111 protein-coding genes and 4 pseudogenes (1 of these 115 cut by a window edge) are annotated in these 115,343 nt (G+C 45.5%); 24 read left to right on the top strand and 91 right to left on the bottom strand.

All coding sequences use genetic code 11. The annotated features are described in order from the left end of the window. Positions 1–197: the final stretch of a GerAB/ArcD/ProY family transporter gene (locus tag AC0YN4_RS03440; RefSeq protein WP_475835153.1), read on the top strand. The gene continues 925 nt to the left of window position 1, outside the view; 197 of the gene's 1,122 nt are visible here — the last part of the coding sequence; its start codon lies off the left edge, out of view; the stop codon is at positions 195–197. Continuing rightward, positions 194–1,285 (top strand): Ger(x)C family spore germination protein, encoded by a 1,092-nt coding sequence (locus AC0YN4_RS03435; protein WP_475835152.1) that lies wholly within the window; start codon positions 194–196, stop codon positions 1,283–1,285. Before AC0YN4_RS03440 ends, AC0YN4_RS03435 begins: the two co-directional genes overlap by 4 nt. A gap of 72 nt (positions 1,286–1,357) precedes the next feature. Here AC0YN4_RS03435 and AC0YN4_RS03430 read toward each other — a convergent pair whose 3' ends face one another. After that, on the bottom strand, positions 1,358–1,579 hold the full coding sequence (locus tag AC0YN4_RS03430) for a hypothetical protein (protein ID WP_475835589.1): 222 nt from the start codon (positions 1,577–1,579) through the stop codon (positions 1,358–1,360). Between AC0YN4_RS03430 and AC0YN4_RS03425 the strand changes: the two are divergent. Beyond that, a pseudogene (locus AC0YN4_RS03425) lies at positions 1,478–1,690 on the top strand (catalase); the annotation flags it as partial. The gene AC0YN4_RS03430 and the pseudogene AC0YN4_RS03425 sit on opposite strands and share 102 nt — an antisense overlap. Here AC0YN4_RS03425 and AC0YN4_RS03420 read toward each other — a convergent pair. The 6 genes and pseudogenes from AC0YN4_RS03420 to AC0YN4_RS03395 all read right to left on the bottom strand — a co-directional run. Next, positions 1,690–1,809, bottom strand: a pseudogene (locus tag AC0YN4_RS03420) (catalase); the annotation flags it as partial. The pseudogenes AC0YN4_RS03425 and AC0YN4_RS03420 sit on opposite strands and share 1 nt — an antisense overlap. A gap of 429 nt (positions 1,810–2,238) precedes the next feature. After that, positions 2,239–6,645, bottom strand: coding sequence for an S-layer homology domain-containing protein (locus tag AC0YN4_RS03415; RefSeq protein WP_475835151.1), 4,407 nt, complete (start codon positions 6,643–6,645; stop codon positions 2,239–2,241). 553 nt (positions 6,646–7,198) lie between these two features. Continuing rightward, on the bottom strand, positions 7,199–7,498 hold the full coding sequence (locus tag AC0YN4_RS03410) for a Dabb family protein (RefSeq protein ID WP_475780037.1): 300 nt from the start codon (positions 7,496–7,498) through the stop codon (positions 7,199–7,201). Between the two features lie 43 nt (positions 7,499–7,541). Then, on the bottom strand, positions 7,542–8,225 hold the full coding sequence (locus tag AC0YN4_RS03405; protein WP_475835150.1) for a DsbA family oxidoreductase: 684 nt from the start codon (positions 8,223–8,225) through the stop codon (positions 7,542–7,544). A gap of 308 nt (positions 8,226–8,533) precedes the next feature. After that, on the bottom strand, positions 8,534–9,562 hold the full coding sequence (locus tag AC0YN4_RS03400) for an LLM class flavin-dependent oxidoreductase (protein ID WP_475780039.1): 1,029 nt from the start codon (positions 9,560–9,562) through the stop codon (positions 8,534–8,536). A gap of 16 nt (positions 9,563–9,578) precedes the next feature. Next, positions 9,579–10,976 (bottom strand): MFS transporter, encoded by a 1,398-nt coding sequence (locus tag AC0YN4_RS03395; protein WP_475835149.1) that lies wholly within the window; start codon positions 10,974–10,976, stop codon positions 9,579–9,581. Between the two features lie 335 nt (positions 10,977–11,311). Between AC0YN4_RS03395 and AC0YN4_RS03390 the strand changes: the two genes are divergently transcribed. Both AC0YN4_RS03390 and AC0YN4_RS03385 read left to right on the top strand, forming a co-directional pair. Then, a complete protein-coding gene (locus AC0YN4_RS03390) occupies positions 11,312–11,920 on the top strand; it encodes a TetR/AcrR family transcriptional regulator (RefSeq protein WP_475835148.1) in 609 nt (202 codons plus the stop codon). A gap of 594 nt (positions 11,921–12,514) precedes the next feature. Next, positions 12,515–13,033, top strand: coding sequence for a nuclear transport factor 2 family protein (locus tag AC0YN4_RS03385; RefSeq protein WP_475835570.1), 519 nt, complete (start codon positions 12,515–12,517; stop codon positions 13,031–13,033). A 377-nt stretch (positions 13,034–13,410) separates the two neighbouring features. Here the strand turns inward: AC0YN4_RS03385 and AC0YN4_RS03380 are convergent, their stop codons facing one another. The 5 genes from AC0YN4_RS03380 to AC0YN4_RS03360 all read right to left on the bottom strand — a co-directional run bounded on the left by AC0YN4_RS03380 (position 13,411) and on the right by AC0YN4_RS03360 (position 16,632). Continuing rightward, a complete protein-coding gene (locus AC0YN4_RS03380; protein ID WP_475780043.1) occupies positions 13,411–13,719 on the bottom strand; it encodes a DUF3298 domain-containing protein in 309 nt (102 codons plus the stop codon). 208 nt (positions 13,720–13,927) lie between these two features. Beyond that, positions 13,928–14,914, bottom strand: a complete 987-nt coding sequence (locus AC0YN4_RS03375; protein ID WP_475835147.1) for an oxidoreductase — start codon at positions 14,912–14,914, stop codon at positions 13,928–13,930. A gap of 254 nt (positions 14,915–15,168) precedes the next feature. Continuing rightward, on the bottom strand, positions 15,169–15,327 hold the full coding sequence (locus AC0YN4_RS03370) for a hypothetical protein (protein WP_475780045.1): 159 nt from the start codon (positions 15,325–15,327) through the stop codon (positions 15,169–15,171). A gap of 204 nt (positions 15,328–15,531) precedes the next feature. Further along, positions 15,532–15,654, bottom strand: coding sequence for a hypothetical protein (locus tag AC0YN4_RS03365; protein WP_475835146.1), 123 nt, complete (start codon positions 15,652–15,654; stop codon positions 15,532–15,534). 57 nt (positions 15,655–15,711) lie between these two features. Then, positions 15,712–16,632, bottom strand: a complete 921-nt coding sequence (locus AC0YN4_RS03360) for an alpha/beta fold hydrolase (protein WP_475835145.1) — start codon at positions 16,630–16,632, stop codon at positions 15,712–15,714. Positions 16,633–16,885: 253 nt separating this feature from the next. Here AC0YN4_RS03360 and AC0YN4_RS03355 point away from each other — a divergent pair, with 253 nt between their 5' ends. Beyond that, the gene (locus AC0YN4_RS03355; RefSeq protein WP_475835144.1) at positions 16,886–17,656 is read left to right on the top strand and encodes a class I SAM-dependent methyltransferase; all 771 of its coding nucleotides are present in this window, start codon (positions 16,886–16,888) and stop codon (positions 17,654–17,656) included. Positions 17,657–17,702: 46 nt separating this feature from the next. Here AC0YN4_RS03355 and AC0YN4_RS03350 read toward each other — a convergent pair whose 3' ends face one another. The 8 genes from AC0YN4_RS03350 to AC0YN4_RS03315 form a co-directional block, all read right to left on the bottom strand. Next, positions 17,703–20,228 carry an ABC transporter permease gene (locus tag AC0YN4_RS03350; protein WP_475835143.1) on the bottom strand — a complete coding sequence of 842 codons (2,526 nt, stop codon included), beginning with the start codon at positions 20,226–20,228 and terminating at the stop codon, positions 17,703–17,705. Positions 20,229–20,281: 53 nt separating this feature from the next. Then, on the bottom strand, positions 20,282–20,965 hold the full coding sequence (locus AC0YN4_RS03345) for an ABC transporter ATP-binding protein (RefSeq protein WP_475835142.1): 684 nt from the start codon (positions 20,963–20,965) through the stop codon (positions 20,282–20,284). Positions 20,966–21,063: 98 nt separating this feature from the next. Continuing rightward, positions 21,064–22,065 carry a sensor histidine kinase gene (locus AC0YN4_RS03340; protein ID WP_475835569.1) on the bottom strand — a complete coding sequence of 334 codons (1,002 nt, stop codon included), beginning with the start codon at positions 22,063–22,065 and terminating at the stop codon, positions 21,064–21,066. Between the two features lies 1 nt (position 22,066). Beyond that, positions 22,067–22,750: a response regulator transcription factor gene (locus AC0YN4_RS03335; RefSeq protein WP_475780050.1), complete on the bottom strand. Its 684-nt coding sequence runs from the start codon at positions 22,748–22,750 to the stop codon at positions 22,067–22,069. Between the two features lie 91 nt (positions 22,751–22,841). Continuing rightward, on the bottom strand, positions 22,842–24,317 hold the full coding sequence (locus tag AC0YN4_RS03330; RefSeq protein ID WP_475835141.1) for a VanZ family protein: 1,476 nt from the start codon (positions 24,315–24,317) through the stop codon (positions 22,842–22,844). A 163-nt stretch (positions 24,318–24,480) separates the two neighbouring features. Further along, positions 24,481–24,702, bottom strand: a complete 222-nt coding sequence (locus AC0YN4_RS03325) for a Dabb family protein (protein ID WP_475835140.1) — start codon at positions 24,700–24,702, stop codon at positions 24,481–24,483. Next, on the bottom strand, positions 24,678–24,803 hold the full coding sequence (locus AC0YN4_RS03320) for a hypothetical protein (protein ID WP_475835139.1): 126 nt from the start codon (positions 24,801–24,803) through the stop codon (positions 24,678–24,680). Before AC0YN4_RS03320 ends, AC0YN4_RS03325 begins: the two co-directional genes overlap by 25 nt. A gap of 26 nt (positions 24,804–24,829) precedes the next feature. Beyond that, a complete protein-coding gene (locus AC0YN4_RS03315) occupies positions 24,830–26,254 on the bottom strand; it encodes an MFS transporter (RefSeq protein WP_475835138.1) in 1,425 nt (474 codons plus the stop codon). A gap of 528 nt (positions 26,255–26,782) precedes the next feature. On the opposite strand from AC0YN4_RS03315, the gene AC0YN4_RS03310 reads away from it, so the two are divergent. Then, positions 26,783–27,112 carry a winged helix-turn-helix transcriptional regulator gene (locus AC0YN4_RS03310; RefSeq protein ID WP_475780116.1) on the top strand — a complete coding sequence of 110 codons (330 nt, stop codon included), beginning with the start codon at positions 26,783–26,785 and terminating at the stop codon, positions 27,110–27,112. Positions 27,113–27,796: 684 nt separating this feature from the next. Further along, a complete protein-coding gene (locus AC0YN4_RS03305; protein WP_475835137.1) occupies positions 27,797–28,426 on the top strand; it encodes a nuclear transport factor 2 family protein in 630 nt (209 codons plus the stop codon). Positions 28,427–28,788: 362 nt separating this feature from the next. Here AC0YN4_RS03305 and AC0YN4_RS03300 read toward each other — a convergent pair whose 3' ends face one another. From AC0YN4_RS03300 to AC0YN4_RS03290, 3 genes are all read right to left on the bottom strand, one after another. Continuing rightward, positions 28,789–29,235: a cupin domain-containing protein gene (locus AC0YN4_RS03300; protein WP_475780056.1), complete on the bottom strand. Its 447-nt coding sequence runs from the start codon at positions 29,233–29,235 to the stop codon at positions 28,789–28,791. Between the two features lie 35 nt (positions 29,236–29,270). Then, the gene (locus AC0YN4_RS03295; protein WP_475780057.1) at positions 29,271–29,990 is read right to left on the bottom strand and encodes an alpha/beta fold hydrolase; all 720 of its coding nucleotides are present in this window, start codon (positions 29,988–29,990) and stop codon (positions 29,271–29,273) included. Between the two features lie 1,165 nt (positions 29,991–31,155). Continuing rightward, positions 31,156–32,184 (bottom strand): aldo/keto reductase, encoded by a 1,029-nt coding sequence (locus tag AC0YN4_RS03290; protein WP_475835136.1) that lies wholly within the window; start codon positions 32,182–32,184, stop codon positions 31,156–31,158. A gap of 333 nt (positions 32,185–32,517) precedes the next feature. Between AC0YN4_RS03290 and AC0YN4_RS03285 the strand changes: the two genes are divergently transcribed. Next, positions 32,518–32,949 (top strand): MerR family transcriptional regulator, encoded by a 432-nt coding sequence (locus AC0YN4_RS03285; protein ID WP_475835135.1) that lies wholly within the window; start codon positions 32,518–32,520, stop codon positions 32,947–32,949. A 425-nt stretch (positions 32,950–33,374) separates the two neighbouring features. Here the strand turns inward: AC0YN4_RS03285 and AC0YN4_RS03280 are convergent, their stop codons facing one another. The 3 genes from AC0YN4_RS03280 to AC0YN4_RS03270 all read right to left on the bottom strand — a co-directional run bounded on the left by AC0YN4_RS03280 (position 33,375) and on the right by AC0YN4_RS03270 (position 35,362). Beyond that, on the bottom strand, positions 33,375–33,497 hold the full coding sequence (locus AC0YN4_RS03280; RefSeq protein WP_475780117.1) for a glycine zipper domain-containing protein: 123 nt from the start codon (positions 33,495–33,497) through the stop codon (positions 33,375–33,377). A gap of 264 nt (positions 33,498–33,761) precedes the next feature. Continuing rightward, positions 33,762–34,652, bottom strand: a complete 891-nt coding sequence (locus AC0YN4_RS03275) for an alpha/beta fold hydrolase (protein WP_475835134.1) — start codon at positions 34,650–34,652, stop codon at positions 33,762–33,764. Between the two features lie 224 nt (positions 34,653–34,876). Then, complete coding sequence (locus AC0YN4_RS03270) at positions 34,877–35,362, bottom strand: quercetin 2,3-dioxygenase (RefSeq protein WP_475780061.1); 486 nt, start codon at positions 35,360–35,362, stop codon at positions 34,877–34,879. A gap of 387 nt (positions 35,363–35,749) precedes the next feature. Between AC0YN4_RS03270 and AC0YN4_RS03265 the strand changes: the two genes are divergently transcribed. Continuing rightward, positions 35,750–36,178 (top strand): Lrp/AsnC family transcriptional regulator, encoded by a 429-nt coding sequence (locus AC0YN4_RS03265; protein WP_475780062.1) that lies wholly within the window; start codon positions 35,750–35,752, stop codon positions 36,176–36,178. 1,099 nt (positions 36,179–37,277) lie between these two features. Here the strand turns inward: AC0YN4_RS03265 and AC0YN4_RS03260 are convergent. From AC0YN4_RS03260 to AC0YN4_RS03245, 4 genes are all read right to left on the bottom strand, one after another. Then, positions 37,278–38,597 (bottom strand): DUF4179 domain-containing protein, encoded by a 1,320-nt coding sequence (locus AC0YN4_RS03260; RefSeq protein ID WP_475835133.1) that lies wholly within the window; start codon positions 38,595–38,597, stop codon positions 37,278–37,280. Further along, positions 38,584–39,126, bottom strand: a complete 543-nt coding sequence (locus AC0YN4_RS03255; RefSeq protein WP_475835132.1) for an RNA polymerase sigma factor — start codon at positions 39,124–39,126, stop codon at positions 38,584–38,586. The genes AC0YN4_RS03260 and AC0YN4_RS03255 overlap by 14 nt, the downstream gene beginning before the upstream one ends. A gap of 529 nt (positions 39,127–39,655) precedes the next feature. Next, positions 39,656–41,074 (bottom strand): NADP-dependent phosphogluconate dehydrogenase, encoded by a 1,419-nt coding sequence (gene gndA / locus AC0YN4_RS03250; protein WP_475784846.1) that lies wholly within the window; start codon positions 41,072–41,074, stop codon positions 39,656–39,658. Positions 41,075–41,231: 157 nt separating this feature from the next. Then, positions 41,232–41,627, bottom strand: a complete 396-nt coding sequence (locus AC0YN4_RS03245) for a hypothetical protein (protein WP_475835131.1) — start codon at positions 41,625–41,627, stop codon at positions 41,232–41,234. A gap of 760 nt (positions 41,628–42,387) precedes the next feature. Between AC0YN4_RS03245 and AC0YN4_RS03240 the strand changes: the two genes are divergently transcribed. Beyond that, on the top strand, positions 42,388–43,050 hold the full coding sequence (locus AC0YN4_RS03240; protein WP_475835568.1) for an MOSC domain-containing protein: 663 nt from the start codon (positions 42,388–42,390) through the stop codon (positions 43,048–43,050). Positions 43,051–43,057: 7 nt separating this feature from the next. Here AC0YN4_RS03240 and AC0YN4_RS03235 read toward each other — a convergent pair whose 3' ends face one another. The 18 genes and pseudogenes from AC0YN4_RS03235 to msrB form a co-directional block, all read right to left on the bottom strand. Beyond that, on the bottom strand, positions 43,058–44,209 hold the full coding sequence (locus AC0YN4_RS03235) for a Ger(x)C family spore germination protein (RefSeq protein WP_475835130.1): 1,152 nt from the start codon (positions 44,207–44,209) through the stop codon (positions 43,058–43,060). Then, complete coding sequence (locus tag AC0YN4_RS03230; protein ID WP_475835129.1) at positions 44,206–45,312, bottom strand: GerAB/ArcD/ProY family transporter; 1,107 nt, start codon at positions 45,310–45,312, stop codon at positions 44,206–44,208. The genes AC0YN4_RS03235 and AC0YN4_RS03230 overlap by 4 nt, the downstream gene beginning before the upstream one ends. A 17-nt stretch (positions 45,313–45,329) precedes the next feature. Continuing rightward, on the bottom strand, positions 45,330–46,820 hold the full coding sequence (locus AC0YN4_RS03225; protein ID WP_475835128.1) for a spore germination protein: 1,491 nt from the start codon (positions 46,818–46,820) through the stop codon (positions 45,330–45,332). 110 nt (positions 46,821–46,930) lie between these two features. Further along, positions 46,931–47,536: a CDP-alcohol phosphatidyltransferase family protein gene (locus AC0YN4_RS03220; RefSeq protein ID WP_475835127.1), complete on the bottom strand. Its 606-nt coding sequence runs from the start codon at positions 47,534–47,536 to the stop codon at positions 46,931–46,933. Positions 47,537–47,539: 3 nt separating this feature from the next. Then, entirely contained in the window at positions 47,540–48,589 is a 1,050-nt protein-coding gene (locus AC0YN4_RS03215) for an ABC transporter ATP-binding protein (RefSeq protein WP_475835567.1), read from the bottom strand. A 15-nt stretch (positions 48,590–48,604) separates the two neighbouring features. Continuing rightward, positions 48,605–49,417, bottom strand: a complete 813-nt coding sequence (locus AC0YN4_RS03210) for an ABC transporter permease (protein ID WP_475835126.1) — start codon at positions 49,415–49,417, stop codon at positions 48,605–48,607. Next, a complete protein-coding gene (locus AC0YN4_RS03205; protein ID WP_475835125.1) occupies positions 49,398–50,258 on the bottom strand; it encodes an ABC transporter permease in 861 nt (286 codons plus the stop codon). The genes AC0YN4_RS03210 and AC0YN4_RS03205 overlap by 20 nt, the downstream gene beginning before the upstream one ends. Before the next feature lie 4 nt (positions 50,259–50,262). Then, positions 50,263–51,540, bottom strand: a complete 1,278-nt coding sequence (locus AC0YN4_RS03200) for an ABC transporter substrate-binding protein (RefSeq protein WP_475835124.1) — start codon at positions 51,538–51,540, stop codon at positions 50,263–50,265. Between the two features lie 19 nt (positions 51,541–51,559). Next, positions 51,560–52,993 carry a dihydrolipoyl dehydrogenase family protein gene (locus AC0YN4_RS03195; protein WP_475835123.1) on the bottom strand — a complete coding sequence of 478 codons (1,434 nt, stop codon included), beginning with the start codon at positions 52,991–52,993 and terminating at the stop codon, positions 51,560–51,562. An 18-nt stretch (positions 52,994–53,011) separates the two neighbouring features. Continuing rightward, positions 53,012–53,650: a TVP38/TMEM64 family protein gene (locus AC0YN4_RS03190; RefSeq protein WP_475835122.1), complete on the bottom strand. Its 639-nt coding sequence runs from the start codon at positions 53,648–53,650 to the stop codon at positions 53,012–53,014. Continuing rightward, on the bottom strand, positions 53,647–54,720 hold the full coding sequence (msrA, locus tag AC0YN4_RS03185; RefSeq protein ID WP_475835566.1) for a peptide-methionine (S)-S-oxide reductase MsrA: 1,074 nt from the start codon (positions 54,718–54,720) through the stop codon (positions 53,647–53,649). Before msrA ends, AC0YN4_RS03190 begins: the two co-directional genes overlap by 4 nt. A gap of 470 nt (positions 54,721–55,190) precedes the next feature. Further along, on the bottom strand, positions 55,191–55,511 hold the full coding sequence (locus tag AC0YN4_RS03180; RefSeq protein ID WP_475835121.1) for a hypothetical protein: 321 nt from the start codon (positions 55,509–55,511) through the stop codon (positions 55,191–55,193). A gap of 14 nt (positions 55,512–55,525) precedes the next feature. After that, on the bottom strand, positions 55,526–55,903 hold the full coding sequence (locus AC0YN4_RS03175; RefSeq protein ID WP_475835120.1) for a hypothetical protein: 378 nt from the start codon (positions 55,901–55,903) through the stop codon (positions 55,526–55,528). Positions 55,904–56,053: 150 nt separating this feature from the next. Continuing rightward, a pseudogene (locus AC0YN4_RS03170) lies at positions 56,054–56,164 on the bottom strand (LuxR C-terminal-related transcriptional regulator); the annotation flags it as partial. 63 nt (positions 56,165–56,227) lie between these two features. After that, positions 56,228–57,403 carry an epoxide hydrolase family protein gene (locus AC0YN4_RS03165; RefSeq protein WP_475835119.1) on the bottom strand — a complete coding sequence of 392 codons (1,176 nt, stop codon included), beginning with the start codon at positions 57,401–57,403 and terminating at the stop codon, positions 56,228–56,230. Positions 57,404–58,062: 659 nt separating this feature from the next. Continuing rightward, positions 58,063–58,332 carry a hypothetical protein gene (locus AC0YN4_RS03160; RefSeq protein WP_475835118.1) on the bottom strand — a complete coding sequence of 90 codons (270 nt, stop codon included), beginning with the start codon at positions 58,330–58,332 and terminating at the stop codon, positions 58,063–58,065. Positions 58,333–58,501: 169 nt separating this feature from the next. Beyond that, positions 58,502–59,968, bottom strand: a complete 1,467-nt coding sequence (locus AC0YN4_RS03155; protein WP_475835117.1) for a dihydrolipoyl dehydrogenase family protein — start codon at positions 59,966–59,968, stop codon at positions 58,502–58,504. A gap of 36 nt (positions 59,969–60,004) precedes the next feature. Continuing rightward, positions 60,005–60,469, bottom strand: a complete 465-nt coding sequence (msrB, locus tag AC0YN4_RS03150) for a peptide-methionine (R)-S-oxide reductase MsrB (protein ID WP_475835565.1) — start codon at positions 60,467–60,469, stop codon at positions 60,005–60,007. 711 nt (positions 60,470–61,180) lie between these two features. On the opposite strand from msrB, the gene AC0YN4_RS03145 reads away from it, so the two are divergent. From AC0YN4_RS03145 to AC0YN4_RS03135, 3 genes are read left to right on the top strand one after another with little or no spacing between them, the layout of a single operon-like run. Next, the gene (locus AC0YN4_RS03145; RefSeq protein ID WP_475835116.1) at positions 61,181–62,500 is read left to right on the top strand and encodes an ABC transporter substrate-binding protein; all 1,320 of its coding nucleotides are present in this window, start codon (positions 61,181–61,183) and stop codon (positions 62,498–62,500) included. Between the two features lie 14 nt (positions 62,501–62,514). Further along, complete coding sequence (locus AC0YN4_RS03140) at positions 62,515–63,390, top strand: carbohydrate ABC transporter permease (protein ID WP_475835115.1); 876 nt, start codon at positions 62,515–62,517, stop codon at positions 63,388–63,390. Next, positions 63,377–64,216 carry a carbohydrate ABC transporter permease gene (locus AC0YN4_RS03135; protein ID WP_475784842.1) on the top strand — a complete coding sequence of 280 codons (840 nt, stop codon included), beginning with the start codon at positions 63,377–63,379 and terminating at the stop codon, positions 64,214–64,216. Before AC0YN4_RS03140 ends, AC0YN4_RS03135 begins: the two co-directional genes overlap by 14 nt. Before the next feature lie 446 nt (positions 64,217–64,662). On the opposite strand, the gene AC0YN4_RS03130 is transcribed toward AC0YN4_RS03135, so the two are convergent. The 17 genes from AC0YN4_RS03130 to AC0YN4_RS03050 all read right to left on the bottom strand — a co-directional run bounded on the left by AC0YN4_RS03130 (position 64,663) and on the right by AC0YN4_RS03050 (position 78,135). After that, positions 64,663–64,833, bottom strand: coding sequence for a glycine zipper domain-containing protein (locus AC0YN4_RS03130; RefSeq protein WP_475835114.1), 171 nt, complete (start codon positions 64,831–64,833; stop codon positions 64,663–64,665). Between the two features lie 409 nt (positions 64,834–65,242). Next, the gene (locus AC0YN4_RS03125) at positions 65,243–65,449 is read right to left on the bottom strand and encodes an alpha/beta hydrolase family protein (RefSeq protein WP_475835113.1); all 207 of its coding nucleotides are present in this window, start codon (positions 65,447–65,449) and stop codon (positions 65,243–65,245) included. Continuing rightward, complete coding sequence (locus AC0YN4_RS03120) at positions 65,412–66,104, bottom strand: alpha/beta hydrolase fold domain-containing protein (RefSeq protein WP_475835112.1); 693 nt, start codon at positions 66,102–66,104, stop codon at positions 65,412–65,414. The genes AC0YN4_RS03125 and AC0YN4_RS03120 overlap by 38 nt, the downstream gene beginning before the upstream one ends. A gap of 120 nt (positions 66,105–66,224) precedes the next feature. Continuing rightward, positions 66,225–68,705: a discoidin domain-containing protein gene (locus AC0YN4_RS03115; RefSeq protein WP_475835111.1), complete on the bottom strand. Its 2,481-nt coding sequence runs from the start codon at positions 68,703–68,705 to the stop codon at positions 66,225–66,227. 380 nt (positions 68,706–69,085) lie between these two features. Next, a complete protein-coding gene (locus tag AC0YN4_RS03110) occupies positions 69,086–69,523 on the bottom strand; it encodes a hypothetical protein (protein WP_475835110.1) in 438 nt (145 codons plus the stop codon). A 141-nt stretch (positions 69,524–69,664) separates the two neighbouring features. After that, positions 69,665–70,237, bottom strand: a complete 573-nt coding sequence (locus AC0YN4_RS03105; protein ID WP_475835109.1) for a hypothetical protein — start codon at positions 70,235–70,237, stop codon at positions 69,665–69,667. A 183-nt stretch (positions 70,238–70,420) separates the two neighbouring features. Next, a complete protein-coding gene (locus tag AC0YN4_RS03100) occupies positions 70,421–70,846 on the bottom strand; it encodes a DMP19 family protein (protein WP_475835108.1) in 426 nt (141 codons plus the stop codon). 118 nt (positions 70,847–70,964) lie between these two features. Next, positions 70,965–71,471 carry a GNAT family N-acetyltransferase gene (locus AC0YN4_RS03095; protein ID WP_475784802.1) on the bottom strand — a complete coding sequence of 169 codons (507 nt, stop codon included), beginning with the start codon at positions 71,469–71,471 and terminating at the stop codon, positions 70,965–70,967. 115 nt (positions 71,472–71,586) lie between these two features. Next, entirely contained in the window at positions 71,587–71,961 is a 375-nt protein-coding gene (locus AC0YN4_RS03090; RefSeq protein ID WP_475835107.1) for a VOC family protein, read from the bottom strand. Positions 71,962–71,994: 33 nt separating this feature from the next. Then, a complete protein-coding gene (locus AC0YN4_RS03085; protein ID WP_475835106.1) occupies positions 71,995–72,807 on the bottom strand; it encodes an alpha/beta hydrolase fold domain-containing protein in 813 nt (270 codons plus the stop codon). 94 nt (positions 72,808–72,901) lie between these two features. Continuing rightward, positions 72,902–73,291 carry a VOC family protein gene (locus AC0YN4_RS03080; protein ID WP_475784799.1) on the bottom strand — a complete coding sequence of 130 codons (390 nt, stop codon included), beginning with the start codon at positions 73,289–73,291 and terminating at the stop codon, positions 72,902–72,904. A 263-nt stretch (positions 73,292–73,554) separates the two neighbouring features. Further along, entirely contained in the window at positions 73,555–74,322 is a 768-nt protein-coding gene (locus AC0YN4_RS03075; protein ID WP_475835105.1) for a nucleotidyltransferase domain-containing protein, read from the bottom strand. 57 nt (positions 74,323–74,379) lie between these two features. After that, a complete protein-coding gene (locus AC0YN4_RS03070; protein WP_475835104.1) occupies positions 74,380–75,582 on the bottom strand; it encodes an extracellular solute-binding protein in 1,203 nt (400 codons plus the stop codon). Between the two features lie 266 nt (positions 75,583–75,848). Next, a complete protein-coding gene (locus AC0YN4_RS03065; RefSeq protein ID WP_475835103.1) occupies positions 75,849–76,298 on the bottom strand; it encodes a VOC family protein in 450 nt (149 codons plus the stop codon). 15 nt (positions 76,299–76,313) lie between these two features. Next, positions 76,314–76,478 carry a sigma factor-like helix-turn-helix DNA-binding protein gene (locus AC0YN4_RS03060; protein ID WP_475835102.1) on the bottom strand — a complete coding sequence of 55 codons (165 nt, stop codon included), beginning with the start codon at positions 76,476–76,478 and terminating at the stop codon, positions 76,314–76,316. A gap of 16 nt (positions 76,479–76,494) precedes the next feature. Continuing rightward, positions 76,495–76,725, bottom strand: a complete 231-nt coding sequence (locus AC0YN4_RS03055; RefSeq protein WP_475835101.1) for an RNA polymerase sigma factor — start codon at positions 76,723–76,725, stop codon at positions 76,495–76,497. Between the two features lie 132 nt (positions 76,726–76,857). Further along, positions 76,858–78,135 carry a DUF4179 domain-containing protein gene (locus AC0YN4_RS03050; RefSeq protein ID WP_475835100.1) on the bottom strand — a complete coding sequence of 426 codons (1,278 nt, stop codon included), beginning with the start codon at positions 78,133–78,135 and terminating at the stop codon, positions 76,858–76,860. Between the two features lie 221 nt (positions 78,136–78,356). Between AC0YN4_RS03050 and AC0YN4_RS03045 the strand changes: the two genes are divergently transcribed. Further along, entirely contained in the window at positions 78,357–78,725 is a 369-nt protein-coding gene (locus tag AC0YN4_RS03045) for a hypothetical protein (protein WP_475780986.1), read from the top strand. Between the two features lie 518 nt (positions 78,726–79,243). On the opposite strand, the gene AC0YN4_RS03040 is transcribed toward AC0YN4_RS03045, so the two are convergent. The 3 genes from AC0YN4_RS03040 to AC0YN4_RS03030 all read right to left on the bottom strand — a co-directional run bounded on the left by AC0YN4_RS03040 (position 79,244) and on the right by AC0YN4_RS03030 (position 82,503). Beyond that, complete coding sequence (locus tag AC0YN4_RS03040) at positions 79,244–80,065, bottom strand: SDR family oxidoreductase (RefSeq protein WP_475780985.1); 822 nt, start codon at positions 80,063–80,065, stop codon at positions 79,244–79,246. A 125-nt stretch (positions 80,066–80,190) separates the two neighbouring features. Beyond that, positions 80,191–80,787 carry a TetR/AcrR family transcriptional regulator gene (locus AC0YN4_RS03035; RefSeq protein WP_475780984.1) on the bottom strand — a complete coding sequence of 199 codons (597 nt, stop codon included), beginning with the start codon at positions 80,785–80,787 and terminating at the stop codon, positions 80,191–80,193. A gap of 279 nt (positions 80,788–81,066) precedes the next feature. After that, entirely contained in the window at positions 81,067–82,503 is a 1,437-nt protein-coding gene (locus AC0YN4_RS03030; RefSeq protein WP_475835099.1) for an MFS transporter, read from the bottom strand. A gap of 186 nt (positions 82,504–82,689) precedes the next feature. On the opposite strand from AC0YN4_RS03030, the gene AC0YN4_RS03025 reads away from it, so the two are divergent. Next, a complete protein-coding gene (locus AC0YN4_RS03025; RefSeq protein ID WP_475835098.1) occupies positions 82,690–83,607 on the top strand; it encodes an AraC family transcriptional regulator in 918 nt (305 codons plus the stop codon). A gap of 24 nt (positions 83,608–83,631) precedes the next feature. Here AC0YN4_RS03025 and AC0YN4_RS03020 read toward each other — a convergent pair whose 3' ends face one another. The 9 genes from AC0YN4_RS03020 to AC0YN4_RS02980 form a co-directional block, all read right to left on the bottom strand. After that, positions 83,632–84,498, bottom strand: coding sequence for an SDR family oxidoreductase (locus AC0YN4_RS03020; RefSeq protein WP_475835097.1), 867 nt, complete (start codon positions 84,496–84,498; stop codon positions 83,632–83,634). A gap of 250 nt (positions 84,499–84,748) precedes the next feature. Then, the gene (locus AC0YN4_RS03015) at positions 84,749–85,846 is read right to left on the bottom strand and encodes a CapA family protein (RefSeq protein WP_475835096.1); all 1,098 of its coding nucleotides are present in this window, start codon (positions 85,844–85,846) and stop codon (positions 84,749–84,751) included. A gap of 40 nt (positions 85,847–85,886) precedes the next feature. After that, positions 85,887–86,183, bottom strand: coding sequence for a hypothetical protein (locus tag AC0YN4_RS03010; RefSeq protein ID WP_475780979.1), 297 nt, complete (start codon positions 86,181–86,183; stop codon positions 85,887–85,889). A gap of 106 nt (positions 86,184–86,289) precedes the next feature. Then, entirely contained in the window at positions 86,290–86,607 is a 318-nt protein-coding gene (locus AC0YN4_RS03005; protein ID WP_475835095.1) for a hypothetical protein, read from the bottom strand. Between the two features lie 366 nt (positions 86,608–86,973). After that, entirely contained in the window at positions 86,974–87,978 is a 1,005-nt protein-coding gene (locus AC0YN4_RS03000) for a tRNA dihydrouridine synthase (protein ID WP_475835094.1), read from the bottom strand. Between the two features lie 210 nt (positions 87,979–88,188). Continuing rightward, positions 88,189–89,349: a Ger(x)C family spore germination protein gene (locus AC0YN4_RS02995; protein ID WP_475835093.1), complete on the bottom strand. Its 1,161-nt coding sequence runs from the start codon at positions 89,347–89,349 to the stop codon at positions 88,189–88,191. After that, a complete protein-coding gene (locus tag AC0YN4_RS02990; RefSeq protein ID WP_475780976.1) occupies positions 89,333–90,826 on the bottom strand; it encodes a spore germination protein in 1,494 nt (497 codons plus the stop codon). The genes AC0YN4_RS02995 and AC0YN4_RS02990 overlap by 17 nt, the downstream gene beginning before the upstream one ends. Further along, positions 90,823–91,908, bottom strand: coding sequence for a GerAB/ArcD/ProY family transporter (locus tag AC0YN4_RS02985; protein WP_475835092.1), 1,086 nt, complete (start codon positions 91,906–91,908; stop codon positions 90,823–90,825). The genes AC0YN4_RS02990 and AC0YN4_RS02985 overlap by 4 nt, the downstream gene beginning before the upstream one ends. Before the next feature lie 188 nt (positions 91,909–92,096). Beyond that, positions 92,097–92,555, bottom strand: coding sequence for a carboxymuconolactone decarboxylase family protein (locus tag AC0YN4_RS02980; RefSeq protein WP_475835091.1), 459 nt, complete (start codon positions 92,553–92,555; stop codon positions 92,097–92,099). 467 nt (positions 92,556–93,022) lie between these two features. On the opposite strand from AC0YN4_RS02980, the gene AC0YN4_RS02975 reads away from it, so the two are divergent. Then, entirely contained in the window at positions 93,023–93,940 is a 918-nt protein-coding gene (locus tag AC0YN4_RS02975) for an alpha/beta fold hydrolase (protein WP_475835090.1), read from the top strand. 388 nt (positions 93,941–94,328) lie between these two features. Here the strand turns inward: AC0YN4_RS02975 and AC0YN4_RS02970 are convergent, their stop codons facing one another. Continuing rightward, positions 94,329–94,889, bottom strand: coding sequence for an NADPH-dependent FMN reductase (locus AC0YN4_RS02970; RefSeq protein WP_475780972.1), 561 nt, complete (start codon positions 94,887–94,889; stop codon positions 94,329–94,331). Positions 94,890–95,105: 216 nt separating this feature from the next. On the opposite strand from AC0YN4_RS02970, the gene AC0YN4_RS02965 reads away from it, so the two are divergent. Together AC0YN4_RS02965 and AC0YN4_RS02960 are read left to right on the top strand one after the other, a co-directional pair. Further along, a complete protein-coding gene (locus AC0YN4_RS02965) occupies positions 95,106–97,568 on the top strand; it encodes a DUF7948 domain-containing protein (protein WP_475835089.1) in 2,463 nt (820 codons plus the stop codon). A gap of 26 nt (positions 97,569–97,594) precedes the next feature. Then, positions 97,595–97,969: a hypothetical protein gene (locus tag AC0YN4_RS02960; RefSeq protein WP_475780970.1), complete on the top strand. Its 375-nt coding sequence runs from the start codon at positions 97,595–97,597 to the stop codon at positions 97,967–97,969. Between the two features lie 81 nt (positions 97,970–98,050). On the opposite strand, the gene AC0YN4_RS02955 is transcribed toward AC0YN4_RS02960, so the two are convergent. Together AC0YN4_RS02955 and AC0YN4_RS02950 are read right to left on the bottom strand one after the other, a co-directional pair. Continuing rightward, positions 98,051–98,251 (bottom strand): cold-shock protein, encoded by a 201-nt coding sequence (locus AC0YN4_RS02955; RefSeq protein ID WP_475780969.1) that lies wholly within the window; start codon positions 98,249–98,251, stop codon positions 98,051–98,053. A gap of 140 nt (positions 98,252–98,391) precedes the next feature. Continuing rightward, positions 98,392–99,276 carry an NAD(P)-dependent oxidoreductase gene (locus tag AC0YN4_RS02950; protein ID WP_475835088.1) on the bottom strand — a complete coding sequence of 295 codons (885 nt, stop codon included), beginning with the start codon at positions 99,274–99,276 and terminating at the stop codon, positions 98,392–98,394. 312 nt (positions 99,277–99,588) lie between these two features. On the opposite strand from AC0YN4_RS02950, the gene AC0YN4_RS02945 reads away from it, so the two are divergent. Further along, positions 99,589–99,837, top strand: coding sequence for a hypothetical protein (locus AC0YN4_RS02945; RefSeq protein WP_475835087.1), 249 nt, complete (start codon positions 99,589–99,591; stop codon positions 99,835–99,837). A gap of 147 nt (positions 99,838–99,984) precedes the next feature. Here AC0YN4_RS02945 and AC0YN4_RS02940 read toward each other — a convergent pair. The 6 genes and pseudogenes from AC0YN4_RS02940 to AC0YN4_RS02915 all read right to left on the bottom strand — a co-directional run. Next, positions 99,985–100,389: pseudogene (locus AC0YN4_RS02940) on the bottom strand (alpha/beta fold hydrolase); the annotation flags it as partial. A 193-nt stretch (positions 100,390–100,582) separates the two neighbouring features. Then, positions 100,583–101,407, bottom strand: a complete 825-nt coding sequence (locus tag AC0YN4_RS02935; protein WP_475780966.1) for a P-loop NTPase family protein — start codon at positions 101,405–101,407, stop codon at positions 100,583–100,585. Positions 101,408–101,655: 248 nt separating this feature from the next. Then, entirely contained in the window at positions 101,656–102,654 is a 999-nt protein-coding gene (locus tag AC0YN4_RS02930) for a type I glyceraldehyde-3-phosphate dehydrogenase (protein ID WP_475780965.1), read from the bottom strand. Between the two features lie 264 nt (positions 102,655–102,918). Further along, the gene (locus tag AC0YN4_RS02925; RefSeq protein ID WP_475835086.1) at positions 102,919–103,320 is read right to left on the bottom strand and encodes a VOC family protein; all 402 of its coding nucleotides are present in this window, start codon (positions 103,318–103,320) and stop codon (positions 102,919–102,921) included. A gap of 26 nt (positions 103,321–103,346) precedes the next feature. Continuing rightward, positions 103,347–103,508, bottom strand: coding sequence for a hypothetical protein (locus AC0YN4_RS02920; protein ID WP_475835085.1), 162 nt, complete (start codon positions 103,506–103,508; stop codon positions 103,347–103,349). After that, positions 103,505–104,272, bottom strand: a complete 768-nt coding sequence (locus tag AC0YN4_RS02915) for a hypothetical protein (RefSeq protein ID WP_475835084.1) — start codon at positions 104,270–104,272, stop codon at positions 103,505–103,507. The genes AC0YN4_RS02920 and AC0YN4_RS02915 overlap by 4 nt, the downstream gene beginning before the upstream one ends. A gap of 340 nt (positions 104,273–104,612) precedes the next feature. Here AC0YN4_RS02915 and AC0YN4_RS02910 point away from each other — a divergent pair, with 340 nt between their 5' ends. Then, a complete protein-coding gene (locus AC0YN4_RS02910) occupies positions 104,613–105,557 on the top strand; it encodes a ribose-phosphate diphosphokinase (RefSeq protein ID WP_475780962.1) in 945 nt (314 codons plus the stop codon). Positions 105,558–105,631: 74 nt separating this feature from the next. Here the strand turns inward: AC0YN4_RS02910 and AC0YN4_RS02905 are convergent, their stop codons facing one another. After that, positions 105,632–106,216, bottom strand: coding sequence for a YdeI/OmpD-associated family protein (locus AC0YN4_RS02905; protein WP_475835083.1), 585 nt, complete (start codon positions 106,214–106,216; stop codon positions 105,632–105,634). A gap of 55 nt (positions 106,217–106,271) precedes the next feature. On the opposite strand from AC0YN4_RS02905, the gene AC0YN4_RS02900 reads away from it, so the two are divergent. The 3 genes from AC0YN4_RS02900 (at position 106,272) to AC0YN4_RS02890 (ending at position 108,462) form a co-directional block, all read left to right on the top strand. Further along, positions 106,272–107,108, top strand: a complete 837-nt coding sequence (locus tag AC0YN4_RS02900) for a class I SAM-dependent methyltransferase (RefSeq protein WP_475835082.1) — start codon at positions 106,272–106,274, stop codon at positions 107,106–107,108. Between the two features lie 27 nt (positions 107,109–107,135). Next, a complete protein-coding gene (locus AC0YN4_RS02895; protein ID WP_475835081.1) occupies positions 107,136–108,068 on the top strand; it encodes a hypothetical protein in 933 nt (310 codons plus the stop codon). A gap of 160 nt (positions 108,069–108,228) precedes the next feature. Continuing rightward, positions 108,229–108,462, top strand: coding sequence for an NHLP leader peptide family RiPP precursor (locus tag AC0YN4_RS02890; RefSeq protein ID WP_475780958.1), 234 nt, complete (start codon positions 108,229–108,231; stop codon positions 108,460–108,462). Between the two features lie 49 nt (positions 108,463–108,511). Here AC0YN4_RS02890 and AC0YN4_RS02885 read toward each other — a convergent pair whose 3' ends face one another. From AC0YN4_RS02885 to AC0YN4_RS02870, 4 genes are all read right to left on the bottom strand, one after another. Then, positions 108,512–110,383 (bottom strand): ATP-binding protein, encoded by a 1,872-nt coding sequence (locus AC0YN4_RS02885; RefSeq protein WP_475835080.1) that lies wholly within the window; start codon positions 110,381–110,383, stop codon positions 108,512–108,514. A gap of 253 nt (positions 110,384–110,636) precedes the next feature. Continuing rightward, positions 110,637–112,568, bottom strand: coding sequence for a fructose-1,6-bisphosphatase (locus AC0YN4_RS02880; protein WP_475835079.1), 1,932 nt, complete (start codon positions 112,566–112,568; stop codon positions 110,637–110,639). A gap of 684 nt (positions 112,569–113,252) precedes the next feature. Beyond that, entirely contained in the window at positions 113,253–114,119 is an 867-nt protein-coding gene (locus AC0YN4_RS02875) for an aldo/keto reductase (RefSeq protein WP_475835078.1), read from the bottom strand. A 426-nt stretch (positions 114,120–114,545) separates the two neighbouring features. After that, on the bottom strand, positions 114,546–115,340 hold the full coding sequence (locus tag AC0YN4_RS02870) for a class I SAM-dependent DNA methyltransferase (RefSeq protein WP_475835077.1): 795 nt from the start codon (positions 115,338–115,340) through the stop codon (positions 114,546–114,548). Between the last annotated feature and the right edge of the window lie 3 nt (positions 115,341–115,343).

Below are 115,343 nucleotides of genomic sequence, written 5' to 3'. Positions count from 1 at the left end.
CTACTCGTATTGGGCTGATAGTTAGCGGCTGTGCGGCGATGGCCGTCACTCTTCCGATCAGTAAATGGTTTTGGAAGCCCGGGCTCGAACAGGCCTTTTGGCTCGACCTGCAGATGTGGGCAGGATCCGCCACTTATTTGTTATCACCTCTCCTCATCTGGATCGCGATCAACCGCAAAGCCAGGACAACGTCATGAAACGCTTCGTACGAGCAACGCTTGTGCTGCTATCATTTTCTTTGTTGACATTCGCATGCGGTTGCGTCCCCATTCCAGAGAACAATATAATCGAAGAAATCACGCCGATCATTTTCTGGTCCGTACAGGGTGGAGGAGAAGAAGACGGAAAGATAACAATCAGCACGCTCGTCCCCCCTCTTATCAAGGAGAAGAAGCGAGTCCTTGCCCTTAAGGTCTCTCTATTGAATGAAGGAAATAAGGGGTTTAATTTGACCTATTATAACGAACTGAAAGCCGGTCAAATCCGCTTGCTGTTCGTGGACGAAGCTTATGCGAAACGGGGACTGACCCGTCTTATCAATACCGTCCTGACCGATCCGAACATTTCGCAACGGTTGTACTTAGTCATTACGAAAGGCAACTTTAATGAATTCCTCGCCAAACACTTGGATGAAACAGACAATATCGATTATTACCTTTATCGCATGTTCAAACATTACGAGAAGAAAAAACAAGGCGAAATTACCGTCGTCAATTTGCACCAGTTTATGAAAATGCTGTATTCTCAGGTTTCCGATCCCCAGCTACCCGTATTTCGCGCGAAAGGTGAACAGTTCCTGTACGAAGGCACAGCATTTTTCGACCGGGACAGTATGGTTGCGGAGATACGTGGAAAGGACGATCAAATCAATCAATTGCTGTATAGGGACAGATTCGTACGATATTTAGTCCTTCCTGACCTCTCGGTTACGCTAGGGCATATTCGCGCGCATACCCGAAAGAAACTAACCCCGGATTTATCATCCCTGTCCATCGAAATCGACGTGAAGGGAAGAATTGATGAATTGGATTCGCTCGCAACAATCGAAGATAACTTCCAATATGCCGCTCTCACACAAAAAATCGAACGGTACTTGGAGGAGAATGTCATCCGTTTGCTCTCCCAAATGCAAAAATTGCAGATTGACCCCCTTCAAATCGGGGCGTTGACTGCTAAACCGTTCTCCAAACCAATAACCAGAGATACATGGGATCGGCATTGGTCTACTATGAAGATTAATGTAAAAGTGCGGCTGCATTTAGAGCCTCTGACGAAGGTGAAATAGGAAGTTGGAATCTTGTTCAAAGACTGTTGCTGTCTTATTGAATTCAGAGGGAGATCACATTAGTTTTAAATTCTAATCCCTTTTGAGGAATGACGAGTAGATGGGTAAAATCACGTCAACAATGGTTCCTTCGTTGACCGTGCTTTCGATGTGAATACTCCCTCCGTGTTCCGGGCCAGACTCCGCCTGGGCCTGCTGCATGAAACGCTGGAGACATTCGTGCATTCGACCTTGCTGGAAAGGCCCGTGCACGTCAAAGGCTGCGGCGCGTTCGGCTACGTTCAGACGACGCATGCCATGTCGGCGCACACGAAGCTTTGTTTTCTGCAGCAGCCGGGACAGCAAGTCCCTGTCACGGTGAGATTTTCGCTGGCCGTCAGCAACAAAGGCACGCCGGATACGTCCTCGTTTTGGGGGGTCATCAGTTGCACGTAGAGCCCGTATTCAATCGTCTTGCCAGCGTGCAGCGTGTCATACAAGTCTTGCTCGGCATAATCCGAATTCTCACCTGCGAGCCGGGCCGCCCGCAAGATTCAGGCACAGCCTAAAGGCTAGGTTGCGTTACGAGGAATTACGGAAATGGGATTGACTATTAAACCAATTATTTTTCTGCAATCACATATTCTCCCGTCGAAGGAAAGGAAGAGCTCCGCATCGTTAAAGTCAATACGATTGATGACAAGGGCTCAAGCCTGGCGACCTTTACGGCGACATGGGATAAACGGTTAACCTCACGAGGATTGCTTCAGACTGCAGAACGGACAGCATTCAAAGCGGATGCGGCTGTTCATGTATGGGGCATACAGGCCAAGAGCACTACGGTATCAACGGCGATCATCACTTCTATCTGACGGCCTCCGCGGTCATCCGAACTATAGAACAAATCCCCGATGGAGCCGGCTGATGAAAAAAAGGAAGCGCATCTGCGCTTCCTTCTCTCCTTGCCAAGCTGCTTATTCGGTTAACCCTAAATCCAAGCTCGTATTCAGCGCACGCAGGATGAGGACAACAGCCTCTTCGCGCGTTGCATTCGCGTTCGGTGCAAAGGTATGTTCCCCTCTGCCTTTCACGACGCCTGCTTCAGTCAATGCATCAATCGCTTTCGCTGCCCAATGATTATTCAAATCGGTAAACGTGCTGGTATGAGTGGCTTTGCCAAAGTCGATGACCTTAGCAAGAATCGTTACCATTTCTGCACGCGTAATCTGCTGGTTCAGCTTAAAGGTGCCGTCGCCGTAGCCCTTAATGAAGCCCAAGGCTTCCAATGCGCTGATCGCGCCATGTGCCCAGTGGTCGTCTTTCACATCTGTGAACGAGACCTTGGCCGATCCAGTCAGGCCAAACGCATTCGCAAGCATCGAAGCAAATTCGGCGCGCGTCACGTTCTTCTTCGGCAGGAACGAGTCGTCCGCATAACCTTGGACAAACCCGGCTTTCGAAGCCAATTCGATGGACGAAGCGCTCCAAGAAGTAGACGGAACGTCGCTGAACGTAACGGACGTCGCATCGGCCTTTGCTTTGCCGATCCGATCTTTCACCGCCGCACCATCCACGGAAGCGTTCAATACAGGCGTTTCTGGCGTCGGCGTAACCGGCGTCGGATCCGTTACTGGAGGCGACGGAGGCGTTACAATCGGGCCCGAACCGCCCGTATTAGCTTGCGTAACCGTAATCGTCAGGTTTTCATTGAAGCCCCAATAGTAAACGCGCAGCTTCGCCGTACCCGGCTTAACGGCGGTTACGAGACCATCTTTGCTGACGGTAACCACGTCCGGATTTTTCGATTCGAACATCGCGAGATCCGTCACAACAGGTTCGCTTAGATCGCTCATCGTTGCCGTTGCCTTCAACTGTTGCGTTCCGCCGACCGTCATCGAATTCAAGTCAGGCGTAATTGTCAAGCCTGTAGCCACCGGCGTCGCATCCGCATACGTCGCTATTACCGGTATTCTGACTCCGATACCCTTGTATTGGCCAACGACGTTGGTTCCGCCTTTACGGTTCGTCCGCGTAATTTTGCCGTCCTCCGTAAGATCGGCAATCGTCGGCTCGCCGCTGAACCATGTCAGATCCGCATTGTTCAGTGTCTGAACGGTCGCGTCACTATAGATGGCTTTGACCACCGGAACAACCGGCTGATCGTCGGCATCATCGAACACGTAATACGTTGGAAATGCGACAAGCGTCATGATTTTCGGCTTGATCGGGTTCTTCGTCACCGTAACGTCGAATGCGATGGTATGGCCGAAGTACTCCCCAGTCACCCGCGTCGTGCCCTCTTTCGTCCCAGCGACAAAACGAACATAAGGCTGCTCGTTGTAAACTGCGACGAGATCAGGATCATCGATCTGCCAATCGACGAACCCGGATAGAGGGTCGGTATACGATTGCCCGTCTTTATCCGTATACGTTTCATTCAAGCCGACGAGCGAGGAACCTTGCGGATGAACGTCGACAGAATAGACGCCAGCCGCTTCGTCCGCATCGGCTGCGATGCCTTCCAGGTCGACAACCTCGAAGTGTAGCGTACGCTTATAGGTCACGCCGTAATGCTCGTACGTGAACACAGCATCCGTCTCCCCGGTTCCTACTGCCTCAAAACCGTTGTCCGTGTTGACGTTCACGACGCCCGGCTGCGAGAATGTCCACGCACCGTCTTCCACCGGGTAGGTATCACCCGTCGTATCCAAAGCGAATGGCTTCAGCTCGTATGGCGATTGTCCGTTGTACAATCTGAAGGACGCGCCGTCAAAGTACCACGAATAGTCGGAAGTTCGGAAGCCGATGTCGAGCACGTCGGGCTGATTCGGCTGCTCGCTAACGGACACGTTCACGATCGTCGGCGTAAAATCGCCGTATCCGACGGTAAGCGTCGTTCTGCCCAACTTCTGATAGCCCGGATCTGGATTAACGTCACCCGTCGATTTTCCGAGGATGCTGACTGCGCCGTTATCCTTCACCACGTCGGCAATTTCGGTATCATAGACCGACCATGCTGCTTGGTCGCTCACGTCCTCCGTCGTGCCGTCACTCTTGACAGCGAGCAGCTGGACGGGGAATTTAGCCCCTTTTTGCACCAAAATCTTTGTGGTCGACAGAAGCAGCGCGTCAACCGTCGGTTCCGCTGCCGCGCCTTCGTCTGCCACTCTGACGTTGGAGGAGTAGTCGCCTTCCTTAACGGTGACGCGAACTGCGATGACCGCGCCGTCCAGTACCAGATGCACGCGGGTAGAGCCCGGAGCCACCGGCGTCAAGACGCCGTCCTTAACCGTAACCACGCCGGCATCCTGCGTCGACCACTTGCCTTGCGCGGTTACGTCCGCACTCGTGCCGTCACTGTAGACAGCCTGCACGGTAACCGGGCGAGGGCCAGCCGTAACATCCAGCGTTATTTTCGGATCACTTACAGTAATACCGGTAATCTGCTTCGGTGTCTCTGCAACCGGCGGCAATCCCTCGGAAGCAGCAACCTCAATCGTGACCGATTGCTTCTGTCCGCCGTACGACACTTCGATAGCTGCCGTTCCTTTGCCGACAGCTGTGATCTCTCCCTTGCGGTTAACGGAGACCACTTGCAGGTTGGCCGAGCGATAGACAGCTGCCTGTGTTTTATTCAGCGTCTCGCCGCCGGACATGACCGCTTCGACTGACAACGCTTCACGCTTGCCGAGCTGCAAGTTCAGCGAATCTGGCGTAACGGAAAGGGAGACCGCCGTCTTCGGATCTGCTTGCTTCACGATAACAGGTATAATGGCAACTTCATTCTTGTAGATCGCGCCGAGAACGGCCGAGCCGACGGATTCAGCAACGATCGTACCGTTGTCGCTGTGGTACGCTACCGATGCATCGGAAGCGAGCCAATCGCTGTCGGCGATTTTGGACGTGACGTCTTCAACTGTGCCGTCATTGTAAATGGCTTTGATGATTGGCGGCTGAACAGGTTTGCCATCCTTAATTTCCACGAAGGTCGGCTCAGCTACCAAATTCAGCACCTTGTTTGCAGCAGCGGCCTTCGTCACCGTCACGTTGAACGTGAACGGTTCGAGCGCTAAATAATGGCCCGTAATGGTCGTCGTGCCTTCCTTGCCGCCTGCAAAGATACGGCCGGAATCGTTGATGGTCACGATGGATTTATCCGCGACAGTCCATTCGATATCGCCCGTGACGTCATCTTCGTTATAGTTCTGGCCAGTCCGAGGATCCTCGGAGTAAACGCCCATGATCGTAATTTCCTGATAGCTCCGCGGCGGGAGCGAGATAGGCGTGTCCAGCTCCAGCTGCGCCATCATGTCCGGCGTATAGCGCTCCAGCTTGAACGGTCCGCCGACGAACACCTGCACGGAATTGACAAGCAGGCCGTCGTCATAGCCTTCTTCGCCTTCCGTGCCGGACGGCGCCGTATACTTATATTCGAAGTAAATATAGGCCATGCCTTTGCCGACCGGCGTAATGACGCCGGTCTGGTCGACAGTGGCTATGGATTCATTAGACGAATACCATTTGCCAAGATTCGTCACCTCGTAAAGATCCTGATCGGGATATTCCAGGTCCGCATAGATTTTATGTGGCGCGTCGGTCTCCATGATCTTCAGTACGCTTTCCGACATCATAAGACCGAACAACTGAAACGGAATCGGATCCTTCTGAACGGTGACCGCGATCGACAGTGTCGGCATGCTGCCGTATTTTACACGGATAAACGTCGAAGCCCCGCCCTTGATGCCCTTGATCATGCCGTGCGAAACGGTCGCAACCGCGGCATCGTCCGTGCTCCAGACGGCATCGGCTGTAATATCCCGCGTCGACCCGTCCGTGAACGTCCCATGCAGATGAAGCGGATAGTTCGTATCCGCCTCGACGAACACGTTCAGCGTGGACAGCAGGTATGTGACAAGCGTCGGCTCCGAAGGCTCTGCCGCTTCCGGCGCTCCGGCGCCTGCGGTGATCGTAACAGGAACGTTGACGACGGCGTCGCCGAGATTGAGGCGCACTTCCGTCGTTCCGGCCGCTTTGGCCGTAATGACGCCCCGGTCGACGACGGCGACGGCTGGATTCATGGACATCCAAGCGCCTTGCGTCGTCACGTCTTTCGCCGATCCGTCCTTATACTTCGCTTCGACCGTCACCGGATGGCTTCCCTCCGACAAGGCGAAGACAAGCTTCGACTCGCTTGGCGTCAGCGTGTCGAACTGCGCGGACGCGGCATCCTGAACGGCCGGTTGTTCATTCGCGGTTCCCGGCTCGACGCCGATACTCGTGCTTGGCGAGGCAAAAGCCATACTGCCGAACAACGAACCAATGAGTACTGTTAATACGAGCGATAATGATAGAGCTTTTCTGAAAACCTTCCGATGATGCATGACTTTCCTCCTAAATCAATTTTATATGTAACCCTTTTCAAAGAAAGGTTCATATACAACTAAAAAACCGTTATCCTATCTACTAGTAGATAGATTTATTAAATTAAACAAGACATAAAACACTTAATTTTCTGATATATTGTCAGGTTCATAATACCCGAACATTTTCCATTTATCAATCATTTCTTTGCTGAAACTTATCATTTAACTGCCATAGAACTAGTTTTACGCTCCTTTTAGGTATTTCGATGCAATATTGTGTCATATTTTATCACATATTTACGTTAGGTTATTTACCTGCGCAGTTTACTTAGTAATTATTTGTTCCCTTAGCATTAGGAACCCTATAATAAAAAAAACAACTACAGACCAGTACCTAAAATGCGGTCCAGGCTGTCGCTGTTTATTATGATATTTTATGGCATCGCCGATTTGTTCCCGTATTCTTAAGGGAACTCGATTGATGATCTTGTCACCTAAACAATTAAAGACATCACGAGTCGTTGTTGTAACAATGTCTAGTGTAATTGAGCTGAAATGTACTGATTTGCTGTCAATAATCGTAATCGATTACCATAGCACGTGTCGCCTCGAGTTTCCAACGATTAACCTCAAAATCATCATGCAACGCGTGCCTTGTGTATGCAGCATAGTCCTCTTTGGTGCCGAAAACCATAGAAATCCCGTAATCAAAAGGGTTATTTGAATATAGCCGGAACGCACGGAACTGCTTCACGCCCGGGATCTTAGTCAACTGACTCTCGGCATCTCGCATGAAGGTTTCTGCAGCCTCCGAACCTGCCTCATGTTTCAGGTTAAAGATAACCTTATGATGAATACTTGGTTTGTACATAACGTTTTCTCCTCAATATAGATTGGATATTTAAAACGGTTCTTTAACAAGTACCACCACCGCAAATCTCTGTATCATAATCATCTTGAGTTTTAACTTCGTTCCATACAGACTCAAGAACTTCAGTAAAAGCACCGATCGATTGGGCACCAGAGATGGCGTACTTGCCGTCAATCAAGAAGAAAGGAACGCCTTGTACACCTAATCTAGCGGCCTCTATTTGCTCTTCTCTTACGTCGCTCCCGTAACTTGTGCTACGGAGTATTTCCGTTGCTTGTTGTTGATCCAGCCCTGCTTGTTCGGCTAGTGACAGAAGCGTTTCGTGTTGCCCGATTGGCAGTGAATCCGTGAAGTAAGCTTTATATAATAATTCGAGAAGTTCTTGTTCTTTGCCGAATTCCCTCGCGAAATGAAGTAAGCGATGCGCGTCATTTGTATTCGCATTTTTCACGGTATCATAATTCAGAATCAATCCATCTTGTTGTGCCCTTTCAGTAATCGAACGGCTTTGCTTCGCGACACTTTCTATCGTAGTGCCGTACTTGGCGGCTGCATATTCTAAATAATTCTGATCGGTATGCTTCGTAGAATTAGGATCCAATTCATAACTGCGATGAACAACTTCCACTTGATCGCGGTTTTCGAACACTTGCAATGCTGCTTCCAAACGACGTTTTCCAATATAACAATAAGGACACATAATATCCGACCAAACTTCCACTTTCATGATTATCCTCCTTATACCACGCTCTTAGAGCTATACAATCGTTCTACTCTATTGATTATTTCTTTTTTGTGTCATGAGTAAGTAAAGACCCTCTTTTTGAGTGTGGATACGATGAAATACAATTTGCACTAACTGGTGTTGGGAAAACTATATCAGATATTCGAAATTAAGATAAGAAGGCTATTTTTTTAAATAAGCTTTAGAAAATTAAAGTGGAGGTAAGTCCTACAAAGTAGCCATGATTGGCTATTGGTTTGTAGCATGCTTTGGAATTACTCCAATTAGCTGAAGAACGAACTTTAAGCTCCTTACTCATGAGTGCTATTCGGCTGCAGCAACTCAGCAATAATTTCAAAATTGCGTAGTCGATCTGTATGTCTGTACATTTGTGTCGTAAGAATGATCTCATTGGCTGACGTTTCCTGCAATAATTTCTCCATGCGATTCCTTATCGTATCTCGATCTCCAATGACGAGTGTGCGGAATAATGGACTATACTCGATCATTTGAATCTCATCCTTGGTAGCGACCTGGTTCATATCTTGAACCGGTGGCTGTATTGGAGCCATTCGTCCTTTGTAGGAACTCAAAAACAGCTGCTTTTGCGTTGAAGACAAGTATTGTGCCTGATCAATCGTATCCGCAATTGTGACATTCATGCTTACCATTACGTAAGGTTCACTTAGGACGCTTGAAGGTTGGAACAACTCCCGGTACAATTTTACTGCCTCTACAGTGTAGTCAGATGAGAAATGACCTGCGAAAGAAAACGGCAAGCCTAACTTCGCGGCAAGCCGGGCATTATAATCGCTGGAGCCTAATAGCCAGATGGGAACTTCAAGTCCATCACCAGGGTATGCGCGAACTTTCGCCGAATCATCGTCATCATTAAAATATCCTCTTAGTTCTTGTAGCATTTTTGAAAAGTCATCTCCGTGTTTTGAGAGTCGTCGAACGGCAGCGAATGCCGCCGAGTCCCCACCAGGCCCGCGTCCGAGGCCGAGATCAATGCGGCCGGGATACATCGACTCTAATGTCCCGAACTGCTCGGCAACCATTAATGGAGCATGGTTGTTCAGCATAATGCCCCCGGATCCGACTCGAATTCGTTTGGTTGCAGCCGCGATATGGCCGATTACTAGAGATGTCGCCGCGCTTGCCACGGAAGGCATATTGTGGTGCTCAGTAAACCAGATTCGGTTATAACCCCAATCTTCGGCCTTTTGCGCCAATTCAACGCTTTCTAAGAATGATTTTCGTGCTGTTCCGCCGGCTGAAATGTTGCTCGTGTCAAGGATGGATAATGGAACACCTTGAAACATTTTAACAGCTGTCATTAGAACCCTCTCCTTTTTATACATGCGCCGCTTGATGAGCTGTATCGGTATTTTTGTTTTTACCTTTGCTGCTCACGAAACCCAAGATCATTGCGGCAATTGCGAAAAAGCCGCTTACGATTAGTGCCGTATGGAACCCAGCTATCATGGATTGACTAGCCGATGCATGATGCGATGCGGTAACCGAAGTCGCGATGCTAGCCAGAATGGACAAGCCTAGACTGCCCCCCAACTGAATGAACGTATTTACAATTCCGCCTGCAATACCATGTTCTTCAGGTTTAACATCCTGAACCGAACCAACGATTACGGCCGTATACGACGCCCCGATCGACAAACCGAGTACAATAAACGCAGGAAGAATAAATGACCCATAATGTTTATCCATGCTCATCGTACTGAGCCAAAACATCCCGATCGCATTGATGGCCTGAGTGACGATCAACACTTTTTTCGCACCGAATTTACGCAAGAAAATCGGTGTAATTTGTGTGACGATAATCGATGTCAAACCGAGTGGCAAGAAAGCCAAACCGTTTTCCAATGCCGAAAAGCCGAGCGCATGGAAGTACAACGTAGAGAAATAGTTGAACCCCGTCAAATACGAAAACATCAAAAACCCGATAATATTGGATATGGCCAGCGAACGGAATTTGAAAAGACGAAGCGGCATCAATGGATTTTTTACGATTTTTTCGATCAAAATAAACAATACCAGTACCGCTAACCCGATAATCAACATGGTGATTTTCGCTGCGGACCAACTACCGCCGACGTCAGGCATCGAAATGCCATAGACCAGAATGAAGATCCCTGCCAATACCATAAGCAAACCGAGCCAATTCATCGATTGTTTTGCCGACTTAGGCGAAGGAGTCACTTTAACGAAAAGCAAACCTAGAATGAGCAAAATTCCCATCGGAACGTTCAGGTAGAATAAAGATCTCCAGCCTGCCGTTTCAGTCAATAAACCGCCTAAAATCGATCCGGAAGCCGCCCCAGCAGATGCTAATGCGCCGAAAATCCCGAAGGCTTTGTTACGCTGTGGTCCGGCCGGCAAATTGTTACTGATGAGCGACATCGCCGCCGGAATCGATAGCGCCGATCCAATGCCTTGAATCGCTCTGCTTGTAATCAGCCAAATCGGATTCATTGCCAAGGCTCCTGCGAGCGAAGCAAGTGCGAAGATGGAGAGACCGATCATCAACATTCGTTTTCTCCCAAACAAATCGCTCGCGCGCCCGCCAATCATCAAGAAAGTTGCAAAGGTAAGCACGTACGAAGTGACAATCCATTGTAAATCGTTGGCATTCATATGAAGAGCGGTTTGGATGGCCGGCAGCGCTACGGTTACGGTAGTTCCATTCATTACTTCGATAAATTGCGCTAAGCTGACAACGATAAGCAAAAACATATTTGCTTTTGAAATGCGATCATTCATTATATTTTTCACTCCATAATTTCATTTTTTTGAAAGCATCTTTTTCCCAATCTTCATGAATTTTTTTGTTGAATGTATAAGGATCGTAGCTATTTTTTTCTATTATTGAATGGATACATGATGCTCCCCCTCATTTTTTCCTGCATGATTTCAACCCCACTTCCTACTGCTTGATTGACCTTTGAATTGTGGAGAGTTACTATAAAAATCAAGCAGTGCACATGCGGACTGTGATCCGCTTCGAACAATAACAATATAACCGGACCGCAGTCCGGTTGTCAATATCATTTTGAAGGAGGTTTTTTGTGTTGGAGCGCAATCTACGGAAGGATGCCGAAGAGCGTAGACTGACGATAATTGATACGGCGGCTAAGTTGTTCGCTGAGTATGGTGTCGAGAACGTTAGTATGCGGCAAATCGCGAGAGAAGCTGGCGTCGGGCAAGGAACCTTGTACAGAAGCTACACGAATAAGAGTGATTTATGTTGGGATTTGATTGGGGAAAGCTGTATTCAAAGTCGAAAAAAAATAGAACAATATCTTTCAAGGAATGCATCGAGTTCTTTAAAAGAACGTCTAATTACCGTGCTCGACTTGCACTTGGAATTGTTGGATACCCACTCTGACATCCTTGCTATTATTCAAAACAATCACAATACAGAGACAGGTAGAAATACATCCTCTAAAGAGGATTATGACTCCATTCATTCCATCCTAGTTAAACTGCTCCAGGAGTACAACGAATTGAATGTCTATCATTCCATAGATCCAATTTTTAGTGCGGATGCGATGTTGTCAACGATTAGTGCGGAGGTTTACCTGTTTTTTAAAGAACAACGTGGTTATTCATCCGAGGAAATTAAATCAAACTTTTTCAAGACTTATATTGAAACGTTATTCTCAAAGCAAACGATTTAATTAGAGTAAGCACGTCCTAGCTACAGTCAGAAACTAAATACCCGAAGGCACATATCGTCTCGGAAATTATAAAAGTTACCCCTAAAGCGCTATATTAGAGCGACTTAAGGGGTAACTTTTTTAAAGCTGAAGTATAACTACCATAATACCTATGAGACATTAACCTCAAACTGAATTCATCAATTCCAAGCAATCCTTTGTCGAGCAATTTATTACAGTATCCAAAGGGATAACTTTCTCGATCGATGGAATACTGATGGAATGCTGATATGATAACCCAAACTAATGTTTACTTTTCTAAAGTTACTTTAAATAATTAGCCTTCTTACAATAATAATAATGAACTGCTATAGTTGTGTCCAAGGGAGCGATACTCCACTCCCACATCTTGAATGAAAAGAGAGGTTTTCCTTATGTAGCGCAGAAAAAACTTCATTCACATTTGGATTTGATCCATATGAATATATATTTTAGGCTTAGATCATTTAGTGAAGTGAAAGCTTAATAAGTAAATTTCGATCATTTAATCGACTTAGCTGGAAGAGAAATCATTGCAATACTATACAAACTAATAATAAAAAGGACGTGGATTATATGACAACTCAAGAACTAGTAGTGAAAATTGAAGAACTAGAAGCGAAACTCCAAATGCTGGAGGATATTGAACAAATAAAACAACTCAAAGCGCGGTTTTTCCGGTTTGTTGATGAAAAAAAATGGAAAGAATTTGGTGAGCTCTTTACATCAGACGCTCAATTAGTTTCACAAGGCCAAGATTTCTCTCAGCTCGGAGGTGCAGGTTACGGAAAAATGATTGATGACGTTGTCGGTAAAGCACCAACGGTTCACCACGGCCATATGCCTGAAATTCAAATTGTTGATAAGGAAAATGCGAATGGGGTTTGGGCTATGGAAGATTTATTGACTTTCCCTGACGCGGAGAACGCATATCCGGGGCATAACGGGTATGGCCAATACCGTGAAACTTATCGCAAAGAAAATGGTGTTTGGAAAATCAGTAGCACGGTATTAACTCGCTTCCGTATGGACCCTCTAAAAAATTGGGATCCGAATACAGATCCTGTGACCGGACAGCCTGTAACTAATAATTAAATTGTCTTCTTAACCGTTTGCGGTCTGCTCAAAAACGATGTCATCGGGATTGTCTCGAAAGAAATGATCAATTTAAATCCAGCCCGTTACTTGAGAAACGGCAGCCTTTACCGGCTGCCGTTTCATTTTGTTTAGGTCAAGGATTAGAAACAAATCGGTTTATCCCTAGAAGCTCAGGACGATAATCTCGCGGCTTGCCGCTGGAAATCCAAACATTAGTACGCCCTTCTTAAGTTTTTCACACTGTGCTGTAATTTCTGTTATCATTTCACTCACTTAATCAATCACTCCTCTCGTTGGGCTTAACGAATCATAGTAGTCAGTAGCCTATTTTTATTGATTTTTTGATTTATTGGAGGTGATTGTTCAGCCTCGAATTAAAATTTAGAGAACGGAATGACGAATTCAAGCATCCCTTGCGCATTTGGCAAGATTTCGCCTGGAGTGAAGTAAATGACAACGCCGTTGTGGCTTAAGAAGAAATCACGATTAGCTTCGATCGTTTGGAAAGGCGTCAGCAAAGTTAGCTTACGATCTTTGATTTGATAGCCCATCCGTTCTAAGACGAAACGAAGCGGAAGGTACGTCGTATTGTCTTGCATGATAACGCGAGTGCCGTCAATGATTTGCCCATTTAGAGTAACGGTACTTTTCTTAAAGGCAAAGCCCTTGTGTTGAATATTCACTCAAGTTAACTGACGATACAACGTGTTGAAAGGTTACATTCGTTCTCTTTACAAGTCCTCGATGAGTTTCTTAAAAAAGAAAACGAGCCATTCTCGGACACCTGATGCCCGGAATGACTCGGTTTCTGGACAGAAAGTAGTTTCTCATTGTTTCCCATTTGCTCGAATATCGGTGAGGAAGAACCGATTACTTCCTCGTATTCGTCGGTTACATCGCAAACTTTGAACCAATAAGTTGTTCGCTTAACTGCCATAAACGTTCAGCTGCTTCGGGAGCCATTGCCCACTCAAACACGCCGGGAGTATGTGGGGTATCTGTCATAACCGCTATGTCTCCGTTCTCGCAGTAAACGCCTCCTTTTCCTTCAAGCTGAGGATGGACTGCGCACCATACTAATGTGGCTGCTCCTTCTTGTATCGTTTTAATTTCATCGTTATATTCGCTAAAAGCACGTTCGCCGTGTTCGTTTATCGCACCCATTGCACGTAATTCATCATCCGTTAAATGACGGGCCAAATCCGTCACGATCGTCCCCGGATGAACAGAAAAAGCGCGTACTCCATGAGGTTCTCCGCGCTTGTCCATCGCAACAGCAAATAATGCGTTCGCTGTCTTGGATTTAGCATACGCTAGCCATTTGTCATACTCACGAGTATTGAAGTTAGGATCTTCGAAATCAAAGCTGCTGAGCTGCAGGGCACGAGACGATACAGAAACGATCCTTGCGCCTCTGGCCTTCTTAAGTGCCGGCCATAACCTTAACACAAGCTGAAAATGTCCCAAATGATTGGTAGCCAGCTGGGACTCGAACCCCCGCGCATCGCGAACAAGCGGAGCAGCCATTATGCCTGCTGCATTAATAAGTATGTGCAAGGACCGGTCGGAAGTAAGAAAACGTTTTGCAAACCCATCGATAGACTCCGGATCCATAAGGTCTAAGCGTTCCAGCTCCACACCTGGCACTCCTTCAAGTGCCGTCCTGGCTTTTTCCGGTGAGCGAGCGGGTACGATTACCTTTGCCCCTGCGGTTGCAAGGGCTTTGACTGCTTCAAGGCCAAGTCCTGAATAACCCCCAGTTACAATAGCAATCTTACCAGTCAGATCCTGTCCTTTAATTACCATCTGGGCAGTCGTTCTTGGCCCGAAGCCGGAGAATAGAGGTGTTTGAAGCTCGGAGTGCTTTTGAATCGTCATAGGTGTAACCTCCATGTTCTTAAAATTTAAGGGATAATCTAGGGCTATTCGTGCCTCAAGGACAACTATAACAGCTCTGTTTTTATTTCATAAGAAGGCACTTTTTTTAAATATGCTTTATAAAAATAAACTGCGTTTTAATGTTCGAATAAGGTATTCAATCGGCGTCAGCTTTTTTAATTTAATTTGAGTTCTAGTCTCGTTGTAAAATATAATGCACGATTCGCCTTTGTGCCTCTTCAATACTTCGTAAATTATTCGTTTGTTGTGCCACCTCCATCATTCGTACCCGTGCCGTCAAGCGGACCGGTCGGGTTCGTTTTAATTTGCTGCAGGAGAACATCACCTTGTGTTTGCCACGATTTGAGTGCCTCTTCGACGGATTTCTTCTTCTCTAGCACATCCAGAATCAACGGCTGCGCCAGCTGACGAACCTGGCAGCACAGTCGACAGCGCCATCGCCGATGCCTTCAATACCTGTTTCTTCTTTGATCTTACTTGTTTCTTCATATTATTAATCCTCCAATAATATGCGCGGTTCGATGATGACTAGCGTATCCGGTTCAAATTAAGATGCCATTGCTTTGGCTAGCAAGGAATGCTTGATATGGTTTGTTTTATTTTTTGTTTCTGAAGATGTTGGGTTTGCAGAAAAATGCATTATTTTTGAATAATTCAATTAGAGTTTGAGTAGCTGCTTGCTGGGCCAAAGTTTTATTTTCCAGCTCTCCATCATCCAAAAAGAGCTTCCTCCTATTGGATTCCTTTCTTACTATGATTTCAATAGCTGTATTTAATCAGCGAACCAGGCCCGCGCTAATGACAAATTCACTTATGGCACCGGAAAACGATTCCGGCTTCTCCACATGTCCCATATGCCCGCATTCACTGATGACTACAAGCTGCGATTCTGGAATTGCTGCCGACATCTCGTTGGCCCATCTTGTCCCACAGATGAAGTCATGTTCTCCGACCAAGATGAGCGTTGGTGTCTTGATCGTATTCATGACATCACGCACATCCCAATTCGTTGGTTTTCGATTTGGATCAATGGTTGCGTCTATAGAAGCTTTCCAGTCATCGAAATGCTGAGGCATGTTCCAATAGTCGCCGAAGTAAGCGGGCAGCAGTCTTTGCATGACGCCAAGGAATGAATCTCTGTCATGGATGGATATTGCGCCAGTCCCCATTTCCGCCCAAGCCTGCTTTGCTTCCTGGGCTTCCGGCTGGTTCAACCACCGCTGTGCAAAGAGATCCATTTGCTTGGTCGCTTCAATACCCAAATCTTTCCCATTGCAAGGCGCTCCGTCATAAACGATCAGCCCTGAGAGCTCATTCGGATAATCGATCGCATATTGAAGCCCAACAAAACCGCCATGCGAATGCCCTAGAAAATAACCATCCAGTGCCCCTGCATGCTCGAGCACCTTTCGGGAGAAATAAGCATATTTGGACATACTGTATTCTCCATCCGGCAGCATTCCGGATTGACCTGTTCCGATCGGCTCTATATAAATAGTCGTCATAGACTTCTCCAGCAGAGGCATGCGTAAATAGTTCCAATGGAAACCGGGTCCTCCGGGATGTACAAGACAAATAGGTCCACTGCCTGCAACGTGGTAGGTCTGCCGTATTCCATCGATCATGATTTCGTGCGTACCGGGTGTTAGTGCATCGTTAATTGCCGAATTTAAAGGACTGCTATCTGAATTGTCCATGAACGTACCTTCTCTCTATTGTTTATGGAATACTTTTCTCATGTTCTATTGAACAGGGTCTACTATATCAGGTATAAATGTTCCTCATAAGAGGGCAATTTTTTTAAATATGCTTTATAAAAATAAAGTGGTGCTCTTTGATTCACTAAGTGCATTTGCTTTATTTACAATAATAATTGAGCATGTTATGTTTGCATGGAAGTATCATTTATTGAAACTTTGTTTTATACAATGAAACAAAAGGAGTGATGGTATGGATAAGAAGGAACAGGTGAAAGCCCAATTTGGAGCTAACGCTTCTAAGTATGTCGCGAGCTCACGCCATGCATCAGGCCAAGATTTGAACCTGCTACTCGAGTGGTCCCGAGAAGAAAATGCCGTGCAGGCGCTCGATATCGCGACCGGAGGCGGACATTGCGCCCTCGCACTGGCCTCCGTCGTCGGTGAAGTGACCACCCTGGATATTACGACCGAGATGCTGGAAGAAGCAGAAGCTTTTCTTACCGGGAAAGGATGGACGAATATCAAGTACGTTGTCGGGGATGCGGAGAACCTTCCTTTTGTCCAGGAACACTTCGATTTAATCGCCTGCCGCATCGCCGCTCATCACTTTCCTGACCCCGACAAGTTCGTTCAGGAAGCATGGCGCGTATTGAAGCGTGGAGGAAGCTTCATTCTGATGGACAACATCGCTCCGGAAGCGGATCGGATCGACATCCTCTATAATGATATTGAACAGCGACGGGATCCCAGCCACTTCCGCGCTTGGAAGAAAACAGAGTGGATCCGTCGCATCGAGCTGACCGGTTTCCAGGTGGAACAACTGTTGCAGACAGGCAAGCCGTTCGAATTCGCTGCCTGGTGCGCTCGAATGAATGTCTCTGAGCAGGTGCAGCAAGCGTTGCAATCGGATATGCTGAACTGGTCAGATTCTGATCAGCAGCAGCTTAAAGTCCGTAGCGAGAACGGCAAGCTGCTCAGCTTCGAGGGCAGCTACATGATGTTGAAGGCGCGGAAAAGATAAAGCACATTCAACTTGGAGCTATTCGCAGTTCCGTCCGAGCTAAACCTCACTGGCTCTCCTCCTTCAAAGCATCGATGATATTGACCTTCTTGACCTTGGAACTTGCGTACAACATCGCTGTACTGATGAGGACAAACACTGCAGCGATCATATAAAGCATGCTAATCCATGGAAGGTTAAAACCATAATGGAAACGGTTCATGAATGCTCTATAAATGAGGTACATCAGAGAAATTCCAAGCGGCAACCCGTAAGCCAGCGATTTGATTCCATAAAAAATGCTTTCGGAATGAATCATCTTATTGATGCCCTTGGACGTCATGCCCATCGATCTAAGCATGGCGATTTCTCTTGTCCTCAGAATCAGGCTGGTCGATATCGTATTAAATATCGTTGCGACTGAAATAATCGTGATTAATGTGACAAACCCGTAAGCGAATACTTTAAACAGCAACATAAGCTGTTCATCTCGCTGCCTGGCCTGATATTCATTACGTACGAAAACATGGCTAGCCATCTTTTCGATTTGGTGCTGGGTAACCAGCGGATCTTTACTGTCGAGGAACAGGCTCATGGATTGAACACCGCCGGGACCCTTGAGATGAAGGGATTCTAAGACGACCTCCGACATGACCAGCTTAAGTTTGACGGTGTTCCATGGCAGTGAGACGCCCATCGGCACTCGATCCGTCAAGGCTGCAAACCGCACGCTTGAAAGCTTATCGAATCCGAGTGTAATAGAATCACCCTTCTGAATATCTAGGACCCTAGACGCAATGAATTTATTAGATACACGATCCTCGAACGAGGACGTATTAATAACGATAGCGGATACCTTGTCAGGATTCCGCAAGGATCGAATGTCCGCTCCCGTCCTTTTCGCAAAAGCTTGCAGTTGTTCGTCGCTCAAGCCATTCACTTCCACCGCATATGAATAGTTTCCCGATTGGGCAGGAAAGCCGTTATCGTCGAACCACTTTCGAACGGCTTCCGGCACGAGCGAGGAAGGAATCAAGCTATTGAAGGTATACCGGTGGATGAGACTGAATGCTGTCACATCGCGAAGTGAAACGAACGACTGGACTTGTCTCTTATCCAACGCCGGTCTCTCGACGGAGGGCTCAACCTGCATGTCATAATTGAGGCCTACTTTCGACAGCCGGAATGACTTCTCCAAATTAGCAGTGAAGAACGATACAGATAAGAAGAGCACAATGCTGATCATGAGAGACATGACCACGGTTCGGTAGCGACGATTGTTTCTTTTTAGGTTTTTCAACCCCAATTGAGCTTCAATGCCAAGCAAGTTTCTTACGAGTTTGGAGATTCTGACATCTTCGCCCTTTAGTTTAATATCCTTGGTCTGCCGAAGGGCATCGATGGCGGATATTCTGGATGCTCTTCGTGCGGGAAGATACATCGATATCCCGATCGTTAGTAGGGAGACCGCAACCGTAATCATGACGGATATTGGCGTAACCACAATCGTTAGGTCCTCATTAATGCCGAACACGCCTCGCATGCTTGCATTCACGCCTCTAAACGTAATCGCCATGCCCGCCAACCCGCACAGGAAGCCCAAAGGAATACTGATTAACCCCATAATTGTACCTTCAAAGAAAACAGCGTTCCTCTTCTGCCTCTTCGTCGCTCCTACGCTGGATAGCAGGCCCAAATAGCGGGAACGCTCAGAGACTGAAATTGCGAATGCGTTATAAATCAAAGTAATGGAACCTGCCATGATAATCCCGATGATAATCACGCTTAATGCTAGCAAGGTTGAGTTGGTTTGCGTATTACTAGTCACGCCTGAATATTGAAGCAATGGATCGTTAAAATCCACAAGGTCAACGTGAATTTGCTTCGCCAACGCTGCGGCATGTCCATATAAGGAACGGTCGAGCTTCGTTAGTACTACACTCGCATCCACAGTTTCCGCAGGCCTGAGCGTGTTCTCATCCAAATAAGTGAGAATCGTATACCCGGGAGCTTCTGCGGGCTCTAAGGCAGGACGGTCTATGATGCCCACTATGTTAAAGGTTTCCTGCTTCATGTGGACGAGAGTCTCTACCGATTTTCCATCTTCCATCCGTAACCGGGTGTTTTGCTTCAATACTTCGTGGAGCGAGTTTTCCTTGCTTATATCTTCCCTTTCCCCGACTTGAAGAGAAAGCCTTTCCCCTATCTTGAACGCAACCCCCGCTTTAGTAATAATTTCATTGGATATGACTACCTCGTTAGGATGCAGGGGAAAGCGGCCTTGCTTGAGCTCCATAGGGAAGTTGCTAAAACCTACCTTATTATAGGCTTCGATGTACAAGTAAGGCTTATAAGCATTTTGCGATTCAGACAACGCAGTATAACCGAGGCTTTCGGTCAGAATGACTTCTTTCGTCTTGTTGTCCTTCTCGATAGCCCTTAGTTGATTCCGGGTTACATCATGATACCGCACATGCCACAAACCGTTGTTATCGATCGCTTGCTTCTTCATCAGTTCCTGAAAGGAAAAAAACAAGGTCGCTACCGCAGTTACCATCGCTACGGAGATCATCACGCCTATGACGGTAACCATAGTTCTCCGCTTATTCTGACGGAAGTGTCTTAAGGTTAATTTACTAACAATATTCATCGCCGGAGAACCTCGTCTTTCGCGATCTTCCCGTCTTCGATGGCAATAATGCGATCTGCCTGTAGGGCAATCCGTTCATCGTGCGTGATAACGATCAAGGTCTGTTTATACGTTCTATTCAGCATTTTCAGCAAATCGACAATTTCACCGCTGTTTTTGCTATCTAGGTTGCCCGTCGGTTCATCAGCCAAAATAATTGTCGGATTATTCATAAGCGCCCTGCCGATGGATACGCGCTGCTGCTGACCGCCGGACAGCTGGTTTGGCAGATGGCCCAGTCGCTGTCCAAGCCCTAACAAGCTCACCAATTCGTCGAATTTACGCTTATCGACTTTCTGCTCGTCCAACAGAAGCGGCAGCTGCATGTTTTCCTCCACGGTCAAAACAGGAAGCAGGTTATAGAACTGGTAAATCAATCCGATCTGTCTGCGTCTGAAGATTGCCAATTGTGACTCGTTCAATGTGTATATATCGATATCATCAATGAGCACCTTCCCGCCGGTTGGGCTGTCGACGCCTCCCAGCATATGCATCAATGTGGATTTGCCCGATCCGGACGGACCAACGATGGCGACGAACTCTCCTTTCTCAACTGACAAGGATATATCATCAAGCGCCTTAACGGCGGTATCCCCTCTTCCATATACTTTGGACAGTTGTTCTATTTTCAATATAGGCATGTAAGCTCCTCCAATCATGAATGAATAGATTCAGTATAGCTGTCCAAAGTGACGGTGGAGTGACTACGAAAGTGACGACTTGGTCACTTAAACCGCCACTAAATGATTCGCTTGTAGAACCGGATACGGAACCGGGTTCCCTGACCCGGCTCGCTTGTTACGTAGATGTCGCCATTTTGATTCGATATGATGCTGTGAGCCAGTGACAATCCGATCCCTGCGCTGCTTTCCCCCGCGTCCTTCCCTTTATAGAACCGCTTGAAGATAAGCGGAATTTCTTCCTTTACTATCCCCTTGCCTTGATCTGCGATGACAATCTCCGTGTACAGCGCGTTCTCTGAATAATGAATCATCAGTTCGCCACCTTCCGGCGTATGTTCCACGCAGTTTTTCAAAATATTGATCAACGCTTCCGACGTCCAGTTCAAATCGCCTGTGAAGGATACGCCATCCTCACCGGTTATGGATAAGACTTGTCCCTTGATGTCGATCGGAATCAGGACTGGCTGAATGGCTTTCAGGATCAATTCGCTTGCGCTGATACGGTCTGTTCTGAATCCCACGGTGCCTGCATCGATTTTGGATAGTTTTAGCAGAGAGGACACTAACCAGTCTATCCGTTCCAGTTGAACGCTGATTTTGCGGGTGAACTCGATTCGCCTCTCCTCCGGCATATTACGATCATTCAACAAATCGGTCATAGCCGTCATTGAAGTCAATGGCGTCTTGATCTGATGGGAAATATCCGAAATGGCATTCTTGAGGTAATCTTTATCTTTCAACAACAAAGCGTTCTGTTCGGATAGTCTGACAGTGACTTTGTAAATGTCGTTCTTTAGCAAGCTAAGCTCGCCTTCCTGATTATCTCGAACGTCCAACCCGTAATCGCCATTGCTGATTTGCTGCAAGTAGCTCGCCAATCCTGCGAGCTGCTTATATCTCCATTTCGTAAATATGAGGGAGTAGAAAATAAGAAGCGCAGCGGCCAAGAGAACGATCACCGAAGCTACAGTAGACAACAAAGCTGCTACTGCAGCTAAACTAAGACCGGTCAACGACATCGCCATCACCAAAATGCGAATTTCACGGTTTCGAAGTATCTCAATCACCTGCCTTATAACCTAAACCCCGAATCGTTCTTATGATTACAGGCTCTTTAGGGTCATCTTCGAGCTTCTCCCGCAGGCGCTTGATATAGACGGTTAACGTATTGTCGTTCACGAATTCCCCCGCAATGTCCCAGATCTGTTCCAGTAGTTGATTCCTGGAAAGCACTTGCCCTGAATGGTTTACGAAAATGAGCAGCAACCGATACTCCAGCGCCGTTAATTGAATTTCCCCGCCTTGTTTATATACTTTACCCTCCAAGGTATTTACTCGAATGTCGCCAAGTTCAATAACACTTTTACTTTGAGGAAGCTTCTGGTATCGGCGCATCACGGTCTTGATCCTCGAGATGAGTTCCCTTACCCGGAATGGCTTGGTGATATAATCGTCCCCTCCCATATCAAGCCCCATGACCACGTTCACTTCATCGTCTAAGGCTGTTAGGAAGATCACCGGAATATCCCGCTCCGCCTTGACTATTCGGCATAGCTCATAGCCGTTTCCATCAGGAAGCGTCACATCGAACAAACAGAGTGCCAACTCTCCGGCATGTTGCCTTATTGCTTCCTTAGCCGAAGCGACGTCAAAGCAAAGCACGGTTTGGAAATGCTCCTGCTGAAGGGAATATTCCAAGGCGGTGGTAATCGTCTTATCATCTTCAACCACTAAAATTTTCATGATTTGCACCTATCTCCTTTTGTAGCCTCGATAAATGAAAAGAAGGCCTTGAGGTTAAATCTCTTGGCCTTATTGTCATATTTGGTGAAAATTATACACGAGCCGGGATCTGGCAATAAAATGCATGCTCGAGATCGTTGATATAGCCTTTGAATTCATACACTGGCTGATAAAATCCTTTGGTATCGTACACATAGGTCAGTCCGTACCCATTCACGACAAGCTTGTCACCTTTGTGAAATGACGCGTACATATAGAAATTACCGGATAGAATTTGCTCAAACGCCTGTTTAGGGGAGATGATCTCCAACTTGCGTTCAAATTTGTTCCAAATCATTTGATTAAATAAATCACTCAAAGTACCATCCTTAGCGAACTGCTCCATAATCATGCCAGAAACAAAATCGTTTTCCTTATGAGCGAGATCGTCAGGTGCCTTCGCGTCCCACCGTAAAATGTTCTTGTCTTGCACACTGAATATAGCCTTGGCAGGCAACAGACCGTTATGTGAAAACCATTGTTCCATGTCTTCCCTTAGTAGGGTTACCTGTTTTTCCGAGAGATTTACTCCATCGTCTCCAGTACTGAAGTGCCACCCGCCATCCTTAATCCCATAATTCAAGTCGGCTTGCCGGTCGTTTGATGTTGTGCCCATAAATATACGGTTGTCGTCGCCTCCTCGGCGAATTGCTTGGGAGAATTTCACAGCAAATTTCTCCGAAAGCTGCTCTGCAATATCTTTGCCTCGTTGCAAATGATTGGCATAGATATTCCGGTAAACCGATGCCATGCCTGTGTCCTCAGGCAAGAGCAGTTTATTTTCAATTGTCACTGCATGCATATCCTGCTTCGTTCCGGGAAGGATTGGCATGTTCCCAAATTCCTGCAATTGATACTTCATTAATGCTCCGCCAATCAAAGCACCGAACAAGGCGGGAATCATTACACCAAGCAGAATTGATTTGATCACAACGCGCTTCTGCCTAATACAGACCAGGATCGCCATGACGAAGAAGTACCCGGCCAGACCTCCGACCAAATTATGAAAAATGTCATCCAGTTCAAAAATGCCTTTCCCTGTAATGAGCTGAATAATCTCAATGCTGGCAGTCGTTAACAGAGTAACAAGGCAAGTCATCCAAAATGCCTGCGCTTTGCGCATGAGGATCGGCAGCAGCAAGCCCAAAGGAACGAACATTAGCATATTGAATAGAATCAACTGAAGTTCACTAATGGACCATTTATTCCATGCATTCACATAGCCGCTGAGTAAATCGGCGTTGATATCGCCAGTGAAGCTTGCGCCACGGCTGATTGTAGTTAAGCCCAATACAACTAAAAACCAGCCGACAAGGAGAGTGAGCACGACCCATTGGTTTTTGGTCATACTTCTTTTTCCCCTCAAGACTTTTTTATAGATCAAATAGCTGCCGACCAGCAGCACAAGGATACCTAGGCATCCAATCGAGGCGATGAATGCCCATTTGAGTAGTTCAGAAGAGATCGTAATTAAGTCCATATAGTCATCATTCTCCCTATTCTTTTTGACTTGCTCTTTTCTTGTCATTACTGAGAATTATACGTTCCGACAGTGACTATTGAGTGACTTCTATGTTACTAATTAGTCACTTCAATAGATTGAAGAGAAACTATATGGACTCCACTCTTTCCGATAAATAAAATAACCCCCCGTTAAGGGGGGAGAATTTTGATTGTGCTCATGAGTGAGGTCAATAATCGTAATCGATCACCATGGCACGCGTCGCCTCCCGTTTCCAACGATTCTCCTCAAAATCGTCATGCATCGGATGCGCCGCATACGCCGCATACTCCTCCTGGCTGTCGAATACCATAGAAATTCCGTAATCCATATGGTTATTTGCTTTTAGCTTGAAAGCACGGAATTGCTTTACGCCTGGGATCATAGTCAGTTGCTGCTCTGCATCGCGCATGAATGCCTCGGCAGCATGCTTTGATTTGTATGAACCGAGAATTCGATTAAGAAGCGGACTGCAATGCGCTCATTCGTATTGCGAATGCGAATCCGTGCCATGTGCATTTCCTTCCCCCTTTAGAGTTTTAAACATGCACTTCCTGAGGAACGGCATCTGTAATCTCGCTCTTGCCGCCGTTCATGAACGCAAGAATCAACGCAGCGATCGCAAAACATCCGCTTACGATTAATGCTGTATGGAAGCCCGATAATATGGCCTGCTTTGCAGATTCATTTATTGCCGAAGCGGTAACCGTCGTCGCGATGGTCGCCAAAATAGACAAGCCCAAGCTCCCCCCGAGCTGCAGGAACGTGTTCACGATACCGCCGGCAATTCCGTGCTCTTTAGGTTTTACATCCTGCAAGGAACCCGTGATAACGGCTGTAAAGGACGCGCCAATCGACAAACCGAGCACGATAAAGGCCGGGAGAATAAACGAGACGTAACTTTTATCCATATCCATAGTGCTTAGCCAGAACATTCCAATCGCGTTGATCAATTGCGTGACGATCAGGAGTCTTTGTGCCCCGAACTTACGCATGAAGAACGGCGTGATTTGCGTGACTATGATCGATGCCAAACCAAGTGGCAAGAAAGCCATGCCGGTAGCTAAAGACGAATAACCAAGCTCGTGGAAATACAGCGTCGAGAAATACATGAAGCCGGTCAAATAAGAATACATCAGAAATCCAATGATATTGGACGTGACAAGCGAGCGAAACTTGAACAGACGAAGCGGCATTAACGGATTCTTGGCGTAATTTTCAACCATTATGAACACGCCTACCAGCAATACTCCTGCAATCAACATGGTAATCTTCGCAGCCGACCAGCTGCCATCGACGTCCGGCATGGAGATGCCATAGACCAGAACGAAGATACCAGCCAGTACGGAAATCAATCCGAACCAGTCGATGGATTGTTTTTCGCCCTTTACGGCAGGACTTACTTTCACGAACATTAATCCGATGATGAGCAAGGTTCCGAGCGGCACATTTAAATAGAACAACGATCTCCAGCCAACTGAATCCGTTAGCAATCCGCCGACAATCGATCCGCCCGCAGCTCCCGCTGACCCTAAGGCGCCGAAAATCCCGAAGGCTTTGTTGCGCTGCGGTCCGACCGGGAAATTGTTACTTATGAGTGACATCGCCGCGGGAATGGAAAGAGCCGCCCCGATTCCTTGAATCGCCCTACTGGCAATCAGCCAGACCGGACCAGTCGCCAATGCGCCAGCCAAAGAAGATAACGCAAAGATTGACAAACCCATGATTAAAACGCGTTTTCTTCCAAGCAAATCGCTTGCCCGTCCTCCAATCATCAGAAAACAAGCGAACGTCAGCACATAAGAAGTGACGATCCATTGCAAATCGTTCGCCTGCATGTGAAGCGCCGTTTGAATGGAAGGCAGCGCGACGGTTACGGTCGAACCATTCATAACCTCGATAAATTGGGCAAAACAAACAATAATCAACAACAACATATTCGCTTTCGATATACGATCACTCACTATTTCTCCACTCCTATAGTTATCTATTTATCTATGATGGATCTGAGGAACGTTACATCCGCTCGTCCTGTTTAACCTTGATCATGTAAATTGCATAGCCGATCTTAGGATCCGATGCATGATAAGGGAATGCCCTGAAACGATTTTGCGCAAGATATATCCATAATAAATTATCCTCAATTTGTTGAACGCTTTGGTTAATCTGCAAACGGGAAGAAGTGTTCAATCATTTCCCATAAGGTGTTGGAAACTACAACTCCTGTCGGTCGCTGCGGGCGGTTCGAAAATAAATTTGTGAACTTTTGTCATTTCTAATTCCCCCAATAGAACTGAATAATTGCACGAACTAGGATTTCTGACAGGCTGCAATGCACCTTTTGAATACGGAATGGATAAAAATCCATTTGGTTAGTACTACCAGTGACATTAAAAATGTTATTTAATATACTTAATAACAGTAAGTTTATTTTTTAGTCCAATGCTATAAAAGAAAGCGAGTCGATAACATTGAAATGTTCAAATTTTGATATGCCTTGCATTGAATCGATTTCCGAAGTACTGCAATTTCTTTCAGGAAAATGGACTTTTCTAGTCATTACAGAGCTTCTAAAGGAGCCTCAGCGTTTTAATCAATTGAGAAGAAATTTAGGCAACGTGAATACGAAAGGTTTAACAGATACATTACGGAATTTGGAAGAACATCAAATGATCAGACGGAAAGTATTTCCCTCCGTTCCAGTGACAGTCGAATATTCAATTACGGAAAAGGGAGAGTCCTTCTCGAGCGTATTTACTGAAATTAATCGCTGGAAAACGGAATGGGAATCTTCTGTTCAACCTCAAACGATTGAGGGGTAATGAATCTGTTCGTATTTTGTAATCCGCCGACTCATCCACCCCCTCCTCATTACAGAATCTATCGATTTCTCCAGTTGCCTCCTGCTTAACAGCAACCTTTCCATATACATCTCCGAGTGATTCTCTTCCATTAGCGAATTATGCTCGAATTTCGATAAATGTTGTTTGCCTACATATGCAACCTTCTTCTAATTAGGATTGTAAGTGAGCTTCACTTGCTTCGGGATCAACTATAACAGGCCTTCTTACTTTTCGTAAGAAGGCTATTATTTTAAGTATGCTTTAGAAAAGTAAAGTCCTCCTATCCGGTTTTTGTTGAAGGTTCATAGTCTCTTTCCTTGCAAACGTTGCGTTGGCCCTACTCCATATCTAACTTAACTTCTTTTTCGCCATTCGGACTCTTGACTTTAAATTTCTAAAGCATATTTAAAAAAAGTACGTTCTTATGAAGAATAAGATTACCTGTTATAGTTGACCCCGAGGCAATTGAAGCACAATTACCATCCCAAATGAGAAGAGGTTTTCACACATGTAGGGGAGCGCACAATATACGAATAAACATACCTGTCGGAGGAAAGATACACTTGGGGAGCGATTAATTTAAGGAGTAATTCTGACGGAACTCGTTTTTTAGCTGCAATCAGGAAAATGAATAAACAAAACCCTTACAAAGGACATGATCATATGTTGAAGAAGAAGAAGATTTTTTTTATCAGCGTTATTTTAGGTGTCGTCTTTCTAACAACTATACTCGCGGGATGCTCGTCGCAAAATAATACAAACAAGCAAGCTGCTCAGGCAGGTTTGCAAAATGTTCAAGCGCATCAAGTAGCGAATATCACTGAGCTTGAAGACAAATATCAACGCTTGGAGGATATTGAGCAAATCAAACAATTAAAAGCCCGTTATTTCCGTTTTGTCGACGAGAAGAAATGGACCGAGTTTGGGGAACTGTTTACTTCGGATGCCAAAATCATGTCGGAAGGCGTAGACTATTCCAAAGGCGGGGGAGCAGCATACGGGAAGATGATCGGGGATCTTGTAGGTAAAGCGCCTACGGTTCACCATGGCTATATGCCCGAAATTGAGATGATTGATAAGGAGAATGCCAAGGGTGTTTGGGCGATGGAGGATCTGTTAACCTTCCCTGACGCGAAGGGCGCTTATCCTGGACATCACGGATATGGCCAATATCACGAAACGTATAAAAAAGTAAATGGAGTTTGGAAAATCAGCAGCACGGAACTAACGCGCTTCCGCATGGATCCTCTTAAGAACTGGGATCCGAATACAGACCCTATAACCGGAAGGTAACCGGCGCCTCTATATAAGCGATGAAAAATTACCCCTCTAGACGCTCCAATCGAGCGCTAAAGGGGTATTTTGCATGGCTCCGTCTTGACAAGGACGATTGCTTTTAATGCACTAGAGGCGCCAAGTAAATGACCGGTCATCGACATATTAGAACCCGTAATGACGACCCTTTCCAATTCTGTACTCTCATAAAGGCGCACTCATTTGTTCTCCCATTCAATCAGCATAATAACGCTATGTAAACACGATTATTTCACATCAATCGTTGCATCGAACAAACCGATAAAAAAGCGGGACAAAGCGAAAATAATCCCGCTCTGTCCCGCTCCCCTTAGATTGCTATTTGATGAATTCGCGCTTGATTATTTCAACATCATCGGCGGTCCGATAATTACGGTATCGTTATTCGCCGCAATTTGAACAATTTCTTCAAGAGAATGACGACCGATTTCAGGGAAGAAATCGTCGATCCCACCCGGCGTGAAGATGAACAGCATCCGCCCCGTGTCAGGACCTACGTTAGCCCATGCGTGAGGTACGCCGCGAGGAACCCAGACACTTGTTCCAGCGGTAGCATCGAATTCTTCGTCGCCAACTTGGAAACGAAAAGTGCCCTCAAGAATTTCAAAAGTTTCCTCGCGTTCGTTATGGATATGCTTCGGCGGGCCCATCAGAGACGGTACACGTGCTTCAATAATCGTCATTGATCCTCCAACCTGATTACTGTGAAGGCGTACGGTCATCTTCTCTCCTGGCATTGTGTCGAACCATTCGAGATCTTTAGCGTAATTAACGACTGTTTTATTCATTTTGTCATTCTCCTTTTTTCTAATGTGGATAATTGTTAGGTTAGCTTCAGAAGATTAACCGCCAATTCTTCGCTGTGCGAATAGAATGGCGAGTGGTCCGTGTCCATGGTAATGATTCGTTCACAAGGCGTTCGAGTGTGCATCGCGCGCTGTAATTGGATTGGAATTGCTTTATCTTTCAGCCCTTCAATATATACACGGGGGACAGAACCGAATTTCTCGTCCGACAGCTGTACTGGCGTAACCAACGGTACCAACGGGTCTAGACAAAGCTTTTCTTTTGCAGTCCTGAAGTCCAATTCAGAACATTCGGCAAATAGGTGACTCCGGATCGCTTCATCTCTAAGACCCATATAGGTTTGATCTTCGTCTATGAAGACTGCCGTAGGAGCGTCTTCTCCTAGATCAACGGTTGCGAATACTTGAAACATGGACTGTCCATTCCCCGGAAGAAACGCGCACAAATAAACAAGTTTCTCGATTTTTTCGGGGAAGTATTCGGCTGTCTGGCTGATGACCATCCCTGCCATACTGTGCCCCACTAGAATGACCTTTTCGGATTCCTTATCCAGAATAGCGCCAAGACGATCCGTGTAGCTTGTAAAGTTAATATCGGACATCGGCGTATGATCTTGGCCGTGCCCAGGTAAGTCAAATGCGATTACCCGGTGTCCCGCTTCTTCGAGCATGGGCATTATTTTTTCCCAGCACCAAGCTCCATGCCACGACCCGTGTACCAGTACGAACGTACTCATCACTATCACTCCAATTAGCCTTTATTTCTCTCGAACTCTGCATCGTTATATGGTGAAGCAATCCAACCTTCAGTCTCAACGCACTCGATCTTCAGCTTCAATACGTTCATTGGTATTTCGAATTCTTATTTGAGCCATGTTTATTCCTTCTCTCTTACATCACAGTATTATACGAATTGAACGAGGTCTTCCATATGCCGCCTTGTTTTAGCGCGCCTAGGCTCTTTGGATCGGTAGCCGAATGTCGTCATCACGCTCAAACCGTTTTTTGCTTCGATATCCATCGATAAAGTTCACCTCGCAAGTCGATTTTTGTGTTAATAGGCTGTTAATTGATCTTCAATTGCTGTGGGGTCAACTATAACAGGTATTCATTATTTTCATAAGGAGGCTATTTTTTTTAATTTGCTTTAGAAAAGTAAAGTCACGCTTCATGGCTTGTCGTATCCTGCTGCTTAAGCGAGGTCACTTGGTAATGGGAGAACTTCGGGAGAAGTAGAAGAGAATTTTCTTTGTTCCAAGAACACGAACAAGACAATTTATTAATGCACGTATTATTTGCGGAAAGACAAGTACTTCTTCTGGTCACGGAATATCGATGGTACACCGTCGTTGCTGGCAACACGGTCGATACCCTGGAGACATAAACGACGGTTAGAAGAAACACCATTCCACCGGGTCCTCCTTATCGGGAAGTGTCTTGTCATATGGTTTTGACAAGAACTTTATCCCATAAATGCAAAAAGCCGCGATTTTCGCGGCATTTAATGAGAAAATATTCTTGTCACCTGACAGTCCTCGCGGGTCGACATGACAAGGTGCATCATAAAAGGAAGATGATCAAGCAGGAAGCACATGGCATCGGAGACCGGTTTTCGCCGCGTGAAAATCGCCAAGAACAAGTATGAAAGGAGTCGGAATGGCTGCGATCTCATTAAGAAAGAGTAGTCAAGATCGACTCAGTCGATGGCAGTTGAGGTAGTTGAAGCATAGCAAGTACGCCTATTCCTATATTCTCTTCAATTGACTTTAGAGCGGAGATCATGCAGGTTAAAAAGCGCATAAATTCGTCCGTTAATTCAACGCCCATAGCACGTGAGTTTTTTGGCACCGAACCCAGAATCTAATCTGCTAATTGAAAGCTCTTATCTGGATCAACTCGTTACTAGTTGCGATTGGCGATTTTTCCGGCGAATTGACCATGAAGGGCTTGTTTAAACTGATCCGCTCCCAGAAAGTCATGGGGGAATCCCAGAGGGATGCTACTGGCTTTGGTTAACAAATCCATCTGTTCAGGTGTCAGATCGAAGGTTAGGCAGTTTAAATTATCTTTGATCTGCTTTTCCGTTCTTGCTCCGATAATCGGGATCGTCGTCCCTTCCTGCTGCCTGATCCAGTTGAGGGCTACTTGTGCAGGTGTTCTGCCGATGTCTTGAGCAATGCTTTCAACCGTATCCATTATGGAGCGGTTACTTTCCGAAACACTTTCCCCGGTAAAATCAACCCGTTTCGAGTCCTCTGGTCGGCCTCCTTTGTATTTGCCGGACAACAAGCCACCACCCAACGGAGCCCAGGCGGTTACCCCAATGTCCAACGCTTTTGCCATGGGGATTAAGTCGCGTTCTGCCTCCCTTTGGACCAAGCTGTACGACACCTGCAAACCGGTAAATGGAGTCCATCCCCGCAGTTCCGCCATTGTATTGGCTTTTGCGACAATCCACGCCGGAGTGTCGGATATGCCGATGTACAGAATTTTTCCAGCCCGAACCTGGTCGTCCAAAGCCCGCATTACCTCTTCGACCGGCGTCATAAAATCCCATGCATGCAGCCAATACATATCGATATAATCGGTTTTCAGCCTTTTCAAGCTTGCATCTAGGGACTGAACCAGGTTTTTGCGGTGATTCCCCCCGGCGTTCGGGTCATTTGGATTCATGGTCAGTGAATATTTCGTGGCGATGACAAATTTCTCCCGTTCCGATGCGATAAATTCCCCAACGAATTCTTCGCTATCTCCTCCTGTATATTGGTTGGCTGTATCAATCAGATTTCCTCCTGCATCAACATAAGAGTCAAAGATTTTGCGACTTTCCGTTTTATCCGCTCCCCATCCCCAGCGATCCCCGAATGTCATCGTACCCAAAGCGATGTCCGATACTCTCAATCCACTTTTGCCAAGTAATTTGTATTTCAATTGACTTCACGCTCCCTTTAAATTTAAAAACCAAGTTTTCGTTCCGAGTCGGTAATTTACCGATTGAATAGGACTGCAAGAAATGCATCCAAAACTGAACAAGTTCGATCCCCTTTCATAAACCGCAAGTATTGCCATACGGTTGTATGTTGTTTCGTACAATTCAAATCCTACACCCTAGAGTTTACTCTAGATCAAGTGGTTAATTTTTGAACTCTGTTTCGATGTTCCTGTGAAGGACACTTAATATCTTGGTTTATCGTTTACAATCGAGTATATTCTAAATCATAAAGGACAACATAAACGATTAGCGGAAGGTGGATCATAATCAGAATGAACGAGGAATTTACAATCGGCCAGGTTGCAGAAAAGACGGGGTTGTCCATCCATACCATAAGATATTATGAAAAAGAAGGTATTCTGCCGATCATCAATAGAAACGAAAGTGGAATACGTATTTTTGAATATGAGGATATCCAGTGGATCAATCTTCTAAACTGTCTTCGCAATACCGGTATGCCAATTGCTCAGCTTAAAGACTATGCTGATCTCACTTTAAAAGGCGACCAAACCGGTGAAAAACGTTTGGAAATTCTTGAGAAACAAAAGGAAAAGATAGAAGAACAAGCGAATACTTTGAAGTCTCACATCGACCTGCTCAATCTTCATATGGAGTGGTACCCCAGATTGAAAAAAGAAAATATTCAATTTGATCATGCAATGAAAACGTGGTTGAAGGATGGTAAATTACCTCCTGAACTATAGTGAACTCAAGCGAATTTTATGGTAGTTTAATGCGCTGCTCTCCCAGTCTAATACTTTATTTTCTGAGTCTAGAACTTTATTTTCTCAGTTTATCAAGACCTAGATTTAGGAAAGTCAGATATAATTAAGGGTGGCACAAACATCAAACTCGGGTCCGTTGTTTCCGATATTATGGGCGTCTCATCTAAAGATATGCTTCGTGCAATCAAGTTCTTGTCATCTCCAAATGACAAGAACTTGATTCGATAACTAAAAAAAACCCGCGATTTACGCGGATTTCATTCGGATAATGTTCTTGTCAACCGACACCCCCGTCGTCGTTACTTCAACGGTCACCATATTCGTGGCAACCTCGTCAGTTTCCAGTTAAAGAATGAAATAAATGGTGCCGACATGTGCCGGCACCATTTATTTACTGATCATTTTCAGGCATCCGGTGGATTCTTTTTTATTCTAAATCCACCGAATACTACGCTAAACGCTATTCCAAGACCGATACCAACAGAGATATTATCCATTGCCACGCCAATGGCTACACCAAGGCCGATTCCTAATGCAAGCGCATTTTATGTGACTCCAGTTGTACCCAATGTAACATTCTGGGGAAATTATTCACGCTTCATATTCTTGTCACTCGAACATATATTGTTCTTTTCGTTTTTTAAAAATAGTTTATTTTTCTACACTCCACTTCTGCTAGCGCAATGCCGACAGCTGATCGCTAGTTTTTCCTGTAAATATACCGCTTCCCAGAGTACTTTCGGGAATTTATGGCGACGAGCACAGGTTTTAATTAAGAGTAAATATAAATACTATTTTGAGGCTTGCGAAACAAAATCAATCACTGCTTTTACAAACTCTTCGGGCATCTCCACATGGTTCATATGTCCACCTTGTTCGAACATTACGAGCTGCGAAGCTGGGATTTTCTCATCCATCTCTTTAGCCCAACGCGGTCCGCAGTTAAAATCGTACTCTCCGACTAAAATCAGGGCTCTGGTTTGAATTGTTTCTAACGTATCACGAACATCCCACATATACGGCTTGCGATTCGGATCAACGGAGAAATCCAAACATGCTTGCCACTCGTTAATATATCCTGAATATTTCCAATAATTACCGAAGAAAGCAGGCATCAAGCGTCCCAAAACCTTCAGGATTGTTTCTCTATCCTGCGCTTTTCCCGTAATCATGTCCATCCATGCCCGCTTCGCATCCTGAGCTTCCGGAAGGTCCGCCCAACGCTGGGTGAAAATTTCGAGTTGTTGAACCTGCTCCATTCCAAGATCATGATTCATACACGGAGCCGAGCTGTAAAGGATGAGGCCGCCGAGTTCGTCCGGATAATCAAGTGCATATTGTAAGCCTACGAAACCGCCATGCGAGTGACCTAGGAAAAATGGCTGATGCGCTCCAATATGTTCTGCTACTTTATGAGCGAAGTAGGCGTATTTGGACATCGTGTAATCTCCGTCTGGAAGGTTATCGGAATTTCCTGTGCCCACTGCCTCCAAATAGATAACGGTCATGGATTTTTCTAGTAATGGCATACGCATATAGCCCCAATGAAAACCAGGGCCTCCTGCATGCACAAGACAAAACGGACCTTCTCCCGCAACATGATAAACTTGTCGTATACCATTAATGACGAGCTCGTGCATAGCTGGTGTACCAATTGAAGCTTGAAAGTTAGATAAGGACATGTATATTCCCTCTTTAAGTTCATTTTTAAAAACAAAACAGCCGTACGTAATTCGTATTACATTTGTTCTTTATACACATCTTCGTATAGAAAGTACTGGACTCTTAAACACCGGCCTGTAGCCTATTGTTCCACTAAAGAACCAATAGCCTCCCAGGCCGATTTCATTTTATTTACGGTTATAGGCTGTAAAATTGCCTTTAATTTGGGGTATTATCCCAAAAATTAAAGACCGGGATAAGTAATATGATACTTTTTGGAAACTGATAACAAATTTTGCATGGCCTCAGGAGTAGGTGGCTCTATATGAGTCTCCATCCCTTCTACATAAGGAACGCCTAGTTCCTTCACAAAAGAATCAAATCCTGCAGGGTACGCGGTCACCAGAAACTTAGCTGTATCTGATTTTACTTTGAAAGTGTGTGGAATTCCGCGCGGTGCAAACACATATTCTCCACTTTTCACCAAAATAGTCTCCGTACCTAACGTCATCTCTATTTCTCCATCCAGAACGTAAAAAGATTCATCTTCTTTTTCATGCAAATGCAGTGGAGGTCCATCATCTTTCTTGACGGCACAATGCACCACGCAAAACTCTCCGTTCGTATCGTCCCCGCTTACCAATATTGAATTTACGTCACTAAGAAATAGGAATGTATTTTCTTTATTATTATTTCTATACATCACATTTGCTTTGATTTGATTACTCATCTTTTGCAGGCTCCTTCTTGGTGAGAATTCTTAATGAATCGTATCTTACTAGCCGGCTGATAAGTTCTTACCCGGGGATGTCGACTTGGTCGGTTTATGGCAAGTTTTGTCCGTAATATGTTTCGCGTGACATGGCAATAATGGTTATGTCTGAAAGAGGAGGTTTGAATCACCTTTTATATCGAGCATATCGCATCTCCATCTCTGGTTAGACAAAATATGGATAATGACTTTGGAATAGCCGCATGACTAATAACTTGATGTGCTCACCTCCTTAATGATTAATCTTTAATAATATCAATGATAACGCTAGCCAATGAGTATGGTATATAACTTGATGAATGTATTTAAACGGGTTTACTTACACTTTGAAAGGAGAAGAGCCGAATGGCCAACCAAGCTATAGATGATATTGATCTGAGGATTCTGTATGCGCTCCTCGACAATGCTCTCCTTACCCACAAGGAGATTGGAGAGTTCGTCCATCTCACAGGGCAGGCGGTTGGTGCGCGAATTCGCAAACTGCAAGACTTCGGAGTTATCGAGGGATATACGCTTCGTTGGAATCCTGAAAAGATCGGACTTATCAATCACGCCTTTTTAACCGTGTTCATTTACTCAAATCAATCGCATCAAGCCTTCCGGAGCTTCGTCCAGTTGACTGAGTCTGTGAAAGAAGTGCATCGCGTAGGCGGAGAAGGATGCTATTGGTTGCGCATTCTGACAAACAACAGTTCTGAGCTGAACAAGCTGTTGGAGGAAGTGCTGAGATACGGCAACTATAGGCTGAGTCTATCGATCGAACACGTCAAGTAATCTACTTTCTAGCTTCAGCCCCATCGTACATAACGACGCCAGGCAGCCTTCCAACTTCCTCAGAACTAGTAGGAGAGCCGGCTTTTACTATAATAATTGTTTTTGATTCATGGCAAGCGAGTGCCTCCCGCATTAATATTCCATTCATCACCTTACTTTAATGCCAGAACTATTTTTTTTGTTGTACGCTTAGCTTGGCGAAAAGCAGCGAGAATTACGATGCAACTCGAGTTTTCCCACAAGCAGTTTAAGATCGGTCGACCCTCACCAAACTCAAGCATTCGCAGGATGACAAGAAGCAGTGAGTATCGGGATATGTTGCGCAAAATGACTCGGACCCGTTCCGTTAGAAAGACCGACCTCCACCCCATCAATTCGTAGTCATGTCTATTTATAATGGTCAATTACAACCCCTCCTTTAATCCCAATTATAAATAAGACATATGAGGCTTATTAAGCAAAACAGCAGCCGATTATGCGCCGGCTGCTGTCATTCATGTTGGTATTGAACTATCGTTCCTCGTTAGCTCAATTACCTTTGTTAACGTGACTTAATCTAATTAGATTTATTAAGCTGTATATGAAGATAAATAAAGACCCCCAAATAATATAAGGACCAATACTAAAAAGTCCGAGCACTGATAAAGCTGTACAAAGGAAACCAATTGTAAGGCAGCTTCCTTAGCGTAACCCTTACCTCTTACGAACATTGGCTTCAAATGCAACCTCCTTCTCTATTTCCCAGGCTGCATTCTCACTAATCTCTACTCGCACCACCTAATTTATTTACACCATCGTTTCCTTATGTCTTCGATCTTTCAAAGGCAATACCTGCTCTTACACAATACTGCCGTTAATTCAATCACAGCTAAAGAAGCATCAACCAAAAAAAAGGCTGTTACCGAAAAATGCTACAAGTTCTTCCCGTCCTTCGTGCCCAGCATCCTCCCCATCGAATAACGAAATGTTGCAGAACAGTATGCCGGCTGCCTTAAATATGCGACTTCTTTTCATTCGTTTTTGACAGAAACTAGATCCCATTCCATCAATAGAAGGAGCAGCTGCCGTTGCAGACTGCCCCTCTATTTGGCGCTAGCTTCTATTTCTTGGCGTTCATTGGAATTGAAATCGTCTTCTTATATGGCTTAATATAGTGGAAGCCGGTTAACAGAAGAAATTCCGGCTTATCCCACGTTTTCACGGAATACGTCTGCTCCCAGAACACGTTATTGTTCCCCAAATCCCATGGACGCGCCTTCGAAATTGCAGCGATCGGTATGCGCTTGCCTCCGGCTTGCACGAATAGCTGGTCGGTGTCGAACTGCGTAAACTGCGCCCTTGCAATGACGATATCATAACCCGACGCAGTCTTGGTCACGCTTCGAATGAATAACTTCTCCGTGTTTATTCGGATCGATCGATCAGAAGGCGAATTAAGCGAGATCGGTTCCATCACCTTCTGAAATCCTGTGAAACTTTCAAGTACGATATCCATCGTTTCGATTTTATCGGTCGGCAACACGTCATATCCCAGCTCGAAATTTGTAATGCCCTTCTTGCGCGATGCGCTTGATCTCATTCCCCATGAATGTACTTCAACCCCATTCACCATAAGCTTCATCGTGCCCGGATATCTCGGAGGTTCACCATCGTTCATCTCGTAGTGCCCTTTAATCACCGTTGATGTCGGTGAAGCCGTAATCGAATCGTAAACTACCATCCCTTCATCGACGGGCACGGATTTCGCTATTTCCGCTCGAAGGATGCTCTTCATCGCTTTATTCGCCTCGAATTTGAACGAAATTGGATACACCTTCGTATTGCCAACATCCAACCACTCGATGAATTCGACTGTTAACGTTCGCGAGAAAGGGCTGACCGTCTCGAATTTTTGAACGCCTTGCAGCTGGGTCCGATCCTTATTGTACCCGCTGCCGCCCTCCGTCGTGTTTGAATCCGTCAGAAAACCTGTTACTTTATTGATACCAAACCGGCTGGATTCATCGATCTTAAACGTCTTGCCCTCCGGAAGATCAATCGTATAATACATCAGAAACTCATTATCGTCTGCGATTACGCCGTTAACGGTAATGACGGTGCCGTCTTTGAGCGTCTTACTTTTGCCGATGGTTTGTCCATAGCCTCGATCGGCGATTTCGGAGAAACTAAGCGAGGTCAGCTCACTGCGATTCAGCAGCTTGCCCCCGTAATACGCGAAGGCCGGGTACTGGTACGTCAGGATGAAGAGCAACAGCGCAGCTGCTGCCGACAGGCTCCATGACAATGCCCGTTTCCGCTTTCGCTTCTTTGCCGGGACGCGATACAGCGCTTGCCGCAGCCGATCCTCCATTTCACTTGGCGCTTTGATCTGATTCAAATTATCTTTGTGTTGATTGAATTTCTCTTCAATGGTATTCATAGCGTTCACCTCCGATGATGTCTTTCAATTTCTGCATGCCCAGCGAAATTCGCGACTTGATCGTGCCTAATGGTACGCCTGTCATATCCGCGATCGTCTGATAGGGAAAGTCATGTACGTAACGAAGCTCAATCGCCTCCCTCTGCTGCGCGTTTAAGTGGGCGAGCAACGTCTGCATGTCCATCTCGGCTTCCATACTTCGATACGGATCGGCTTCAGTTAATGCTGGCACCGACGTATCGAGATCCTCTTCCAGTGGCCGAAATTTCCCGTTCTTGCGGAGCAGCGCTTTACATCGATTGACGAGGATGGTTTTGCTCCAACTGTAGAATGCTTCCCCCTTCTGCAATTGCTCGATCTTCTCATAGAGCGTGACGATCATATCCTCCATCGCATCCATCGCGTCATGCTCGTTCCCCATGTAGGAGTAGGCAAGACGATAATAAGCGTCCTGGTCGTCCATGATAAGTTGTAGTAGTGCATCTTTATTTCCTTTTTTAGCTTGTCTGACAAGACGGCTTACCATCAAGTTCTCTCCCCTTTCATAGCTAAGAGCATGCAGAAGCGCAAAAAGTTCATTGCCGCATAAAAAAATCGGCTAGCATGTATTAACAGTCGCTGTAACTAAGTCCTTCCTTAGAGCAGTAAGAAACCCCAGCAAACCTTATTTTTTGACCTTATTTCATTTATCGTCTCATTCAGATTTATAATAGACCTCCCTACGGGATTCGCTTTAACGCCTATGATCCTCATTATATCCTCGAATGAAATCATGCTAACCTACCCTTAGCAGAAGGAAAAGTCGATCACCTCTGACTAACTGCCTTCAGTATGCGATTCCCTGTTCCTCGTCGGGAAAGAGATCAAGTCCTTGTCAATTTAGGTAATGGGATCAAGTTCTTGTCATTTGGTTTTGACAAGAACTTGATCCCATAAATACAAAAAGCCGCGATTTTCGCGGCCATTAATGAGATAATGTTCTTGTCACCCGACAACAAAACACCTCCGAACAGCCGTACACTGTTCGGAGGCCAAATTGAAAATTTATAATCAATCGTTTAGTCGTTGTTGTGCAACCATTGAAAATGGAAGACTCCAGCTTGGTCCACCCGTTCAAACGTATGGGCTCCGAAATAATCCCGCTGTGCCTGAAGCAGGTTGGCCGGTAGATTTGCCGACCGGTAACTGTCATAGTAAGCAAGCGCTGAAGAGAATGCCGGAACTGGAATACCTCTGGTTACAGCGATCGCAACAACTTTGCGCCAGGCTTCCTGGTATTTTTCGATGATGCCGCCGAAATAATCATCTAGGAATAAGTTGTTCAATGCTGGATCATTGTCGTATGCATCTTTGATGTTTTGCAGGAAACGGGCTCGAATAATGCAACCTCCCCGAAAAATCATGGCAATATTGCCATAATTCAAATGCCAACCGTAATGCTCCGAGGCCACCTTCATCTGAGCAAATCCCTGCGCATAAGAAGCGATTTTACTAGCATAAAGAGCTTGTCTTACAGCTTCAATAAATTCGGCAGAATCTCCTTCGTATTTCTGCGACGTAGGACCGCTCAGTTTTTTGCTTGCTGTTACGCGTTCTTCTTTCATTGCAGAAATGAATCTGGCAAAGACGGATTCGGTTATGATTGAGAGTGGAACTCCGAGATCTAGTGCGCTTTCGCTGGTCCATTTTCCAGTTCCTTTTTGCCCTGCAGAATCCAGAATCACGTCCACCATCGGTTTGCCGGTCGCTGCATCTTTTTTAGAGAAAATATCCGCCGTAATCTCGATTAAATAACTGTCCAGCTCCCCTTTGTTCCATTTAGTGAAAATGTTATATAATTCGTCCGCATCCACATTAAGCACGTCTCTCATCAGATGGTAAGCTTCGCCGATAAGCTGCATGTCCCCATACTCAATGCCGTTATGCACCATTTTGACATAATGGCCGGCACCACCCTCTCCGATATAAGTCGAGCAAGGATCGCCATTCACTTTGGCGGAAATGGCCGTCAGAATGGGTTCTACAAGATCATATGCATCACGCTGGCCGCCCGGCATGATAGATGGTCCTTTAAGCGCTCCTTCTTCGCCACCGGAAACCCCTGCCCCAATGAATCGGATTCCTTTAGACTCCAATTCTCGGTTTCTGCGCTCTGTATCTGGAAAATAAGCATTACCTCCATCGATAATGATATCTCCGGGACTGAGATGAAGCACCAACTGATTAATGGTTTCATCCGTTGGTGTCCCAGCTTTAACCATAATCAAAATTTTTCGTGGTACCTCCAGAGACTGCACGAATTCTTTGATGCTGTATGTTCCCACAAAGTTTTTGCCTTGTGCTTCGGCCAGAAGTTCTTTTGTTTTTTCTGGAGAACGGTTGTACAAGGCTACTGTAAAACCTTTGCTTTCTATATTTAAGGCTAGGTTTTTGCCCATAACGGCTAATCCGGCCACACCGATTTGCAACTTGCTCATTAGTAATCTCCTCCGATGATTCTTATTAGGTAATTTAAGTAGCTAACTGAAAACTGAATATATATAAAGGTACTCACCTTGGGCAATACTATTAAAGGTAGCATCCGAATTAACTAACCGATCATTAGGACTGCCACCATCTAAGAGTTAAAATCTATCATGCGGCTATTTCTGATAACCATACAATTGCTTTTTGTATACCTTCAAATTCATGGTGTTGCATTTTTGTTGTACTTTCTTCATCAATTTCTTTTTTCAAGCCGTAGTTACGTTCTGAATTAGTTGGATTAACAGTAGCTGTGTATTGAATACCAGCATTCTTTAGTCTAGGCAACCACTCTTCAGACAGCCATTTCATATCGTATTTCATGACGAGTATATGACTGTTATCAAATAAAACTTTCTTAGCCTTCTTGATCACAGCTAATTCAATCAATCTATCTAAAGGCTCTCTAAAATCGTCCCCCGTGGTGAAGGAATTCCATCGAATCACAACCGATTCAATTACTTCATCCCAAAAAATATGAGCGTTTTTGTAGTAATGTTGTTCCATCATTATTCTCTCCTTCAACTGTTATTGCCTTTAATAGCTACATATTAATATGAAACAAGGTCATATGCCAAATTAATATATTTTAGAATAGATATAGATACAGTCTATGCCCAGAAAATTAAAAGATGGAAAACGTGACGAATGAGAGCTTAGCGCGGTGCGGTTAGAACCCGCTTCAATATTTATGCGAGTAAAGTCTATGAATTCCCGACGAGGGCCATTAGCTGGTCGAGCGACTCAATCGTCAAATTCTCGGACGTTGTCATGCCCTGATCCACCCCCTCGAATTAAAGATGTGATAATGTTAGTTTGCATCTAAGAGAAGCCTTGCCGAGGCCTCTAGTTTTTATCGTCAAATAATATGCAAGTCAAAAATGAGAATTATACAATCGACAAAAATAAGACTAGGCTGTAATGGGATCAAGTTCTTGTCATTTGGTTTTGACAAGAACTTGATCCCATAAATACAAAAAGCCGCGATTTCGCGGCCATTAAAGAGATAATGTTCTTGTCACCCGACAGGATTTCGTTTGGCATTCCAGCAATTACACCATTATTTGTTTCTCTCCACTGGTTCCTACTTTCAATTACTGGCTGTGTTATCGGACTTATGGACTGCAAGTAATTATACACTTTGGATGTGTACCCGCAAGCCATTCCTTGCTATAGTAACAAGGCATTTAACGATTTTTTTACTAATCCACACGTTTTAGAGGTGAGTCCAACGAAACAAGGACAATTGATTTCGCTCAATGTCGGCATGCCGACTCTTATGCAATATAACCGAAGAGATATTACTACAGGTATTTTCAAAAGGCCTGTCTATGTACCCATGGCATTGGATTGGGAACACTTTGAAGGAGACGAACAAGCCGATCTGAAGCATCACGGTGGGCTGGATAAGGCGGTTTGCGTCTATTGCTACGAGCACTATCCATTCTGGGAACAAGAGCTCGAGAGACCGCTGCCCTTCGGTGCCTTTGGAGAGAATCTGACGATTGAAGGCCTGCCGGAGCCGGAGGTTTGCATTGGCGATACCTTTCAGCTCGGCAGTGCCGTTGTACAGATCAGTCAACCGAGGCAGCCATGTTTCAAATTGTCAGCCCGTTATGAATGCCCCGAGATGCCTTTGAAGGTTCAGGATACAGGATTTACAGGGTATTATTTACGCGTGCTCCAGCGGGGAAAGGTCTCCGTCAACGATAAACTAATCCGATTGCAGCAGCATCCGCAAGCGATAACGGTAGCTTTCGCGAATCGGGTCATGCATCACGACAAGTATCTTCTTAGTGACATAGAGAAGCTGTTGAGCGTCGAAGAATTGTCTGCGAGTTGGAGAACCACCCTTGAGAAACGGCGCATAGGGTTGCAGATCGATACCAGCGAGCGCATCTTAGGCACCAAGCAGAATGAGCAGCACTAGCAATCGATTATTGTTCGTTTAACGGAATCACTTTGGTTCCTGAATTGAGTATTTTCACTTTTACGTTTACATGAATCGGAACCTCCGGAAAAACCTCATCCCATTTGGGCTTAAATGTACCTTTCCATTCCTTACGATGCTGTTGATAGAAATGAGACCCGATTCCCAAGAAATCGGATTTAAACTCTTTTTGAGCTTTTGTTATGGCGGCTTCGAGCTCTTTTTTCACCGTACCTTCCAGATCCTTCTCGCATTCGCGAAGGATCTCCGGTGTAATGGCTTTGATCGTGCTGTCGAATTGGTACATCGTAGCAGTGGCTTTCGTCGTAATGAATACTTCGGGTACCTTATGGCCCGTTTTGATTTTTATTTTCGACTTATTATCTTGCAGTCTGAATACAGCATTTACAGAAGCTCCTGTGCCAGGTGCCGTTATGGATACCGAAGACAATTCATGTACTTTCAGATTTCTAATTCGTCCCAATCCTTTGCTTTCGTTGCCATCCAGCACGCCTACCAGCTTGAAGCCTTTAAAAACTACCATATCTGACACCTTGAGATTACCTTCCCCAATGACTTCTACTAATGGTGCGGCAGACTCTATTCCTTCAGACATCAACATTTTATTGAATTCTCTTATCCTGACTGGAAACGAAACACCTGTAAGGGGTGTAACCTTAAAAAAAGCCATTAACGCATCCCCGACCAAAAGCCCCGACTTCCCGACCGGCATCCTTAAAATTTTGTCCGGTTTCTCCTTGGTAAAGGCCAGAAAAATGGACTCTCTTATATTGGGCGTAATAAATAATAAATCCATGAGATTTTTCAGTTGTTGTTTTGCCACTCTTTCACTGATGATGAACGTTGTCACATAACCTAAGAATAGTTCACCAGGGACGTTGGTCTGCAAGTTATCGAAGGCTTCCGGCACGGTTTTCCCTGTCCCTTGAACCAATACATTGGAATTTGCACCTTGCTTGTCTTGTTTGCGGGTCTTTATGATTTCGTAAGTCAACACAATTTGACCTTTATCATCCATATCTACGCCGATTGTACGAACTAAGGCCATGCCTTCATACTCCATGTAATCCCAGCATCCGGTGCATGCAATCAGAATGACCATACTTAGAAGAAGTCGTATCCATTTCGAATCGTTCATGTTTTCCTTACTACCGCCTTTTTTCCTTTTGCAACGATCAGGATGGAAACTGTACAAAGGACAACGATATAGAATGGATAGATACAATATTGAATGACCCGTATGTAATCGTAGAAACCTTCGTTAAAGGAACGTAAATTCAACGTTATGATGAATGTAACCGTCGTAATGACGACGATGAGAAACTTGGAGCTTCTTTTCATGACCGATTCTGAAGCTACCCAACTGCTGTAGAAATTTCCTGCCAGTTTCAATACAGTAATGATCACATAAGGTATAAATATGAAAATTTCTAATCCTTGAATGAACGTTCCAATTGTGATTGAAGAAGCTACATTGACGCCTGCAAAAGAAATTCGGGAAGCCTCCTCCGGAGAAATAGCGGCTGAGAATAAGAAAGATGTGGCTCCAGGCATTAATACGATGGAAACCAGCAACCCTACCGTAAGTGAGGTAAATTGTTTCCCGGGTTGATGCAGCGATTCAACCATAATAAACAGGAACAGAATAATCTCAGAATGCCCTCCTCCTACCAGTAATACAGCCGTTAGAAAAGATGGAACATCGCTGTCAAACATAGGGAAGATGTTCGAGGAATCGAACTGAGTGATTACACCGATAACGAGAACAGGACTAAACATGAGGCCAAGCATAATAATCTCGAGCGTTGCGCTCATTCTGGCTAAGCTTTCAATACCACTGCTTGCGATTAATAGGGACAGCAAAAGGATCAGAAGCATGGGTACCCACATCGGTGTATTGTGCAAAGCAATGGTCCTCACCAGCCCTCCGCACATCATTAACAGCAAGGATGACAGGATGATGTTTATTGCAATATAAGCTGCAATGAAAATCGTACTGATCCATTTCCCGCCTAACATCTCAACAATTTGGAAGATGTTTCTGCCCGGAAATTTCTTCGCAACGCTCAATACCCATAAGGCAAAGCCGATATTGATAAACCCGCTTACGAGCTCCGCAATCCACGCACTTCTCCCTGCCAAATTCGTGATGTAGGAGTGATAGAAAAAAACGCCGCCATAAGCGCTCGCAAAGGTAAGAAAGATGGCTTGCAAACTCGAAATCTTCTGCTTCTGCAACACGTTCCCTGATCTCCCCTTTATTCTTTGGGACTCGGCTTCCTAGTGTTATCCCCCATCGAAGTTTCGTTGTCGGACAATACCTTGGGCCGGTTTCTCAATTTCCACACCGGTAACCTCACGAGCAGATCTTTCATCAGGCTCATATTACCGCTATCCAAAGGATAAGAAATCGATACGCCGAACGAGCGCAGCGTAACCAATCTCCAGTGCAAGAACAGGATGCCGATAATGACACCAAACAGTCCTAATATAGTAGCCATAAATATTAAACCGTAATTGGCTACTCTTGACATATTGGTGAGGTTTATCGAAGGCAGCGCAAAGCTTGAAATCGCAGAGACCGCAACAATGATGATCACGACTGGGCTGACGTAACCTGCTTCCACAGCCGACTGGCCGATAACGACGGCCCCAAGGAAGCCGATGCTCTGACCCAAACCTTTAGGCAGCCTTATTCCTGCTTCTTTAAGCACATCAATCATGAAGGTCATGAGCAGCACCTCAATGACGGATGGGAATGGCACGTCACTTCTTCCCGCAGATATCCGAATGGCTAAAGCCGGGGGAATAATGGAATGATTGAAGGCTACAAACGACACATACAGGGCAGACAATGTCGAAGAAAGAAAAAAGGCGCAAATTCGGGTAATTCTCATAATCGAACTGAACATCCATTTTTGCGAATAATCGTCGGGTGTCTGAAATTCCTGTAAGATCAATAAAGGCACTATGATGACAAAGGAGAAATTATCGCATAGTATAGCTACGCGCCCTTCAGCTATATTAGAGACGGTTACATCAACGCGTTCGGTCAGCTTATATTGCGGCCAAATCGATAACGGATTATCTTCGGTCAGTTCCGTTAAGACCGATATCGAATGGACGATATCGATGTCGATCCGAGCTAATCTACTGCATATCTCATCGATTATTTGAGGTTTGGCAACGTTTTTCAGCCACACGATTCTTACTTTCGTATGGGAAGTCCTTCCTACCTCTATCTGTTTAAACATGAAGTTTGGGGACGGCAATCTCATTCTTAAAAGGTTGAAGTTTTTACTTAAACTTGTTGTAAAAGCTTCATTCCCACTCTGTATGGTAGGCTCTGTTTCTGATTTTTCGCCTGCTTCACGCTTTAGCAATGGGATAACTAACGCACAATCCGTATCGTCGCTAGTTACGACAACATGACCTGTAAGGATAGCTTGTACGAGTTGATCTTTATCGTCCGAACTAAACACTTTCGCTGCAGAGATGACCCTTGATTGGATTCTATCCATGAACTCGGCTGACGATTGATCACGTTCTTCCGAATTTCCGTCCTGCAATCTTTCGATTACATAGTGGTTGATTAATTCATTTTCAATTAGATTCTCGATGTAACTAACATTCACTTCGAAATTCCCGCTCCGAACAGGTATAGCTCTTGAAACGAAATCACCATCGTCGCAAAAGATATCCTTTAAATAGTCCTTTAATCGCGGCTTCGTTTCTCCATTCATAGACATCGAGGATAAGGCCTCCTAAATCAATGACAACATTACAATAGTTATGTTCATTCTGCTTCTAAATTATGTAAAAAATGCAGCCCGCTTTTATAAGGCTGCATGACTCCTCTTTATGGATTGTGTTCACTGTCATTCTCTCGAAGCCATACATGCACATCCCGGAGATGCTTTATGATGGTGACAAGAAGCAGCGCCAGAAATAACCATGCCAGCTCCCAGACCGCGTTTGGAAACAGGATCATCAACGTAAAGAACAGAAACGCTTCCGTTCGCTCTAAAATCCCCGGGTTATAGTGGAAGCCTTTGGCGCCTGAACTTGGAATGACATTGCCTGTTACAAGAAACGTCGTAATCGTAACGAGGATGGCGAATAAATTTAGCGCTATGGGCAAATAAGCATCGGGATGAATGAGTAAAAGAGCCATGATCATCGCCCCTTCCACTACGCGATCAAACGTAATATCCAAGATCGTTCCCCACTTGGACGTCTTGGTCAATCTAGCAAGCGTGCCGTCCACAGCATCGAGATAACCGGATACCCAAAGAATCAAGACGGCTGCCAGTGGACAACCCAGTGTAACTGCGGCCGCGCTTCCTACCCCCATCACCATGGCGACCCAAGTAATCGTATTTGCTGATAAACCGGCGGCCTGCAGCCATTTTGCGCCTTTTTCAATTGCCGGCTGTACGGTGTGACGTGCATACGAATCCAGCACTTGTTAGATGACCTCCCCAGGTAGACACCAGACATAGGATACGCCTAAGCGAATACCAATTTGACTTCCGGATTCATAATGAGAATAGCCTAGCTGTTTCATGATGACTGATTCCTTGTTCACACTTGCCCTCACTTCCGTATATTCTCCGAGAAACGTACTGCCTTTTATCGTAGCCTTAATCGATGATGCAGCATCCTGTTGGAACCATTCCGATCGAAGAACAATACGAACCGGGCCATCCTGTACGTTTAAACAACGCGGATGGACCTGCAAGTCACCTAGAAAAGTGGTTACCTTAGTTCCCCTCTTGATGCCATCTACAACGTTGTCGATTCCCATGAAATCCGCCATCCATCGATTGGCAGGCTCGTAATACAAGTGATCAAGTGTTCCCGACTGCTGCATTGCACCATCCCGGAGGACTATAAACCGGTCACCAAGCGTCAAAGCCTCTTCTCTGTCATGTGTGACCATAATGATCGGAATATCCCACATTTGCTTCATCTCGCTGAGCCAGCGCCCCATTTGTCTGCGAAGCATTGGATCCAGTTGGCTGAAAGGTTCGTCCAGCAGCATAAGCTGCGGTTCAATGACAAGTGATCGTGCTAACGCCACACGCTGCTCTTGTCCACCGGAAAGTGAAGACAGCGGACGGTGATAGAAGCCGGTCAACCCGACTTGTTGCAGCATTTCTTCGGCTTTGACTCTTCGTTCATGGGGAGGCAATCCTTTAATTTGAAGTCCGATCTCTACATTGGCTCCGACCGTGAGAAAGGGTAGCAAATAAGGCTTTTGAAAAACCATGGATAGGTTCCTTTTCTCCGGGGGAAGATGATGAATCGGTTTCCCTCCCATTAGGATACTTCCTTGCATCGGCCTTAATAAGCCTGCAAGCAGCTGAAGTAACGTTGATTTCCCGCTGCCTGAAGGCCCTAGAATAACAAGCAGTTTGCCCTTATCGAGCGTAAGAGACTGCTTGTCCAAGGAAAATGATTTCGCAGCATTATAGTGATACATCAGATCGGTTACTTGTAAGAATGGCTCAGACACTCGGTTCAACACTCTTCACCTCCTATCCTTCGCAGCGTAGTGATCCTTCTTCACTGCTCTGGCGCTAATAATAACGATGATCAGCGCAGGCAGGACAAACATCATGCATAATGCGCCCATGAGCGAATAGTCGCCACTGGCTATCACACTAAACAGCAGCATCGGAATGGTAATCAGACTGCCACCGCCAATGAACACGGTAACTAAATATTGACTCCATGAAATCAAAAAGCTAAATAAAACACTAAGTGATAGAGCCGAACGCATTAACGGCAGTTCGACAAGCCAGAAGGTTTGCAGTCTATTCGCTCCAAGCAAACGAAGCTGCTTCTCGTAAGCCATGTCGTATCCCGCATAAAATCCGTACAACACATAAATGGAATACGGAACAGCCGGGATCAAGTGGGACAGCAGCACTCCAAGCCATTGATCAGACAGTCCGAGCCGAAGGAACAAGACATGCATGCCAATCGCCATGGAAATGCCAGGAGTCAATATGGGAGCTATGAGCAGCAAGCGAATCGTTTTGTTCCATCTACGCACATAAAGTCCCAATGCACGAGCTGCCGGATATGCCACTATTTGAGATAGCAAGCTTGTCGCAGCAGCCAGTCCTAAGCTATTGAACAGCGCGTCCTTCACTTGTGAGTGTGCTGCAAATACATAACGCCAAGCTCGGAGCGAGGCCGTTGGAATCAGATCAGGAAATCGCCATTGCTGCGCGAAAGACCAAGCCAGCAGAGGGATAAAGGGAAGGAAAAACAACAAGATCAGGAGGGCGAGCAGTACCGTGTAACCATGAATAGGATTAACGTTGTTTCTGCGCATAACCTTCCCCCCATTTCATATAGAAGAGGATAAGAATCATGCTTATTATCGTAATGACCATATTGATTGCCATAGCCGCAGGCCGATACGTAAGATCCGGGTTGAGATAGGCTTGATAGGCCAGAATCGGCAGCGTTGGCTTGCTCACAGAACCTAATACGTAAGGAACCTCAAACGATCCGAATGTATAGGCAAACACTATAATCGAAGAGGCCAGTAAAGCAGGCAACATGAAAGGTAAGGTGACGAGCCTCCATCTTTGCCAACCATTTGCGCCGAGCAGCTGCAATTGCTTCTCATAGGGGACGACCCAAGATTTTAGAATACTCAACACGGATACGGCAATAAACGGAACCTCTTTCCACACATATTCCAGCACGATTCCAATTCCATGCTGATCGACAACCCATTCAGGAAACTGTGAAGGCTGCTGAATCATTCCAGTCAAGTAGGCGAACCGGGATAGCAATCCACTTTGCCCGAAGAGTATCAATGTGGCTATTGCGCCTACAACATGGGGAATCGGCAGATTGAACTGCAGCAAGAAATAAAGCCACCCGCCTTGACTTGTATACCGCCGAATCCAGAGTGCCAGGCTAACTGCAATCACAGCCGCCATAATCGTTGTAACTAGGGAGATTCCCAATGAATACAAGAGTGCACGATAAAATAGAGCAGAATGAAACAGCTCACTGTAGACAATGAGCGATAACTTTGATTTTCCGATTAGCGGCAAGTAACCCAAGCTTTGAATCCCATTCATAAACATGCCGACAAAGAACGTTCCCGCTACTAATAGAAGGGCCGGAAGAAGCATGCCTCCTATTAACAGTAGTTGCACAGGTCTACTTCCGGAATAAAACATGTTTCTTCCAACCTTCTTCTAATGCCTGCGTGTACGTTGCTTGCAGATCAGGAAGCTTATGTTTCAGAAGCTCGTCTGCAGGTACGGCTGTTTCTCCGCTTATGGCTTTAAGTTCCTCGTAAAGCTTCTCCTGTTCGCCAACTAATGCCGAAGGATCGATCCCAATACCGTCTCCCCATCCGACATTCGGATCAGCCTTCTCGAATTGCAGCTGCGGATCAAGTATCAGATTGGCCGCTACCATAGCTGCAGCTTTGTGTGCAGCATTGTATGGAATCGCAACATAATGATAATCGCCAATTGTGCCCGTGTCGAAGACATATGGCTTTGCCGTATTAGGTAATTTTCCTTTACCAATATCCGTCGCAATACCTCCGATATCCTGCGTAAAGGCAAAGTCCACCTCGTTGTTATTGAAGAGTGCCGTGAGTTCAGCGCTCGTTTTGGGATACGTTTTACCATCTCGCCATAAGAACGGCTTTAACTCGTTCAAGTAATCCCAAACCTTCGTTACTTCGGTATCAAACTGCTGTTGATCGAATGGTGCTGACCATTTCTGATACCCTCCACTCAACTCGTAGAACAGCTGCTTTACAAACCGCGTCCCTGTAAAATCAGGCGGTGCATCGTAAGTGAATCGTCCGGGATGTTTCTCTGCCCACAGCTTCAATTCCTTATAGTTATGCGGTAATTCGCTTGGCTTGATCCGGCTCGCATCATAGACGAATTGAAACTGCGCACTGCCCCAGACGGATTCGTAGCCTTCCGTATCCAAGCCGAAGTCCTTCATAACGGCAGGGTTCTCATAATCGACGTATTGCGCATTCGGAAGCTTAGCTGCAAAGGGACCAAACAGAACATCTGCTTGCTTCAGAGTGGCAAAGTTCTCACCGTTAATCCATATCAGATCCACACTGCCATCCCGGACTTTGCCAGCTTGCTTCTCGTTCAGCACCTTATTAACCGCTTCTGCAGTATCACCAAGTGGGATTCGGTGCAATGTGATACCATACTGCTTCTTCAATTCGCGACCATATTTCTGGTCTACGAATTCATTGATCGCATCGCTTCCGCCCCACATATACCAATTCACGGTTTGTCCTTTGGCATCAGCCAACACTTGATCCCAGCTGCTTGTAAGAAGCGGATCGCCGGCAGCCTTTCCTTCCTTAGTGGAAGATGTACCTGAACAGGCGACTGTGGCCAAACCAATCATCGATAATAGAAGAATGAATAAAGTATAACGTGTGTATTTCAAACAAAGTCCTCCTTGAATATTAACGAAACCATTTTACATAGGTTTTGATTACCCGCTCCGCTATACCACCTTGAACCAACTTATCGCGCCAATATTGATCAGCCGTTCGTAATAAAGCTTCCGAGCGGGCGGGATACGGATGCACCACTTGCGATATATGGGGGAGCTTGTGACCGAAGCGCTTCGCAAATACTACCTGCTGCATCCAGTCCCCTGCTCCATTCCCGGCAGCATGAGCCCCCAAGATTCTTCCTTTCGTATCGGTAATCACTTTAACAATACCGTCTGTATCCCGATCGGTTATAAATCGATCCACCTGATCCAACGTCACAGTGTAAACCCGAATGTGATCCCCAACATTTCTGCGAGCCTCGTCTTCCGTCATTCCCAAATGAAAGATTTCCGGGTCCGTGTAGGTTACCCATGGAACGTTATCGTAGCTTACTTTCCGTTTCAATCCGAATACCGCATTGGCTACGACGATTTTACCTTCCATGCCTGCTGCATGCGCAAACGGAAAAGGCTTGATCACATCTCCGACCGCATAGATATGTGAAATGCTTGTCTGCATTGTAGCTTTAACCGCAATATAATCATGATCCATTTGAATACCGATGCGTGAAAGTCCAAGATGATCGGTGTTTGGCTGTCGTCCGGTCGCAATCAATATGGCTTCAGTCTCCAATTGAAGCTTCTCCCCGTCACGCTCCACAACAACTCGCTTCCTCCCATCAGGCAAGGCTTCAACCTTGATTACAGTCGTTTGAAACAGAAACGACATTTCTTTATCCAGCGCAGTTTGTACGTAGGAAACGAGATGGTTGTCTTCTTTGTTTAATAGCTGCGTTCCTCTTACGAGAACGGTCACTTTGGCACCAAGACGGGCTAACGCTTGAGACAATTCCAAACCAACCGGCCCTGCCCCAATAACAACTAGGCTCTGAGGCAGCAACTTCCTATCAAATAAACTTTCATTAGTTAGATAATCTACATCCTGCAAACCATCAATAGGTGGAATGGCCGCTCTGGAACCTGTGGCAATGACAATGCGTTTGCCATAAATCACTTCGCCGCCACTGATCTCAATATGATGCCTATCTCGGAATTGACCATGACCTTGAAATACATCTACACCCATACTGCGAAATCGTGCTGCGCTATCATGAGGTTGAATGGCAGCTCTGGCCGCTTGGACTCTTCGGAATGCTTCCGAATAATCGGCTTCACCCTGCAATTTCAATCCATAGGCTCCGGCAGCTTTCTTAGCCGTAAATAGCTCCTTAGCCGCGGCAATAAGCGCTTTGGATGGCACGCATCCGGTATGCAAACAGTCCCCTCCAGGCTCAGGTTCTTTTTCAATCAACGCCACCTTTGCCCCAAAGTTGACCGCACCCGCCGCTACTGTAAGTCCCCCAGCTCCACCGCCAATGACAACAAGATCATAGCTTTTCAATGTGCGTGCTCCTTCTCTTTATGTTTTATACACTCGTTGCTTGAGAACAAGTGGTATCAGTGTGACAAGCACGAACACAGTCGCAGCAATGACGATGTATGATTTCTTGTCGTGCAGAAAACTCGAGCCCAGGAAACTATAAGCAAACGTTCCCGGAATGATGCCCAGAAGAGTGCCGAATAAAAATGCCTTAAATCTCACTTTAGCCACGCCGGCTCCGTAACTGATAAGATCAAAGGGGAATATAGGGATCAGGCGCAAAAGCAAAATATACATATAACCCTTTTGTTCCAGTTGCTTCTCAAGCTTGACCCAATTCTCTCTTGACCTTGCGGAAATCAATTGATGACCCCATACTCGCGCTAGCCCGAAAGAAAACACCGCACCAAGTGTCGCACCGACGATCGTATACACCGTGCCCCACACCGGACCGAAAGCCAATCCTCCCGTCAATGAAAGAACGGATGCGGGGAACAAGATTAGGGGACGAACCGCATATATAAAGATGTACAGAAGCGGGGCAGCCCGTCCGAAAGTTAGTATCCACGATCTTATTCCCTCAGGACTGAGATGTAGAACTTTGTGATTGAACCATATTAATCCGATGACAACGCCGATGAGTAATAAAGGTTTCTTTAAATGGGTTACCAACTTCATTTGTTGTCATTGTTAAAAAGTGCGGCATAAGCGCTATATCCTCTTTGTTCAAGCTCAGCTTTCGGGATAAATTCCATGGCCGCAGAGTTCATGCAGTAGCGTAATCCCGTTGGCTTAGGCCCGTCATTAAACACATCGCCTAGAAAGGAATCTGCATATCGGCTTCTTACCTGAGTTGTCGATGAAAATAAACCGGATCGTTGTTTTAAAACAATATTGTTCGGCTCCATCGGTTTTGTGAAACTAGGCCAGCCCGAACCTGCATCATATTTGTCCTTTGAGCTAAACAGAGGCTCGCCCGAAACAATATCGACGTAAATGCCTTCTTTCTCGTTAGCCCAATATTCGTTTTCATACGGCACCTCATCAATTCCATTCTGAGTAACGTTGAATTGATGCTTAGTCAGCATTTTCAGCTTTTCCGCTTTATTAAAATCTTTATGAAAGCCAGTTTTTACAGTGAATTTCACTTCCCTGTCCTTACTCCAGGCTTTATTCAGAAACGCATCTCGACCAGAGGCGTATTCGGTCAACTCATAGCGAATTGGGTTTTTCTTGTAGAAATCCTGATGCTCCGTTTCGGCCATGTAAAACGTTGTTGCAGATGAAATTTTCGTTACAATCGCTTTATCGAACCTATTTGATGCTGCTAGTGCATCTCTTGATGCTTCTGCCAACTTTTTCTGTTCATTGCTGCTATAAAATACAGCTGATTCATAGTCAGCACCACGATCAAGGAATTGGCCGTATGCATCCGTAGGATCAACATTACGCCAGAAAACTTGAAGGAGATTTTCATATGTAATTTGATTAGGATTATAAAGGACTTCCACTGATTCGAGATGTCCTGTAGTTCCGGAACCTACTTCCTCATAGGTGGGATTCTTCGTGTGTCCTCCCGTATAACCTGTTTCAACACGCAAGACACCATCAAGTTTCTCGAAAGCCTCTTCCATATGCCAGAAACAGCCACCTGCAAACACAGCTTTTTCGTAAGTCGTATTCGAATTTTCAATAAACGTATCTAATAGCGCTTGAGCCTTCGCTATTTCTCTTTTGTGATAGGACATATAAATGAGATAAACAATAAAGAATACCAGGGCAATCGTTAACACATATATCATCATTTTTCTAAATTTCAATTTCTCCTTCTCCTCTGCAGTATCTAATAGGATGATGCATTCAATCTTAGTGGTTCAAAAAACAATTAAGCTCATAAATAGATCCAGCTGCCAGAATAGCGAGAAGAACCAGTATGATTAGATTTTTGTGCTTTTTGCGCATATCCGAATATCCCCTTCCATATAGTAACCACCTATGTTTATTTTTGCAGGTTACAAATATAACATGAAACACAGCGGAATTCAAGTAACTAACTATTTAATTTTTAGTGGTTACGTTTGAAGCACAAAAAAACCGAAGTCGATGGGATATCGACGTCAGTTTATTCTTCCGTAACATTGCTATTAATGCGCACCTGAGTTTCTGATAATTCGTAAAACCACAGATGCTGTTTTCCCCCGCTCAATGAATTGGCCAGCTACCGCGTACTTATCATATAAGCGGGGTTTCTCTTTTTTACAAGTTCTCTTAGGATCTCGTTCTCGAGTTCTTTCTCCTCTAAAATCTTCATAGCCTTCTCATATTTTAATTCGACGTTTTGCAGTCGCTGCAGTTCTTGGAGGTGTTCATGGGCCGCTGGAATTTCTTCCGGAGCGATGTCATCATGATGCTCCCGCATCCAATTGCGAACGATTTCCGGACGAATATCATACAATGTGGCTAGTGTCCCAACCGTCATACCAGCTAAAGCTTCTCTTACCACTTTCATTCTTACTTCTTGATTTAACCTTTTCACCATTCCCGATCACCTCCTTATGTAGTTTGTATCATTTTTCCACAATCAAAGAACTCGCGACAGACCACTAAATGCTCGGTCAAGCTCATGGGATCATTATATCTATTAGTATCATCTAGCTTTTTGACCATAGCAGTTGCCTCATCAAACATGATGGCGCGGCCTACATACGAAATTGAATAATCCATTAAGCAATAACCGCCCCCGTATTCTTTTGTTGTATGCAAGATCAAGGTTACATCGGGTATTGAATCCTCCTCGGTTTTATAAGAATAGATATTGATTTGCCATGCTTTGGAGCAATAAGAGCCATAGTGGAAAAAACCATTATCATGCTTGTATTTGTCCAATTCAAACCAGCCTTTTTTCATTTTCATCCTTCTTTCGGTTTTCATTTGCTATATGTAAGTTCACTATCATTGCATTATAACAACGAAAGTACAGGAGCAAATCTGTGAAACGTAATGAAATTCATACCAATAAAGACCCTATATACAATTAAAGTCATGATAAATAGCATACTTATGTGCCAAAAGTCATGCCGTTTATAACAGATGTCTTACTGCGAATAAGGCTGCTTGTGTTCTATCTCGCAGCCCCAGCTTCGCGATCAGATTGGTAACGTGATTCTTCACGGTACCTTCTGTAAGATGCAGCATGTAAAAGAAAATCTGCGGCCCAGAGCGGGCCGCAGAACAGAATGACATATATAATTCCAATTAGCGCAGTGATTTCAATCCTGTACGGATTTCTGCAATTAGATGCGCAGGCTGCTCAAAGGCCGCAAAGTGTCCGCCCTTTGGAAGCTTGTTGTAGTGGATCAAGCTCGGGTAAGCCTTCTCTGCCCAGCTCTTCGGTGCTTCATAAAGTTCATCCGGGAAGACGCTTACGGCAACCGGAAGTTTCACGCCTTTAACTGCGAAGAAGGAGCATTTGTTCTCCCAATAAATACGGGCTGCAGAAATCGCGGAGTTCGTAAACCAGAAGAGCGAGATGTTGTCGAGAACGTCGTCACGAGTTAAACCTTCATTAATTCCGGCAAAAGATCTGGAGATCAGGGCAAGGCTCTTCCAGTCGTGGTCAATCATAAAGGCTGCCAGACCAATAGGTGAATCCACAAGTCCAGTCAGTGACTGAGGACGCGTTCCCATGAAGAAGGCGTAATAGAACTTATTTTCGCCAACTTGCTTGACCGCTAGTTTCTCTTCGTCAGAGAGACCGGACGGCAGTGGATTGCCGGACCACATAGCTGCATCAACGTCAGGAGGAATCACGCCAGCCATATTAGTGTGAAGGCCGAGCAATCCCTTTGCTTCTTGAACGCCCATGAAATCAACAACAATTGCACCCCAGTCACCGCCTTGCGCTACATACTTCTCGTAGCCAAGACGCGTCATCAACTCGCCATAAGCGCGCGCGATGCGCTCCGGGTCCCAACCTGTCGCAGACGGCTTGCCCGAGAAACCGTAACCAGGCATCGATGGAATAACGACATGGAATGCATCCGCTTCGGTTCCACCATGCTCCGTAGGATTAGTCAGCGGTTCGATCAGCTTCATTTGCTCGATGATCGATCCCGGCCATCCGTGTGCAATGATGATCGGCATCGCATTCTCATGCTTCGAACGAACGTGGATGAAATGAATATCCAGACCGTCAATCTCGGTTAGGAAATGCGGAACAGCGTTGATCTTAGCTTCAATCTTGCGCCAGTCGTATTCATTCGCCCAATAACGAGCAAGTTCATGCATCGTTTCAAGCTGCGAGCCTTGCGATTGATCTGACACAGTTTCTTTCTCGGGCCATCTTGTCGCGTTGATACGATTGCGCAATTCGGTTAGCTCTGCTTCTGGGACATTCACGTGAAACGGGCGAATACTTTGAGGATTAGTCATGTTGTTAATCTCCTTCTGGTATGTGTTTGTGGGTGGTCGAGCCATCTAGCGCATCGTGGAAGTAATTAGCTCGTGATAACTATGCTCAGCCCAGCATCGCAGGGCTTGAATTTCTCCTGGACAGAAAGCGATCTTCTGGGTAATGGGATATCGACTGCATGAAAGTTGTCAGCGGAGTTCTCTCAGGAAAGCAGTGCGGAAGATATCCCCGGATTCATAAGCATGTAAAGCGATGTCGTTAAGCGTTTTGTATTTCCCCACTCACTCATGTAACCTTTTATATTTGTTTTTGCTGGTTACAATAAGCACTATATCATGCCCCATCTCATTATGCAAGTAACTACTTATTTTATTTTTAATAGTTACAATAAATCGATCATATTCGCCCGTTGTCGTCGTTATATTAGACCGGGCCAATATCCCCACATATTCATACGAACGTAGTTCAAACCAACCTCGACCCATGTTCGCGTTCACCTGGTTCCTTGTTATGATCGTGGATTTATAGAGAGGGACAAAGTTAATGTTTCGGTTTTTACCAGTTTCCTTTCATTAATAAAGTGACAAGCCGATGAATCCAAGAACTTGAGCTTCGTGGGAGCTTGGAGGGAATATGACTACTTGGGATCTGGAAGATCATTGCTTATTAAATAACGTGCTTAGACATTATTCCTTTCCCGATGAACTCTTTGGTCGCATAGTTCCTGCAGAATCAGCATTCCAAGCTCTGGTCGTGATCCTGAAAAATAATCCATAGTGTTTAAGTGGAATGTTGTTTTACTCCAAAGACCTTGTAATACTAAACCAATATGTTCGAGTATCGCATTTGTACTTCTAGTAAATAAAAACTCATCCGAATCAGTATCTGCAGAGCGAGCCCCTTTTTTTTGAAGATATTTATGTCGACCATGTTTCGGTTTAATTATCATTTCTTAATCCCCAGGCTTTGTTAGATTTTCCCCACCGATTAACTCTAGTTTGCGTTTGCGTTTGCGTTTGCGAAGCCAAGCCACATAGCGCAACAATTCAAATCGCAGCTATGGAGTTTTAAAACTATATTATCTTGCTGTTATCATGCTAACGAAGATTAGGAAATTATTAGTCATAATCCATCCACTGTCCGTATTCTTGAAACCAACTTATATAACTCCTAATAGATCGCCTCAGGAAGCCACCTTGCAACAACTTCTCCCTCCAATATTGATCACCGGTTTTGTTTAAAGCTTCCGTTCGGGCAAGATACGGATGCGCCACATGCGAAATGGCTTGAAACTTGTGTCCGAAATGTTTAATTAATACAGCTCCCTGCATCCAGTCCGCTGCTCCCTTTCCGATTGCATGCGCTCCTAATATCCTTCCTTTCAAATCAGTAATCACCTTTACGATACCCTCTGCATTCCGATCCGTAATAAATCGATCTACCTGATCTAAGGTCACTTTATAAACCCGGATATTAGCTCCGGACTGTTTCCGTGCTTCTTCCTCGGTCATACCTAAATGAAAAATTTCTGGTTCCACATGTATTACCCTCGGAACATTGTCGTAGCTTACTTTTCTTTTCAATCGAAAAATTGTATTTTCTATGACGATCTTCACTTCCATCCCCGCAGAGTGCGTGAACGGAAACGGCTTAATCACATCGCCGACTGCGTAAATATGCGGTATGCTTGTTTGCAATGTTCTTTTTACAACGATATGGTTACCGTCTAATACAATGCCAATGTTTGATAGCCCCAGACGATCCGTGTTCGGTCTTCTTCCGGTTGCAATAAAAATGGAGTTCGTGTCCAAATGGTGCCTTTCACCGTTACGTTCGATAGTTAATCGCTTTTTTCCGTCAGGCATGGCTTCAACCTTGTTCACGATCGTATTGAACTGAAGCGACATTTCCTTTACTATTGCAGCCTGTGCGTAAGGTACGATATCCTCGTCTTCACCGATTAATAATCCTGATTTTTTTTCGAGTACGGTAACATCGGATCCCAACCACGCAAAAGCTTGAGCATGTTCCAATCCGATCTCCCCCGCCCCAATAACTACTAGGCTTTCGGGTAAAGATTGTAAGTCAAACACGCTTTCATTGGTCTGGAAATCCACTTCCTGCAATCCCTCAATCATTGGATCTGCCGTTCGGGATCCTGTTGCAATGACAATACGCTTGCCGAATAGTACTTCTTCACCGTTAATCTCAATATGGTGCTCGTCACGGAAATGACCGTGTCCGTGATACACGTCTACTTCCACGCCCATTCTCCGACATCGTTCTGTGCTATCGCATGATTGAATCGCAGAAATCTCATCATGGACTCCGCCATAAACCTCTTTATAATCGATTTCCGTTTGCAAACAAATTCCATATGCTTTAACCGTTTTCTTAGCCGAATAGAGTTCCTTTGCCATCGCAAGTAATGATTTGGATGAAACGCGACCTTTATGCGAAGCTTCCACTCCCGTTTCGGACTCATTTTCTATCAAAGCTACTTTCACCCCGAAGCCCGCCACGCCTGCCGCTACTGCTAAACCGCTGGACCCTCCGCCAATTACGATGAGATCATATATTTTCAATTTAAAGTTCCTTCCCTATTAAGTGCGACTATATTTCTATTTCAAATTTGATTCATCTATAAAACGTGCTAAATAATATCCGTAACCTCTCTTTTCAAGTTCCGCTATCGGAATAAACGCCAAGGCTGCGGAATTCATACAGAATCGCAGTCCCGTTGGTTGAGGTCCATCTTTAAACACATGACCTAAGAAGGAGTCCGCGTTGCGGCTTCTGACTTCGGTACCTAAATAGATCTGACGTTTTAATACAAAATTATTAGTCTCTAAAGGTTGCGTAAAACTAGGCCAGCCAGTGTGGGCATCAAATTTATCATTTGAGCTAAACAACGGCTCACCAGAGATGATATCTACGTAGATCCCTTCTTCATAGTGATCCCAAAATTCATTTTCATATGGCGGCTCATCCACTCCATTTTGAGTCACCTCACATTGGAGCTTTGTTAAAGATTCCAGTTTTTCTGCCTTATTAAAATGCTTATAATCACCTTGTTTAGTGTTAATTCTCAATTCACCAACCTCCAAGTTTTATGTAAAGAACTGTATAAGAGAATTTTTTTGATAAAACCGAGCGGCTAACATTCCTAAAACTTTGAGTTGATCCATTTTCAAATTTCGCATCAACACTTTAACGCTTTTTTGTATTAAAGTATTTAGGTAGAATCGCACACTAGTAGAATCGACTTTTGCGATCAAATACTTGTATTGATTTCGCTTTTATACCATTTCACTCACCCTACAGCATTCTTCTCCAGTACCTGACGAAGCTTACACTGCCGATTTCTTTGATGTCAAACGGTAAAATCTGGACACTTACCGGCGGCGAGCTTAAATCAATGGCCTTCATCCCCTATGCCAAACCCGCGTACCTTCACATATTATGACCTGCATTCTAGCGCGCATTTTTCGTATGGATTGGACAAAAACGGATGAATTGGATGTGTACTCGAAAATCATCCACTGCTATAGTGAACTCTATTCTTTCGTAGATTGGGCACGATTGGAGTAGTTTGTATAAGACTGCTCTTTTTTGTGCCGGATCTGCCCGCTGAGAATCGTAGACTACGTCCAAGTCGCAATCTGGAATCAGAATATTGGGAGAAAGGAAGCGTAAAGAACTCTCTCATCGCAATGTGAAACACACTTTTGAGGGGAGCACATGATACCACTGTCATAATATTAACTTTAGATTCATTAAAGGAGGATTTCTACACAATGAACAAGCTCGTTTTCACGCTGCTCGTCACGGCCTTGGCTAGCTACGTACTTACGGCGTGTGCAAAAAATGGCGATGCTAACCAAGGGACTGCATCGGAGGATGACCTAACAATAATCGAGTTTTGGGCTGCTCCCAACCCGACTCAGCAAGCTTATTGGACTGATCTAGCTACAGCTTATGAAAAAGTAAATGATAGGGTCAAAATTAACGTCAGCGTAATTAAAGAATCGCCCACTTCTGAAGCGAGCATACAAACAGCTATTGCCGGTAAGAGCGCGCCGACGATTTCGGAGAACATCAACCGCGGATTCGCAGCGCAGCTGGCTAATAGCAAAGCGCTACTTCCACTTGAAACGCTGCCAGGATTCGAGGACCTTATAAAAAGCCGGAACATGACAAACACGATCGAGCCTTGGAAGTTTTCCGACGGTCATCAATACGTGCTGCCGATCTATTCCAACCCAATGCTGTTCGGCTGGCGTATCGACATACTAAAGCAAGCCGGCGATATTGAAGTTCCGAAAACATATAGTGAGATGCTGGACGCGACTAAGAAGCTGAAAGCGAAATTCCCGGATAAATACGTATGGGCGAAACCTGATTTGGCTGATCCGACTGCTTGGAAACGTTGGTTCGACTTCTTCATGCTTTACAATGCGGCGTCGAATGGTAACCACTTCGTCGAAGGCAGCAAATTTGTCGGTGACGACAAATCAGGCACGGAAGTGTTGACGTTCGTAGACAACCTGCGCAAGGAGAAAGGTATTTTGTCGCAAACCGTTACAGATCCTTTCGAAAACGGCGTTGGCGTCTTTACCGATATCGGTCCTTGGACATTCAGCATGTGGGGAGAAAAGTTCCCTGAGCTTAAATTGGGCGAAACATTCGCGCTGAGCATGCCTTTGGTTCCGGATGGTACAGACCCCGCTACTAGCAAGACATTCGCCGATACGAAAGGTCTCGTCATCTTCTCACAAGCTTCCGAAGCGGAGCAGAAAGCGGCGATCGACTTCATTAAGTGGGTCTACTCCGATTCGACGAATGACGTGAAATGGCTTGAGCAAACGAAGCTGCCACCAGCACGCGACGACCTGACGAGCAATGAATCGTTTAAAGATGTACTCGACGCGAATCCTGCACTGAAGCCTTATGCTGAAAATGTACCGAATGCCGTGCCGCCGATGGACAATGCGAAATATAACGACCTCCAGACGCTTATCGGTCAAGAAGCCTTTAACAAGGTGGTACGCGGTGAAATCGCGCCGGCTAAGGGCTGGGCTAATATGAAGAAAGCCATTGAAGCCGCTCTTCAATAGAAGGAGTTGTCCTAATGGATCAAAAAAACAATCGGTTGGGCTGGTTATTTACCAGCCCCTACCTCATTTATTCGTTGATATTCTTTTTCGGACCGCTTATCTGGTCTTTTTATCTGTCCTTTACGGATTGGGATCTAATTTCGCCGGAGTATAATTTTATTGGATTTAGCAATTTCACCGATGCGCTGAAATCACCCGGCGTGCACGCAGCTTTCTGGGTGACTTACAAATTCATGATAATTTTCGTCCCGCTCGTGACGGTACTGGCCCTGTGCGTTGCGGTCGTCGTACACAGTGTGCCTCGGTTTAAGAGCGTGTTTCTAATTGGCTTCTTCCTGCCCTACTTGTCATCTGGGGTCGTTTCATCTCTGATTGTGAAGGGGTTTCTGTCCTATTCGAGTCCGCTCAATACCTTCCTGCGCAAGCTTGGCATGAACATTGACTGGCTCGGTACTCCGATGTCAGCACTGTTCGTTGTCGGAATGATATTGGCGTGGAAATTCACTGGGTATTACGCCCTTATTCTGACGTCGGGATTGAATAGCATCGACAATGAGATCTATGAAGCCGCCGCAATCGACGGTGTCACAGAACGACAGCGATTCTGGCGCGTTACGCTGCCGCTACTCTACCCGGCGTTCTATACGACGCTTATCTTATCGTTCGGCGTCACGTTTGGCATTTTTACGGAAGTGTATCAATTAACCGGCGGCGGACCGAATTATGCTACGAACACGTGGCAGATGGAGATTTTCAATCAAGCCTTCAAAAACTTGAAAGCCGGCTACGCATCCGCTGTAGCGCTGCTTGCGTCGATCGCTACCTTCATCTCGATCTTTATCATCCGTAAACTGCTGGAACTGTGGGGGAAACGCTATGGTTGGGATTAACCGAAACAGTACAAGCAAGCTGGCCGTCCGCTATGGGCTGGCTGTCATCCTTCTGTTCATTATGGTCTACCCGTATTTATACATGGTGCTTAATTCGTTCGCGGATTGGAGCCAGGTCGACCAGAAATTCATACCGACTTCGTATTCGACGAAATCGTACAATTGGCTGTTTTCCGGCGGCGAGACGGGTATATCTCGCCCGTGGGTGAGCTCATTCTTCAATAGTGCGATCGTATCGATTGCTTCGACGGCCCTGATGATGATGTCTGGCGTCATGGTTGCTTACGCGCTATCCAAGCTGAATTTCCGCGGGCGGGACACGATTAACAATTTCGTCTTGTTCCATATGTTCTTCCCGGCTATCATTTTGCTCATCCCGACGTTTCTAATCGTGCAGAAGGTCGGCCTTTACGACACTTACTTGGGGATGATACTCCCTAAGGCGGTCAGCCTGTGGGCGATCTTCATGTACACGAACTTCTTCAAGGCGATTCCGTCGGTATTCATCGAAGCGGCCAAACTGGACGGCGCCAATGATTTCAAAATCATGTACCGCATCATGCTTCCGATGTCCAAATCGATCACGACCGTTATCTTCCTGTTCCTCATCATGGAACGCTGGACGGAGCTGCTGTGGGATATGATCATCGTGCGCAGTGACGATAAGCTCACGCTGAACGTGTTATTGTCGCAAATGTTCGGCCCTTATGGCACCTATCCAGGTCCGTTGTACGCCGCATCGGTGCTGCTGACGCTACCTATCATCATCTTGTTCATCTTCTTCGGTAAGAAATTCCAAGAAGGCATGCAATTTAACTTGAAATAGCGCTTATTTGTGCGAGGGGAGTCGAAGAGCTTGAGTTTGAACAAGACGGCTATCAAAACATGCGAAGAGCTTCTAAGAAAGTTCCAGTCCTAGACAGCAAGGACGGTTACAAAAATGCCTCTTGTTCAGTATGGGGTCGCTGACACCTCCATGGTGGGCCAAGAACGGCCTGGTAGGAAATTGGGGACAGCATGGAACCGGATGAAGAACAGGGTGAATAAAATAGAAGCTCCAGGACAGCTGTCCTGGAGCTTCTATTTTATTATCGTATGAATCATGAATTTGGGGCTTCATTTGAACATTGTTCTTGTCACAGTCATTTATTGAAGTATCGTGTCCCGTTACTTCAACGGTCACCATATTCGTGGCAACCTCGTCAGTTTCCAGTTAAAGATTGAAATAAATGGTGCCGACTTCTGTCGGCACCATTTATTTACTGATCATTTTCAGGCATCCGGTGGATTCTTTTTTATTCTAAATCCTCCGAATACTACGCTAAACGCTATTCCAAGACCGATACCAACTGAGATATTATCCATTGCCACGCCAATGGCTACACCAAGGGCGATTCCTAATGCAAGCGCCATTGCGGGTTTCATCTTGTTCTTCCTATTCATAATTCCACTACCTCCATAATTGCTGATTTTATTAAATACGTCCATCTAAACGGGCGGTTTCAATATTACTCAGTTTTGTCAATGTAATCGTTCGCTAGAAGTCCATACTGTGATTTTCAATAAAGCTTTGAAAGTTACAGTAGTTTGGAGAAAGTCCGTAACCTGGATGCAGCGTTCCGGCTTAACCCTCCTTACCATAACTATATCATTACGTTCACCAACTTGTTTTCGAATGAAGTAGAAGTGAAGAAAGTCTTGAGAATCGATTAAACAATAACTAAACTGCTCGTTAGCTGAACAGGCCACCGATCGATAGGTGGCCTGTTCAGCGGTGTGTTAACGTGCACGTTAGCAGAATACTGGTAAGATGCGCCTCTCCATCAGAGTAATATATTCGGATTTATATGGGCTAAATCCGAATATGTCGATTAAAGAAAATTTGAGTCGTCTGGAGAACATCTTCCCAGCCAAGATTGCCGCCTTGAAGACTATGATTGGCTCCTTTGATTGCCAGAAAACTGGAGTTATGAAGCGCTTCGTGTAATATTTCTGCCTGTTTGAATGGAATAATCTCATCTTCAGTACCGTGAATGATCAAGAATGGTGGGCGCGGCATCTGTTACAAATGTAATCGGGCTGGCCATCTTTGCCCTTTCCGGATGCTCTCTCACATATCCGCCGATTAGTCGAGATTCCAACGACTCAGGTGAGTCATGAAAGCCGACCAACATCTGCTGGAAATCGACTGGGGCCGACCAGGCGGCAACCGCCTGCACGGAGCTGGAAATACCGGGATTCCCGCTACAGCCTTCCATTTCTTCTGCCTGTCCAGTCGTACCTAGCAATGCCGCCAGATGCCCGCCGGCGGAATGCCCGAACACGCCAATCCGAGCCGGATCGGCACCGAAAGATTCTGCGTTCGCTCGAAGCCAACGAACAGCTGCCTTCGCATCATGCAACTGCGCAGGATAGATCGCTTCGTTGTTGAATCGATAATTGATGCTAACGGAGAGGTAGCCCTGGGCTGCAAAGTGACGAACAAACATCCCGCTCTCCGAAGGTTCAGCCTTGTCACCCCATAACCACGCGCCTCCATGAATATACAATGCAATCGGAAGTTTACCTACCGGCTGCGATGGCATAGCGATGTCGAGCAACAGCGGCTTGCCGTCCGCTTCCCCATAGATACATCTGAGATCATTTGAATTTCTTGTTCGAACATCTATTATTACTCCTCTCCCATAGTTAAGCCTGCGATTCCTGGTTGACACGATATTCTTATTCAGCTCAGCAAATGTGTCCGTTAGTTCAATAAGCGTCGGCGCTCTAAAGGTATTTCTTTGTCCAATTATTAATAACAATTGCAAAAATGATTAGCCCGAGTACGATTATTAATCCTCCAAAAATGACAGGCCAGAAGTCGAAGCAAATACCTCAAACCTCCATAACGAGTACCCGTAAGCCGAACCCCGCTTCATACCCAGCATCCGCACATATCTTGCGCTCTTGGCTGAGAACGAGATATCGTCGATCCCCCCGTCCCCGGAAGTGGTCGCGAATACATCCGTCCAGGTCTTGGCATCATTCGATACTTGGATCTTGTAGGCTTTCGCATAGGCTGCCTCCCAGCTCAGATAAACCCGGTTCACCGTCTTGACCGCGCCGAGATCGGCATAGATCCACTCGTTGTCGGTATAGTTCGAGCCCCAGCGCGTCGTCCCGTCACCGTCGACCGCGTTAGCGGGCGCAAGCGTTGCAACATGGGTCGAGCTGGCCGCGACTGCAGCACCGGCGGCGAGGTTAATGCCGTACAGATGTATGTTTTCCAATCCCGCGTGAGCCATCTTCATAATGCTGACCATTTCCGTGTATGGCTGATCCTGCTGATCTACGAGTCCGATATTGTAGCTTTCTCCGTCCACGCGTCCGGTGACGGCCTGATCGAAATAGGCATACCAGCCTGAGCCGACGAACAGCGGATTCTGTGCCTGGCTTTCCGCGAATGCCCGGTAGGCTACTCCCCGCTCAAGGGTACTGGTCGTCTTCGTAGGGGCGCTGATATATGACAAACCGCGGTCGGACGAGCCGAAGGAATGCTCGAGATTGAGCAGCGGCTTCCCGAAAGCCTCATATTCGTCCATCCAGCTGCCATCCCTCGTATAACTGTCCACCGAGAAGGCATCGACATACGGCATCGCCCCCCGATCCCAATCCAAGCTCGTTCGCCAAGTAGGGACGATAGTGGAGCCGAGAAACAAATGATTCGGGTCATTCCGCTTCAGGATGTCGCGGATCATAGCGTAATACGTCTCGGATGCCAAGGTGATAAAGCCGGATACGTCCGCAGAGGATACCTTGGTGATTGCGATCGGAGTGTCCTTGAGCGCGTTGAACGAAACGGCGTTCATGCCGAGCAGCATATTGACGTTATCGAGACTGCCGTGCCGGGTGGCATAATAATCGACGAAGGCGCCTTTCGCCGGAGAATCCGCCCCGTACATCAGCAGCTCTTTGACGATATCGGTTGTCCAGCCTGCTTCGTTATCGTAGGTGTAGCCGATTAACCACTTGCTGGTGCGCGCGTTTTGCAGCTGCGTCTTTAGCGTACTCTCGATGATCGGCGCGGTCTGAGGATCGAACACGTCGTACGACCATAGGATTCTTCGCAAGTTAGCAGGGTCCTGCAGCACCTGAACGTACGGAAAAGCGACGCCCTTCGGCTTGGTCCACTTGCTGAAGGCGTTGAACCCCCACTGTATCAGGCGTTTGCGCGTGATATCCCCCCATTTCGCCTCGTAATCGCTGCCGTACTTCTTCATTACATTCGAGACACTGAAGCTGACGTACTCGCCGTTCTCGTCCTTGGTATAAGCCGGCGCGTAGAGCGTCCGGTCGGGCAGCTGCTCGAATATTTGCCTTGGCGTGCCGTCCGGCTTCTGCGTCGGCGTCTTGTAGCCGGCTTCCCATAAACTTGCAGCATCCACCCCTTTCAATAAGAAAGGATACCCGTCCGGCGTAATGAACCACCATTTGCCGTTGACCTGCTCCAGCCTGAAATAGCCGGTACTCTCGTATTTCCCAATACGCTTGATGCCGCCGTAAGAATCGTAGATTGCCGGGTCATATGCGACGTTCGCCAAGGCGTCGGCTTCGTCCGTATAGTTCTGACGCAGCTGCGCGTCGGAGGTGATTTTTCCCGGCCAAGCATCGTTCATCCATTGGCCGTAACGGTCCACCAGCAAGGCGTCCTTGTTCAGCTCGGCCTTTAACTGCTCCGCGGTGAACGAGGGCTTCGGATTTTGCCCCGGCGTGCCGCTGCCTTGCGTGATTTCAACTTCCGTCAGAGGGATATGCTGAAAGGCTTGCGTGCGTGTGATGTCCAGCACGATGAACCTGGCCGTCACGCCCGCCATCGGCACGTTGACCGTATAGTTCAGCTCGGTGCCTTGTCTGATATGCCTGGTTGCGATGTAATAACCCGTCGCCGCTTCCGGGCGGTATTTGACGGTCATATCTTTGAAGCCCCAGTATTTGTTCGGTGAGTTCATCACCACACGCAATTGATCAAGGGGATAATCCCTGAGCAAGTCGATCACCACATGCACCGTCATCGGCGATTTCGCTTTCCCCATCCAGCCTGCATAGGCGGTTGTGCCGTCATACAATACGCTTTTCGCCGCCGCCATCAGACCGGTCGATAGCAGATCCGGTGAATTGCCTCCATCCGGAGAGACACTATAGACATAATTGCCCGTTTTGAGCATCGTTCCTTCACCTCGAGCATGACCGTTTGGAATAAATGCCGCCAAGGCGGTCATTGCCATTAGGAACGCCAACACACTTCTTGCATACATTATTACCCCGTTCTTCATCAGTACCAACCTCCTTTCTTCCTGTATCGTCTCTTCCAACGGATATGCTTAGAATTACTTTACATAATTTACCTTAAAACAGAAAAGGGTACCCCAGACCCAACGTTGCTTGAGTCCGAGGTACCCCAATGACTAGGAAGGATGCGGGACGCGAAACCTTCCTTACCTATTTTGCGAATCGGAAAGAACCACCCAGTCCGGTCGCTCACGAAGTGTTAGGTTGCTGCTGATTCCGCCAAACCGTCTGTCCCATCAGATCCCGTATGGCGCCCAGATAGCGGTCTTCCGATGCCGACCAGCGCAGCTTCGCCATCTCTTCCACATCCGGTCCGGCCAGATATCGCAGCTGGACGGACTCGTCGACCGCGGCGGCGTACGTGCTATGATTTAGCCTGATAAATAATCTTTCTTAGTTCAGCAGTCTGATCTTTTGGTATTTCGTATCCTTGCACTCTATCCGCTATATCGACGAGTAAGGCGGTACTTCCATCTTCGTCAGCAACGTTTAACACGTATTTCTTTTCTGTGCCGTCTTCGAACGAAAGGTACATGAACAACATTGCACTATAATCTATGTCACCTTTCATTATTATCGCTTTACTGATTGCTCTCTGGAATATCCTTATTTCATCAATTTTCTCATAAGTCACGCTGTCATCTACAAATGCTGCTGTCTGCATTTTCTTACATCCGTCTGCACATTCGAGTTTAATGCTGACAATCTCTTTTCCATCCAGAACATCGTTTACACACCCAGTAATACCAAGGACCAAAATTAATATCACAACGAGGAAGCTGCTTCTTAGAATTGTACCCACCTGCCTTACCGTTTTCTTCAGACAACATATTGACGAATTAGTAAGGCAAAAGTAGCTATACTAGCCCGTAAGATGAGAAACTGGCACCATTATTCTGGCTGCCGTTTCTTCTTGTTTGTTGTGTTATAGTGTCCCGTTAGACTACTCTAAAAAAATCGCCATCTTCTGATCTATCAGTCCAATCTGAGAGGCCGCGCCTCCCTGGTTGCCATCGAACATCGCGGAGACTAGGAAAATCTGCTCTCGCTTCTCCTGAACCGCAACAGAGAATACTTGCGTCTTTTCGACAAACTTACCCATCTTCATGTCGTAGGCATAATCGAGATTATTCGGCGTTGCTTCATGCGCATATTTGAGCCCATAGAGATTCATGACTTCGGCTTTGCTCATCCCGACGCGTGCTCCGCGAGCCGTTTGATACACGTCTTCAGAACCCTCCAACAGTTGAAAGCCCACGGCGACATCGCCGCGATACGCCACGCGCACACCCGAATGATACATTACAAAGGGATGCCCACTATCGCCACCGTCCTGAATGATCGCCTCGATATCCGCTCTCGAATCGCCATAACACAAGACCTTGCTATTTTGTATGCTAACAATGCACTTATCCTTATCCGAGAAAGTATCCGCCTGAAACGAAGTCTTTTGCCCCCGACAGCCGCTGATCGCGAACAACGCGATTACACTGATCATCCATAAGTTTATCCTCATCACAACGCCCTCCTTTCATAAGGAATATTATACTTCATTTGTAATTCTTGATTGTAATTGGGTTTCTCTAAATGAGGATAATCATTGCGCTATACTGCCGTTACTTCAATGGACACGGCAGCTGATCGTTTGACCAGCTGCCGTATATCGTGATTGAGCTATCGTTGAATGGCATATATAATGTTACTCGTCAGCTAGCTTTATTGCTTTTTCAATGACTGGATCTAGCTTATTTTCCAGGTCATCCATAATTGCATAAAACTGTTCATCCAAATTTTCGAAGAACTCATTTAGTTCATCGTGGTCCAATGAATCGATAATCTCATTCCGTTCTTCTATATTTTCAGGAGGTACTCCACCAGGGAACATAGAACCAATATTGTTTACTAATGTAATTGCAGATTCTGCCCCGATTGTTTCAAGGTCTTCGATAGTTTCCTTATAATTGTCTGCACCATGATTATAAAAGAAACTAATCAAGCCGCCTCCGCTCACATCACCGATTAATCCATCAACGTTTAACCAAATTTTTTCATATTTATTCAAACTAGATTGTCCATCATTTTCGACTTTCTGCCAGATATTTTGCCAGACTGTCTCTTTATCCATTCTATGCCCCCTAGTTTTATTACTCGAATAATTCGTCATGTCATGGAGCTATCCTGCCCATTCGCTTAATAACAAAGGAGCAGCTGCCGCCCGCAGACTGCTTCTCCTGTTTGTTACACTAAAGTGCCCGTAAGCTTAAAGCTCCATCATTAAAAAAATTTTTAAACTCTTGTGCTGGTCCTTTGTTGTCTTTGCGCCTAGTTTCGGTGAACTGACCATTTGTATATTCGTTTACTACTTTTCTCCAGAATATCTGAGCAGGAATATTCCAATCAAATTCACTAACTTTCCAGTTGCCCAAATACAAATTGAATGCCTTATATGCAGCTTCTTTTCCTACGTTCTTATTCCTAAATTTCTTTAAGATAAAAAAATGATTGAGGTAGTAAGTACCTTCTTCTATAAGTTTTTTTATGATAACAAAACCAGCTAATTTACTATCAACTCTTATAAAAAACAAGTCATAATTCTGACTTTCATACCAATCTCTATGATTAAGACTACGAATAAATGAGCCCTCTTCACTAATATCTGAACCACTCAGTTCAGACAAGTCATACGCAACAAATTCAAAGAGATTTTCTAATGTATCTAATCCACCTTCAGTAATTCTCTCCAATTCCACGAACACACATCATCACCCTTAGCCCGAATCTATGTACGTCATCAATGCCGGGAGCCTCATTGCAATTGTACTACTCGAATATTATTCCAAGTTACCAAAGTAACGACCATTAACGTTAGGCAGTATGTGCGACTAGCAAATTTCCGTCTAAATCGAATATTTTAAGAAACCTTCTGCCTTCCTCTACTGGTGATGCTTTTGGATCCCCATGTACTTTTATGGCACCTTCAGATACCTTCTTACATAATTCATCCATGTCATCAACTTGAAATCCAATCGTAGGAAAGGGTTCTCCGTTAACAGAGAATGTTGAGGTAGTTTCGTCGGAAGTTTGCCATAAAAAAATATGTGTTTTATCCTCAGCAAAACTAATGATTGAAAATTCACTGAAATTAGCATGTAACTTACAATCCAAATAGGTAGTATACCAAGTAATTGCCTCGCCCAAGTTTCTAACTGGAATCTGTACGTGACTAATAGACTTACTCATCTTAATCCTCCTCATCTTTTGCTAGCCTACGGGCTAGATCCGAATATGTCGATTAAAGAAAATTTGAGTCGTCTGGAGAACATCTTCCCAGCAAAGATTGCCGCCTTGAAGACTATGATTGGCTCCTTTGATTGCCAGAATACTGGAGTTATGAAGCGCTTCGTGTAAAATTTCCGCCTGATTGAATGGAATAATCTCATCTTCAGTACCGTGAATGATCAAGAATGGTGGCGCGGCATCTGTTATAAATGTAATCGGGCTGGCCATCTTTGCCCTTTCCGGATGCTCTCTCACGTATCCGCCGATTAGTCGAGATTCTAACGACTCAGGTGAGTCATGAAAGCCGACCAACATCTGCAGGAAATCGACTGGGGCCGACCAGGCGGCAACCGCCTGCACGGAGCTGGAAATACCGGGATTCCCACTACGGCCTTCCATTTCTTCTACCTGTCCAGTCGTACCTAGCAATGCCGCCAGATGCCCGCCGGCGGAATGCCCGAACACACCAATCCGTGCCGGATCGGCACCGAAAGATTCTGCGTTCGCTCGAAGCCAACGAACAGCTGCCTTCGCATCATGCAACTGTGCAGGATAGATCGCTTCGTTGCTGAATCGATAATTGATGCTAACGGAGAAGTAGCCCTGGGCTGCAAAGTGACGAACAAACATCCCGCTCTCCGAAGGTTCAGCCTTGTCACCCCATAACCACGCGCCTCCATGAATATACAAGGCAATCGGAAGTTTACCTATCTGCTGCGATGGCATAGCGATGTCGAGCAGCAGCGGCTTGCCGTCCGCTTCCCCATAGATTACATCTGAGATCATTTGAATTTCTTGTTCCACCATCTGTTTATGCTCCTCTCCCATAGGGAAGCCTGCGACTCTTGGTGACTCGATATTCTTATTCAGCAAATGTTCTCCCTTAGTTTAACGACTGAATTTATGATTCTAGCAAATCATTTGCTTGCCATATTAATATCTTATTTCCATCGGGGTCATACATTGCAAAACTATAACCAATCCATGAATGGTCAAAAACATCTTCGACTGATACTCCATTTAACTTTAAATACTGGTGCAATGCATTGGCATCATCTGTATGGATTTGGATAATTGGAATTACAAAACCATTTAGCTTCCATTGGACGGTTTCGTCTACTTTTAGTAAATTGATGTCAGGTCCACTCGATAATCTTAAAAACGTATCTCCCTCTCTTATTTCTCCTTCGTATCTACAGCCAAGATGTTTCACATACCAATCTGCTGATTCTTTGACATTCATAACAGGAATACAACAATTAATTACGTTTTTCACTGGAGCTGTTAGCATATTATTAACTTCCTCCTAAAAAGCATAGTTGCGGATTCCAACACTCAAATATTATCGTACAAGTGGTCTTGTGTAAATATTTTCCTTTTAACTAAAATGCCCGTTACTTCAATGAAAAACAGCAGCCGATTGCTGACCGGCTGCCGTCGCTTGACCTAGTATGTTTAGGCTAACATTTTGTATTGACGACGTCTTGGCCCCTTAGAGCCGCTGCTGGATGTGGTCACCCGCTTCTCAGAGTGACCCCGAGCGTCAATATGGTGTTACCCGAAGGAAGTTCTGGAAGCAGCCATTGTATTTAAGGCGTTCTCAAAATAGCTATATACTTCATCTGCTATTCCCAGAAACTCTTCAACAAGTACATGACTATCCAAGTAACAAGCATACAGATAATCAACTAAAGCGGAGTCAATCTCGCAATAGTCTAATATGGCATCCTTCATCTTAATAATGTCATCTTGCCATACACCTGTATCTTCTAAAACCAAAGAGTATAATGCACGAATTAATCTCTTAGAATAACCTTTAATATATCTAGTTTTCATTGTGTTATCACTAGCATTAGAAAGTGAACTATGTATACGAGCTACTTCCTTCTTGGTCTCTGTATTTAAGTCTAAAATGAACGCTGGAGAAGCAATTATCGGTGGCACTTGTTCACCAACGTCATGACCATATAAGCAAACGCAAATGATCTTAATCCAAAAACCCCACTCATTCGGTTTACTTAATACATCGTCAATCGAGCAAATTATCGTATCAATCTTAGTTACTACTGGATATTCTTCCAAAAGCCTGTCTTTAATAGTTGACACTCTTTCGTAATCAATATCTTCGGGATTTACACATACAATAGTAAAGTCTGCATCTGACTTAAAAGGTTTAGCTGTTCCTTTTGGAATCGAGCCACACATATAAATGCTATGAATCTTACCTTTAAATTCGGTAAGTAAATTATCTATATACTTGTCAACAAAATCCTTATATTCACTTTGTATTTCAATTCTATTTATAACTTTCTCTAATATCATATAGACTCCTCCTGAACATGTAAGAACTTCTTTCGGCTCGTGGTCTGCCCGACTTTCTTATTTATTAGGATTAAACTTAATTTTTCTTCTACTCCAGCTATCAATTTCTTTTGTGATGTCACTAAAACTACATTCACCAGACTCTATTTTCCAGTTACTATCATGATGAAGCGGTAAATATTCTGTATTATACGCCGGGTCCATCAGGACTGGATCTTGACTGCCAATTAGATTTGAAAGTTTAATGGCATCGACATTTTTTCCCTTCCAGTGGTCGATTTCATCGTAATAATGATCCAGCTCAGGGTGCAGAATGGCTGTCACTTTTGAATCATCCGCTAATAACTTTTGTGTTTCTAGTTCGTAGAAAAAGCTAATAAATTGATACGCTTCCTCCTTGTGCTCTGAGGCTGCAAGTACTCCCATAGATGTAACCATATGCGTCGTAACTTGCTTCTTTGTACCTCTCGGCATCGGCAATACGTCCCAATCGAAGCTCCAATGAGGGTCAGGCGGGAAATCTCCGATTACAAATAATGCTTTTCCTTGTGGAAAGCGCTCCCCAACAGTGCGTAGTACATTTCCATTAACGATCACTTGATGTTTGTTGAAGAGATCGTACATCCATTGAATGTCCGCAATGACCTCGGGTGTATCAATAACACTTTCCGTCAAATCACTGTTCATGAAAAATAAATGATCTGCATGTCCGTTCGCAATCGAATATAACGATTTAACATACCATGTGATACATGGAGTAAAGTCAAGACCATATTGATGTATCGAAAGGTTGGTGGCCTTTATTGCGAGTTCAAAGAAATCATCATATGTCCAATCGTTCGGCGGCATCTCTAGATTTAAGCTTTTCAACAAATCTTTATTGACATAAAACCAAAATGTGTTTGTAAATACGGGAACAGCATAAGTGTGATCGCCAGTTTTGTAGGCGTCCAGCGTTCCTTCAACAATAGTTGAGCTATTTATCGTATTATCGTTCCTAATATAAGGCGTTAAATCCTCAAGCAAACCTTTTACAATCCAATAAAAGCAATCGTACGTTATTGCTAAATCCGCAGACTTGCCCTCTTTTTGTAAATTATTTTGCCACTCGATTAAACTCAGAGCTTCGCGTCCCGCGGAATCAATAGGATTGATCGTAATCCATGGATATCTTTCATTGAACTTGTCCAGGTATTTCTGAAAGCCGTGCACCATCCAATCGTAAATTAAAAGGTTTAGTGTGACTGGTTCTTTGTTCATCATGACCTCCGAAGTATTATTTTGTTTTTGGCTGGTTTCACATTATTAGATGCCATTGTGCATGTCGAATCTGACCTCGGTAAACTTTTTTTACTGGTAAATGATGTATGTTGATTATAGAAGATGTTCGATTACTTGTAAACGTTTACAGGAGTGAAATGGGAATAAGTTATTGTCATTTGGTTTTGACAAGAACTTGATCTCATAAATAAAAAAGCCGCAATTTTCGCGGCTTTTAATGAGATAATGTTCTTGTCACCTTAACTTTATTTTGAAATCAACGGCTCTAGAGGAATTGGAGCTGGAACGGGCTGTTGCCATGCTTGAAATTTGTTTCCATCCGGATCTTTGAAGTCAAGCTGCAGCCCACAGCCACCTTCATTACGAATCTCAACTTCGGTCCATACTCCGGATTCTCTCAATGAAGCATCCAATCTTCTAATATCATCTGTTTCAAAGCAGATCGGAAACATCTCAAATGGAGTATTACCCTCGGTCCATCCTGTCGTCACAAAACTTAGAGGATGCCCATCAGGGCAAGGCAATAAAAACAACCATTGTCCACTTTCCAAAATCATGATCGCACCGCTGCCAGGTTGAATCGGTGATCTCAACTCCAAACCTAACACGCTCTCATACCAAGCTGCAGAAGCAACAACGTCTTTCACTGGCAAATAAGCACATTCAATTCGTTTTAATAATGCTTTTTTTTCCATTTCGTGAACCCTCCATTAGTGACGAACCCGTGCGCGCCCCAATGCAACTTGGACAGACGCTTCTTTCATTCTTATGATTTCAGCAGTTTCTTTGGCTGTAAAGCGGAAGACATCCATTAACAATACAATGACGCCCATTGCAGCTGGCAGCCTTTCAGCAACCAGCTCCAGCAGTTCCATAGTAGACAAGCGAGGATCAATTCCCACCTTTTTCGTAGCTTGGATTATACGGGACAGTAACCATTTTCTGTTTTCGTATGGTATCGATCCAAGTATGTTTCACCAATCGGTACAGAAAAGCTTTCGTTATCGGTCTTTCGGGATTTGCACGAAGCGCCTCAATTAGCTTTATCGAAGCATCCTGAGCCAAATCACTGGCATCCCATTCATTACCTGATATTCGCAAACTATATTGATTTATAATCATTATCCAGTCCATATACTTTTAATTCTTTTATCGCTTACGCAATACCTTCCGTGCACTTTCGAAAAAACGAAAAAATTATCCTCCTTTATGGTTCATTAAAAGTGATGCTGCCCCTCTATTTGGCGTTAGCTTCTATTTCTTGGCGTTCATTGGAATTGAAATCGTCTTCTTATATGGCTTAATATAGTGGAAGCCGGTTAACAGAAGAAATTCCGGCTTATCCCACGTTTTCACGGAAAACGTCTGCTCCCAGAACACGTTATTGTTCCCCAAATCCCATGGACGCGCCTGCGAAATTGCAGCGACCGGTATGCGCTTGCCTCCGGCTTGCACGAATAGCTGGTCGGTGTCGAGCTGCGTAAACTGCGCCCTTGCAATGACGATATCATAACCCGATGCAGTCTTGGTCACGCTTCGAATGAATAACTTCTCCGTGTTGATTCGGATCGATCGATCAGAAGGCGAAGTAAGCGGGATCGGTTCCGTCACCTTCTGATATCCTGTGAAACTTTCAAGTACGATAACCATCGTTTCGATTTTGTCGGTCGGCAGCACGTCATATCCGAGTTCAAAATTCGTAATGCCCATCTCGCGCGATGCGCTTGATCTCATTCCCCATGAATTTACTTCAACCCCATTCACCATAAGCTTCATCGTGCCCGGATATCTCGGAGGTTCGCCATTGTCCATCTCGTAGTGCCCTTTAATCACCGTTGAAGTCGGTGATGCCGTAATCGAATCGTAAACCACCATCCCTTCGTCGACGGGCACGGATTTCGCTATTTCCGCTCGAAGGATGCTCTTCATCGCTTTATTCGCCTCGAATTTGAACGAGAGTGGATACACCTTCGTCTTGCCAACGTCCTGCCACTCGATGAAATCGACTGTTAACGTTCGCGAGAAAGCGCTGACCGGTTCGAATTTTTGGACGCCCTGCAGCTGGGTTCGATCCTTATTGTACCCGCTGCCGCCCTCCGTCGTGTTTGAGTCCGTCATAAAACCTGTTACTTTATCAATACCAAAACGGCTGGAATCTTCGATCTTAAACGTCTCGCCCTTCGGAAGATCAATCGTGTAATACATCAGAAACTCATTATCATCGGCGATTACGCCGTTAACGGTAATGACCGTGCCGTCTTGGAGCGTTGTGCTTTTGCCAATGGTTTGTCCATAGCCTCGATCAGCGAGTTCGGAGAAACTAAGCGAGGTCAGCTCGATACGATTCAACAGCTTGCCTCCGTAATACGCGAAGGCCGGGTACTGGTACGTCAGAATGAAGAGCAGTAGCGCAGAAGCTGCTGAAAGGCTCCATGACAATGCCCGTTTCCGCTTTCGCTTCTTTGCCGGGACGCGATACAGCGCTTGACGCAGCCGATCCTCCATTTCACTTGGCGCTTTGATCTGACTCAAGTTTTCTTTGTGCTATTTCCTTTTTTAGCTTGTCTGACAAGACGGCTTACCATCAAGTTCTCTCCCCTTTCATAGCTAAGAGCATGCAGAAGCGCAAAAAGTTCAATGCCAAGCAAATCGTTAGTATGCACCATAATCCGCTCACCATAGTAATAAACGCATAGGACAACCTTGATTCTTCTTCATAAAATAATAAGAGAATATAGAAAGGAGTGAACCTGATGCCATATACTTCAGGATGGATTACAAATACGCGCGATATTGGCACCGCTGCATCAACTATCGTCGTTAATACTTTTAATGGGAATACATCGAGTTCAATAACCGTTGTTTTTACCATATTAGGTTCGGTTGATGGGGCAACCTTTGTCCCTGTATATGAGCAATCCATTACTTTAGCAGCTCAAGCCAGTCAAGTGATAACGTTTTTTATTGCTGGTAACATTACCTATGAAGTTCTATATAATATCATCTCGCAATATACGACTTATGTAATTGTATCCGCATTCGGAATTGACGAGTTTGGTAATCTCGTTACTAACCAGAGATATGCGCCTACTGACTTTACACAAATCCCTTCCACAACCTAACAAAACCAATACGGAAAGAACGGCAGAGTTGTATATGCTGCCTCCTTTCCTTATTGGAGTGCCCCGTTTGTCATTCATTCTTGCACATTCAGATAGAAGTCTTTTTATTTCTCAAACCTCGTATTTCATCATAAATTGAATTCTGCCCGATAGTTCAATATAGGCTGCCATGGTTTACGACCGAATTTTGCATCAAATTTCGCACCATCACGATTAAGTAATGAAAGCCAAATTCAGCACCCTTCAACGGAAAACGGCAACCGAACATAGAACCGGCTGCCGTCGTTGCTTTTTGAACTAACGTTCCTCGTTAGTTGAACAACTTGTTGTTGGATCTACCTTAATTGCTTTCTATTAAATCTTTCTTAGCTAACTCGATGGCTACTGCGATTTTAATTTGAAACCTTTTACTGAGTCCCTTCATCCAAATCTCAATTGGATACACATCGACTATCGGAACAATTGTTTTATCATAACGGTTCAGGGTGTAAATCAAAGAAAGACTAAAAGAATCAGTATTAGTTATAATTTGAAGCAATTGTTTCCAGATATTTCTCAATAGGAACTGAATTACGGAGAGCCAGCAACCCTTTCCCTGACTCACCTACAACTGTTCGGAATTGCTTGCTCTCTCCAGTTGCTTGTGCAGCTATAGCATTTACAATTGTTTGTGGGTCATCGAGTCGATCTTCAGGCGTGTTCGCCATCATAGTGGACACTTTATTCATTAAATCATCGTACGCCTTTATGTTCTCATCTTTATTCCAAATGATGCTATTCACAAAATTATTGCCCTTGGATCCGCCTTGTTCGATAAGACGAAGCTCAACATTCAATTTTTTAAGCTCATAATATAGACCTTCCGTCAAACCTTCTAAAGCAAACTTTGACATATTATATAAAGAGCCAAGTGGAACAGCAGAGGTTACACCCATAAATGAGCTAATATTGATAAACATTCCGCCCCCTACAGCTCTGAAATGTGGCATGAATTTACGAATGACATTGATTGGACCGCGAACATTCACAGAAAACTGCCAATCTATCGTTTCTTCGGCAGCCAATTCCAGTGCCCCATATGATCCCATTCCTGCATTGTTCACAACGACGTCGATCTTACCAAAGGCTGAAACTGCATCACTAACTGCCGCGTTTACCTCTTCCACGTTTGTTACGTCCAGTTTGAAGATTTTAATATTGTCGTATGCGGTGAGTTCAGTTTCTTTCTCTGGAGAACGCATGGTCGCAGCTACATTCCATCCCAGCTTTGCAAAATGAATTGCAGTTAATTTTCCCAATCCTGAACTTGTTCCTGTAATAAAAATCGTCTTCTTTTCCATTGTTTTTATACCTCCATTGGTATTTTGCTATTCAAGTAATTTACATACATTTGATATCCAGGTTAGCTTAACCATAATTATAAACCGAACGTTCGATCTAATACTTGCAAAAGAATTGGCCTGAACTACTGTTCAAACCTTTCTTGGCTCACAGAGTTCCAGCAGGATCGAATCGCTTGGAGCGCGATATCATCTGTCAATTTTAGAAAAGCTTGTTGGTGACTTTTCAGAAGATAAACAAATGATCCATAATGCATCTGCACCATCATTCGAGGATTCATACCATCAACGAATGTTCCGTTATCGATTGCCTGCCGATACAACTTTTCTAGAGGTCCACACCATCCTTTCTCATAAGCCTCTACTTTAGATTCTTCGTAAATATAAGGTGAGAAGGAATATTGCTCAATAAAACGAAATCCTTTCGGATATAAAATACCCAACTCAATTAAGTTACTCCATGCCTTGCGAAACTGTGTTTGAATGGAATCAGTCTCATTTAAATCCTTCGTAACGAAATCTCCATTAAAACGCACAATCGCCTTGTATAATTCATTAATAATATCTTCCTTGCTGCTAAAGTAATGATAAATGTTTCCAGTAGAGACACCGGACTCCTTAGCAATCAATGACATTGATGTGGCTTGAAGTTCCTTATCAATGATCAGATTTAACGTTGTCTCTAGGACGGCCTTCTGCACCTTATTATGTTGTTCGAACATGAATTCGCCTCCTTCTGCCCATTAGATAGAACGATCGTTCTAATGGTATACCGCAATAGATAGGTTGTCAATCCTGCTCTTTCACGTGCTACACATTTTTTTCCTTGAATGCTTTACTAAATTCCGTATCCAATTGTTCCATCATGCTACATGTACCTCTTGTGAGGCAGAATCGTTAGGTTGATTTTACTTGATTACTTAAGTAAAAAAAGCCGCGATTTTCGCGACCTTTAATGAAATAATGTTCTTGTCATTCGACACGATTCAACCGCCGTAAACTTAACTAACTCGTCCCTTGGCGATAATCGTTCTGCGCCCTGCACGACGGCGCGCTGCGTTCTTTTTATCCGCTGGCAGCAGTATGATCAAGACGACAACGAGTGAGGCAGTCAAGAAAATGACCGAACCCCAGATTGAAACTGATATTGCATGGGCAAAAGACGCGATTGAAGGAGCTGCCCCTCTGTTCGCCGCTTCAAAGACGGCAATTAGAACCGCAAGCCCAAGCGACGCGCCAGTCTGATGTGCGACATTGACCATACCCGACGCCGCTCCCGCATCCTTGGCCTCCACGTCTGACAAGCCTAACGTCGTGAATGGCTGGAAGATCATACCGGCGCCGCCCCCCATTACGATTAATGGGAAGAACATATCAGGGAAGAAGCTCGAATCCGCAGAAATGAAGCTGAGCCAGCCCGTTCCGGCGATCGCGATTCCGAGTCCGGCGATTAATACTTTTACATTCCCGAAGCGGGTTACGAGCGATGGCATAGCATACATCATTGCGAACTGAACGACCGTGAAAGGCATGATTGCAAGCCCAGCTTCCAATGCATTGAAGTGAAGGACATGCTGTAGAAACTGCGGTACGAAGAAAAAGATCGGATAATTTCCGCAAATGAGCAATAACCTACCCAAATAAGCTCCGGAACGCATTCTGCTCGCGAAGAGGCGAAGCGGCGTAATCGGTTCTTTCGCTCGCGCTTCTATCCATACGAATGCCGCCAGTGAGATTCCGCCTAGAGCAAGCGAGCCCCAAACCTTTAACGCGATCCATCCGACTGACGCGGCTTGTACAAAACCAAATGCCAGCGCCGTCATGCCGATTACCGATGTCATGGCTCCTAGTATATCCAGACGGCCAGCTTTCATCTCTGTCTCCCGCAAATATCGAGGCGCCAAAAGGAGTAGCGCGATGCCAATCGGAACATTGAGGAACATCCCGGCGCGCCAAGAGATCACATCAGTCAGCAATCCCCCGATAATCAGGCCGACGCTGCCTCCGGCTCCCGTTACGCCACTGTAAACGGCTATTGCCTTCGTCCGTTCCCGGGCTTCCGAGAAGTTGACAGTCAATAAGGCTAGCGCCGACGGCGTCGCCATTGCAGCGGCCAATCCTTGGAGAGCGCGAGCCGCAAGCAGAAGCGAAGAGGACGGTGCCAAGCCAGCTAGTATCGATGCCAGCGAAAACAAAGCGATTCCAGCACTGAATATTTTTCTCCTTCCTAGGATGTCCCCAGCACGAGCACCTAACAACAAGAACCCACCGAAGGCTAAAATATAACTGTTCTGCACCCAAGTCAAAGCAGCTGTAGACAAATGCAGTGTGCGACCAATTTCGGGTAATGCTGTAACCAATACGGAACTGTCGAGCACCATCATCAGCTGACAGGCGACGATCATCGTCAAAATAATCCGTTTTGAATGTTCTTTCAAGAGGATAACCTCCCTTTCATGTGCTACGCTCATTATGACGCGAAACGACATTGGGAAGTAGATCATTTCTGCTTATAATTTGCTCAATCCTGCAAATCATATCCTTAACGCTTAGATATTCATGATGGCGATCTTTATGAAGTCAGCGTATAATTGGAGAGGAAGACTAGATAAGGGGGCTTTCCCATGCATACGAATTTAGACCAATTATTGATGATGACAGCTGCTTTCAATCTCGCAGAAGGTCGTACGGAGACATCAGTCCCCTTCTTCTCTCTAGTCCGGCGCAGCCAGCCGACTGCGATAATCCCCGGCGTCCTCACCCCCTCATTTTGCCTGATTCTACAAGGCGCTAAGAAGCTCCATCTCGGTCAGGACACGATTTATTATGGCCCAGGCGACTATTTGGTATCGCTAATTGATATCCCCGCTTCCGGCCAGGTTGTCGGAGCTACTCCGCAATCGCCGTATTTCGGCTTGCGAGTCGATATAACGGCAGACGAAATTGCTTCTGTCATGACGGATTCCGGTATTGGTGTGAAGCCGCTCGACCGAAATCTTGGCCCTGGCGCCTACGTAGGTAAATCCGATGACCATTTACAGCTTCTTTTCATCCGGCTGTTGGAGTTGCATGGGAAGCCTGAAGTGGAAATCCGTTTTCTCTCTTCGCTGATCAAGCGCGAGATGATCTTCCGCTTGCTTACCGGAGATCACGGTCACTTGTTTGTCCAACGCGTATTCATGGATCAACAGAACGAGGGGATCAACAGAGCCATTGAATGGATCAAGGAGAACTACAACAGAACCTTCACGATCGAAGAGGTGGCAAGATCGTCCAAAATGAGCGTCTCCGGACTTCATCATAAATTCAAAGCTGTCACAACGATGGCTCCCCAGCAATATCAGAAACAGCTTCGCCTCCAAGAGGCGAGACGCCTTATGCTGAACGGCTCTGCGAACGCGACCGCCGCGGCGCTGGAGGTCGGATACGAAAGTCCAGCTCAATTCAACCGAGAATACCGACGGCTATTCGGGCTCCCTCCGCTTCAAGATATTAAAGCTTTTCACAGAAAACCAATACCGGAGGTGTTCGAGAGCAGTTAAATGCCGGCGGCGTTTTCTAACAGATCAGTTCTTGCTTGTTATTGTTCGATGAATGAAGGATGAAAAATCATTTGGCTTTCGACCTAATATCCACGTTAGAACATTAGAATTACCGATAGATCCGTGTTCATTGTAATGTTTAAACATCTTTACTATTGTATCTACTTGATACTCTCCTGTTCCACGCTTTTTTAATTCTGTTTCGAACATTTCGTCTTGAGGCGTTACTACTTTGATCGCATGGCCAAAATGCTGCTCCATTGCTGTTATCATATCAGACAACGATAAATTTTCAGGTCCACATATTTCATATGTAGCCCATTTATGTCCTGGTTTAGTAAGGATGATTGAAGCTGCCTCGGCTAAGTCTTCTAAGTCAACCATGCCTATACGAGTTTCTTGAGTCGTAAAATACTTTTGCTGAAAGATTCCTTGTTCACTAAGTAAGTTCCAAGACTCGAGAATATTCTGCATAAATACCCCTGGCTGCATAATCGTATATGGGATACCTGAATTCACTAGAAGCTCCTCAACCATGAGTTTTTTCTGATGATGCGGCATTTCTTGAATTACGGGATGAATAACGGAATGGAATACGAAATGTTCTACTTCGGCCAAACGCGCCGCTTCTACTATCACTTGACCGATTTGAACTTCATAGGGATTCATAGCTGAACAAATGTGATATACAGCCCTAACTCCGACGAAAGCTTCATTTACAGACTTTTGATCCATCATATCTCCTGTAACTACTTCCATTTCTCCTAATGAGCTTATTTCCTCAATTTGTTCGGTTCTACGAACAAGAGCCCTTATTCGCTCTCCTTTAGAAAGTAAAGCTTTAATGACTGCACGACCAGTTTTCCCGTTTGCTCCAGTTATTAGAATCATATTATCTTCTCCTTCTATATGAATGTGCTTTTAATAAGCGGAAATGATTAATGCCATCATACTGAATCTCTTTTATTTATTCCAACGCATTTCGTGTTATATTCTTATTGATTAGAAGGAATGTGTGCCAAAAATAACGCAGTCTAACACGAACACGATCTTGGCGAATTTTCAAAATGAGTATAAAAAGAAACCAACTCTATATAGGGTTGGTTTCTTCTTGCAGTAAAAAATCAATGCATAAGATTCCTTAGCTCGGAATTGTCAGTACCCCTCTGTACATACGGAGAGTGGCTTGAAAGGCACGTTTCATTCGCACCAACTGTTCCTTTGGAAAATCGTTTGACTTACTGATCGCTTCATGTAAAGGCACGATGAGGCACATTGCGGGCTTCCCGTTCTTATTGATGCTTACCCAGGTTGGGATGCCTTCGACGCCTGTGAGCCGAACTTTGCCGCTGGAATTTTTGCGTAGCGTAAGTCTAATTATGATACCGGTCAGAGCCTCGTCCTTGCCGTGCAACCGAGTGGAGATAAAGTTACCGAGTGAGTAAATGGCGAACCGTTTTCTCGTCTGCCCTGAGACGTCCTTCACCGTTCGTGTCATTGCCGGCTGAAGGACATGCGGATGCGATCCCAGCACCACGTCCGCGCCGTTCCGGAACAGGAAGTGGACCCACTGCTTTTGGTGGGTAGCTGCGTTATTCTCGTACTCGAATCCGCAATGCATGTACACGATAATAAAATCCGTGCCTGCTCGCAGCCGTTTCAAGTCATTCTTTATCCTCGCGCGTACGAGCTTTTTAACGCCTGCTGGCTGGCTCTTCGGTACGTGCATGCCGTTCGTATCCCGCGTATACGACAAGATGCCGATACGCATGCCTTTGACATTCCGCACACAGAGCACCATCGATTCTTGCGCAGTCCGGTACGTACCGATGTGGTCGAGGCGGTTCTTGTCGAGCACATCCAGCGTCCGTTTGAGTCCGCGAACGCCGTAATCCGCGCAATGGTTGTTGGCTGTCGCCACCATATCGAAGCCCGCTGCCGACAGCGCCTGCGCAAAAGCGTCCGGGCTTTTGAATATCGGATTGCGGTTTTTAGGATTGCGTCTCGTCTTGTTGAAACTAACATCCGTACCGCCGGCGAAGGTACTTTCCAAATTGCCGATTGTTAAATGTGCATCCCGCAAATAACCGGCAACCGGTTCAAACATCTGCTCGAAAGCGTAAGTTGTCCTTCTTTGAACATCATTTTCGCCCGTTTGGCTGCTAGTCTGAAGCAATTGGATGAGCCGAGGCTTCATCAGCAGATCGCCGACCGCCGCAATTACAATTTCGTTCGACATTTCATCCTCCCCCGATTGGATGGGCGGTGTTAAGCCTTTATTATTTAGCTCCAATACTACCAAGCGTCATTGTATTTGTGTTGGTGTTAAACTCAACTGTTATTCTTTGATCTAAAGTAAAACCGAATAAGGCTATATCGTTATTGTTAAGTCTCAACAAATTTCCAGGCGGATCATCTTCAAACGAATCCCTTGTGAGGATTAATTTCTTGGAAATGCCACCTCTCTTCACTGTTATGGATTTACCGAAAGGGAAGTTGATACCAAAATTAACAGAAACCTCACGCGTTTCAGTTCCGATTGAGATGAGCATGGCCGTAGTTTTTTCAATCGCCAATACATTTGCCTCCCCCAACACAGCTAAAAGTGCCAAGTACGTCCAATCCAACTATATTCATCACATTGGAATCTAGCCCTCGATAAAAACTCCACTCGTTCAACAATTACTTAGCTCCAATACTTCTTAGAGTCATTGTATTTGTTTTGGTGTCAAACGCAACTGATATTCTTTGACCTCTTGTAAAACCGAATAAAGCTATATTAATAGTGTTAAGCCTCAAGAAATTTCCGACCTCATCTGGTAATGTAATCTTTCTGAGGATTAATTCCTTGGATATACTACCTCTTTTCACTGTTATAGATTCACCTTCAGTCAATTTGATACCTTGCAAGGCGAACGTGCCCTCTAGGTCAGAATTAATAGAAACCTCACGAGTACCAACTCCGGTGTCTAGTAAAGCAATAGTTTTTGCAGTCGCCACTACACTTTCCTCCCCAACACATTTTCATCTAAATGTGCTTGTGCCTTTTCACTGTATGCGAATGACTAACTTTGTGTCACATACCGGGGGAGTACATCGATTTACAAGTCGGCTGCAAACTAAAATGGCTGGCGTGTTAACCTGCTCGTTAGTTGAATTCAATAGCAATTCATGTGACTTCTTTCTTATTAAGCCTTCTTCATCTCCTCACTTAGTAAAAGGATTTTTGGTCAAGTTGTTTTATTCTGTCGGGAATATGATCAAGTTCTTGTCATTTGATTTTGACAAGAACTTGATCCCATAAATAAAAAAGCCGCGATTATCGCGGCCTTTAATGAGATCATGTTTATGTCACTCGACACTGCTTCATTGCGCGTAATTGGCTTCCCCATGTTCCTCAGCCCCATCATGCTCCTTGTTTCCAAATTCATTCAGCAATACACGCACTTCGCTTTTGGATTTGGCGTTCATCAAGCTGGTTCGGAGTTCACTTGCCCCTCGAAACCCACGGACATAGACTTTGAAGAAACGGGTAAGCGCACTAAACGAACGTGGTTCTTCTGCTGAGTATTGATCATGCAGATTCAGATGGAGCTGCAGCAGATCAAGCAGTTCCGCACTGCTGTGCTCCTTCGGCTCTTTCTCAAATGCATATGGATTTTGAAAAATACCGCGTCCAATCATAATGCCGTCGACACCGTATTGCTCAGCAAGCTGCTGGCCGGTCTGACGATCAGGGATATCGCCGTTAATGGTCAGAAGTGTATTTGGCGCCACCTCATCACGAAGCTTCTTAATCTCCGGAATCAGTTCCCAATGAGCTTTTACTTTGCTCATTTCCTCTCTTGTCCGAAGATGAATGGACAGATTAACAATGTCTTGTTTCAAAATATGGGTTAACCAGTCACGCCATTCGTCTAGTTCACTAAAACCGAGCCTTGTTTTTACACTGACAGGCAGTCCCCCGGCTTTGGCGGCTTGGATGATATCCGCTGCGATTTCAGGACGGCAGATCAGGCCGCTGCCCTTCCCATTCTCTGCTACATTCGCCACTGGACAACCCATATTAATATCGATGCCTTTGAATCCTTCTTTCGCCATGCCGATGCTCATTTCACGGAAAAATTCCGGCTTATCTCCCCAGATATGTGCCACAATGGGCTGTTCATCTGGGGTAAAAGTCAAGCGTCCACGTACGCTTTTGTTCCCCTCCGGGTGACAATAACTCTCCGTATTCGCAAACTCCGTAAAATACACATCCGGTCTGCCTGCCTCACTCACCACATGTCGAAACACAACATCTGTCACATCTTCCATAGGTGCTAGTACAAAAAAAGGTCGTGGTAAATCGCGCCAAAAGTTTTCTTGCATCATTAAAAACCCCTCTATACCTACCAGAACAATCGTTGTCCTTAGAATAGTAAAATACGTGCTGTCAGTGGAACAGTGTTCAACCTCCATCACAGGTCAACAACAGCCATTCCATAACGTACACGACTTTATTATAAACCGAATAACGTCATGATGGGTATCTCCCCTTCGTACAGTCAACAAAGTTTATGGTTTTGTTCTTTCATTTCTTTAATCCGGCAGAACTTTACCTTTATATTTTCCAGTGTGCAGAATCTTAACTTTAACATGAATCTGATTCAACATATCTTCCTTCAATAGTAATCGGCCTTCTGTCGATAAACGGTTCCATAACTGATTATCGTTTCGATAAACTTCTCCAAGTAAGTTTAGAAGATCCGTTTGTGTAGGGAGTCCCTTTAAAAAAGTTGCTCGGACCTCCTGACGAATAACTTCTTCGGCTTGCCTTTCCATCGTCGGGATGGAGACGTTCTCCGTCATTCCCTGAACGGCTGCGCGAACCTTTAAGTGAACATCGAAGCGCACTTCTCCTTTGTTCCCCATCACAATCCGAATTTTATGACGAGGACTCATCGTCAGCAATGATCCTACCGGATGAACGCTGTCCGGAATGTTGATATGTATATGTTTCGCTCTCTTGTTGAACCATCGAACACCTTTTAGGTCCTCTTCGGAAAACCAGCTTTTCAGTCGGTGTTCCTCCATGGCAAACGCACCGTCGATTCTCATCATCGGCTTCTTGCTCTTGTCTACCAGCCATTGCTCATCCGTAATGGAAAGTGTCGGGAGGATAATCGTCCTCCCTTTCTCATTCAATTCAGCGATATTCCGATAACCGTACTGAGGTTGAAGGGAAGAATGCTGCTCAAAGTTTTCCTCCGGCGAATCCATAATCGTATCTAGCGGCGACAGATTTAACAACGATTTTTGTGTTAGAAGATCCGAGAATTTCTCTTTCGTCCCATAAAGCAGTATATTGTAGCGGACCTCGTGGTAACGATCAATCGTGTCGTATGCCAACCTAAGCGCTTTTTTATCTTTCAGAATGGATTCCGTACATAAAATCGCCTTAATATGTCCCCAATAAACCCTTAACTGGGAGGTCTCGTAAATTGCGGCCAAAGCGTCGATGATCGTAGGACCTTCTCCCTTTCCGATCCAAATCGGTACGTTCTTGCCTACTTCTAACTTGTCGCTTCTAGCCACATTCGAAAAATTAAGAACCTGCATATACGCGATATATCGGCCATCCTTATAATCGAGCCCGATAGCCGTAATATAAGCCATGGATTGAATTGTTTTAGAATCCCAACATCCTGTCGCCGTAAGAATAACAAGCAATACGACTAGCAGCTTAAGGATTGTCTTCACGTTGTTCGTCCCCTTGTCTATCTGAATCGACTGGATTTAGCTCGACAGGTCTTTGTTTGTATCGAAACCACGGAGGACGCAAGATCGCTCTCGCCATTTCACTGAAGATCGGTGGTGACATAGGGGAAAGATAGGGGACGCCGAAGGAGCTCAACCTGCTCATGTAACCGAGAAGCAACACGAAACAAACGATCAATCCGTACATCCCGAACACAGCCGAAACGATAAAAAACGCGAATCGAATGACGCTGACGGCACCGCTTAAATTTTGATTGACTAGCGTCGCGCCGGTTACGGCTACGATGGCCCCTACGACCACTACGCTCGGGGATACGAGGCCTGCCCGGATAGCCGCATCACCGATAATGAGCCCGCCAACGACTGTCAACGTCTGTCCGATCTGACTTGGAAGGCGCAGGCCGGCTTCCCTCAATATTTCTAGGAGCATAAGCAGGATGAACATCTCGATTTGCCCGGAGAAAGGAAGACCGATGCGAGCCGTCGCGATCGTCGCCATCAGACGAAAGGGAATCTGGTCGGGATGAAACGTAGTTAGCGCTACCCAGGCACCTGGTAATAAGACGGATAACAAAAAACTGAAGGCGCGGATCAAACGTGCGAACGAAATATATTGGAAACTAAAGTGGATATCCTCTGGAGATTTAAGCAATAGAAAAAAAGTTCCGGGACCGATTAGGACCATCGGATTGCCGTCCACGATCAGAATGAATCTTCCGTTAAGCAGCCCGGTGACTGCTTTGTCCGGACGACCGGTTTGATCGAATAACGGCATTAAAGAGTATTTGTAGTCCGAAATGCGCTTCTCGAGTTGATGGATGCTTTGAAGTCCGTCTACGTCGACGGCGTTCAGTCTCCTTCTTAATTCGATTAAGATGCTGGGAGAAAGGATATCCCTGAAATACAACAAACCAACCTTTGTTCTCGTTCTTCTGCCTATCGTAAACGTTTCGTAACAAAGCGAGTCGCTCCGTATGCGTTTCCGTACGAGCGCCGCGTTGACGTCGATATCTTCCACGAAACCGTCTCGAGGCCCATTGATGGATATTTCCGTACTCGATTCCTCGGGGGTTCGTTCCGGACGGTGCGACGCGTTCATTTTGAACAAGGATTTATCGCGCGAAAAGAAAAGGAGCAAATCTCCGTGAAAAATCCATTCGGATAGTTGCTCCTTGGAGGCATTCGTATCAACCGCGATTAAGGGCAACGGCAGGGTTAATGCATTCACCGGCGCGTCGCTTTGCTTTTGTTTCTGGAACAGTCCTTCGATCTCCGGTAGAACGACCTTGGATAAGAGCGAACTATCACACAAACCTCCGCAGTAAACGAGGACAGCTTCGGACATCGCATCTTCTTCATATCGGTATTCGTGGACGCTTACGTCTTCGCAATTAGAAAAAAGCTTTCTAATTCGTTGTTTATCCCATCCACTTATCGAAGCGGGAGCAGAATCGTTCATGCATAGTCCTCCTTGAGCCGTTTCCTGGATAACACCGAGACCAACAAGCAAACGACGAATACGATAGAAGACATGATCAAAGCGTATGGAAAATAATATCGATAACACCATAAATAAAACGTGTATTTCTCGATAGGAAGCATAGATAATGCGATATAGCTGGTTGTGATGCACAGTAAAAAAAGTTTGCGCTGTTTCTCTTTAGAGAAAGGCAACATCTCCGCGAGCAAATATTGCGCAAATCCTACTCGAATGATTGCGCCGGTCATCCACTGAAATACAGATAAAAAATCGACGTGTTCGATATTGCTACCCAATCTGACCAATCGCCATTGTTCATACGGAGAAGCGAATTGTTTAGCGGCTTCGGGCGCTCCGAACTCAGTAATGGCTCCGACTATGGGGCCGAGCGTAATATAGACCATAATGATTGCGAAAAGTACGAGTTTCCACGTCCGAACGCGAGACTTTAACCGGTGTTGAATCGTGACGATCAATAGAAATTCGATAAATCCTCCGCCTGCATAAATCATCCCTTGCATGACCGGTATCCAGCCGTGTTCAAGCATCGGCTTCAGCAGCGTCAAATCTTTCTGGGGCGTGTTCGATAGGGATACGAAATAACCCAGGACGATTACGATTGGCAACGATATCCCCGCGCAAATTGCGATGGTCCGAAGACCTGATACGGCGAAATAGTGGCAGGCCAGACACAAAACAAAGTTCAACGCCAATTTAGGCGTGTTCGGCAAGTAATTCGTAAACGTCCAAGTCCCCGTGTGCATGATGGTTGTCGCGCCGGTAAAGTACAGTTGCACCACGATCGGCATAACGACGATCCAGGCGACGACATTATTGGTCTTTTGAGAAAGCCACGGCTGCAGCTTCTGCTGCCCCGATCTTCTCATAAAGACGACCAGTAAAACGCAAAAAGGGAGAAATATCAATGCTGTCAATAGAACCGATATCCATGCGTCTCTTCCCGATGCGTCAAGGAGCATCGGGTTGATGATCACGTGATTCATCAACCCATTCATCAACATGAAAATCATGCAAAGTTGAAAAAAACTGATTTTAGACATACAAGCCCATCGATACCTCCGTCCAACTCTTGACGCAACAGTCTTTATTGTTCCAGTTGATTCCCACTTTATACCTGAATAAATCCCGAGCAGGCTGAGTCATTATGCTGGCTACCGTATCCGCAAAGATTTCTGCGAAGGGTAAAATCCAACTCCAACACCCGTACTGACATTTCGCCTTGAACCTATTATTTTGAAATCCGCGTCAAGCGTCCCGTTTCAGTTTTAAAGCCAATGTTTATGCGGTCCCATCCATTTACGGATACGATCAAGAAACTCAAGTCCGAGATTTCTTTCTCAGAAAATTGTTCTCTAACACTGTCATATACTTCATCAGGCACGCCTTGTACTGGTAGAGTTGTCAGTATCTCAGTCCATGTCAGAGCGGCCCGTTCCCGCGGTGTATACAAAGTCGATTTACGCCAATTTGTAATTTGTTCGAGGTGAAGTTCACTTTCACCACGGATTTTCGCATGATCGATGTGCCTTTCTATGCAAAATTCACAATTGTTTATTTGCGATATCCTTATCGAAACGAGATCAATTATTTTCACATCGATTGTGCTTTCACCCAAGGCGTTGGTGAAAGTTAAGAACTTTTTGAACAGGTTGGGTGATTGTAGAGCGAAATTTACACGTTGCGTCATTACCTGTTGTACCTCTCTTTACTGAAGTTTTGTATTTTTTATATTATCCAGAATGAGATTGAAAAATTATGATTCGATATTAAGAAGGGAAATCAAAAAATACCTCATATCAGGCACTCGATCTGTATACGGCTTCAAATCAGCCTACAAACAAAAGGAATCCGAATCGCTTAATTGCGACAACTATGACGTTTTTGCTCCTTGTAATTTGCACGTGCGCGTTCAACATAGCGATCCATCCCGTGCATTGTTGATGACAACCTGAATTTTGCATATCCAAGCAATTAGGTGTGACAAAAGTCATATTACGATATCCGTATATCTTGATAAAAGACAGAACATCATATTTAAGTACATTAGCTAGAAGGATGGGAACAACAAACACTAAATTTACAGAGCATTGCAATCGATAGTACACAAGGCAGTATCTATGCACGAGATTATGCAGGCAAAGGCGGAAAAATCTTATGAACCCAAACACTACAAAGGCGGCAGGGTCCGCAAAACCGGATCTAGCACCGTCACCAAAGATAGAGATTGACGAGTTGCAGATAAATTCGGATATCAAGCTCCGTCATATGGTCTATCGTTCTGTCCATCCGAAGGCTACAGTGTTATTTCTACATGGATTCCCAGAGTCGATGTATTCATGGAAGCCGATTGCTGAATCTCTATCCAACGATTATGAGGTTCATGCGTTTGACTGGCCCGGTTACGGACAATCCTCACGTCCGAGCTCTGATCGCTTTTCCTACGCACCCAAAGACTATGCCCAGGTGCTGGAACAATATATCCGCGCTTCCGGTATAGACAGCTCGAAGCTGGTGATTTACGCGACAGATATTGGGGCTTTGCCGGCGTTGCTGGCCGCTCTGGAAAAGCCACATATCGCGAGGAAGATCATCGTTGGAGATTTTGCGCCGTTCAACCGGCCACAGTACATGTGGGAAAACTTGGCTGCCCTGAAATCTAAGCCCTCGTCCGATGTCGTGCGCGCTGCGATGAACCAGAACCGAGATGAAATCCTTGCAAACACGTTTTTCCGAGACAATCCGACAGAAGAGCGCTACATGTTGCCCCAGGAGTTTAGTGACGATATAGCGAAAGGGTGGGACGGCGATATCACTGCGGCCGACGCGTTCTATCACTACTACTCTCACTTCACCCGCGACCAGGACTATTTTGAAGCCAATATGTCGAAGCTCAAAGTGCCCGTGAAAGTCGTGTGGGGCGAAAAGGATAGCTACGTCAAGAAGGAAATGGGCGTCGAGTTCGCTGAGCGAAATAATTTAGAGCTTATGATTCTCCCTGGTCTCGGCCATTATCCGCATCTGCAGGCACCAAAGCAGACCGCGGATGAGCTTCGAGCAGAACTCGAGGCTTGATGCTGGCCAAGCTCGCAGCGCACTAGGGCTTTCCGCCACAGGCTTACGCAGATTGCGCCATGTCGAAATGAAAGCTCTGCCAAACAGTCACGAGAGCTAACGTCCGTCACTGGCCGGACATGTGAAAGCGGTCCGGCCACGCATGGCAGATTGCAAATTAGTTGCAGTTTAACATGTCATGGATTCAATTTCGACAATAAAGATAATAGATTAGGGCCGTGAATCCTTGCTTAACAAAAAAATGCCGCGATTACGCGGCATTTAATGAGATCATGTTCTTGTCATCCGACGGGAGTGATATCAAGTTCTTGTCTTTGAATTTTGATATGAACTGGCTGTCATAGAAATAATATGACCACCCGACAATAATCTACAATGTTAGTTTCACTTATTTTCTAAGTGGTTGTAATGCTCCAGACCAAGCAACCACCTGATCCAACATGTTGTCCACTGTCGCTACGTGATGCGGTGACGGTTTAAAAACGCTGTAATTCTCAAAATCATCACGAAGTGAAAGAGCCACTTGCGCACGAACATCTGCTATTTGCAGCTCTCCCATAATAAGCCGTAAATTTTCTACTGCTCGTGATCCCCCAAGACTGCCGTACCCGACGAAACCAGCAGCTTTATTGTTCCATTCTTGAAATAGAAAATCGATTGCATTTTTAAGGGCTCCCGATGTCGCATGGTTGTATTCAGGAGTTACAAATACATAGCCATCAAAAGAGGCTATTTTTTCAGACCAGGCTTTTGTATGTTGTTTTGAATACGGTTGCCCCATAGCCGGTGGAATCGGCTCATCGTACATAGGTAAGTTGAACTCGGCGATATCCACCAGTTCATACTCAGCGTCATTTCTTTTTTTAGCAATATCGTAAGTCCAACGAGCTACCGCCTCTCCGTTTCGACCGGGGCGCGTGCTTCCAATAATAATTCCAATTTTAATCATAAAAAAGCTCCTCCATTTACTAGTCAATTCTAAAATAAGATGCGCGATGATCATCCCAAATATTCTAAAAACACAAATTATTATTAGAGTGATGGTATTCCAGCCAACTTCCCCTTTAAATACACTGCGATAAGCAAACCTTTCATTGTAGCGAAACGTTTTTCTGAAACATACAATGCTAGTATTCTATGAATGGTAAGAATAGAGGTGATAGTAATGCCCTTAACGAAGCAGCAAAGCAATCTGCCAATGCAAGTTTACGGGAAGATTCCCCTATCGTTCGTTCCAAACAGGGGACAGTTCGCCGATAGCCGGATAGCTTATCAGTCGCAGATGCATGGCTGCCGCTTTGCGTTCGGTGCCGGTGCGGTTTGGATGACGTTGTGGAGACAGCAAGACAATGGCGCCGGTGAGCAGAGCAATGCGGAAGGCGTCACCCTCGCTTGGAATTTCCGAGGTGCGCAGTCAGCTATCATGCCTGAGGGACAGCAGCCAGGGCCGGGAACATTGAATCGACTCAGCGGAAATGACAGGGCAAGCAATCACTTAACTCTCCCGCTGTACAAGCGTGTTGTTTACCGAGAAGTATGGAAGGGCATCGACGTTATCTATTATGGACAAGGTCAGCAATTAAAGTATGACGTTCATCTTCGCCCTGGCTCACGCATCGAGGATGTTCGACTACACTGCGAAGGTGCAGATGAACTACGTCTCGACAACGAAGGCAATTTAATAATTGTAACCCCTTATGCCACGCTTATTGATCTGAAGCCAATCGCTTACCAAGTGCTGAACGGCAACACTCGGAGCATGGCATGCCGCTTCCTCCTTCACACCGAAATGGATGGAAGCTATACAATAGGCTTCCGGATGGAGGAAGATTACGACGCCTCGCTTCCGCTTGTTATCGACCCCATTCTTACTTTCTCATCTTTTCTCGGAGGCAGCGGCATAGACATTGCGTCGACCGATATGGCTCTAGATTCCTCACGATGCGTGTATGTTACGGGTTACACGTACTCGGTCAATTTCCCGGTAACTCCCGGAGCGTTCAGCACCTCCTTAACCGGTGGTCGAGATGTGTTTGTAACTAAGATCAACTCAGAAGGAACGGAGATCCTCTACTCGACCTATATCGGAGGAAGACGATCCGATAACATTGGCACGAGCATTGATGTCGACTCGTCCGGTCATGCCTATGTGACGGGCTACACGGCAACACTCAGGGACGATACATTGGACTTCCCCACCACGCCCGGTGCTTTCCAGACGGTAGCATTATCGACTTACTGTGCATTCGTGACAAAGCTCAATCCGACGGGGACAGCGCTCGTATACTCCACATACCTGGGAGGGAGCAACCCCTATACATTCGCAAACAGTATCGTTATTGATGAAGCCGGCAATGCCTATGTGACTGGAACGACAAAAGCGGCTGACTTTCCGATTACTCCAGGGGTGTATCAGCCTATTCTTGCAGGTTTCGCGAATGTATTTGTATCCAAGCTCAATCCTGCTGGCACGGCTCTCGTGTATTCAACTTTTCTTGGAGGGCAATATGATGACATCGGTACTGCAATCACGATTGATTCAGCCGGGAACACCTACTTGACCGGAAACACAACCTCCTTAAATTTTCCTGTTACTTCCGGCGCTTTCCAGTCCATGCATCTTGGATATATAAACGGATTTGTCGCCAAATTGAATGCGGACGGTTCGGAGCTCATCTATTCAACTTATTTGACCGGAACAGTAACAGATCTCCCGGAAGGCATCGCTATTGACGATGCGGGGAATGCCTATCTGACCGGGTTAACCTACTCGCCTGATTTCCCCGTTACGCCTGGAGCTTATAACACCCATTATGTCCCATCACCCATGGCGTTTATCACGAAAATGAATCCAAACGGCAGCTCGCTCGTCTATTCCACTTTCCTTGGCGGACTCACGAATGGAGGATCGAGTGCCGTCGACATCCTATTAGATGTCTCTGGCCAAGCAGTTGTTATCGGTACGACAACTTCCCCGGACTTTCCCGTTACCACGGATGCGATTCAACCCGAATTCGGTGGAAATAGTGATGCATTCATCACCATATTGAGCTCTGATGGGGCTTCTCTCATTTTCTCTACCTATCTCGGCAATTCCAAAAACGACGGCGGCGCAGGGATTGCGATGGATTCCGCTGGCAATCTCTATCTGTCAGGCGGAACGTTTGGGTCTGACTTTCCCGTTACACGTCAAGTGTTTCAGCCTGTTTCTGGCGGCGGCACCGATCTATTCATTGCGAAAATTCAATTCGCTGCCGCATTTACAACCGGTGTCCTGAACAATATCACTTCCGTTTCTCGTGCGGCATCCGCTGCCATGCTAATAATCAGTAACGATAGTCTGATTAACTGGGCAGCGATTCAGATTACTGCCTTCTTCTTAAGCGGAACTAGACGAGTTGCCTTCGCATCCGAATGGGTACCCGTTCCGCCTTTAAGCACCTTAACCCGAAGGTACGACGTCGGGACGTTTCAAAGCTTCGAAATCCAGTATGAACTAACAGGTCCGGGGAACGGCGATATGGTCATTAATGTCTTCCCGGTGGATGAGCACGGCAATCTTCAATCTGCCTTGCGGGTGTTACATGCAGAAGCGAAGCCGATCTTCATGCTCACTCAGGCGGACTGATAATTCTTGAGAAGGAGGTTATAGGTATGCCTACGTTTAGCAGCGGGCCAATCCTCAATACAGGGGGAAACCCGTCCAGTGATCTGCAAATTATGATTAGCAACGATGATCCGTCTGTAGTGGCGACGATAGAACTTGAGGTTTTCCTTGTCAGCTTGAGTGCGCTTCCGACGCCGAAATTCCCGGTCGTTCATCAGCTATTCTCGTTATTTCCGCTTGACGTTTCGACGAGAACCGTTGATATTAGAGGCGTTCTCGCATATGAAACGCAAGTGAGAGTGACAGGTTCGAACATTGTCATCAACCTATTCGCGACCGATGCAGCCGGTAACTTGAACGCAGCCCAGCGGTTGGTGCAAGCGGAGCAATCCATCATCACGGCGATTACGCCTGTAGATTAATCGCTGCTTGGGCTGCTCATACAAACTTAAATAAGCCTGCTCCTGACAAAGCGTCAGGAACAGGCATGGTTTTCTGTATTATTACGCTTTTACAACATTCTCCGCTTGAGGTCCTCGTTGACCTGGAACAACATTGAATTCTACACGTTGTCCTTCATCCAAAGACTTGAATCCTTCACTCTGAATCGCAGAGAAATGAACGAATACATCTTCGCCGTTTTCTCTTTGAATAAAGCCAAACCCTTTTTCAGCATTAAACCATTTGACAGTACCTGTTTCCAATTAAAATAACCTCCAAAGTTTTATCATCGCGCCTCCATTGAGGCCTATTCTAAGTATATCCAATATCCAACAAAAAATGACATCACTTCATGCTACACCGTAGCCTGTACGCCAGCAAAAGGAACAACAGCTTTGCAATGTTAAACCTCTCCTGCCAAAAGCTTGTACAATGCTTGAGTGCCGCTGTTCTCTTCTCCTTTGCTTGCAAGCTCTTCATATAATGATTTGGCTAATTCAAGCCCTGGTGTTAATAATCCCATTTCTTTGGCAGCATCAAGAGCAATCCCCATATCTTTGATGAAGTGTTTGACATAAAAACCGGGCTCAAAGTTTCCGTTGATCATTCGCGGTCCCAGATTACTTAATGACCAGCTCCCGGCTGCTCCGGTTTCTATGCTTTTCAATACGGTAGCAGGATCAAGTCCTGCTCTTTCAGCATATACAATCGCTTCACAGACTCCAATCATATTGGATGCTATTGCAATTTGGTTGCACATCTTTGTATGTTGTCCGGCGCCTGAATCGCCTTGTAATTGGATATTCTTGCCGATAATTTGAAAAATCGGAAGCAATGCTTCGAAAGCAGAAGCGTCTCCACCAACCATGATCGCTAATCTGGCTTCTCTTGCACCAATATCACCGCCGGAAACCGGTGCGTCAACTGCGTAAATTCCATTATTTTTCGATTCCATATAAATTCTTCTCGCCAATGATGGTGTAGATGTTGTCATATCTATTACATATGTGCCTGCTTTTGCATTAGATATGATTCCGTCTTGTCCAAAATAGATTTCTTCCACATCTTTAGGATATCCCACCATAGTAATAACAACATTTGCTTGGGAAGCTACCTCCGCTACAGTATCCTTCCAAACTGCGCCCTGAGTGACCAGTTCATCTGACCGACCTTTTGTCCGATTATAAACGATTACAGGATATCCTGCCTTCAACAAATGACTGGCCATGCTTTTACCCATTACGCCAGTACCAATAAAACCAATTACAGTATTATCTTTTTTAAGCATCAAAAGTGCGCTCCTTTAAATTAGAGAATATTAAAACTTCCCTTAGTTTTCTTTATTTTATCATTTCTGTCTATTCAACTAAACTGCCCATTCTTATAGCTTCATAATAATAACTCGCGTACTCGTTAAAGGGGACATTGGGGATGCGGTTTTGCGTATGAAGCGTGACCGAATTAACTGCATAATTCTACCGCTTATTGTCGAGACTATGAAAGAGATGCGTTAAGATGGGATTAAGCAAGACCCTACCTCGATCCAAGACTCGACAGGTAGGGTACGCCATTACCTTTGGAAAAGAGGATAAAGCTAATCATGGAAAAAGAGAAACCGTTATTCACTGCTAAGCAAGAATTAAAGACAGACCAAGATTTCGAATTAGCAATAATGCATAAAGAACCAATTGAAGCCTACCAGGATCGAATGCGGATGAGACCTATTTCGACAATTAAATCTTTCAATGAGCACTCCGTACGTATTGTCGATGGAACAACCATCGTCCGTGGCTCAAGTAGATTTTTCACATTAAGTGAAGAGGACAGATTGAAATTCTTTAAAAGTTAATAATACCGTAGAAAAGGAGGTGCATTTCACCTCCTTTTCAGCTTTCGTAACGTTGTCATTTGGTTCTAACAAGAACTTGATACCATAGAAAAAAAGCCGCGATTTTCGCGGCCCTTAATGAGATAAAGTTCTTGTCACCCGACATTGTTAGTTAGCTGGTATAAATTCTTTGATTTTCTGTGCAAGTACTTCAGGCGCAAAATCTTGAAGATAATGTCCGTAATCGTTCATTAATACATACTTGCTATTAGCAATTTTTGAAAGGTAAGATATTTGGAACCCCTGCGATGCTTTCGGCAAATTGGGGTCGAAGTAAGCATTTACAGTACCCACATCTATTCCTACAATAGCAGAAACTTCTTTTGGATATTTTTGAGCCCAATAAACGGACTCCAATCCCGAAATAGAATGAGGAACTAAGACATAGGAAGGTTTCAATCCGGCTGATAATAACGCTCGTCTATCCTCTTCCAATACGGTATCAAGATCTCTTGGAACCTTTGCAACATCACTGTAACCATACCCTATTCTTTCTGGAACTGCGATTTTATATTTATCACTTAAACGAGAATATAAACTTTTTTAAATCTAATATTGGCGAGGCTGTTCCACCTCCTGCCAGAAATACCAAGGTGGTATTTCCCTGACCTTCTGTATAGATACTTGTTAGGTTCATCATAGCAAGCTCCAAAGAGAATTAAACCCGTCATTGGCCTCGTACTCCTCTAGACAAAAGTCTGGGGCGCTAGAAGTTTGTACCTATTGCCCCTACCATTTTACTAAAAACAGCTTCCCAGTCTCTGTCTTCATTTTCAATTAAATAGGTTGCAAATGGCAACAAATCAAGAAGCCGTAATTCAATCCGCTTGCGGTTCTCCATAAAACTAATATTCTGTTCGGTGGCGTAGTGATGCTTTGAACGTATGGAGGAAATCCAAACCTGTTGCTCTCTTACACTCGGTTGAGCTAAATATATTAACACAGGATTTAACTCATTAATCTGATCTGCAATACCCTTGATATGCTGCTCGATTTGATAATCATCAACTTGATAGTGGTGTAGCAAATCATGAATCTGATGCTGAAAGTACACAGCTTCAAGCACATAAACCTCGTCTGAAGTGCTGGCTAGTTTAGTGAATCGTGACCATTGCCCCTGCACTAAATTTGTAAACTCTGACATCGTAGCTACCGGAGAAGTCGTCCTGCATAGCTCGCGAGACTTTAGCTCACTATTTAGTGCTTCCAGATCGGTAAATGACGCCATATCACGATACGGGACCAGATAGTTACTTCCTTCATTTATGACCCGCGAATTGATTTCGTTAGCTGCGTTGGGGTATCGCTCCACAAATTCCTGATATTCCGCTTTTCGGAAGAAAGCGTGCCAATTCAAGCTCGTCGGATGCGACATAGCTCCTTCATCGTAAAAGCGGGATGATATTTCATTCTTTTCAAGGTAACCTTGCAATCGTGCTGCTAACGTTGATTTTCCTGTACCACATAATCCTTCAACTAAGATCAACTTGCATTTCCTGTGCATGTAATTCTCTCCTAGTTCGTATTTCATCTGTTAAGCATCGTATTTATCTATGTTTAGCATAGAATTCGACTGCATTATTCAACAATCCTGTTTGTTAGAATTGCAACTTTTCTGGCCAGAAGTTGTAACAATAATGGAGCAGCTGCCGCTGGCAGACTGCTCCATTTTCATGGTCTTCCCCTCGACCTCCCTCAAACCGACACCAAAAACCCCGACAGCCACTAAGGTGCCATGGTTTCCCGCGACACCGGATACGAATACCAAAGCAGGTTACGTTATTTATTCGCCAAGAAGGCCGCAACCTCCGCAAGACGCGTTGCGAATCCCCATTCATTGTCGTACCATGTCGCAACGGACAAGAGCTCCCCTTCCACGTGCGTGAGCGGTAGATCAATGATCGACGTATGCGAATCACCAACAATTCGCGACGATGCCCATTCTCCTTCAAGTACATCCATAACGCCTTTCAGGTCGCCTTCACTTGAGGCGCGACGGAACATATCATTCACTTCCTGCACCGTGCACGGCTTCTCCGTAATCAGGTTTAGTTCGGCGATGCTACCTGTGCGAGTAGGTATTCGGTATGCTTTGCCGGTAATCTGCAGCTCTGGCCAGATGAACTTCAGCGCTTTGGCCGCACCGGACGAAGACGGGATGATGTTCTCGGCAGCTGCCCAGGAGTCCCGACGGTCACGCATCGGCTGATCCGTCAATGATTGAGTGTTCGTATAGGAATGAACCGTAGAGAACAGACCGAATTTAATCCCATAGTTTTCTTTGACCAGCTTAATGACGGCGGCCAAAGCGTTAGTCGTACAACTAGCTACGCTGATGATTCGGTGTTTGTCAGGATCGAAACTGTCGAGATTAATGCCTTTCAGCAATACGGCGTCGCAATCGTCGAGTGTTTTGCTTGGCCCGCTGATCAGAACACGCTTCGCTCCACGGTCAAGATGTACCTGTGCGACGGAACGAACAACTGCACGGCCAGTGCAATCGACGACCAAATCCACACCGAGCGCCTTCCAATCTGGTACTTCCTGCATTGCATTAATATACATAATCTCTCGCCCGCCGATGATCATCGCACCCTCTTTGGCGGATACGTCCTCATGCCAACGCTTATAGTTTGAATCCACTTCGAACAGCGCAGCAAGCGTGCCTTCGTCCTTGATATCTGATATAGAAAGTGGAACGAATAGCTTATCCTGAAGCGCCACGCGTAACATTATTCTGCCGATGCGTCCAAATCCGAAAATTGCAATTTTGCCCATCACTCAACCTCCATTGCATGGTATTGTCAACGAGAATAGTGTACACATATTTAGCCGACCTAAGTCAGCAGTTAGCAAGGTGAAATATTCACTAGTCTTTGGTGTACTAATGATTTGTTTCAACTTGAATTTCAAATCAGCACTTTCGTTATCGCTTTGGAACTGATTAAGCATTTCGGCACTCGAACTAGCGGAACAGGTTTGACCAGCTGCCGCATTTCGTGATTGAACCATAGTGCTCGTTAGTTTAAACGCCAGAGTTTATCACGAAATAAGTTCTTTATTTACAACGCCTCCACCAACGGTAATTTGATAGCCGTTGAGATCACGGAATGTAAACTCGCTCCAATGATTAGTGTAATTCGGATCTCTTATGATGGTTATATTTTTATCCATAACTTCTTGAGCTATCAAATCAACGGCATTCGTATAACAATAGACATCAAAATATTGTTCCTCGTATCTGGAACTGATTGGGTTCACTTCGTCTTCATGTTTAGCTTCAATAAGAATGAGAGTCAGTTTTCCTCTCGAAACATGGTGGTGATGTACCTGATCACCGATCACTTCATAGTTGAAGCCTAAATCGGAATAAAACTGAACTGTTCGCTCCAAATTTTTGACTAACAAGACGAAAGAGGAACCATTAATGATAATCTCCGTCATAGTGAACACTCCCCCATATCGTTTTTTTAGGCTTCGTCTTTCCCTCTCATGCCCCCAAGAATAATGCTGTACCCATCCGGGTCCACAATTCGCGCGTTGATAGAGTCCCATTCATCTCCGTGAAATTCAATCGGTTCCGTTCCGATTGTACCGCCATTGGCTCTCACTTCTTCAACGATAAGCCTCACATCATTCCAAGGTACATGTACAAAAGTATCCCACGGTTGATCAGGGCCTTCCACAAACCTTCAACGCCTCTAACTTTCACGGACATCGCATTCGGATGCACATCTTGTGGGGATACAGCCTGCTGTAAGATCACTTCCATTACAGGATACGGCACGTCTGGATCTCCCCGTCTGGCGTACCCGGAGTCATTAACCTCGTCGCATCCCAACACGTTCTTGTACCAGTCCAGAGACCTCTTCAAATCGGAAACAAGGCGTACTTGTATCGTCTTAATAAACTTATCTTCTGGCTGGTGCGAAGTCGGTTCGTCCGTCTTCGACCGGTTGGCGCTCAAAACGATGTTATATCCGTCATAATCAGTAATATGCGCTTTCTTATGAAGCCGGCTTTCGTGCGCGTATTCATAAGGTTCTACGTTAACTTTGCCACCTCTGCTGCGTACTTCCTCGACTATGTAAGCCAAGTTATCCCATGCGACCTCAACCAAGGAATCACAGCCATACTCCGAGCTTGCAGCTTCTGCCGGTTCATCCATGTGCTTCTGTGCGACTGCGTTCGGGCGAATATGGTCCGGCGATGCGGCAGTGATGACAATAAGCCCCATGCCTCCCCCGTCTCCCCGAGTTGCATGTCCATAGCCGCTGATGTCGTGACATTGCAGCACATTGCGATACCATTCCTGAGACTTTCTAACATCGGATACTAGACGTACAGGGAATGTTAATCCAAATTCGCCTCTTCGGATCGATTCGTCTGAAGTCAAAATGACAGCTCCTTTTTATACTCTGTTTTATAGTTCACTCTAATAGACTTAGTATAGGGAACGCTTGTTCTATTGTAAAGTATTTCCTTCTAGTAATCTGCCTGTTCGAGCCGCCTTCCTAGAGAATCGTAATATGATCGTTATCGGCATCAGCTTGCCTGACTCCCGAGTAGGCCATTAATTTTGAATTTAACAACGGGAAAAGATATAATGGGATTAAATGTAATGTTACAAGAACATAAAAGACTAAGCTTACGATGCGAAAATTGCATAGCAATTCTTTAGTTAGTGCTTACTATGCAGGACTTAAGTAGCAATTCTTTTAGGAGGAGTCAAGCGGATGCAAAATGTAAAAATATTTTCCGGTTCATCGAACCGCCCGCTCGCGGAAGAGCTATGCCGGCAGCTTGATGTTACGCTTGGAGAAATTGAGATTTCCAGGCAGCCAAGCGGAGAAATCAGCTTACGTTATATCGAATCGATTCGTTCTGCTCATGTCTATATCGTTCAATCTTTGTCTCACCCCGTCAATGAGCATTTAGTCGAACTCATGATTATGATTGATGCAGCAAAACGGGCTTCAGCCAAAACGATTAATATCGTTATGCCGTATTACGGCTATGCTCGTCAGGAACGGAAGGCAGCCCCGCGCGAACCAATTTCCGCGAAGCTCGTAGCCGATGTGCTGACGACTGTAGGCGCTGACCGCATTATTACGGTAGATCTTCATGCCGATCCGATTCAAGGCTTCTTTGATATCCCTGTTGATCATATTACCGCTTTGGACCTCATCACGGATTATTTGAAGGCAAAGAACATTAAGAATCCGGTAGTTGTCTCACCTGACGCTGGTCGGGCAACAACCGCTGAGAAGCTCGCCAACTATCTGGACTGTCCGTTTGCCATTATGATTAAGAACCGCCCTGCTCACAATAAGACGAAAATCACTCATATTATCGGTGAAGTCGAGGGCATGACTCCGATTATTATTGAGGATTTAATCGATACAGGCGGTACGATCGTGAATGTTGTTGAGGCGTTGCATAAAAGGGGCGCGAATGACGCCTATATTTGCGCAACACATGGGTTGTTTTCGGAAAATGCGCTTGAGAAGCTGTCGCATCCCTACATTAAAGAGGTCGTTATTACGGATACCATCGCAATTGATCCGAATCGTTCGGATAAGTTCGTTGTTCTTCCAATGGCGGAGCTTCTCGCGACTGCGCTCAAAATTATTAATAACGGCGGATCGATAAATACGCTATTTAAGACGAAGCAAATGTAAGGACTAGCGAGAGTGAGGGGCAAAAAGTAAGCAAGCGGCAACTAAATGCCACTTGCTTTTTTTGCTTGTGCTGATTAGGGATATATTTTTTCGCCTTTTTCAAGCATCGCTACAAACTGTTGAATTCGTTTCGCCCGAGTCTCTTGCTTCTTGGCATTATGGATTCTGAACAGGATTGCATATTTATTTTGGCTATTCAACGTATCATAAAATGCCTTCGCTTTGACATTACGCTCAAGTTCAAGTGCGAGATCTTCAGGAATAGAAGCGATACTTTGCGATTCGTAGGCCTTTTCCCATTGGCCATTCTTTTTGGCATCTTCAATCGCTTTAAACCCTGAGGGCTTTATTCTACCTTTTGTAATGAGGAGCTCTGCTTTGTCTTTATTTACTTTCGACCAGATGCTCTTTGCTCTACGCGGAGTAAATCGTTGAAGCCACATTTTTTCATCAAACTTTTCCTTTTGGCTGTCAACCCATCCGTAACACAATGCACTCTCAAGTGCTTCATCGTAGGATACGGTAACCACACCGGAATTTTTTTTCGAGATTTGCAACCGGATTCCCTGTGAAGTATCATGATTGTTCTCAAGCCAATTCTCGAGAGATTGCTGTTCGCCAAAAAACATAACCGGTAATTCATTGGACGTATTGATCACTTGAATCGCCTCCTACTTGTAGTGTAGCTCATATAGTTGACAGATACAGTCGCTAATGTCGTTTTGTTTCCAATTATTCGGTATAATTAATCTAGTCAATTATATTGCCGATAAGGAGCTGTTAACGCTGGGCGTCGACGATTCAACCAATTTGTTCAACGATATGCTTTCGCTGACCGTGCAGCTCTTCTATGAGCGCGAGCGTTCACTGGTCCTGCATGAGCCGTTTCAAACCGCAACGTCCGTTCTCGATATCGGCTGTGGAAACGGTGCCTATTTGGAGGCCGTCAAACAGGACTACCCGCATTTGAGATGCACCGGTCTTGAGAAGGACGAACGTATTTACCGCTTTGCGGAGGCAAGAAACGCGCCGGGCCTGGAATTTATTCACGCCGATTATCGGGAGCGGACGCTATGGGCCGAGCCGTTCGATGTCATCATCGTTAGGCTGGTCGCCCTGCATCTCCCGGACTTCGGGCATTTTCTGACTTGGCTGCGAACCGTCACCCATGCCGATTCCTTGATCATCGTCATCGATTTGGACGACGACGCAACCGGTCCCTTGCCCGCCGACTGCCTGCCTCGATTCGAAACGTTATTCCGGGCTTCGCGCAAGCCGCTGCTGGATCGCTTCCCGAAGCCGGTCGGCGATCGGCTGGCCGAATTAACGTCAGCTCTCGGCGGCTTCCGAACGCAGCTGCAGTCTTATCGCATCCTGGCTGAAGACGGCGAAACGAAGCGGCTGATGCACCGCTACATGGAAACTGTGACCCGGATCATGCAAAGCGCTCATCTGTCCGATGAGCGGAAGCAGGAATTGGACCATTGGCTTAGCGAGGAGTCCTTTTCCTATCAGGCTGGTATGTTCGCCTTATCGTTTCAACGCATTTGATTACCTATCCGGGAGGACCAAGAAACGATGACATGGAGATCCGATTACGAACATGAACTTGCCCATGTGTTCCGGGAAGCGGAACGACTGATCGATGCCTATCCGTCACCGCTAAACGACAAAGGGCGCGATTATTTGCAAGCCTTCAACCCACTGAATCCTTCGGGCACGAAGAACCATATCTGCTACTTGCTTCCGTTTTGGATGCAGCCCATTACGGAGTTGGATTCACAGCGCTATCGCGATTTGTCGCTCGCTAACGTTTTCGTCATGCTATATTTTTTCATTCAGGACGATCTCATGGATACCGCCCCGTCCGATTGGAAAGAACAGCTGGCCCTCGGCAATATGTTCCATCTAAGCATGCTGGACCTGTACCGCATGTTGTTCGAAAGCAGCTCCCCTTTTTGGAACTATTATCGCGCTTACGTGACGGACTGGTCCATGGCGGTTGCCTATGAAAGTCCTTCCGTCAGCCTATCTCCGGCCAAGCTCGCGCAAAAAGCAGCGCCCGTCAAATTGGCGAGCATCGGAGCCCTGCTTCTCGCCGGTCGTCGCGAGCTTGAGCCCGCCGTTTCCGAGGCGGTCGATCTTGTATTGGCTACGCTGCAGATGTCTGACGATTGGGCCGATTGGGAAGAAGACTTCGACTTGCATAACGCCAACAGCCTGATCAGCATGATTGCCTCCGAGAAATCGGTGTCCCATTCCCAGATTACGAGAACTGATATCAAGAACGCCATCTACATCGACGGCGCCTTAAGCCGTTACTCGCAGCTTACGCAAGCGAATAGCGAGGCTTTTGCAAGGCTGGCGCTTTCGCTCCCTCATTTGGCCTCGTTCCAATCTCATTTGGCTGACATGCTGGCGGTGGCGGGCGAGCATTTGAGCCAAACGAAGAAACAGCTGCTTGGCGGCGGATTTACGTACTGGCTTTCACAAAATAAACTTGGGTATTAAGAAAGACATAAGTTAGAAACGACAAAGGGGATCTCCTGAGGAGGGGTTTCCTTTTTTTGTGCAATAATTGTCGCATTCTAGCGATTCATAGTAGAATTGTCCCACTAATAGTGATAGTATTTACATGGTAGTATATTCCTATTTAAAGAGGTGCAGCCAGATGTCTGAACAAGAATTGCAGCAACAGATCATCGAGAAAGCCTGGTCCGACGAGTCTTTCAAAGCCAAATTGCTGGCGGACCCCAAAGCAGCGTTGAAAGAAGCCTTCAATCTGAATTTGCCTGAAGACGTGGAACTGGTCGTCATCGAAGAAACGCCTTCCAAGCTCGCGTTCGTCCTCCCTCAAAACCCGGCTGACGTCGCAAAAACGGACAGCCAACTCAGTACTTGGTAAAACTCAACGTTTGCTACAGTTCAATATTTCCTACAAAAAAACGCGAAGGTCATATAGAGACCTTCGCGTTTGCTTCTACATAGCGCGCGGCCGGGAAACGAATCATCGCTTCGGTGCCAACGCCTTTCTGACTTTTGAATTTGATTGTCCCCTGCATGACCTCGATGATCCTGAACGTCACCATGAGCCCAAGACCAGTCCCTTTAGTTTTGTTGGTGAAATATGGTTCCCCCAGCCTTTCGAGTATGCGCTCATCCATCCCGGCGCCGCTGTCCGCAATATGAATGACGACCTGTTCGCTCTCCTCGTATGCCCAAATCTTCACGACGCCGGAGCCTTCCAGAGCTTCGATGCTATTCTTAATGATATTAATCAATGCCTGCTTCAGCTTCGAGGAATTGCCCATGATCCGCAGCGATCGGGGCACGCTCATCTCCAAGTGGCCGCCCTGAAGGTTGGCCAGCGGGACGATAATGCCTTCCACGTGCTTGAATTCGTCTGCCAAATCCAATTCGTCCACTTGTTCCAGCTCCGGCTTCGCGAAGGTAAGGAAATCGGTAATGATCGTCGAAGCCCGGTCAAGCTCGTCAATGGCAAGCTTGTAATAGCTCTCGGTATTCGACGCGATATCGTGGCGTCTCTCGAGTAATTGCAGCAGGCCGCGCGTGACCTGAAGCGGGTTGCGGACCTCGTGCGCTACGGAAGCCGCCAGTTGGCTGATAATCTCCATTTTCTCCGATCGCTGCATCTCGGAGTTGTAAATTTCCAAGTCCCGCGAGTAGGTAATGATTAATTTATGCTGGTAGGAGATTCGGCGCCCGAGCAGCACGATGAGCGATAGCACGAAGGCGACCAGCCCCCATTTCCACCACGACAGGTCGTACGTCTTGGAAGATGCGTAGAATTTCAACAATTCCGCCACGCTGATCACTGCAAAGACAGCCAATCCGATAGAGAGGATAATCGAATCGATATTGCGATTCCACAGCTGCCTGACCAGAATGATGAGGATCAGGATAAATTGGGCCAGCATGATAATGCCGATACACGTAACAGATACGAAAAAGTAATATTGCTGTAATGCGTAGCCAGATGCCCAGTTGACAGTCAGCATAATGATTCCAAAGATGGAATAGCCGATCTGGAACCGGCGGAAATGCTTGACGATGCCGCGATAGCCGCTTCCGAACAACTGCTCGAAGAACATCATTAAAGACGGCAAGAACAGGTACAAGGAAAGATCGAACATGCCTTGATAAAGGAAACCGTACTCTCCGTAGAAGGTATACAAGAACGGCGAGTATCCGATCAATATCCCGCCTATCGGGAGAATGATAAAGCATAGCGCGAGCCAGCTCTTCAATTGATTCCGGTCGAGAAAAACCGAGCATACGAGCATTACGAAGGCGACGAAGACAAAGGCGCTGCCCAAGATGATGTCGAGCAAATCGAATTTCGCGTACAAACGCATGAGATCCTGGTAATCCGAGATGTTAATTCCGGGTCCGAGACCCAATCTGTCCGTTTGGCTTTCCAGATGCAGAACCAGCTCTTGACCGGAGTCGTGATTCTCGAGCGGAATCAAAACGCGGTTCAGATCGAACCAATACTTGCGTTCCGAATGAAAGACCTCTTCCCCGCCCAGAAAGGCGGTGATGTTCTGCGCATAAATCGAACGAAAGAACACCCCCTGGTTCATTCCGATGACGGGAAGCTTGATCCGGATCCACGCGGACACCGCAGATTCCGGTTTGGATACTGCCGGCTCCGAAGCCCGTATGTCCTGCCACCCATCGGCTTTCAGCGCCTGATCGGGCGCCGCAAGCCGATCTGCTTCCGTCTCCCATTTGATCTGCCACGATGAAATCGCAGAATCGGCCGAAGCCGGTGATGCTCCCGCGAGATTCGGTACGATCGGCAAGATACTCGCTATGATCAAAAAAATTCGGATGAATATGTTTAGTCTCATTCCTGCCGACACCTCAATTCTTAGGTAAATTTTACTACTCCCATTTTCTATAATTCGACTAAATCCCAAGGTTTGCCTGCTTGATTTCGACAAAAAATTAAATATCTTTCATTTATATTCGCGTTTAGGTCCAATTTACTCAAAAAGGCTGCCGATGCCGGCAGCCTTGCTAATGATTATTGAGCTATCTAACCCGACAATAGTTTCATCTCATGTAGCGATCTTCTAAGAGATTTTTCAAATTCGAGATTTTCTGCAGCAGCTTCTCCCCGACATTGGTTTCTCTTACCAGCTTACGCTCCAGTTCCTTGTCCACCAGTCTTTTTACAGACAATACGTCCGTTCCGTTACACAACACATCTTCTTTTGATATAAATTTCTGATGGGCAACCAGCTGCATGCCAAAGGAATTATACAATAAGGTATATCCGGCGATGCCCGTTGTGGATTGATAGGCTTTGGAAAAACCGCCGTCAATGACAATCAGTTTCCCGTTTGCTTTAACGGGGTTCTCTCCACGAATTTCTTTAACCGGCGTGTGACCGTTAATGATATGTCCATGATCCGGATTCATATCAAACTCCAGCAGAATTTTCCGGCAGATCTCCTCATTTTCACGCAGATGGTAATAAGGGTTCTTTCTCTCCTTATAGGTTTCTTTATCTTGGATAAAGTACCGTTCAAAGGAGGTCATTTCTCTCTTTCCAAAAAGCGAGGAACACTCCCCTGTCCAGATGTACCACACCATATCCGTAGCCAGATCTTCCGTCTCTTCCGGATGCGCAAAGGCGTAACGTAAATAATATTCAAAAACATCGAGCAGCTGACGGCCCGAATATGTCTTGTCTTCAATCTGCATTTCTTCCATGTTGCCTTCTTCATCCAATGGAATACAACCGTGAAATAACAGATTCCCATTGTATTTTAAATAAAGGCTGCCCTTTTTCATAAGAAAATTCATATGTCTGGCCAGCTTTTCGGAATGCTGAACGGAGAACAGCAGCTTGTCCATCACCTGCTGTTCTTCCTCCAGCATTTGTTCAGGCTGCTGCGGATTTACGGTTGCGAAACAGGCGTTTTCGAGCGGGTAAGTTTTACCGCCGATCTTGATTTCGGTTTTGTCGTAATCGATCTGCTCAAGCAAAAGCCTATTAGTCATATTAAAGTATGGGCGTCTCTTGATTATCGGGATTTCAAGCTTGAACTGGATCACGGCAATGGCTTGATGCATTTTGGTAATCTGCAGAATTTCCTGCTCCGAACCGTTATGGTCGGACTGCAGCTTCGGTCTAAAGGCTGGATTGTCATCATAGTATTTCTCCGCCAAATTCAGCAGTGGGCGCAAATTGATTCCATATACGTCTTCGATGATGTCCAGATTGTCGTATCTGGCGCAGATCCGGATAATATTCGCAAGGCAGACTTGGGAACCCGCGTAGGCGCCTATCCACAGGACATCATGGTTCCCCCACTGAATGTCTACTGAATGGTAGTTGATTAGCGTGTCCATAATTTTATCGGGGTCCGGTCCCCGGTCATAGATATCTCCGACTACATGAAGATGGTCGACCACCAAGCGCTGGGTCGTATAAGCAAGGCCGATAATGAGCTTGTCCGCCTGGCCCAATGTAATAATTTGCCTATATATTTCCTCATAATAAGGGTCCTTGTTGTTGGTCGAATCCGTCTTATATAGAAGCTCTTCTACAATGTATACAAACTGCTCCGGCAGAGCTTTGCGCAATTTGGAGCGCGTATATTTGGAAGAGGCATAAGAAACGAGCTTAAGCATGTGTTCAATCGTTTGTCTGTACCATCGGTTCAAGGCTTGTTTATTCCACAATTCTGCTTTAACCAACTGTATTTTTTCTTCCGGATAATAAACTAACGCAATAAATTCGTTCATTTCGTGATCCGTCCAAACCTCTCGGAACAAAGCTTTGATTTTATCTTTCACGGTACCCGAACCGTTTCTAAGCACATGCTGAAAAGCCTGGAACTCCCCATGCAAATCACTGACAAAATGCTCCGTTCCCTTGGGAAGATTGGAGATCGCTTCTAGGTTGATGATTTCTGTTACAACTTTTTCTTCCGTATCATATTCCATGGCCAATAAATCTAGAAACTGCGCATCCAAAAAGAAACCTCCAATATCTTTTGGAGTAGTTTACCATGCTGCCGATTGATTTATACTGACCATAAGTTCAATGAATAAGCTCAAGGTCATATCTGACCGGTTGCGAGTCACTCATACAAGTCTTGTTAATTCACTGTTGATTACTCGATGTGAGGCAACAAAACGATCTTTCGGACTAATCCCAAACGATGCAAATTGCACCTTCGATTGATTGGTAATAAATTGGACTTCATACTGCTTCGCATTTCCCACAAAGAAACTATTGTATGTGGATGCGCTCGGTTTCACAGTAAACGCAACGTTATGAATCAATTTCTTTCTTCCGTTTAATGCATACACTTTGATTCTTACTCTAGCATTCTCATTTCGATTCTGGTTTAACGAGTTTACAACAATATCTTTGGATACAGTCCTATCTTTCTCCGTTAAATTATTCAAAGGTCCAGTCGTATATTTACGAACCATACATACTCCGCCCTTTCATAACAAGATATTGTAAAAGAATCAAGTCGCTTAAATATCTTATTTATTAAGGGGTTTAACTGATTGGACGAATCTGCCCGCTATTTCAAAAAAACAAGGAGCAGCTGCCGTAGGCAAACTGCTCCTTGCTCTTTGTTTATGGCTTTGCAAAATAGATCCCGAAAGTTCTATCATGTCGCCGGTCGATTGCCGTAGGGGCAATTAGGCTGTGATTTGAGCAGCGATGCCATTCAATTCAGCTACGTCTTTCGCGGAAAGCTCCACGTTGGATGCACCCGCGCAGTTAACGATGTTCACCGCTTTGCTTGCGCCGGGAATCGGCAGAATAACGGGCGACAATTGAAGCAGCCATGCAATCGCGATCTGCTGCGGCGATGCATCATGACTTCTGGCGATACGGGAAAGCGTCTCGTTGCTGCCGATACCTTGCGCGTTGCCCATGCCGTTTAGAGGGCTGTATGGTAGGAAAGCAATACCTAGCTCTTCGCAGCGCTTCAGCACGTCCATGGATGAATGGTCAAATAAATTCATACGGTTTTGAACAGACGCGACCGTTACAATGTTGCGGGCTTCTTCCAACTGTGCAACGGAAACGTTCGACAGTCCCACGTGAACGACCTTCCCTTCCCGCTGCAATTCAGCGACTGTTCCCACGGATTCCGCAAACGGAACCTTAGGATCCGGACGGTGGAATTGATAGAGCGTGATTGCTTCCACGCCGAGCGCACACAAACTGTCCTCGCACGCTTGACGCAAGTGTTCAGGACGGCCATCGGTTTCCCAGCGTCCATCCGGACGAATGTGTCCGCCTTTTGTCGCGATGAGCACTTCGGGACGGTTATGTAAAGCTTTGGCGAGCAGACGTTCGTTATGACCGTTTTCGGTCGAATTCAAGCAGTACGAATCGGCTGTATCGAACAGTGTAATGCCTTGCTCCAATGCGGCATGCACTGCTCTGATGCCGTCTTCCTCAGAAGGGCGTCCGTTAACGGAGAGCGGCATTCCGCCCATCCCGATTTCCCCCACGATTATCCCCGTCGAACCAAGTTTACGTTGTGGCATTGTCATGGTACAACCTCCTTAGTGATAGTTATGAAGCTTCCAAGAGTAGTGACGAAAAATTCCATTTTTAAGTATACCAGTTCAGCATTTTCACTAATAGTACTGAAAAAAAGTTCATCTAGTTACTCTGATGTAAGGAATGCTTGGTTTTCGTGAACAGTTGCCGAAGGTGATAGCCGCAGCAAGACCATGATGGTTTAATCCGTCAAGGTAACCCCAGCCGTTTTCGGCGGAACCGATCATCCATCCTCCTTCAGGGAGCGGTCGATTGCGCCTGATCATTTTTGCTCTCTTCCTTACTCAGGCTGCCTATTTCCTCGTGGTGATTCAGCTAACGTCGCTGCGCAAGAAGTGGTATCCATAAAATAAAAAACCGCGTAGTTGAACGCGGCTTCTCATGCATATATTTTTTGTTTCGGTTTGGAACGCAATTTACTTTCGGCAGATGAAGATCAGTTCACGGTGGTCTGCTGTAGCTGGTTCATCGCTGAAATCTCCATAGATTTGTATGTCGCTGAAGCCAGCACGCTCAAGCATCAACACCAACTCGTTCTTCGTATAGTCATCCAACCTCTGCGTTTGAACTTCCTCCTTAATAAGGACACCATCGCGCCACAGCCGGAGTCGCATCTGTCGGGTGGCGACGTTCTCCAAAGGATCTGTATCGAGTGACCGGGCAGCCATTTCCAGCTCCGTTCCGTCGGCCAGAAGTTGGCGTTCACTGGATGCGGGCCATCCCTTGGGTTCAGCATGCCTGTACTCAGGCAACCTCGCCAGCCAAGCGGGCGGATCGTTCCATCGCACCGTATAGTTGAAAGCGAATGTGCCGCCTGAACGTAGATGCTCATGGCAGCGCTGCATGGCCTGCATAGTCAGACGATGCTGTCCACCAAGACCAATCACCCCGCAAGCAAATATCGTCCTATAACGCTGCGGCAAATCCAATTCGTGCATGGCCTGCGCATAGAGCCGGGGTGAAAGGCCTTGCTTTGCTGCTCGCTCCTGACAGACTGCGAGCATATCCTCAGAGTAGTCGCAGCCATCCACATCCAGACCATCCTGCAAAAAGAGGAGCAATAAGCGTCCACTGCCGCAGCCCAGATCAAGCGCCGGTAGTCCGGACGTCTCGATCAGCTTCTTGTAGTACTCCCCTTCCGGACCTGCTTCCGTGGCATTCGCCCACGATTGTGCGACAAGGCCATAGTGCCATATTTGGGGTCGTTGCATATT

It is taken from the genome of Paenibacillus sp. J22R3, from assembly GCF_056269305.1.
Note: the sequence above shows the minus strand (reverse complement) of the source record. Positions and strands in the feature narration are given on the sequence as shown.

What these genes read in the sequence shown, in the direction of transcription:
- AC0YN4_RS03090 (WP_475835107.1), bottom strand. Translation starts at nt 71,961, where the DNA reads ATGAGTAAGTCTATTAGTCACGTACAGATTCCAGTTAGAAACTTGGGC.
- AC0YN4_RS02990 (WP_475780976.1), bottom strand. Translation starts at nt 90,826, where the DNA reads ATGAACGATTCTGCTCCCGCTTCGATAAGTGGATGGGATAAACAACGA.
- AC0YN4_RS03115 (WP_475835111.1), bottom strand. Translation starts at nt 68,705, where the DNA reads ATGAAGAACGGGGTAATAATGTATGCAAGAAGTGTGTTGGCGTTCCTA.
- AC0YN4_RS03135 (WP_475784842.1), top strand. Translation starts at nt 63,377, where the DNA reads ATGGTTGGGATTAACCGAAACAGTACAAGCAAGCTGGCCGTCCGCTAT.
- AC0YN4_RS02900 (WP_475835082.1), top strand. Translation starts at nt 106,272, where the DNA reads ATGTCGTTTTGTTTCCAATTATTCGGTATAATTAATCTAGTCAATTAT.
- AC0YN4_RS02930 (WP_475780965.1), bottom strand. Translation starts at nt 102,654, where the DNA reads ATGGGCAAAATTGCAATTTTCGGATTTGGACGCATCGGCAGAATAATG.
- AC0YN4_RS02875 (WP_475835078.1), bottom strand. Translation starts at nt 114,119, where the DNA reads ATGACAATGCCACAACGTAAACTTGGTTCGACGGGGATAATCGTGGGG.
- AC0YN4_RS03130 (WP_475835114.1), bottom strand. Translation starts at nt 64,833, where the DNA reads ATGAATAGGAAGAACAAGATGAAACCCGCAATGGCGCTTGCATTAGGA.
- AC0YN4_RS03015 (WP_475835096.1), bottom strand. Translation starts at nt 85,846, where the DNA reads ATGTCGAACGAAATTGTAATTGCGGCGGTCGGCGATCTGCTGATGAAG.
- AC0YN4_RS03260 (WP_475835133.1), bottom strand. Translation starts at nt 38,597, where the DNA reads ATGAATACCATTGAAGAGAAATTCAATCAACACAAAGATAATTTGAAT.
- AC0YN4_RS03235 (WP_475835130.1), bottom strand. Translation starts at nt 44,209, where the DNA reads ATGAACGATTCGAAATGGATACGACTTCTTCTAAGTATGGTCATTCTG.
- AC0YN4_RS03060 (WP_475835102.1), bottom strand. Translation starts at nt 76,478, where the DNA reads ATGGAACTGCTGGAGCTGGTTGCTGAAAGGCTGCCAGCTGCAATGGGC.
- AC0YN4_RS03145 (WP_475835116.1), top strand. Translation starts at nt 61,181, where the DNA reads ATGAACAAGCTCGTTTTCACGCTGCTCGTCACGGCCTTGGCTAGCTAC.
- AC0YN4_RS03125 (WP_475835113.1), bottom strand. Translation starts at nt 65,449, where the DNA reads ATGCCGCGCCCACCATTCTTGATCATTCACGGTACTGAAGATGAGATT.
- AC0YN4_RS02945 (WP_475835087.1), top strand. Translation starts at nt 99,589, where the DNA reads ATGGAAAAAGAGAAACCGTTATTCACTGCTAAGCAAGAATTAAAGACA.
- AC0YN4_RS03295 (WP_475780057.1), bottom strand. Translation starts at nt 29,990, where the DNA reads ATGAGTACGTTCGTACTGGTACACGGGTCGTGGCATGGAGCTTGGTGC.
- AC0YN4_RS03285 (WP_475835135.1), top strand. Translation starts at nt 32,518, where the DNA reads ATGAACGAGGAATTTACAATCGGCCAGGTTGCAGAAAAGACGGGGTTG.
- AC0YN4_RS03240 (WP_475835568.1), top strand. Translation starts at nt 42,388, where the DNA reads ATGCCGACTCTTATGCAATATAACCGAAGAGATATTACTACAGGTATT.
- AC0YN4_RS03070 (WP_475835104.1), bottom strand. Translation starts at nt 75,582, where the DNA reads ATGAACAAAGAACCAGTCACACTAAACCTTTTAATTTACGATTGGATG.
- AC0YN4_RS03085 (WP_475835106.1), bottom strand. Translation starts at nt 72,807, where the DNA reads ATGGTGGAACAAGAAATTCAAATGATCTCAGATGTAATCTATGGGGAA.
- AC0YN4_RS03140 (WP_475835115.1), top strand. Translation starts at nt 62,515, where the DNA reads ATGGATCAAAAAAACAATCGGTTGGGCTGGTTATTTACCAGCCCCTAC.
- AC0YN4_RS03080 (WP_475784799.1), bottom strand. Translation starts at nt 73,291, where the DNA reads ATGCTAACAGCTCCAGTGAAAAACGTAATTAATTGTTGTATTCCTGTT.
- AC0YN4_RS03320 (WP_475835139.1), bottom strand. Translation starts at nt 24,803, where the DNA reads ATGGCACGGATTCGCATTCGCAATACGAATGAGCGCATTGCAGTCCGC.
- AC0YN4_RS03210 (WP_475835126.1), bottom strand. Translation starts at nt 49,417, where the DNA reads ATGCGCAGAAACAACGTTAATCCTATTCATGGTTACACGGTACTGCTC.
- AC0YN4_RS03355 (WP_475835144.1), top strand. Translation starts at nt 16,886, where the DNA reads ATGGATAAGAAGGAACAGGTGAAAGCCCAATTTGGAGCTAACGCTTCT.
- AC0YN4_RS03100 (WP_475835108.1), bottom strand. Translation starts at nt 70,846, where the DNA reads ATGGATAAAGAGACAGTCTGGCAAAATATCTGGCAGAAAGTCGAAAAT.
- AC0YN4_RS03270 (WP_475780061.1), bottom strand. Translation starts at nt 35,362, where the DNA reads ATGAGTAATCAAATCAAAGCAAATGTGATGTATAGAAATAATAATAAA.
- AC0YN4_RS02870 (WP_475835077.1), bottom strand. Translation starts at nt 115,340, where the DNA reads ATGCAACGACCCCAAATATGGCACTATGGCCTTGTCGCACAATCGTGG.
- AC0YN4_RS02935 (WP_475780966.1), bottom strand. Translation starts at nt 101,407, where the DNA reads ATGAAATACGAACTAGGAGAGAATTACATGCACAGGAAATGCAAGTTG.
- AC0YN4_RS03345 (WP_475835142.1), bottom strand. Translation starts at nt 20,965, where the DNA reads ATGCCTATATTGAAAATAGAACAACTGTCCAAAGTATATGGAAGAGGG.
- AC0YN4_RS03020 (WP_475835097.1), bottom strand. Translation starts at nt 84,498, where the DNA reads ATGATTCTAATAACTGGAGCAAACGGGAAAACTGGTCGTGCAGTCATT.
- AC0YN4_RS02950 (WP_475835088.1), bottom strand. Translation starts at nt 99,276, where the DNA reads ATGCTTAAAAAAGATAATACTGTAATTGGTTTTATTGGTACTGGCGTA.
- AC0YN4_RS03000 (WP_475835094.1), bottom strand. Translation starts at nt 87,978, where the DNA reads ATGCAAGAAAACTTTTGGCGCGATTTACCACGACCTTTTTTTGTACTA.
- AC0YN4_RS03055 (WP_475835101.1), bottom strand. Translation starts at nt 76,725, where the DNA reads ATGATTATAAATCAATATAGTTTGCGAATATCAGGTAATGAATGGGAT.
- AC0YN4_RS03180 (WP_475835121.1), bottom strand. Translation starts at nt 55,511, where the DNA reads ATGGTGAAAAGGTTAAATCAAGAAGTAAGAATGAAAGTGGTAAGAGAA.
- AC0YN4_RS02985 (WP_475835092.1), bottom strand. Translation starts at nt 91,908, where the DNA reads ATGTCTAAAATCAGTTTTTTTCAACTTTGCATGATTTTCATGTTGATG.
- AC0YN4_RS02970 (WP_475780972.1), bottom strand. Translation starts at nt 94,889, where the DNA reads ATGATTAAAATTGGAATTATTATTGGAAGCACGCGCCCCGGTCGAAAC.
- gndA (WP_475784846.1), bottom strand. Translation starts at nt 41,074, where the DNA reads ATGAGCAAGTTGCAAATCGGTGTGGCCGGATTAGCCGTTATGGGCAAA.
- AC0YN4_RS03065 (WP_475835103.1), bottom strand. Translation starts at nt 76,298, where the DNA reads ATGGAAAAAAAAGCATTATTAAAACGAATTGAATGTGCTTATTTGCCA.
- AC0YN4_RS03160 (WP_475835118.1), bottom strand. Translation starts at nt 58,332, where the DNA reads ATGATAATTAAACCGAAACATGGTCGACATAAATATCTTCAAAAAAAA.
- AC0YN4_RS03165 (WP_475835119.1), bottom strand. Translation starts at nt 57,403, where the DNA reads ATGACTAATCCTCAAAGTATTCGCCCGTTTCACGTGAATGTCCCAGAA.
- AC0YN4_RS03405 (WP_475835150.1), bottom strand. Translation starts at nt 8,225, where the DNA reads ATGAAAGTGGAAGTTTGGTCGGATATTATGTGTCCTTATTGTTATATT.
- AC0YN4_RS03035 (WP_475780984.1), bottom strand. Translation starts at nt 80,787, where the DNA reads ATGTTCGAACAACATAATAAGGTGCAGAAGGCCGTCCTAGAGACAACG.
- AC0YN4_RS03190 (WP_475835122.1), bottom strand. Translation starts at nt 53,650, where the DNA reads ATGAAGTTGGTAACCCATTTAAAGAAACCTTTATTACTCATCGGCGTT.
- AC0YN4_RS03040 (WP_475780985.1), bottom strand. Translation starts at nt 80,065, where the DNA reads ATGGAAAAGAAGACGATTTTTATTACAGGAACAAGTTCAGGATTGGGA.
- AC0YN4_RS03045 (WP_475780986.1), top strand. Translation starts at nt 78,357, where the DNA reads ATGCCATATACTTCAGGATGGATTACAAATACGCGCGATATTGGCACC.
- AC0YN4_RS03375 (WP_475835147.1), bottom strand. Translation starts at nt 14,914, where the DNA reads ATGACGATTCAAAAGCACTCCGAGCTTCAAACACCTCTATTCTCCGGC.
- AC0YN4_RS03075 (WP_475835105.1), bottom strand. Translation starts at nt 74,322, where the DNA reads ATGATATTAGAGAAAGTTATAAATAGAATTGAAATACAAAGTGAATAT.
- AC0YN4_RS03385 (WP_475835570.1), top strand. Translation starts at nt 12,515, where the DNA reads ATGACAACTCAAGAACTAGTAGTGAAAATTGAAGAACTAGAAGCGAAA.
- AC0YN4_RS03400 (WP_475780039.1), bottom strand. Translation starts at nt 9,562, where the DNA reads ATGACAGCTGTTAAAATGTTTCAAGGTGTTCCATTATCCATCCTTGAC.
- AC0YN4_RS02965 (WP_475835089.1), top strand. Translation starts at nt 95,106, where the DNA reads ATGCCCTTAACGAAGCAGCAAAGCAATCTGCCAATGCAAGTTTACGGG.
- AC0YN4_RS03350 (WP_475835143.1), bottom strand. Translation starts at nt 20,228, where the DNA reads ATGGTTACCGTCATAGGCGTGATGATCTCCGTAGCGATGGTAACTGCG.
- AC0YN4_RS03410 (WP_475780037.1), bottom strand. Translation starts at nt 7,498, where the DNA reads ATGTACAAACCAAGTATTCATCATAAGGTTATCTTTAACCTGAAACAT.
- AC0YN4_RS03265 (WP_475780062.1), top strand. Translation starts at nt 35,750, where the DNA reads ATGGCCAACCAAGCTATAGATGATATTGATCTGAGGATTCTGTATGCG.
- AC0YN4_RS02890 (WP_475780958.1), top strand. Translation starts at nt 108,229, where the DNA reads ATGTCTGAACAAGAATTGCAGCAACAGATCATCGAGAAAGCCTGGTCC.
- AC0YN4_RS02975 (WP_475835090.1), top strand. Translation starts at nt 93,023, where the DNA reads ATGAACCCAAACACTACAAAGGCGGCAGGGTCCGCAAAACCGGATCTA.
- AC0YN4_RS03275 (WP_475835134.1), bottom strand. Translation starts at nt 34,652, where the DNA reads ATGTCCTTATCTAACTTTCAAGCTTCAATTGGTACACCAGCTATGCAC.
- AC0YN4_RS02960 (WP_475780970.1), top strand. Translation starts at nt 97,595, where the DNA reads ATGCCTACGTTTAGCAGCGGGCCAATCCTCAATACAGGGGGAAACCCG.
- AC0YN4_RS03245 (WP_475835131.1), bottom strand. Translation starts at nt 41,627, where the DNA reads ATGGAACAACATTACTACAAAAACGCTCATATTTTTTGGGATGAAGTA.
- AC0YN4_RS03435 (WP_475835152.1), top strand. Translation starts at nt 194, where the DNA reads ATGAAACGCTTCGTACGAGCAACGCTTGTGCTGCTATCATTTTCTTTG.
- AC0YN4_RS02895 (WP_475835081.1), top strand. Translation starts at nt 107,136, where the DNA reads ATGACATGGAGATCCGATTACGAACATGAACTTGCCCATGTGTTCCGG.
- AC0YN4_RS02910 (WP_475780962.1), top strand. Translation starts at nt 104,613, where the DNA reads ATGCAAAATGTAAAAATATTTTCCGGTTCATCGAACCGCCCGCTCGCG.
- AC0YN4_RS03360 (WP_475835145.1), bottom strand. Translation starts at nt 16,632, where the DNA reads ATGGACAATTCAGATAGCAGTCCTTTAAATTCGGCAATTAACGATGCA.
- AC0YN4_RS03225 (WP_475835128.1), bottom strand. Translation starts at nt 46,820, where the DNA reads ATGTCTATGAATGGAGAAACGAAGCCGCGATTAAAGGACTATTTAAAG.
- AC0YN4_RS03330 (WP_475835141.1), bottom strand. Translation starts at nt 24,317, where the DNA reads ATGACAAGAAAAGAGCAAGTCAAAAAGAATAGGGAGAATGATGACTAT.
- AC0YN4_RS03105 (WP_475835109.1), bottom strand. Translation starts at nt 70,237, where the DNA reads ATGAGGATAAACTTATGGATGATCAGTGTAATCGCGTTGTTCGCGATC.
- AC0YN4_RS03395 (WP_475835149.1), bottom strand. Translation starts at nt 10,976, where the DNA reads ATGTTTTTGCTTATCGTTGTCAGCTTAGCGCAATTTATCGAAGTAATG.
- AC0YN4_RS03415 (WP_475835151.1), bottom strand. Translation starts at nt 6,645, where the DNA reads ATGCATCATCGGAAGGTTTTCAGAAAAGCTCTATCATTATCGCTCGTA.
- AC0YN4_RS03175 (WP_475835120.1), bottom strand. Translation starts at nt 55,903, where the DNA reads ATGAAAACCGAAAGAAGGATGAAAATGAAAAAAGGCTGGTTTGAATTG.
- AC0YN4_RS03310 (WP_475780116.1), top strand. Translation starts at nt 26,783, where the DNA reads ATGCCTTGCATTGAATCGATTTCCGAAGTACTGCAATTTCTTTCAGGA.
- AC0YN4_RS02980 (WP_475835091.1), bottom strand. Translation starts at nt 92,555, where the DNA reads ATGACGCAACGTGTAAATTTCGCTCTACAATCACCCAACCTGTTCAAA.
- msrA (WP_475835566.1), bottom strand. Translation starts at nt 54,720, where the DNA reads ATGTCCTATCACAAAAGAGAAATAGCGAAGGCTCAAGCGCTATTAGAT.
- AC0YN4_RS03430 (WP_475835589.1), bottom strand. Translation starts at nt 1,579, where the DNA reads ATGCGTCGTCTGAACGTAGCCGAACGCGCCGCAGCCTTTGACGTGCAC.
- AC0YN4_RS03300 (WP_475780056.1), bottom strand. Translation starts at nt 29,235, where the DNA reads ATGAATAAAACAGTCGTTAATTACGCTAAAGATCTCGAATGGTTCGAC.
- AC0YN4_RS03025 (WP_475835098.1), top strand. Translation starts at nt 82,690, where the DNA reads ATGCATACGAATTTAGACCAATTATTGATGATGACAGCTGCTTTCAAT.
- AC0YN4_RS03325 (WP_475835140.1), bottom strand. Translation starts at nt 24,702, where the DNA reads ATGCGCGATGCAGAGCAGCAACTGACTATGATCCCAGGCGTAAAGCAA.
- AC0YN4_RS03305 (WP_475835137.1), top strand. Translation starts at nt 27,797, where the DNA reads ATGTTGAAGAAGAAGAAGATTTTTTTTATCAGCGTTATTTTAGGTGTC.
- AC0YN4_RS02925 (WP_475835086.1), bottom strand. Translation starts at nt 103,320, where the DNA reads ATGACGGAGATTATCATTAATGGTTCCTCTTTCGTCTTGTTAGTCAAA.
- AC0YN4_RS03335 (WP_475780050.1), bottom strand. Translation starts at nt 22,750, where the DNA reads ATGAAAATTTTAGTGGTTGAAGATGATAAGACGATTACCACCGCCTTG.